The organism is Pontibacter burrus, assembly GCF_010686685.1.
Taxonomy (GTDB): Bacteria; Bacteroidota; Bacteroidia; order Cytophagales; family Hymenobacteraceae; genus Pontibacter; species Pontibacter burrus.
In genome coordinates this window covers 1-111683 of the sequence record NZ_JAAGWD010000001.1, presented here as the reverse complement: position 1 = coordinate 111683, position 111683 = coordinate 1, and the positions used below count along the sequence as shown (strand labels likewise).

At 47.9% G+C, this 111683-nt stretch carries 122 protein-coding genes and 1 tRNA gene (1 of these 123 running past the window's edge); 65 read left to right on the top strand and 58 right to left on the bottom strand.

What is annotated here, in order from left to right; all coding sequences use genetic code 11:
• The 20 genes from GXP69_RS00610 to GXP69_RS00515 all read left to right on the top strand — a co-directional run.
• Nucleotides 1–182: the end of a DNA adenine methylase gene (locus GXP69_RS00610; RefSeq protein WP_163910965.1), read on the top strand. The gene continues 676 nt to the left of window position 1, outside the view; only the last 182 of its 858 coding nucleotides appear in the window; its start codon lies off the left edge, out of view; its stop codon occupies nt 180–182.
• A 79-nt stretch (nt 183–261) separates the two neighbouring features.
• Nucleotides 262–531: a hypothetical protein gene (locus GXP69_RS00605; RefSeq protein WP_163910962.1), complete on the top strand. Its 270-nt coding sequence runs from the start codon at nt 262–264 to the stop codon at nt 529–531.
• Between the two features lie 19 nt (nt 532–550).
• Nucleotides 551–853 (top strand): hypothetical protein, encoded by a 303-nt coding sequence (locus GXP69_RS00600; protein WP_163910959.1) that lies wholly within the window; start codon nt 551–553, stop codon nt 851–853.
• Between the two features lie 18 nt (nt 854–871).
• On the top strand, nt 872–1363 hold the full coding sequence (locus GXP69_RS00595) for a hypothetical protein (RefSeq protein WP_163910957.1): 492 nt from the start codon (nt 872–874) through the stop codon (nt 1361–1363).
• A 109-nt stretch (nt 1364–1472) separates the two neighbouring features.
• Nucleotides 1473–1994 carry a DNA-packaging protein gene (locus tag GXP69_RS00590; protein ID WP_163910954.1) on the top strand — a complete coding sequence of 174 codons (522 nt, stop codon included), beginning with the start codon at nt 1473–1475 and terminating at the stop codon, nt 1992–1994.
• Entirely contained in the window at nt 1969–3420 is a 1452-nt protein-coding gene (gene terL / locus GXP69_RS00585) for a phage terminase large subunit (RefSeq protein WP_163910951.1), read from the top strand. Before GXP69_RS00590 ends, terL begins: the two co-directional genes overlap by 26 nt.
• Nucleotides 3417–4148 (top strand): hypothetical protein, encoded by a 732-nt coding sequence (locus tag GXP69_RS00580; RefSeq protein WP_163910948.1) that lies wholly within the window; start codon nt 3417–3419, stop codon nt 4146–4148. The genes terL and GXP69_RS00580 overlap by 4 nt, the downstream gene beginning before the upstream one ends.
• On the top strand, nt 4145–4561 hold the full coding sequence (locus GXP69_RS00575) for a hypothetical protein (protein ID WP_163910945.1): 417 nt from the start codon (nt 4145–4147) through the stop codon (nt 4559–4561). Before GXP69_RS00580 ends, GXP69_RS00575 begins: the two co-directional genes overlap by 4 nt.
• Complete coding sequence (locus GXP69_RS00570) at nt 4552–5061, top strand: hypothetical protein (RefSeq protein WP_163910943.1); 510 nt, start codon at nt 4552–4554, stop codon at nt 5059–5061. Before GXP69_RS00575 ends, GXP69_RS00570 begins: the two co-directional genes overlap by 10 nt.
• Nucleotides 5058–5285 (top strand): hypothetical protein, encoded by a 228-nt coding sequence (locus tag GXP69_RS00565; protein ID WP_163910940.1) that lies wholly within the window; start codon nt 5058–5060, stop codon nt 5283–5285. Before GXP69_RS00570 ends, GXP69_RS00565 begins: the two co-directional genes overlap by 4 nt.
• A 4-nt stretch (nt 5286–5289) precedes the next feature.
• Entirely contained in the window at nt 5290–5460 is a 171-nt protein-coding gene (locus tag GXP69_RS00560; protein WP_163910936.1) for a hypothetical protein, read from the top strand.
• Nucleotides 5457–5840 carry a hypothetical protein gene (locus tag GXP69_RS00555; protein ID WP_163910933.1) on the top strand — a complete coding sequence of 128 codons (384 nt, stop codon included), beginning with the start codon at nt 5457–5459 and terminating at the stop codon, nt 5838–5840. Before GXP69_RS00560 ends, GXP69_RS00555 begins: the two co-directional genes overlap by 4 nt.
• Nucleotides 5837–6487 carry a hypothetical protein gene (locus GXP69_RS00550; RefSeq protein ID WP_163910930.1) on the top strand — a complete coding sequence of 217 codons (651 nt, stop codon included), beginning with the start codon at nt 5837–5839 and terminating at the stop codon, nt 6485–6487. Before GXP69_RS00555 ends, GXP69_RS00550 begins: the two co-directional genes overlap by 4 nt.
• The gene (locus tag GXP69_RS00545) at nt 6487–7206 is read left to right on the top strand and encodes a hypothetical protein (RefSeq protein ID WP_163910927.1); all 720 of its coding nucleotides are present in this window, start codon (nt 6487–6489) and stop codon (nt 7204–7206) included. Before GXP69_RS00550 ends, GXP69_RS00545 begins: the two co-directional genes overlap by 1 nt.
• Entirely contained in the window at nt 7203–8003 is an 801-nt protein-coding gene (locus GXP69_RS00540; protein WP_163910925.1) for a YncE family protein, read from the top strand. Before GXP69_RS00545 ends, GXP69_RS00540 begins: the two co-directional genes overlap by 4 nt.
• Nucleotides 8004–8005: 2 nt before the next feature.
• The gene (locus GXP69_RS00535; protein WP_163910922.1) at nt 8006–8512 is read left to right on the top strand and encodes a hypothetical protein; all 507 of its coding nucleotides are present in this window, start codon (nt 8006–8008) and stop codon (nt 8510–8512) included.
• Complete coding sequence (locus GXP69_RS00530; RefSeq protein ID WP_163910919.1) at nt 8481–8957, top strand: hypothetical protein; 477 nt, start codon at nt 8481–8483, stop codon at nt 8955–8957. The genes GXP69_RS00535 and GXP69_RS00530 overlap by 32 nt, the downstream gene beginning before the upstream one ends.
• Nucleotides 8958–9341: 384 nt before the next feature.
• Complete coding sequence (locus GXP69_RS00525; RefSeq protein ID WP_163910916.1) at nt 9342–9968, top strand: hypothetical protein; 627 nt, start codon at nt 9342–9344, stop codon at nt 9966–9968.
• Nucleotides 9968–11932: a hypothetical protein gene (locus GXP69_RS00520; protein ID WP_163910913.1), complete on the top strand. Its 1965-nt coding sequence runs from the start codon at nt 9968–9970 to the stop codon at nt 11930–11932. The genes GXP69_RS00525 and GXP69_RS00520 overlap by 1 nt, the downstream gene beginning before the upstream one ends.
• 150 nt (nt 11933–12082) lie before the next feature.
• Nucleotides 12083–12628, top strand: a complete 546-nt coding sequence (locus GXP69_RS00515) for a hypothetical protein (protein ID WP_163910910.1) — start codon at nt 12083–12085, stop codon at nt 12626–12628.
• Nucleotides 12629–12663: 35 nt separating this feature from the next.
• On the opposite strand, the gene GXP69_RS00510 is transcribed toward GXP69_RS00515, so the two are convergent.
• From GXP69_RS00510 to GXP69_RS00495, 4 genes are read right to left on the bottom strand one after another with little or no spacing between them, the layout of a single operon-like run.
• Complete coding sequence (locus GXP69_RS00510; RefSeq protein WP_163910907.1) at nt 12664–15450, bottom strand: coiled-coil domain-containing protein; 2787 nt, start codon at nt 15448–15450, stop codon at nt 12664–12666.
• A gap of 56 nt (nt 15451–15506) precedes the next feature.
• The gene (locus GXP69_RS00505) at nt 15507–15689 is read right to left on the bottom strand and encodes a hypothetical protein (protein ID WP_163910905.1); all 183 of its coding nucleotides are present in this window, start codon (nt 15687–15689) and stop codon (nt 15507–15509) included.
• Nucleotides 15673–15864, bottom strand: coding sequence for a hypothetical protein (locus GXP69_RS00500; protein WP_163910902.1), 192 nt, complete (start codon nt 15862–15864; stop codon nt 15673–15675). The genes GXP69_RS00505 and GXP69_RS00500 overlap by 17 nt, the downstream gene beginning before the upstream one ends.
• Nucleotides 15857–16087, bottom strand: a complete 231-nt coding sequence (locus tag GXP69_RS00495; protein WP_163910899.1) for a toxin-antitoxin system HicB family antitoxin — start codon at nt 16085–16087, stop codon at nt 15857–15859. Before GXP69_RS00495 ends, GXP69_RS00500 begins: the two co-directional genes overlap by 8 nt.
• A gap of 101 nt (nt 16088–16188) precedes the next feature.
• Here GXP69_RS00495 and GXP69_RS00490 point away from each other — a divergent pair, with 101 nt between their 5' ends.
• The 10 genes from GXP69_RS00490 (at nt 16189) to GXP69_RS00445 (ending at nt 23072) form a co-directional block, all read left to right on the top strand.
• Complete coding sequence (locus GXP69_RS00490; RefSeq protein ID WP_163910897.1) at nt 16189–17436, top strand: head maturation protease, ClpP-related; 1248 nt, start codon at nt 16189–16191, stop codon at nt 17434–17436.
• A 15-nt stretch (nt 17437–17451) separates the two neighbouring features.
• A complete protein-coding gene (locus tag GXP69_RS00485) occupies nt 17452–18465 on the top strand; it encodes a hypothetical protein (protein ID WP_163910894.1) in 1014 nt (337 codons plus the stop codon).
• Between the two features lie 19 nt (nt 18466–18484).
• Nucleotides 18485–19066 carry a hypothetical protein gene (locus GXP69_RS00480; RefSeq protein ID WP_163910891.1) on the top strand — a complete coding sequence of 194 codons (582 nt, stop codon included), beginning with the start codon at nt 18485–18487 and terminating at the stop codon, nt 19064–19066.
• Between the two features lie 74 nt (nt 19067–19140).
• Nucleotides 19141–19605: a hypothetical protein gene (locus tag GXP69_RS00475; RefSeq protein ID WP_163910888.1), complete on the top strand. Its 465-nt coding sequence runs from the start codon at nt 19141–19143 to the stop codon at nt 19603–19605.
• A 24-nt stretch (nt 19606–19629) separates the two neighbouring features.
• Nucleotides 19630–21054 carry a hypothetical protein gene (locus GXP69_RS00470; RefSeq protein WP_163910886.1) on the top strand — a complete coding sequence of 475 codons (1425 nt, stop codon included), beginning with the start codon at nt 19630–19632 and terminating at the stop codon, nt 21052–21054.
• Nucleotide 21055: 1 nt separating this feature from the next.
• On the top strand, nt 21056–21532 hold the full coding sequence (locus tag GXP69_RS00465) for a hypothetical protein (RefSeq protein WP_163910883.1): 477 nt from the start codon (nt 21056–21058) through the stop codon (nt 21530–21532).
• Complete coding sequence (locus tag GXP69_RS00460) at nt 21532–21729, top strand: hypothetical protein (RefSeq protein ID WP_163910881.1); 198 nt, start codon at nt 21532–21534, stop codon at nt 21727–21729. Before GXP69_RS00465 ends, GXP69_RS00460 begins: the two co-directional genes overlap by 1 nt.
• Nucleotides 21726–21917: a hypothetical protein gene (locus GXP69_RS00455; RefSeq protein ID WP_163910877.1), complete on the top strand. Its 192-nt coding sequence runs from the start codon at nt 21726–21728 to the stop codon at nt 21915–21917. Before GXP69_RS00460 ends, GXP69_RS00455 begins: the two co-directional genes overlap by 4 nt.
• A 1-nt stretch (nt 21918) precedes the next feature.
• Nucleotides 21919–22572, top strand: coding sequence for an N-acetylmuramidase family protein (locus GXP69_RS00450; protein ID WP_163910874.1), 654 nt, complete (start codon nt 21919–21921; stop codon nt 22570–22572).
• Nucleotides 22572–23072 carry a hypothetical protein gene (locus GXP69_RS00445; protein ID WP_163910871.1) on the top strand — a complete coding sequence of 167 codons (501 nt, stop codon included), beginning with the start codon at nt 22572–22574 and terminating at the stop codon, nt 23070–23072. The genes GXP69_RS00450 and GXP69_RS00445 overlap by 1 nt, the downstream gene beginning before the upstream one ends.
• Before the next feature lie 24 nt (nt 23073–23096).
• Here the strand turns inward: GXP69_RS00445 and GXP69_RS00440 are convergent, their stop codons facing one another.
• Nucleotides 23097–23351, bottom strand: a complete 255-nt coding sequence (locus GXP69_RS00440) for a hypothetical protein (RefSeq protein WP_163910868.1) — start codon at nt 23349–23351, stop codon at nt 23097–23099.
• 206 nt (nt 23352–23557) lie between these two features.
• Between GXP69_RS00440 and queA the strand changes: the two genes are divergently transcribed.
• The 3 genes from queA (at nt 23558) to GXP69_RS00425 (ending at nt 26325) form a co-directional block, all read left to right on the top strand.
• Complete coding sequence (queA, locus tag GXP69_RS00435; protein WP_163910865.1) at nt 23558–24604, top strand: tRNA preQ1(34) S-adenosylmethionine ribosyltransferase-isomerase QueA; 1047 nt, start codon at nt 23558–23560, stop codon at nt 24602–24604.
• Nucleotides 24605–24816: 212 nt separating this feature from the next.
• Complete coding sequence (locus GXP69_RS00430) at nt 24817–25446, top strand: CatB-related O-acetyltransferase (protein WP_163910862.1); 630 nt, start codon at nt 24817–24819, stop codon at nt 25444–25446.
• A gap of 198 nt (nt 25447–25644) precedes the next feature.
• Nucleotides 25645–26325 (top strand): 2-C-methyl-D-erythritol 4-phosphate cytidylyltransferase, encoded by a 681-nt coding sequence (locus GXP69_RS00425; RefSeq protein WP_163910860.1) that lies wholly within the window; start codon nt 25645–25647, stop codon nt 26323–26325.
• Between the two features lie 109 nt (nt 26326–26434).
• Here the strand turns inward: GXP69_RS00425 and GXP69_RS00420 are convergent, their stop codons facing one another.
• The 3 genes from GXP69_RS00420 to GXP69_RS00410 all read right to left on the bottom strand — a co-directional run bounded on the left by GXP69_RS00420 (nt 26435) and on the right by GXP69_RS00410 (nt 29085).
• Nucleotides 26435–27160, bottom strand: coding sequence for an ABC transporter ATP-binding protein (locus GXP69_RS00420; RefSeq protein ID WP_163910857.1), 726 nt, complete (start codon nt 27158–27160; stop codon nt 26435–26437).
• Between the two features lie 109 nt (nt 27161–27269).
• Nucleotides 27270–27491, bottom strand: a complete 222-nt coding sequence (locus GXP69_RS00415) for a DUF2795 domain-containing protein (RefSeq protein WP_007652164.1) — start codon at nt 27489–27491, stop codon at nt 27270–27272.
• 274 nt (nt 27492–27765) lie between these two features.
• Nucleotides 27766–29085: a DUF349 domain-containing protein gene (locus GXP69_RS00410; protein ID WP_163910855.1), complete on the bottom strand. Its 1320-nt coding sequence runs from the start codon at nt 29083–29085 to the stop codon at nt 27766–27768.
• 334 nt (nt 29086–29419) lie between these two features.
• Here GXP69_RS00410 and ettA point away from each other — a divergent pair, with 334 nt between their 5' ends.
• Nucleotides 29420–31090 (top strand): energy-dependent translational throttle protein EttA, encoded by a 1671-nt coding sequence (ettA, locus tag GXP69_RS00405; protein WP_163910852.1) that lies wholly within the window; start codon nt 29420–29422, stop codon nt 31088–31090.
• A gap of 469 nt (nt 31091–31559) precedes the next feature.
• On the opposite strand, the gene GXP69_RS00400 is transcribed toward ettA, so the two are convergent.
• The 3 genes from GXP69_RS00400 to GXP69_RS00390 all read right to left on the bottom strand — a co-directional run bounded on the left by GXP69_RS00400 (nt 31560) and on the right by GXP69_RS00390 (nt 34915).
• Nucleotides 31560–33140: a serine hydrolase gene (locus GXP69_RS00400; RefSeq protein ID WP_163910849.1), complete on the bottom strand. Its 1581-nt coding sequence runs from the start codon at nt 33138–33140 to the stop codon at nt 31560–31562.
• Between the two features lie 301 nt (nt 33141–33441).
• On the bottom strand, nt 33442–33600 hold the full coding sequence (locus tag GXP69_RS00395) for a hypothetical protein (protein ID WP_163910847.1): 159 nt from the start codon (nt 33598–33600) through the stop codon (nt 33442–33444).
• Between the two features lie 343 nt (nt 33601–33943).
• Entirely contained in the window at nt 33944–34915 is a 972-nt protein-coding gene (locus tag GXP69_RS00390) for a zinc dependent phospholipase C family protein (RefSeq protein WP_163910844.1), read from the bottom strand.
• 148 nt (nt 34916–35063) lie between these two features.
• On the opposite strand from GXP69_RS00390, the gene GXP69_RS00385 reads away from it, so the two are divergent.
• Nucleotides 35064–36470, top strand: a complete 1407-nt coding sequence (locus tag GXP69_RS00385) for a beta-lactamase family protein (RefSeq protein ID WP_235925517.1) — start codon at nt 35064–35066, stop codon at nt 36468–36470.
• A 319-nt stretch (nt 36471–36789) separates the two neighbouring features.
• Here the strand turns inward: GXP69_RS00385 and def are convergent, their stop codons facing one another.
• The 4 genes from def to GXP69_RS00365 all read right to left on the bottom strand — a co-directional run bounded on the left by def (nt 36790) and on the right by GXP69_RS00365 (nt 38701).
• Complete coding sequence (gene def / locus GXP69_RS00380) at nt 36790–37359, bottom strand: peptide deformylase (protein WP_163910841.1); 570 nt, start codon at nt 37357–37359, stop codon at nt 36790–36792.
• Nucleotides 37356–37775: a Holliday junction resolvase RuvX gene (ruvX, locus tag GXP69_RS00375; RefSeq protein WP_163910837.1), complete on the bottom strand. Its 420-nt coding sequence runs from the start codon at nt 37773–37775 to the stop codon at nt 37356–37358. Before ruvX ends, def begins: the two co-directional genes overlap by 4 nt.
• Nucleotides 37776–37887: 112 nt before the next feature.
• Nucleotides 37888–38382, bottom strand: coding sequence for a DUF2231 domain-containing protein (locus GXP69_RS00370; protein WP_163910835.1), 495 nt, complete (start codon nt 38380–38382; stop codon nt 37888–37890).
• Between the two features lies 1 nt (nt 38383).
• Entirely contained in the window at nt 38384–38701 is a 318-nt protein-coding gene (locus GXP69_RS00365; RefSeq protein WP_163910830.1) for a hypothetical protein, read from the bottom strand.
• Between the two features lie 296 nt (nt 38702–38997).
• Here GXP69_RS00365 and GXP69_RS00360 point away from each other — a divergent pair, with 296 nt between their 5' ends.
• The 5 genes from GXP69_RS00360 (at nt 38998) to GXP69_RS00340 (ending at nt 45662) form a co-directional block, all read left to right on the top strand.
• Complete coding sequence (locus GXP69_RS00360; protein ID WP_235925516.1) at nt 38998–40659, top strand: S41 family peptidase; 1662 nt, start codon at nt 38998–39000, stop codon at nt 40657–40659.
• A gap of 58 nt (nt 40660–40717) precedes the next feature.
• Nucleotides 40718–41920: a homogentisate 1,2-dioxygenase gene (locus GXP69_RS00355; protein WP_163910827.1), complete on the top strand. Its 1203-nt coding sequence runs from the start codon at nt 40718–40720 to the stop codon at nt 41918–41920.
• 73 nt (nt 41921–41993) lie between these two features.
• Nucleotides 41994–42533, top strand: a complete 540-nt coding sequence (locus tag GXP69_RS00350; RefSeq protein WP_163910825.1) for a hypothetical protein — start codon at nt 41994–41996, stop codon at nt 42531–42533.
• A 16-nt stretch (nt 42534–42549) separates the two neighbouring features.
• Nucleotides 42550–42927, top strand: coding sequence for a co-chaperone GroES (locus GXP69_RS00345; protein WP_163910822.1), 378 nt, complete (start codon nt 42550–42552; stop codon nt 42925–42927).
• A gap of 188 nt (nt 42928–43115) precedes the next feature.
• Nucleotides 43116–45662, top strand: coding sequence for a DUF5916 domain-containing protein (locus GXP69_RS00340; protein ID WP_163910819.1), 2547 nt, complete (start codon nt 43116–43118; stop codon nt 45660–45662).
• A gap of 195 nt (nt 45663–45857) precedes the next feature.
• Here the strand turns inward: GXP69_RS00340 and GXP69_RS00335 are convergent, their stop codons facing one another.
• From GXP69_RS00335 to rocD, 3 genes are all read right to left on the bottom strand, one after another.
• On the bottom strand, nt 45858–49637 hold the full coding sequence (locus GXP69_RS00335) for a S8 family serine peptidase (RefSeq protein ID WP_163910816.1): 3780 nt from the start codon (nt 49635–49637) through the stop codon (nt 45858–45860).
• Nucleotides 49638–49819: 182 nt separating this feature from the next.
• Nucleotides 49820–50794, bottom strand: a complete 975-nt coding sequence (hemB, locus tag GXP69_RS00330; RefSeq protein ID WP_163910815.1) for a porphobilinogen synthase — start codon at nt 50792–50794, stop codon at nt 49820–49822.
• A 182-nt stretch (nt 50795–50976) separates the two neighbouring features.
• Nucleotides 50977–52218, bottom strand: a complete 1242-nt coding sequence (gene rocD / locus GXP69_RS00325) for an ornithine--oxo-acid transaminase (RefSeq protein ID WP_163910812.1) — start codon at nt 52216–52218, stop codon at nt 50977–50979.
• 226 nt (nt 52219–52444) lie between these two features.
• On the opposite strand from rocD, the gene GXP69_RS00320 reads away from it, so the two are divergent.
• From GXP69_RS00320 to GXP69_RS00275, 10 genes are all read left to right on the top strand, one after another.
• A complete protein-coding gene (locus tag GXP69_RS00320; protein ID WP_163912865.1) occupies nt 52445–52612 on the top strand; it encodes a DUF5522 domain-containing protein in 168 nt (55 codons plus the stop codon).
• Nucleotides 52613–52721: 109 nt separating this feature from the next.
• Nucleotides 52722–52961, top strand: coding sequence for a 50S ribosomal protein L28 (gene rpmB / locus GXP69_RS00315; RefSeq protein WP_163910809.1), 240 nt, complete (start codon nt 52722–52724; stop codon nt 52959–52961).
• Nucleotides 52961–54370, top strand: a complete 1410-nt coding sequence (locus GXP69_RS00310; RefSeq protein WP_163910806.1) for an aminopeptidase P N-terminal domain-containing protein — start codon at nt 52961–52963, stop codon at nt 54368–54370. Before rpmB ends, GXP69_RS00310 begins: the two co-directional genes overlap by 1 nt.
• 17 nt (nt 54371–54387) lie before the next feature.
• A complete protein-coding gene (locus GXP69_RS00305; RefSeq protein WP_163910803.1) occupies nt 54388–55134 on the top strand; it encodes a hypothetical protein in 747 nt (248 codons plus the stop codon).
• Between the two features lie 159 nt (nt 55135–55293).
• Nucleotides 55294–55482 carry a 50S ribosomal protein L33 gene (rpmG, locus tag GXP69_RS00300; protein ID WP_163910800.1) on the top strand — a complete coding sequence of 63 codons (189 nt, stop codon included), beginning with the start codon at nt 55294–55296 and terminating at the stop codon, nt 55480–55482.
• 2 nt (nt 55483–55484) lie between these two features.
• The gene (locus GXP69_RS00295; RefSeq protein WP_162346559.1) at nt 55485–55637 is read left to right on the top strand and encodes a DUF4295 domain-containing protein; all 153 of its coding nucleotides are present in this window, start codon (nt 55485–55487) and stop codon (nt 55635–55637) included.
• Between the two features lie 108 nt (nt 55638–55745).
• Nucleotides 55746–56708, top strand: coding sequence for a signal recognition particle-docking protein FtsY (ftsY, locus tag GXP69_RS00290; protein ID WP_163910797.1), 963 nt, complete (start codon nt 55746–55748; stop codon nt 56706–56708).
• Nucleotides 56709–56717: 9 nt separating this feature from the next.
• Nucleotides 56718–57236: a carboxypeptidase-like regulatory domain-containing protein gene (locus GXP69_RS00285; RefSeq protein ID WP_204281873.1), complete on the top strand. Its 519-nt coding sequence runs from the start codon at nt 56718–56720 to the stop codon at nt 57234–57236.
• Nucleotides 57237–57239: 3 nt separating this feature from the next.
• Nucleotides 57240–58553, top strand: a complete 1314-nt coding sequence (gene rimO, locus GXP69_RS00280; RefSeq protein WP_163910794.1) for a 30S ribosomal protein S12 methylthiotransferase RimO — start codon at nt 57240–57242, stop codon at nt 58551–58553.
• A 206-nt stretch (nt 58554–58759) separates the two neighbouring features.
• A complete protein-coding gene (locus tag GXP69_RS00275; protein ID WP_163910791.1) occupies nt 58760–59155 on the top strand; it encodes a hypothetical protein in 396 nt (131 codons plus the stop codon).
• Nucleotides 59156–59157: 2 nt separating this feature from the next.
• Here the strand turns inward: GXP69_RS00275 and GXP69_RS00270 are convergent, their stop codons facing one another.
• Nucleotides 59158–59538, bottom strand: a complete 381-nt coding sequence (locus tag GXP69_RS00270; protein ID WP_235925515.1) for a PH domain-containing protein — start codon at nt 59536–59538, stop codon at nt 59158–59160.
• 322 nt (nt 59539–59860) lie between these two features.
• On the opposite strand from GXP69_RS00270, the gene bshC reads away from it, so the two are divergent.
• A complete protein-coding gene (bshC, locus tag GXP69_RS00265; protein WP_163910788.1) occupies nt 59861–61438 on the top strand; it encodes a bacillithiol biosynthesis cysteine-adding enzyme BshC in 1578 nt (525 codons plus the stop codon).
• Nucleotides 61438–62013, top strand: a complete 576-nt coding sequence (locus GXP69_RS00260; RefSeq protein WP_163910786.1) for a 5-formyltetrahydrofolate cyclo-ligase — start codon at nt 61438–61440, stop codon at nt 62011–62013. The genes bshC and GXP69_RS00260 overlap by 1 nt, the downstream gene beginning before the upstream one ends.
• A gap of 14 nt (nt 62014–62027) precedes the next feature.
• On the opposite strand, the gene GXP69_RS00255 is transcribed toward GXP69_RS00260, so the two are convergent.
• From GXP69_RS00255 to mnmD, 5 genes are all read right to left on the bottom strand, one after another.
• The gene (locus GXP69_RS00255) at nt 62028–63149 is read right to left on the bottom strand and encodes a DUF748 domain-containing protein (RefSeq protein ID WP_163910782.1); all 1122 of its coding nucleotides are present in this window, start codon (nt 63147–63149) and stop codon (nt 62028–62030) included.
• An 84-nt stretch (nt 63150–63233) separates the two neighbouring features.
• A complete protein-coding gene (locus tag GXP69_RS00250; protein WP_163910780.1) occupies nt 63234–64082 on the bottom strand; it encodes a hypothetical protein in 849 nt (282 codons plus the stop codon).
• 54 nt (nt 64083–64136) lie between these two features.
• Nucleotides 64137–65237 (bottom strand): endonuclease/exonuclease/phosphatase family protein, encoded by a 1101-nt coding sequence (locus tag GXP69_RS00245; protein ID WP_163910778.1) that lies wholly within the window; start codon nt 65235–65237, stop codon nt 64137–64139.
• A 169-nt stretch (nt 65238–65406) separates the two neighbouring features.
• Nucleotides 65407–65751 (bottom strand): hypothetical protein, encoded by a 345-nt coding sequence (locus GXP69_RS00240; RefSeq protein WP_204281872.1) that lies wholly within the window; start codon nt 65749–65751, stop codon nt 65407–65409.
• A 172-nt stretch (nt 65752–65923) separates the two neighbouring features.
• Nucleotides 65924–66601, bottom strand: a complete 678-nt coding sequence (gene mnmD, locus GXP69_RS00235; RefSeq protein WP_163910776.1) for a tRNA (5-methylaminomethyl-2-thiouridine)(34)-methyltransferase MnmD — start codon at nt 66599–66601, stop codon at nt 65924–65926.
• Between the two features lie 251 nt (nt 66602–66852).
• Between mnmD and GXP69_RS00230 the strand changes: the two genes are divergently transcribed.
• Complete coding sequence (locus GXP69_RS00230) at nt 66853–67281, top strand: acyl-CoA thioesterase (RefSeq protein WP_163910774.1); 429 nt, start codon at nt 66853–66855, stop codon at nt 67279–67281.
• Nucleotides 67282–67302: 21 nt separating this feature from the next.
• Complete coding sequence (gene rlmN / locus GXP69_RS00225; protein WP_163910772.1) at nt 67303–68376, top strand: 23S rRNA (adenine(2503)-C(2))-methyltransferase RlmN; 1074 nt, start codon at nt 67303–67305, stop codon at nt 68374–68376.
• 318 nt (nt 68377–68694) lie between these two features.
• On the opposite strand, the gene GXP69_RS00220 is transcribed toward rlmN, so the two are convergent.
• Entirely contained in the window at nt 68695–69657 is a 963-nt protein-coding gene (locus tag GXP69_RS00220) for a YihY/virulence factor BrkB family protein (RefSeq protein WP_163910770.1), read from the bottom strand.
• 137 nt (nt 69658–69794) lie between these two features.
• On the opposite strand from GXP69_RS00220, the gene GXP69_RS00215 reads away from it, so the two are divergent.
• Nucleotides 69795–70547: a DUF6503 family protein gene (locus GXP69_RS00215; RefSeq protein WP_163910767.1), complete on the top strand. Its 753-nt coding sequence runs from the start codon at nt 69795–69797 to the stop codon at nt 70545–70547.
• A 47-nt stretch (nt 70548–70594) separates the two neighbouring features.
• On the opposite strand, the gene GXP69_RS00210 is transcribed toward GXP69_RS00215, so the two are convergent.
• From GXP69_RS00210 to GXP69_RS00170, 9 genes are all read right to left on the bottom strand, one after another.
• Nucleotides 70595–72040, bottom strand: coding sequence for a DUF4403 family protein (locus GXP69_RS00210; protein ID WP_163910765.1), 1446 nt, complete (start codon nt 72038–72040; stop codon nt 70595–70597).
• Nucleotides 72041–72240: 200 nt separating this feature from the next.
• A complete protein-coding gene (locus GXP69_RS00205) occupies nt 72241–72495 on the bottom strand; it encodes an acyl carrier protein (RefSeq protein ID WP_163910762.1) in 255 nt (84 codons plus the stop codon).
• Nucleotides 72496–72505: 10 nt separating this feature from the next.
• Nucleotides 72506–75919, bottom strand: a complete 3414-nt coding sequence (locus tag GXP69_RS00200) for an efflux RND transporter permease subunit (protein ID WP_163910759.1) — start codon at nt 75917–75919, stop codon at nt 72506–72508.
• A 23-nt stretch (nt 75920–75942) separates the two neighbouring features.
• The gene (locus tag GXP69_RS00195) at nt 75943–77124 is read right to left on the bottom strand and encodes an efflux RND transporter periplasmic adaptor subunit (protein WP_235925513.1); all 1182 of its coding nucleotides are present in this window, start codon (nt 77122–77124) and stop codon (nt 75943–75945) included.
• Nucleotides 77125–77128: 4 nt separating this feature from the next.
• The gene (locus tag GXP69_RS00190; protein WP_163910756.1) at nt 77129–78604 is read right to left on the bottom strand and encodes a TolC family protein; all 1476 of its coding nucleotides are present in this window, start codon (nt 78602–78604) and stop codon (nt 77129–77131) included.
• Between the two features lie 24 nt (nt 78605–78628).
• A complete protein-coding gene (locus tag GXP69_RS00185; protein WP_163910754.1) occupies nt 78629–79270 on the bottom strand; it encodes a TetR/AcrR family transcriptional regulator in 642 nt (213 codons plus the stop codon).
• A 244-nt stretch (nt 79271–79514) separates the two neighbouring features.
• Nucleotides 79515–80261, bottom strand: a complete 747-nt coding sequence (locus GXP69_RS00180) for a LytR/AlgR family response regulator transcription factor (RefSeq protein ID WP_163910750.1) — start codon at nt 80259–80261, stop codon at nt 79515–79517.
• Nucleotides 80239–81279, bottom strand: a complete 1041-nt coding sequence (locus GXP69_RS00175) for a sensor histidine kinase (RefSeq protein ID WP_163910747.1) — start codon at nt 81277–81279, stop codon at nt 80239–80241. Before GXP69_RS00175 ends, GXP69_RS00180 begins: the two co-directional genes overlap by 23 nt.
• Before the next feature lie 10 nt (nt 81280–81289).
• A complete protein-coding gene (locus GXP69_RS00170; RefSeq protein ID WP_163910745.1) occupies nt 81290–82108 on the bottom strand; it encodes a LiaF transmembrane domain-containing protein in 819 nt (272 codons plus the stop codon).
• A gap of 955 nt (nt 82109–83063) precedes the next feature.
• On the opposite strand from GXP69_RS00170, the gene pheS reads away from it, so the two are divergent.
• From pheS to GXP69_RS00150, 4 genes are all read left to right on the top strand, one after another.
• Nucleotides 83064–84089, top strand: a complete 1026-nt coding sequence (gene pheS, locus GXP69_RS00165) for a phenylalanine--tRNA ligase subunit alpha (protein ID WP_163910742.1) — start codon at nt 83064–83066, stop codon at nt 84087–84089.
• 110 nt (nt 84090–84199) lie between these two features.
• Nucleotides 84200–85057 carry a 3-hydroxyacyl-CoA dehydrogenase NAD-binding domain-containing protein gene (locus tag GXP69_RS00160; protein WP_163910739.1) on the top strand — a complete coding sequence of 286 codons (858 nt, stop codon included), beginning with the start codon at nt 84200–84202 and terminating at the stop codon, nt 85055–85057.
• Nucleotides 85005–85463, top strand: coding sequence for a Rieske (2Fe-2S) protein (locus GXP69_RS00155; RefSeq protein WP_235925512.1), 459 nt, complete (start codon nt 85005–85007; stop codon nt 85461–85463). The genes GXP69_RS00160 and GXP69_RS00155 overlap by 53 nt, the downstream gene beginning before the upstream one ends.
• A 130-nt stretch (nt 85464–85593) precedes the next feature.
• Nucleotides 85594–85667, top strand: a tRNA-Asn gene (locus GXP69_RS00150).
• A 168-nt stretch (nt 85668–85835) separates the two neighbouring features.
• Here the strand turns inward: GXP69_RS00150 and GXP69_RS19260 are convergent.
• Nucleotides 85836–89654 (bottom strand): T9SS type A sorting domain-containing protein, encoded by a 3819-nt coding sequence (locus tag GXP69_RS19260; protein ID WP_163910736.1) that lies wholly within the window; start codon nt 89652–89654, stop codon nt 85836–85838.
• A 553-nt stretch (nt 89655–90207) separates the two neighbouring features.
• Here GXP69_RS19260 and GXP69_RS18920 point away from each other — a divergent pair.
• Nucleotides 90208–90378: a hypothetical protein gene (locus GXP69_RS18920; RefSeq protein ID WP_204281871.1), complete on the top strand. Its 171-nt coding sequence runs from the start codon at nt 90208–90210 to the stop codon at nt 90376–90378.
• A 31-nt stretch (nt 90379–90409) separates the two neighbouring features.
• Here GXP69_RS18920 and GXP69_RS00140 read toward each other — a convergent pair whose 3' ends face one another.
• The 7 genes from GXP69_RS00140 to GXP69_RS00110 all read right to left on the bottom strand — a co-directional run bounded on the left by GXP69_RS00140 (nt 90410) and on the right by GXP69_RS00110 (nt 96112).
• On the bottom strand, nt 90410–91021 hold the full coding sequence (locus GXP69_RS00140) for a sterol desaturase family protein (RefSeq protein ID WP_163910720.1): 612 nt from the start codon (nt 91019–91021) through the stop codon (nt 90410–90412).
• A 105-nt stretch (nt 91022–91126) separates the two neighbouring features.
• Nucleotides 91127–91633 (bottom strand): shikimate kinase, encoded by a 507-nt coding sequence (locus GXP69_RS00135; protein ID WP_163910716.1) that lies wholly within the window; start codon nt 91631–91633, stop codon nt 91127–91129.
• A 181-nt stretch (nt 91634–91814) separates the two neighbouring features.
• Complete coding sequence (locus GXP69_RS00130) at nt 91815–92876, bottom strand: ABC transporter permease (RefSeq protein WP_163910712.1); 1062 nt, start codon at nt 92874–92876, stop codon at nt 91815–91817.
• 85 nt (nt 92877–92961) lie between these two features.
• Entirely contained in the window at nt 92962–93570 is a 609-nt protein-coding gene (locus GXP69_RS00125) for a hypothetical protein (protein ID WP_163910709.1), read from the bottom strand.
• Nucleotides 93571–93685: 115 nt separating this feature from the next.
• On the bottom strand, nt 93686–94783 hold the full coding sequence (locus tag GXP69_RS00120; RefSeq protein ID WP_163910706.1) for a BT_3928 family protein: 1098 nt from the start codon (nt 94781–94783) through the stop codon (nt 93686–93688).
• Nucleotides 94784–94829: 46 nt separating this feature from the next.
• On the bottom strand, nt 94830–95393 hold the full coding sequence (locus GXP69_RS00115; protein ID WP_163910704.1) for a hypothetical protein: 564 nt from the start codon (nt 95391–95393) through the stop codon (nt 94830–94832).
• Between the two features lie 164 nt (nt 95394–95557).
• Entirely contained in the window at nt 95558–96112 is a 555-nt protein-coding gene (locus GXP69_RS00110) for a DUF1599 domain-containing protein (protein ID WP_163910701.1), read from the bottom strand.
• Between the two features lie 35 nt (nt 96113–96147).
• Between GXP69_RS00110 and folP the strand changes: the two genes are divergently transcribed.
• Both folP and cdaA read left to right on the top strand, forming a co-directional pair.
• Nucleotides 96148–97014: a dihydropteroate synthase gene (gene folP, locus GXP69_RS00105; RefSeq protein WP_204281870.1), complete on the top strand. Its 867-nt coding sequence runs from the start codon at nt 96148–96150 to the stop codon at nt 97012–97014.
• The gene (gene cdaA / locus GXP69_RS00100; RefSeq protein ID WP_163910698.1) at nt 97011–97850 is read left to right on the top strand and encodes a diadenylate cyclase CdaA; all 840 of its coding nucleotides are present in this window, start codon (nt 97011–97013) and stop codon (nt 97848–97850) included. The genes folP and cdaA overlap by 4 nt, the downstream gene beginning before the upstream one ends.
• Here cdaA and GXP69_RS00095 read toward each other — a convergent pair.
• The 3 genes from GXP69_RS00095 to GXP69_RS00085 form a co-directional block, all read right to left on the bottom strand.
• Nucleotides 97847–98068 carry a PLDc N-terminal domain-containing protein gene (locus GXP69_RS00095; RefSeq protein ID WP_163910689.1) on the bottom strand — a complete coding sequence of 74 codons (222 nt, stop codon included), beginning with the start codon at nt 98066–98068 and terminating at the stop codon, nt 97847–97849. The two genes, cdaA and GXP69_RS00095, sit on opposite strands and share 4 nt — an antisense overlap.
• 205 nt (nt 98069–98273) lie before the next feature.
• Nucleotides 98274–99464, bottom strand: coding sequence for a glycine C-acetyltransferase (gene kbl / locus GXP69_RS00090; RefSeq protein WP_163910687.1), 1191 nt, complete (start codon nt 99462–99464; stop codon nt 98274–98276).
• A 58-nt stretch (nt 99465–99522) separates the two neighbouring features.
• A complete protein-coding gene (locus GXP69_RS00085) occupies nt 99523–100725 on the bottom strand; it encodes a hypothetical protein (protein ID WP_163910685.1) in 1203 nt (400 codons plus the stop codon).
• A 319-nt stretch (nt 100726–101044) separates the two neighbouring features.
• Between GXP69_RS00085 and GXP69_RS00080 the strand changes: the two genes are divergently transcribed.
• The gene (locus tag GXP69_RS00080; protein ID WP_163910683.1) at nt 101045–102022 is read left to right on the top strand and encodes an NAD-dependent epimerase/dehydratase family protein; all 978 of its coding nucleotides are present in this window, start codon (nt 101045–101047) and stop codon (nt 102020–102022) included.
• Nucleotides 102023–102193: 171 nt separating this feature from the next.
• Nucleotides 102194–102853, top strand: a complete 660-nt coding sequence (locus GXP69_RS00075; protein WP_163910681.1) for a hypothetical protein — start codon at nt 102194–102196, stop codon at nt 102851–102853.
• Between the two features lie 165 nt (nt 102854–103018).
• Here the strand turns inward: GXP69_RS00075 and GXP69_RS00070 are convergent, their stop codons facing one another.
• The 4 genes from GXP69_RS00070 to GXP69_RS00055 form a co-directional block, all read right to left on the bottom strand.
• Entirely contained in the window at nt 103019–103759 is a 741-nt protein-coding gene (locus GXP69_RS00070) for a M48 family metallopeptidase (RefSeq protein WP_163910679.1), read from the bottom strand.
• Between the two features lie 284 nt (nt 103760–104043).
• Nucleotides 104044–104253 carry a hypothetical protein gene (locus GXP69_RS00065; protein ID WP_163910677.1) on the bottom strand — a complete coding sequence of 70 codons (210 nt, stop codon included), beginning with the start codon at nt 104251–104253 and terminating at the stop codon, nt 104044–104046.
• Nucleotides 104254–104294: 41 nt separating this feature from the next.
• A complete protein-coding gene (locus tag GXP69_RS00060; protein ID WP_163910675.1) occupies nt 104295–104840 on the bottom strand; it encodes a YkvA family protein in 546 nt (181 codons plus the stop codon).
• 193 nt (nt 104841–105033) lie between these two features.
• Entirely contained in the window at nt 105034–105660 is a 627-nt protein-coding gene (locus GXP69_RS00055; RefSeq protein ID WP_163910673.1) for a C40 family peptidase, read from the bottom strand.
• 279 nt (nt 105661–105939) lie between these two features.
• On the opposite strand from GXP69_RS00055, the gene GXP69_RS00050 reads away from it, so the two are divergent.
• Complete coding sequence (locus GXP69_RS00050; protein WP_163910671.1) at nt 105940–106320, top strand: hypothetical protein; 381 nt, start codon at nt 105940–105942, stop codon at nt 106318–106320.
• Nucleotide 106321: 1 nt separating this feature from the next.
• On the opposite strand, the gene GXP69_RS00045 is transcribed toward GXP69_RS00050, so the two are convergent.
• The 9 genes from GXP69_RS00045 to GXP69_RS00005 form a co-directional block, all read right to left on the bottom strand.
• The gene (locus GXP69_RS00045) at nt 106322–107224 is read right to left on the bottom strand and encodes a PIG-L family deacetylase (RefSeq protein ID WP_163910670.1); all 903 of its coding nucleotides are present in this window, start codon (nt 107222–107224) and stop codon (nt 106322–106324) included.
• Between the two features lie 14 nt (nt 107225–107238).
• Nucleotides 107239–107421 (bottom strand): hypothetical protein, encoded by a 183-nt coding sequence (locus GXP69_RS00040; RefSeq protein WP_163910668.1) that lies wholly within the window; start codon nt 107419–107421, stop codon nt 107239–107241.
• A gap of 20 nt (nt 107422–107441) precedes the next feature.
• The gene (locus GXP69_RS00035; protein ID WP_163910666.1) at nt 107442–107756 is read right to left on the bottom strand and encodes a putative quinol monooxygenase; all 315 of its coding nucleotides are present in this window, start codon (nt 107754–107756) and stop codon (nt 107442–107444) included.
• A 23-nt stretch (nt 107757–107779) separates the two neighbouring features.
• Nucleotides 107780–108208: a hypothetical protein gene (locus tag GXP69_RS00030; RefSeq protein ID WP_163910664.1), complete on the bottom strand. Its 429-nt coding sequence runs from the start codon at nt 108206–108208 to the stop codon at nt 107780–107782.
• Nucleotides 108209–108282: 74 nt separating this feature from the next.
• Nucleotides 108283–108948 (bottom strand): hypothetical protein, encoded by a 666-nt coding sequence (locus tag GXP69_RS00025; protein ID WP_163910663.1) that lies wholly within the window; start codon nt 108946–108948, stop codon nt 108283–108285.
• A 129-nt stretch (nt 108949–109077) separates the two neighbouring features.
• Complete coding sequence (locus GXP69_RS00020) at nt 109078–109719, bottom strand: hypothetical protein (protein ID WP_163910662.1); 642 nt, start codon at nt 109717–109719, stop codon at nt 109078–109080.
• A gap of 90 nt (nt 109720–109809) precedes the next feature.
• Nucleotides 109810–110397 (bottom strand): porin family protein, encoded by a 588-nt coding sequence (locus GXP69_RS00015; RefSeq protein ID WP_163910660.1) that lies wholly within the window; start codon nt 110395–110397, stop codon nt 109810–109812.
• 109 nt (nt 110398–110506) lie between these two features.
• Entirely contained in the window at nt 110507–110947 is a 441-nt protein-coding gene (locus tag GXP69_RS00010; RefSeq protein WP_163910658.1) for a hypothetical protein, read from the bottom strand.
• A gap of 61 nt (nt 110948–111008) precedes the next feature.
• Nucleotides 111009–111551 (bottom strand): hypothetical protein, encoded by a 543-nt coding sequence (locus GXP69_RS00005; protein ID WP_163910656.1) that lies wholly within the window; start codon nt 111549–111551, stop codon nt 111009–111011.
• Between the last annotated feature and the right edge of the window lie 132 nt (nt 111552–111683).

Genomic DNA, 111683 nt, shown 5'->3' with positions numbered 1-111683 from the left:
TTAACGGCATGGTAGTGCTTAGCGGTTATGCTTGCGAGTTATACGACTTAGAATTGTATGCAGATTGGAAACGAGTGACCAGAGCTGCTCATGCTGATGGGGCACGTGAAAGAGTAGAAGTGCTTTGGTTGAATCGAGCGGCCGCTAGAAATCTGAATACTACACTTGACCTTTTTAACTGATCACAATAACCAAAAGGATAAATGGATCTACGCGCTGCTGTTCTGGGGTTCCCTGGGCAGCAGCCAACCTGAGACGACAATGGCAAAGACAGAAGTATACACCGCCGACCAATGGAAGGCTATGAACCCGGCCAAGAAACCCGGCCCGATCAAGGCCAAGCCCGAAAAGAAGGTAACCTCGGCCAGTCAGGAAATGGACCTGGGGCAGACACCCGAGCAACAAGCCCTCTCGGCCATCACCATCAACCGCCGCGCCCAGCTGGTGCACTACTGCGAGAGCGAAGGCTACATCGAGTTTGATATGGGCGGTCGCACCTGGTGCGTGAAAGTAGAAGAAGTGAAACCGTAACCTTAAACTATAGAGAACTATGTACTTTGAATCAGAAGCCGATTACAATGCTTACTGCCAAGCAGAAGCAGATGGTGAAGCACAGATGCAAGCTGAATATGAGGCAGGAGAATACGAATACCTGCAAAGCATGTTGGATGCCAAAGAATACTACCCATGGGCTTTGCACACCTGTTGGAAGCTATTAGAGAAACAGCATCCCGAAGCGGCAAAGTATCTGATGCAATACCATAGAGAATATCAGGAAATGCAGCAACAAGAAGCTGAGCGAATTAAGCAATCTTATGAAGAGGCTGCAAAAGATGACGACTTACCATTTTAACCTATCAAGAACTGACACATGGAATCAAGAACTGATACTACCCGATTAACCCCACAAGAAGCAGCGCTCTACTTAGGGCAAAGAATAACACTTGTAAATGGAAGCTATTTCATAGCAAACCCAAATTCAAAAGACAAAAGCGGCAATCCTATACTCTCGGCAGCTCTACTGGCAGACTTTGAAGATAGGACTTTTGATATCAAGAATTTTAAACTTCTGCTCCGGCCACTGGCAGACATCACAGAAGAAGAACTAAAATGGCTGAATAGAATTACAGATTATGACAAGCCTATTCCTGATGAGCTAATGCAGCGGGCGTTGGCAGACATCAAAAAGCAGGGTATAGATGCCTTTGCTTTTGGCGAGGAACTACATGCTCGGCAGGTCTTTGAAGTAACCCGCTACCTCTTATCCCGTGGCTTTGATTTATTTAACTGGATAGAACAAGGCAAAGCCCTGGATAAGACCAAGCTGGCGAAACTACCCGACACGACCGACCAGATGGTATAACATGCTAAGATGATTAGCAGAAGCTTTTCAGAAATGAGAGGCTTTTTTCTTGCATATATCATTCGTAATTTTACTATATTTGTTAAAGAGAATATAGTAGTTTTACTAAATGGCAGCACCCAAAGGAAACCAGTTCTGGAAGCTTAGAAGCAAGCATGGTAGAGACAAGCTCTTTGCCTCGCCTGAGCTGCTGTGGAAAGCTGCCTGTGAATATTTTGAGTGGTGTGATGAGAATCCTTATCAAGAGGATAATATCGAGAAGATAAAAATTAACGGCATAGGGGAGAAGTTAATGCGCGAGCCGCTGGCAAAGCCGCGCCCTTATACCATACACGGGCTCTGTATCTACCTAGATTGTAGTACGCAGTTCTTCACCAACTTCGAAGATAATAACAAGGATGCCGAAGATTTTATGGAGGTCATTACGCGCATACGTGAAGTTATTTACAATCAGAAGTTTTCAGGGGCAGCAGCAGGATTCTTTAACGCCAGTATCATTGCCCGTGATCTGGGGCTTGCTGACAAGCAGGAGATCAAAGGAGATATAGAAACCAAGCAGCAGGACCTGAGCCACCTGAGCTACGAAGAGTTATATGAGCTCAAGTATGGAAGAAAGCCGCAGCAGCTTTGATACGGCCATAAACGCGGCGTTGTGCAAGGCTTCGTTCTATGAGTTCTTTCTCGAGTTCTGGGACACGATAGAAGCCGTGGAGCTGGTGCCTAACTGGCACATCCGCTTTATCTGCGACGAGCTGCAGAAAGTATACGAGACGTGGGCAAAAGGCCTGCCGCAGGATGATGTGATTATCAACGTGCCGCCTGGGTCGTCCAAGTCCACGATTGTCACGCAGCTCTTTCCGGCCTGGCTCTGGGTGAAAGACCCTAGCATCCGCCTGATCTCGTCGAGTTATGCGGCAGACCTGAGCATTGCCCATGCGGTGAAGACACGGGACTGTTTGAAGTCAGACAAGTTTCAAGCCTTTTACCCGGGGCTGATTGAATTTAAAAAGGACAGCGACGGCAAGTCCGCCTTTAAAAATACCCGCAAGGGAGAACGCTTTACTACCTCAACAGGGGGTAGGGTAACTGGGATGCACGGGGACTTCATTATAAACGATGACCCGATCAATCCGGAAGAAGCCGAGAGTGCGAAAGCCCGGGAGACGGCCAACCGCTTTTCAGGCACAACGCTTTCTACCCGAAAGACCAACAAGAAGCGCACGGTAACGATCATGGTGATGCAGCGCCTGCATGAGCTGGACCCGACAGGAGACTGGCTCAAGAAGAAAAAGAGCATCAACCATATCTGCCTGCCGGGAGAGCTTTCAGAGCAGGTAAAGCCGGAGCGTGTGCGCCAATACTATGTCAATGGTCTGCTGGATGCCAACAGGCTCGACAGGTCCGCACTCGATAAGCTCAAGGAAGACCTGGGCAGCTATGGCTATGCGGGGCAGATTGGGCAGACACCCACACCAGACGGGGGCGGGAAATTGAAGAAAGCCTGGTTCGGCAGGATTGGCTGGGAAGAGTTTCAAAAGCGCACACTGGGCAGGCAGGTGATCTGGCATTTCGATGCCGATACCGCTTACACCAAAGACCAGAAGAACGACCCGACAGCCATGATGGCCTCGTGTTACATCGAACCAACACTCTACATCCGGGATGTGCAGGAAGCCTGGCTGGAGTTCCCGGAGCTGATTAAAGAGCTCCCGGCCTTTGTGAAGCGCAACGGCTATAGTAACCTGAGCAAGCTGCACATCGAGCCGAAAGCCTCGGGTAAGAGCACGATACAAACGCTGAAGCGGGAAACCTCGCTCAACATCGTAGAAGCGCCTACGCCGGAAGTAGACAAGGTAACCCGCGTGAACGGCATTGCGCCTTTTGTGGAAGCTGGGCGTGTGGTGCTGATTGATGGCAGCTGGAACGATAACTTTTTAGGCCAGTGCGCGGCATTCCCGCTTGCAGCCCATGATGATATGGTGGATGATTTGGTGCAGGCTGTGAACAGAATACACCAACCAGTAAAACGCATAAAAGCCAAAACGGTACGCCGATGATACGCTACACGCTGAACGGAGAAAAGCGCACCTGTAAAACCCAGTGGCACGAAGTCACGCTGGGCGAATACCTGCAGGTGCTCTTAGCTGAATCCGATACCGAAGCGGTAAGCGTGCTGACCGGTTTGAGTACCGGCGAATTGCAGCAGGCAGGGGAGCAGGTAACGACGCTGTTAGAAGCCGCTCAAATGCTTTTAGCCTCTGAACCATCCGGACACAAGCCCGCGTGGCTGATGCTTGATCTGGGGCAGGATAACGTGGGCAAACTCGAACTCTGCCGCCATTACCTGCGGGAGCATGCCGTCCAGTCCGAGCAAGCCTACCCGTACCTGTACGCCGTGTATGCCTGGCCGGAGCAGTACAACCGCCTGCTGGCAATCAGTGGGGCTGGCTTTCCGGCTCCGCTGGTGGAAAAGGCCAAAGCCCTGCCGGTTACGGAAACAGTCGGCGCACTGGCGCACATCCTGAGCGAGAACGAGCGGCTGATCGAGCGCTATAAGCCCATTCTTGCCAAAGAGCCGACCGAAGAGCAGCTGATGGCCGGGATTGGGAAGTTTGAAAAGTACGGCTTTCTGCCTACGCTGCTCAACAAGGCAGGGCATGTGCCGGCAGATCAGGAGGCAGTCTTAGATACACCCGCCTACGCCTTTTACCAGGCGCTGTGCATCGACACCGAGCGAGGCGAATACGAAGAGAAGTACCACAAGATTTTAAGCGAAAAGCAATGACCTACACCGAACTAGAATCACTCCTGGGCACTGTAGCCGAGCAGGTACTGAACGGCAGCGGCCACTTTCACTGCGGCTCGGATGTGAGCCTGAAAGAAGCGGTGGAAGAACACGGCTTTCCGGTTATCCATTTAGATCCGATCAAAGGCAACCGCAACGTGGCAACTGCTATAAAGAACGCCTCAATTACCATCGGCTTCTTTGACCAGGGGCACGATTTGAGCGAGGCAGAGAAAGGCGCACTATTGCACCGCATGGAAAAGCTGTCTGCCCGGTTCCTGCTGGCGCTGGAGGAAGAGGAAGTAGGTGAAGTGATGTGCAACGATTACCCGGTCGAAAACTTTACCGGCCACAAGCTGATGGGCTGGGCATGCGAGTTCACGCTTAAACTGCCGAACAGCCTATGCTCCTAGCCTCGAAGTTAAAGCTCGACCGCTTGGGCAAGCAGCTGGTAGAGCAGGTCGCCTACAACATCTCAACGATGGACACGGGCCAGTACCTACCCGCCTCGCAGCGCGAGAAGATGGCGGCCTCTGTGCGCTATGAACTGGACGAGGAAGAGTTCCGGCTGGTAGGGGGTGAGTATATCTGGACGTACGAAACCGGCAGAGGGCCTACGGTGAATCCGGGGGATGGGGCCGTTAGGCGCTATGTGCTGGAATACATCCGGGAGGAAGGCATTGAGCCGCGTGGGCAGGATAAGCGCGGCCTGCCCATTGATGAGAGCACACTGGCTTATTTTATCTCCCGCAAGATACACCAGGAAGGCTCCAAGCCGTGGCGCACCGGACAGCCGACCGGCGTGATCTCGGAGATCATAAACGAGAAGTTATTAACCAACGTGGAAGCCATGCTGACCGAAGCCTATGCCGCTGAAGTAGCCGGGTTTTTACTCGAAACGATAGAAGCATGATAGACACATCAGAGTTCTTTAAATCAAAGCTAGGCCCTGAAGTAGCCCTTACTCCGGAACTGGAACAGGCTATAAATGAGTACGCGCGACATTACCTGGATGCTACTTTGGATCACGCGTTTAAATCAGGTGAGTTGTTTTATGTGGATTTAGAACGAGCGCCTATGTGCAGCAAAAAGCTAGTCGCTTATAAGGTAGAACCGGTGTTTATCAGAAAGAGATAGAAGTATGAAAGCCAAAGCAATAAGCACCAAAAGCCTTAAAGTAGGGGATATGGTACAGGGCGCGCAAGGACTAGTAGAAGTATCGGAAATACTTGACGAAACCCGCATCCGGATAAAAGGCAATAGCAGCAGCTTTATTTACGGGATCTGTTTTTTGCCAATTAAGCAGCAATGACCATCGAAGAAAGACCAGCCACTTACGCAGCCGTGGGCGGGCGTTTCCCTAATCCGGTGGTGTACCGCATCGCAACGGCTTCTTCCTACGTGAAGGCTACACTCTACCGCGAAGATGGCACGCAGCTCTCGGAACTGAAAGCCAGCACCCGCGAAGGTATTGCCACGCTCGATGTGAGCAGCTTTCTGCGGGCACAGATGCAGCTCACGATACCAGCAGGTACCGAACTGGTAGAGCCTGCGGAAGGCTCGTCTGTGGCCTACTACTGCACCTTTGAAGATGCGGAAGGCACAGTGCTGGATGACAGTGTGAACGTGCGGTTTGCGGTGGCGGCAGCGCTGCCGGTGGGCACCTCAGACTATTCAGGCTACACGATTTGAGCGCCCTGTTTGCCACCGATCTGCAGCGCCCGGTGCTGCGTGAAGGCTACCCGCTAAGTTTGGCTATTGCCATCTCGCAGCAGGTAAGCCAGCCGCTGTACTTTGAGCGGGTGTACCTGGATGCAGCCGGTTCGCTTTTGGCTATACGCGCGACGCTGATCGTTGGCCGTGGCTTGCTGCTCTTAACCGAAACAGGGCCGTTGCCGGTTGGCACCGCGACGATACAAGCCTGTGTGCGCAACGAGCACCGGGCCACCGAAGCAGACCCTGTGCCGGTTGTTATAACACCGGCTGCCGAAGCAGTACGCTTTGCTACGGACATGGAGCGTCCGGTGTTAGTGGATGGCTATCCGGTGCAGCTAAGCCTCAACATCGGGGCCACATTGCAGACCATCTACCTGGAGCGCGAATACCGCGACTCGCTGGGTAATGTGCTGGGCATCCGCTCGGATGTGGTAGCAGACCGCCAGCAGCTCACAGGCTTTAACGTGCACGTGCCGGAGCCGATGGCAGGGACGCGCTATATTAACCTGTGCCTGACCAACCAGTACCGCGACACCTTAGATGAGCTGGCAGACGGCATCTACTGGATAGATAGTGACGGCAGTTTTGTAAGTGATTTTGATAACGCATTGATAATCGAATAATGGCTATAGAGAAAAAACAGGTACACCAGTTTGTGCACAAACCCGAAGCTGCTGATGCCGATCAGCTGCCATTTCGTGATGGCACGTCAGGCAAGCTGAGTTATAAGACCTTTCAGGAGCTGCAGTTGTGGCTACAAAGCAAAGGGGGCGGTTCTGATTTCTACTTTGGCACCTGGAGAGCTGGAGCGTTCAAAGCCGGTTGGATAGCGATCTCTTTGGATGGTAATAAGTTTTGGCAATGCCTGACAGATCATGAGTCCGCTGCAGAGCCGGTGGCAGATGATGCCAATTGGAAGTTGGTGTTTGAGGATACGGCTGGTGGCAGCTCCATTACAGTTGATGCTGAACTAAGCGCTACCAGTACCAATCCTGTTCAGAATAAAGTGGTGAAGGAAGCACTGGATAAACTCAAGCCCACCGCGCTGACTCCGTTTGCGGCCACCAACACCTTTGACGCGAACAAAGTGATGAAGCTGGGCGGCACCGGCGATGCCTTTTCGGCCAACCATGTGCTCAACCATGCGGCAAGCGGTAATCTGCTCGATACCACCTTAACGGTGCTGGTAACGGGCAACGGCACCAACACCGTGAGTGTAGGGAGTGGCTGGCTGAATGAGAACGGCGGCGCTTTTGATGCAACGAGTGGCAAGAAGAACGTGATCCGCCTGCACTACATTGACGCGAATAATAAGTTCTACACCATAACACAACCGGTATGATAGGAGGGTATTATCAATCGGTGCTGAAGAAACAGACACCCGTTGGGTTTGGCGCGCAAATCATACACACTTTCCCTTCAGGGGGAGATTATCGCGGATTAGAATATATCGGTGAGGTGTTGGTTGCGGTAGATACTACAGGCAAGCTGCACCGCTATGATGTAAACACGCGGCAAGCACTGGACGTGATTTCGGTTGGCGGCGCCCCGCACTGGGTAAAAATGTTGGGAGATGAGCTTTGTATTGGCAATTATGCTTCTGCTGCGAAGGTAAGCGTGTTGCATCCTGCTACGTTTGCGGTGACGCGGCAGTTTGGGAGCGTTAATTTTTCTCAGGATGCCGTGTATAGGACAGGACGATACTATATAGCCTCCAATTTCAACCCCTATGGTGCACGGGTATACGACGCAGCTGGAGTGCTTACAGCCGATCTAAATCAGTCAAACACCTCTCAGACAACTTGCCTCTCCATAGTGGGAGATACCATCTACTTCAGCATAGGTCCCTTGTTTTTGCCCTATCATATTCCAACAGGACAGTTTGGAAATTCCCTGACTTTTTTTAACAAAGGAGGCGGCATCTATGGTGTGCAAGGGCGGCATGCCTGGGGGGTAAATGGACTGATCCTCTTTGCCATGCGCGGCGTCAACCCGGGGTTGAAACTATTTTCAGCCAACCGGGTGCTGCTCGATGAAAAGGTGAGCGAGCCGATGTTCGGCGTGATATTTAGAGGAAAAGAATTTTACGCCCTTTCCCAAGCAGGGAATCTTTACAAAGTTACCATACGCTACGCATAATTATGGCACAAGAGCAATTTACCAGAACCAATGCCCAAGGTGAGGCAAAGCACTACACCGCCCAGTTCGGCAAAGACGAACAGGGCAACTGGCTGCCCATTCAATTAATTCCACAGGAAGCGGATAGCTTTTCAGGGCAGCAGCGCAAGCTCACCTTTAAATCGCTGCACGTGGAAAGCGACCGGGAGGGTAATATCACTATTAGAACTGAATTCTACGACGACCAGTTTACCCCGACCGGGTTATTGTCGCCTTCCTTTAGTAGAGTGATAAGTGAGAACACAAGGGGCGATGAAGCGCAGTTCTTCTTTGACCAGTTAAGGTCGCAACTGGAAAAGAACATCTTAAACATCCTGGCAGCGGGCGGGGCTTACGAAGGGAGCGGCTTTTTAGGCCACCCGCACAACCGCTTTTTTGATGCACAAGGCAACCGCAATGCTTTAGAGGATGTGAACGCCCTGCCAACTTATGACTATCATGGAACAACCGAGAATCCTGCTGATCTCTAACTACTGGGAGTGGAATTTCTTATCAGTGCTGAGCCTGCTGATCCGCATGCTGACCTACGGCCCCAACCACGCCGCTATTTTAGTAGATGGCAAGGTGCAGGAGCTGGTAGGCTCGGGCTATAAAGAGACAGACTTTGAGCAGTGGAAAGCCATGAAAAGAAGGCAGGTAAAAGTCTATGAACCGCTTGTGCCCTTAGTAGACGTGCCGGTGCACGGGGGCTATGGCTTTTTAGACCTGCTACAGTTCGGGCTGCACATTGTCCGAAGAAAGTGGCTCTTGATCGGCCATGACTGGAACGGCAAAGACGGTGTTAGATTATGGCCGGGCTTGTTCTGCTCCGAGTACGTGGGGCTGTGCTTAGGGCGCAAAGATGCCCATTTACTGGCCCCTGCGGACCTGGAAAAATTACCGGAATTACGCTACGTGGAAACCTTTACAACCTGATCGGATGAACCCTTTCCTCTACACCCTGCGCCGCCTGCTCACGGCCCCTGCCCTGCCCCAGGTGTGGGTCTGGGAAAGCCATATGTATAATGCTATAGTTAAAACCCTATGGTCATGATAAAGCTAAAAGAAACCTTCACCCCCCAGGGCGGCAACCTGTACCGCCGCCAGCGCTGGGATTACAACACGAGCTCAGGCGAGGTGGACTACAGCGACGTGTCGGGCCTGGCCTTTGCCGAAGGCTTTGCGCCGGAAGACTACAGCCGCCCCGCCTCAGATCGCTTTCACTTCACCTGTTCGGGAACGACTGAAACCGGCTACTACCACGATGGCACTGGCGGCTTTACCACGCAACAGAAAGCCAACTCGGCAGACTGCGGCTACGTGTTGCCGGACGGCACCTACCTGCGCGATGACTGCAACGGCACTACGCGGCAACAGGTTGTGGCAAACGGCAGTGGCGGCGAACGCTGGGGGGCGGTGATCGAAGTGAACAGCACGCTTTGCGGCTACGTCGTGCGCGGCTGCATGGATCCGGAAGCCCAGAACTACAACCCGGACGCGGTGCAGGATGACGGTAGTTGCACCTATGCGCCCAAAGCCTTTACCGAAGTAAAGGTGATTGACGTGCTGCCCTGCGCAGATGGCGTGTGCCTGCGCTGGTACAACAGTTTGGGCGGCATCGACACCTGGCACTTTACGGGCAAGGTGGACAAACCCTTCACTTCGGAAGCCAGTGGCGAGTATACCCTTGCCAATGGCCTGAAAGCCGCCGCCTCCAAAGCAGGCAACCCGGGCATGGTGCTGCGTACCAGTGGCCTGAACTATAACCGTTACACGGCCCTGTGGCAGCTCTATACGTCGCCTAAAGTCTGGATACACCATCCGGATGGGAGCACAGAGGAAGTGTACGTGCAGCCGGCGAACCTGGCCCCGATGCCGTTGGGTAGAACGAGCTATGACCTGGTGGTGGAAGTAGTGAAAGCACCGCTAAACACGCTGAGAAACTGATGGAACTCTACTTGAACGGCGAGAAAGCCGACCTGGCACCCGACACGGTGTTTGCGGTGACGGTGCAATCCAACGACATCACGCGGCCCGATACGGTGCAGAGCTCGTATTCCAACACGCTCACGCTGCCTTATACCGAGCGCAACCACCGCCTGACCGGCAATGCCCGGCAGGTGAGCAGCCTCTCGCCCGTGCCTTACCGGGTGCTGGAGGCGCAGGCCCTGCACGATGGGGTGGAAGTGTTGCCTTTGCCCAAAGCCTACCTGCTGGGTGCGGGAGCCGAGGGCTACGAGGTGGACCTGTTTTCGGGTGCGGTGGATTTGTTTGAACGCCTGGGCGATAAGAGCATCCGCGACCTGGATTTGAGTAGGTTTGACCATGCGTGGGATTTTGAACAGGTAGTGGCTGGAGCTTCTAGCTGGAGAACACCTGAGCACGGTTATATCTACGCGCCTTACGATACGGGTAAGCCGTTTGATGCTGCTTCGGCATGGGCAGAGGATCTGTTCCCGAGTGTGTTTACCCGCACTGTGTTCGAGCAGATACTGCAGGAGGCCGGGGTAAACTATAACGGTATCCCGGATGAGCTGTGGGATAAACTGGTGTTGCCTTTTTCTAACGAAAAGCCACTGCATACAGAAGACTGGATAAATGCCCGCATTGTTGAAATGGACACGAGGCTAAACAACACCGCAGCTATCCCGGTGCATGATCCGGGAGTGTTGAACGTAACAGTAGAAGTAGATGCGGCTTTTATCTCAGAAGCGCAGGCTTCTTCTATCGGGGTATACCTCAGAAGGAATGGAGTATGGTTGGATGTGCAGGAAGTGCCGGTTACTACACTGGGGCTTACAAAGTTAAATGCCAGGTTTAAGATACACCCAACAATGGATCTGGCTGGACTGGAAGTGTGGACGATTCGTACCAACCTCATACCAGCAGGAGGCGACACGGTGGGTAATTCAACTTACAACTATTACACCATTACATCTAAATATGAGCAGGAGGCTTATTTTAACACTGAATGGAATACGGCCTTGAATCTGCCGGATATCAAACAAAAGGATCTCATTAAAGCCATCCGCGCTCTGTTTGATTTAATAGTGCACTTTGACTCCTATAGCAACACGCTGACCTTTACCCCTTTTAACAAGCTGGAAGAAAATAAGGTGCTCGCCTATGATTGGACGGATAAATTAGTGTATAACGGGGTTGTACCAGTTCAATACAAGTTCGGTGAGTTTGCACAAAAGAGCTGGTTTCGCTACAAAAAAGATGAGCTAGGAGGGGACGGTGATCACTTTTTAACTGTAGACAATACGCAACTTGAACAGGAAAAGAACATTGTAGAGCTGCCTTTTGCAGCGTCAGAAGAAACAAACGGGGGTATCCGTATTCCTTTTTACAGCAGGAAGGAACTTACACCAAGCAACTACGATGTTGCCACTGATACTATTACCACCCGTAACAGCTTAAGCCTGAATGATAAAGATAAAGTATGGGTTAAGAATGCATCGGGGGATGCAGACGTGCCGAGAGGATGGGGACTATATGAGTACGTAAAAGACAGAGCGCCGCAGCCTGATGGATGGGTGCTGCTGGAGCAAGAATTTTATTACTACGATACGAAGAAAGTAGAGCCACGCATGGCCGTGCTAGGGGAGCAGGCAGAGGTAAGCATTTGGAAGACTAAAAGCTATGCGATTATCCGCACCACCTGTAAACTACAGTTTAACCCTATTTCGTTTCAAACCCTGCTACCCACCCGCTATAAGGCGCTGCAGGGCGTGCTGGACAAGGCTAAGGGCATCACGCCGCGGCTGCTGCTCGATGTAACCGATGTGGCCGGCTATGACCCAAGCATTCCAATCTGGCTGGAAGAGCACCAAAGCTATTTTTACCTGAACCAAATATCAGAGTTCACCGGCCAGGGCCCGACCGAGTGCCAGCTGTGGCGCTTGTAAAGCATACCCGCCTGTTATGTTCCATCATAAACCCAAGGGATAAAGGGCCTGGGGAGGCGGGAAGAAAGAAGCCACTCTGTTACGGGGTGGTTTTTCTTTTTGCACCCTATATAGAAATTTACGTATACTTACGGCAAAAACCCTTTCCACATGAAAACATTACTCTCCCTGCTGCTTGCCTTTTTGCCGGTCCTGGCCCTTGCCCAGGAGCTGCCGCGCATTGATAACAAGATCGTCTACAGTGAAGTGGTGCCGGTGGAAGGGGCACAAGCGGAACTATATGCCAGAGCTGTCAAAGCAATAACACCTTCGGCTAAGGAAGTGATAAAACAGGAAAGCAATGCAGTTGCCTGGCAGGACAGCAAGCAACTGATGGTTGCAACCAATACTACCCGGCTTGCGCTACAACTTAAGTATAGTGTGATTCTCCAACAGAAAGATGGGCGCTATATGTATTCGATAACCGATTTCCTTATTGAGGAGAAAAGAATTAAAGGCTTGGTTCCCCTGGAAGAATCTACCTTTATGCAACCCGTGCCAGAAAAACATTACTTCCCGAACGGTAATTTAAAACCGTTGGGACTGGCACACCAGAACCTAAGCACGGCCCATAAAGAAGCAATAGAGAAGGCTGTTACAGATGAAATACAACGCATTAAAATGATAATGGGCACACCAACAAGTGCCGACTGGTAATACAAAAGGCTCTCGATTATGAGAGCCTTTTGTATTTAGGGGTTGACAATGTTCATCTTGGCCGTATGCTTGCTATCTGCAGAGCGGATATCCTGAATCGCAGCCTGCACCTTGAACCGGCTCATCGCCTGGGCTAACTGGTTGTAGTCTAAGTTGAGCGCTGTGTGCTGCCCGCCCAGCCATTGCCGGGTAGAGGGTGGTTGCACGTAGCCCCCGGTGGCATAGCCGCGCAGACGCTGTTGTTCCAGCGAGGCTACCAGCGAAGGATTGCTGTTAACCATCCACTTGGGGAGCACATATTCGCCTGCGTGCACGATGCCGGCTGGCTTGTGCCCTGAGCTATCAGGGGCACCGTACCCATCACCTGTATAGCCGCCTTCTGCAAAGTATTTACCCCCGCCATCTTTGGAAATAGAATTACTGATAGCAGCTTTGGCTACCGATGCAGCTGTTTTTATGAGCGCTACGAGCGCCAATGCCTTTGCTACGCCGGCAACACCTGCGGTTGCAATACTTTCAGGACTGGCAATTGCACCAACTGTAGCTTGACCAACACTTGCCGCCACCTGCATTTGCAGCGCTTGTGATACCGTGTCAATAAGAAGATTCAGTACCCCTTGCGAAAACTGCTCAATCGCAAAACCTTGTTCGGTCAGGGAGTTGGCAAACATATCACCCATGGCGTTCAGGAAGCTGTCTGCCATTTCCAGCTCCTGCAACTGGCGTTCAATACGTTTGGCGTGGGCGTTAGCATCGGCTTCTTCAGCTTTCTCTACTGCCTTGATCTGTTTGTCAGCCAGGTATTCGGCCAGTGCAGCGCGCTTCTCAACCAGCACCTTATCCATTCCTTCCACTGCCCCGGCGTGTTTCTCCATTAGCAGGATCTCGCTTTGCATGCGCGTTAGGGTCAGTTGCTCCTGCTGGCGCTCATATTCTGCAGCAGAAAGCAAGCCTTGTGCCCGTTGCTGTTTCAGTGCCAGTTGTTGCTTGCCGAATCCGATAGCAAGCACCTGTTGCGCCTTGGTGAGCCTGGCCTGCGCTGTGCGGGTTTCTTCTTCCAGCTCCTTTTTGCGCTGGTTTTCCCGGAACTCGTCCCGCAGCTGCGCTTCTTCTGCCAGGTACTTTTCCTTAATCACCTTGATCTGGGCCTGTGTCAGGTCTTCGGCAAGTAGCTCCTGCTGTTGTTTCTTAGCTAAGAGTTGCAGACGCAGTTCCAGCAGGTCCTCTTCCGAGTTGAGGCTGCTTTGGGTGCGCACCTCCAGCAGGGCGGCTTCGGCTTCGAGTTGTTTGCGCGTAGCCTCCAGCTGCTTTTGCTGGGCCTGTTTGCGCAGGTCGTTTAACTTGTTCTGCAGCTCGGTCGACTTGCCTAAACTCTCGGCCTCGATCTTGGCAAGCTCGGCCTGCGCTTCGGCCAGTTTGTCGTGATCCGCGTTGAGGTTGTTGGTCAGCTTCTGCTCGGCAATCAGGTTGGCGATCTTGTCGCGCTGCAGCTGCAGTTGTTTGCCGCGCAGTTCCTCTTCCTTGGCAAAGGCTTTGCGGGCCGCTTCCATGCGCTCGGCTTCGCTCTTGGTGGCATCTTCGGCCAGCATCTTGTTGCGCTCAATAAAGGCATTGGCCTGCTCACGCTCCACGTTCAGCGCTCTTTCAGCCCTTTCTATGCGCTGAGTTTCCCGCTCCACATCAGCTGCAGCCCGTGCCACATCGGCCAGTTCCTTGGCAAAGGCCTTGGCTTTGGCAGAGGCGTCGGTAATGCCCGTGGCGACCTGCGTAATGCCATCCTGCAGCTTGGTAAAGTCGCCTGACTTTACAGCCTCCCAGATCACCAGGAAACCTTTTAAGCGGTTGATCACGTTCTGCAGGATCTCGTTGCCCAGCTTCTTTAAAAAGTCGCCCAGGTTGTTGACATCCTTGAACCAGGCAATGGTTGCTTCGCCTACAGCGGAGAGTTTATCCAGCAGGAACCCCATCACTTTACTAAAAGCGGCGGTATAGCGGCTTACCGTATCAATTCCCTTCTGCGTTCTGGTCAGGAAAGAAATGAGCCCGCCCAACAGGAGCAGCACCGCACCGATACCCGTAGCAGCCAGTGCCAGCTTGAGTAGCTTCAGGGCGCTTACCTTGCCGATAATAGCTGCTTTTGAAATGTTGGTGGCCGCTGTGCTGGCCGTAGTGGCTGCGGTGGTGCCGGCTTCGGCAGCTGTTTTGGCATTGGTGGCAGCTTCGGCAGCGAGCTTGGCTTTCACTTCTTCTTTCAGTGCCGCAATACCATCGGTGATCAGGCCTTTCAGTTCGTCGTAGCCTTTTTTGCTCAGGTCAATGGCCTGCTGCAACTTGCCGGAACCATCCACGGCTTCGAGCATGGACTGCGAGTAGTTGCCCACGTTGCGGCGCGTATCGCCCACCGAGGCTTCCAGCTCCTTCAGCTTATCGCTTACGTCCTTGGTAGCCTTTTGCAGCTTGCCGCCGATCTCGGCGTTGTTACGCTCTTCCTCCGATAGCTCATTCCACTGGGTAGTCAGGCTTGCCAGCTGGGCGCGCAGCTGGTTGATGGAACCTACTGCTGCCTGATCTGCCTTGCGTTGGGTGTCAATAGCCTTGATCTGCAGATTCTGCTGGGTGGTCAGCTCTTTGAGCCGGGCTTTTAAGGCGACCTGCTGGGCTACCTGTTCATCGGTGGCGCTGCCAGCCTCTTTGATGGCTTTGGCAAGGGCGGCCTGGGCATCGCGGGCGGCGTTGATCTCCTTTTGGTAGGAGACGATTTTCTTTTGGGCTTCTGCTTCATCAATGCGGATGCGCAGCAGCACTTCGTTTTTCTCACTCATGTAAGTTGTGTTAAGGATAAGGGCAGTTTAAAGGTGAGTGAGAGGGGGTGGGAGAGTTAAGGGCCTTCTGCTATTTCGTCGTCATACAACAGCAGACATACCATAAACACCACCATAGCAGTACCGAAGATTTTCAGCCAAAAGGTTGTGTCTCCCCATAGGGAAAGAATGATGGTTGCTGCCATTATAAGCATACAGAAAAACCCGATAACAGCGATAATCTTATGTAGTAACTTCATCTGTCTTCTGCTTTACCAGTTCCTGCATTTGCTTGATCTCCACAACGGTACTGCCCAGCAGGCCCGCTGCCTTCTCGTCGGTGGGGTTGTTCTTGACCAGGTAGCTTGCCAGCGCATAAGCTTCCATGCACAGCTGCTTGAGGTCTTTCGAGGCGGGAGCGGTGAGGTTAGCCATGACGCACCGGGGTTTTACTACGGGGTAACAGCTTCTCTACACTTACCACCGCTTCCATGCGCATCTCCTTACGGGCAATAGCATACAGAAACGGACGCAGGAAGGCGTTCAGGGTTTGACCCTGCTCACGGGCACGTTCCGAGAGTTCGCGCTCCAGCTGGGGGAGCAGGCGAATCTGCACGCGCGGCTCTTTGGGCTTGCAGGCATTGTTGTCAGACATCATATAACAAGGGCTAAAAGTTTTGGAGTGGTAACCGCTCCGATAATAGTAAATATACTAAATCGTAAAATAACAATATAGTAAATTTACTAAAACTTTTAGCGATGGCAAAACACGTTCACATCCCTGTAATCGGGCAGATAGGAGAGTACGAAGATGAGTTCGGCTGGATCATGCCGGGCTTCACTGCGCAGCAACTGGACTGGTTTACGGGCTATGATGTGAACGGCCACTGGACTTATAACACGGAGATCGAGCACATCACGCTGCACATCGACTCTCCGGGTGGTGACGTGTACGAAGGCTACGCCATCTACAACAAACTGCTGCGCTTCCGAGAGCAGGGCATCACGGTAGAAGTGCATGTGGAGGGGCTGTGTGCCAGTGTTGCCACTATCATAGCATTGGCGGCTTCACCGGGCAAGCTGAAAATGCGCGAGGCGTCGGAGTGGATGACCCATAAGCCGATGATACCGGAGGTGCGCATGGCTAATTCCGATGAACTGCGCGAGTTAGCTGATTCACTGGAGAGCTTAAATAGTACCTTTTTCAACCTCTACGCCCGCAAAACCGGCAAAACGGTCGACGAGATAAAGGAGCTGTTAAAGACAGATTCTTACATGAGCGCCGAAGAGGCCAAGGCTTACGGCTTTGTGGACGAGATCATCACAGGCCCGCTGCCGGAAGCGATCCAGACCGAGATAGAAGGCAAGGTGAAAGCCGTGGCCTTCTATAACCCCAAACGCAACCCAATTCCCAACAATAAAATGGCTATTACAAAAGAAGAGAAAAGTCTGTTCTCCAAGTTCAAGGCTTGGCTGAAAGACGAGGGGAAACAAGCCCCTAAACCACAGGCAAAGAAGCCGACCCCAAAGCCAAAGGCTGAAGCGGAAGAAGAAGAGGATGCACCGGAAGTGAACCAGACCGAAACTGCTGATGGCGCGATCATCTACCATGAAGGCGAGCTGGAGCAGGGCACGGAAGTATTTGCCGATGCCGAATTATCAGAAGCCCTGGAAGATGGCGAGTACGAGTTGGCAGACGAACGCACGATTGAAGTCGTGGACGGTGCCGTGGCTAACATCACCGAGGCCGAAGAAGGGGAAGAAGAAGAGGCTCCGGAAGCTGTGGCAACCAAGAAGCCGACCCCGAAGGCGAAAGCAAAAGCTTCACAGGCAGCCCGCATTCTGGCGCTGGAAAACGAACTGGCTGAATTGAAGCAGACTGTTCCTGGTTCTGGCAAAGGCGGCAAGAAAGGTGCACAGAGCTTCGTTGAGACGCCTGAGAAAAAAGTAAACGCCAACAACCCGCTGAGCATCGCGGCAAGCAACGCAAGTAAGAAACGTAACTAATTCCCCATAAATAAGATGGCAATTTTAACTACCAATGTAACGTATGGGGGCAAAACCCCAACCGAAGCACCAGGCGGTGGCGACCTAAAGGCAAGCCTGATCCTGGCCGCTATCCTGGCTGCACCAAGCTTTACAGCTTTGGGTTATGACCTGCGCGATGATATTCAGACAAAGGAAACGATGTATGAATTAATCCCGGCAGACAAGGTAACCAAGAAAAAAACAACCTGTGGCTGGAATCCATCCGGTTCGTTTGGCAACATCATCGACCGCGAAATCGCGGTAACAGAGCTGGCAATCGAAATGGAGCAGTGCGCCAACGATTTTGATGGTAAGATTCTGCAACTGGTTAGAAAAAAAGGATTTGACCGTTACGACCTGACTGGTACACAAATGGAGGAAATCCTGCGTGAGATCGCCCAGCCGATCATTTCGCGCGACATGCACCGTATCATTTCACTGGGTAATACTGCATCTTCAGATCCAGATTACAACCAGTTGGATGGCAAGTGGATAAAGATCATGGCAGGTGTTGCTGAAGGTTCAATTAAAAAAACAGCCACATTGACCGCCTCTGGTGCCTTGGCCGCTGGTGCAGCGAGAACAGCACTGGATGCTGTGCACTTTGATGCACCGATCGAATTGAAAACATTCGAAGAGTCACAGAAGATCAAGGTGGTTACCCGCTCGGTGTATGACAACTACCTGAAAAGCTTTGCTTCCAACGCGGAGCTGGAAAGCTCAATGGTGGTATTACAGAACGGCTTAAAGACTGTAAGTCACTGGGGTATTCCGGTAGTGTGCGAGGACATTGTGGACATCTACGTAAACGCTGACCTAGAGGGAGTTAACCCGCACCGCATCTACTATACTACCCTGAACAACATCACGGTAGGTACGGATCTGGAGTCTGACTTCTCAGAGGTGGATTTCTGGTATGAGAAGAAAGAGCAGATGAACCTGATGCGCGCGAACTACAAGTTAGGCGTATCCCTTGGTTTCGGTAACCTGTTCTCTGTAGCATACTAACAGAAAGGAGACCTGAATCATGGAATGTGCACCACTGACAGGGGCTACTAATCTAACCCCAGACTGCTCCGGCCTCTATAAACGAGGCGGAGCGGATAAAACCTTCTATCTGCTGGCAATTTCACAGATAGCAGGCTACACGATTGATCCGACCACCAAAGAACTGTCTGGCATCACCTTAAAGCCAGGTGAGAAAGCCATCAAGTTCTCCGGGCGCAAGCTGAAGAACTCGGTAAAGGCAGGCATAGCGCAGGGCGAAAACGGCCCGACCTATCCGCACGGCGGCAAGTTTGCTGCTTACTACAGCACGCAGCTGGAGAAGGAAACCATCGAAACTGTTGCCAAGGCGCAGGACCTGGTACTCATTGCACCGCTTAACAGCGGGCATTTTGAGGCACACGGCCTGCTGGACACGTTCGGTCTGGCGGATGGTCTAAGCCTGTCAGCTCCGGAAATAGAGTCTGTCCAGTACGACGACACCACAGCGCTGATGCTAGATTTTGCAGGAAGCAGCGGCAAGATGCCAATCTACTGCAAGTTCGGTGAAGACCGTGCAGCAAACTTTGCCTACCTGGAAGCGCTGCTAACCCCGGCTGCATAAGTATTCATAGTTTAGTTTAAAGGTGAGACGGGGCCGCTGCCGGGAGTGGCAGGCGGCCCTTTCCTTTTCAAGTGATGCAACAGGACGAACTACTCAAGCGGGTAACCACGTTTCTCGCTACCCCAAAAGAAGACCGCTCTTTATCCGAGCTGACCCTACTCTACAACACCATCACCGGCAGGCAGTCGGATTGCACCAGCTGCTATTACCTGGCGAAGGTGCAGGAACTGATGGCTTACCGAAACAACCCAGAACGCTATGCCGGGCGCATCCAACAGGCACAACTGATCATGGAACAAAACACCACCACCAACTACCGCTTTTCCAAAAAGGCTACCAGCAACCTGATTATCCTGGTAGATGCCAACGGCCAGACCATCAAGGTTACACCGGAAACGCTGACCGATGAACGCGCAGAGCTGGTGCTCAAGCACAAAGCCTTTGCCCATAATATCGAGCGCATACCAGCTCCGAAAGAAAAAAAGGAAACGACAAAGGCTGCGCCGAAGGCAAAGAAAGCAGAAGCAAAAACAGAATAACAATCACACAATCAGAGGCAACAGGTGAAAGGTAAGAGAATCAAGGCGAAAGTAGTGAAGGCGCGTGCGGGGGCTCAGGCTTCCGCACAACCTGCTGCTAGCGGCAAACCGCAGGAGAAAGGCACCGCCAAGGTGATCGACTACGGCAAAGACAACAAGCTGCCGCAGGAGATCATGCAGGCGTTCCTGGCTTCTCCCACGGCCCGCCGTTGCTGGCGCAGGCTCAAGAAGTTCATTCAGGCTGACGGCTTTGCTGACCGCACCGCTGCGGCCATGCGCGTAAACCCGGAGCAGACGGCTGATGATCTGTTGCCGCTGCTCAGCTGGGACACCGCGCCCGGCTTTGGCTTTGCCCTGCGCATCAAGTATACCCTGGATGGCTCCAACCGCGAAGCCTATTACGTGCCCTTTCAGACAGTGCGCAAGCTCGATGATGGCCGCTTTCTGGTCAACCCGAACCTGGGCACCATCGCCTACAAAGCCGAAGACGATGAGATCCTCGACGCATTCGACGACAGCCCGGAAGGCATCGCGCGTTCCCTGGCGCAGGAAGACAAGGAAGGCGACCCGCAGCCGGGGCAGATTCTGTATGTGTACGAAGAGAACGGCGCCCATCCGTATTATCCGGAGCCGGACGCCTGGGCTGCCAAGGAAGACATCCTGTCGGACAAAGAGATTCAGCGTGCCGATTACAACGCCATCCGCAAACGGGTAAAGCCGAATGCGGCCATGGCCTTCCCCTACGAAATTGACGACACCACCGCAGACGAAGACGGCAAAACCGACTGGGATCACGTGGAAGAACAGGTACGCCACCTGACCGACGAAGACGGAGAAGGGGATATGGTGGTGTTTGACGGGCTGGATGGCAACGTGCCGCAGATCATCTCCATGGATGCCATGAAGCCGACGCTCTCGATGGACCAGAAGTCTGAATCTATCCGCAAGCGCATCTGCATTGCCTTTGGCGTGCATCCTGCCCTGATCGGCTTAGATACCGCCGGGCAACTAGGCAACACGCAGCAACTGCTAAACCTGATCCAGCTCATGCAGCAGGACGTGCTCGACGCACAGGGAGCCATTCAGCGCACCTTCAAGCGCCTTTGGCCGGCTTTTGACTGGACACTCACGAGCCTGAACCTGATCAAGGCTATGCCGGAGCAGGCCTGGCAGGCTTTGACTGAGGAAGAGCGCCGGGATTTCTTAGGGCGTCCTAAGCTCGATACCGAGCAAACCTCGGAAGGGCAGAAGACCCTGAACGCCTTAAACTCGCTTTCCCCGCTGGTAGCCAACAAGGTACTGGAAAGCATGACCACCAACCAGATCCTGGCATTGGTGGGCCTGCCGGAAGTGGAAGGCGGCGATCAAACAACAGCCAAGAAAGAAGAAACCGAGCAGGCCACGGCCCTTGCCAAGCTCAAAAAGTGGGCAGCCAAGCTAAAAGTATAGTATGAAGACCTTAACCTTAGACGACTTCCTGGCTTATGTGCCGGTGTCCAAGAACCTGCCCTTAAAAGACCTGAAGCCCTATATCGAGCGCGCCCTGCTGATGGATGTTACGCCGATGCTGGGCGAACTGGCCGGGCGCCTGTTGCTGGCAGATGCACCGGAAGACACCCCTTTTACCGCAGAGGAAGTGCAGGCCCGCAAGTGTATTGATGCGGTGTGGGTGCACAATGCCTTTATCCGCTTTCTGCCCATCCACGGCATTGCCATTGATGCGGCAGGGCTGACCAAGACCCGCGATTCGCAGGGAGCGGCAGAGCATGCTTCCCCGCAGGAACGACAAGCGCTCATTGCCTCCTACCGCTCTAGTTTGAATTACTGGGAAGGGGAGCTGGGCAAGGCCTTAAAAAAATTAAACGGCACCGGCAGGCCGGTCAAGAAACGCCGCATCGGCTTACGGGTCGTGGGAGGGAAGAACTAATGCTGAAAGAATACATCCAATGCGGCGTGCTGGCGATGACGTCGGTAAAGCTGGCCGAAATCCTGCATTTCCTCCCTACTCCGGAGACAGCGGCACAGGCCGCCGTGCTGGCGCTCGTGTCCGGCTTTATCGGAGCCGGGGGCAAATGGCTCTTTGAGCAGATACGGAAGCTGGTACAAAAAAAGACAAGCAAATGAAAAAGCTGATCGCCTGGGCCAGGCGCAACCCGAAACTGGCACTGGTCACCATTGCCGCCTCACTGGCACCGCTGGCCCTGATTGTAAACTATACCTTGCTGATCACTGGCATCATTACAGCCGAAGAGTTTACGGCGCTGAATGATAACCTGATCAGCTTTTTTAAAGCCCTTATATTCTTAGCATAAGATGAAGATCACCCAACAGCAAAAACAGGAATTAGCCAGGCAGTTCGGGATTTCCCTGCCGATGCTGCAGGCCTTCCTGGAAGTGGAAAGCGCCGGCAGCGGCTTCTTTACCGACTGGAAAGGCCAGCAACGCATCAAGATACAGTTTGAGCCGCACTGGTTCAAGCGCCTGTTGCCTGCCGACTTACTCCAGCGCATTTATGCCCTGTGGGAGAAGCAGGAAAAAAAGCAAGGCAAGCTGACCGAAACCGAAAAGCTGCTGCTGCACAACTGGCAGATCGCTGTGCTGAACAAAGTGGATGTACAGCAGGCCGAATGGCAAGCTTTCAACTGCGCCTATGCCATCCATCCGGACACGGCCATGCAGAGCGCCAGCTGGGGCCTGGGGCAGGTAATGGGTTTCCATTACAAAGACCTAGGCTTTAAGACCGCGGCTGCGCTGGTAGAAGCGTTTAAGCAAAGCGAGTACGAGCAGGTAAAAGGCATGCTCACCTTCTGCCAGAAAAAGAAAGGCCTGATGGAAGCGATGCAGGCCCGCAACTGGGACCGGGTAGCTTTCCTGTATAACGGTCCCAAGTATGCCGAGCACGGCTACCAGCTGAAACTGGCGAAGGCCTACAGCAAGTATGAGAAACACCAGCGCATGATTGTGTAATGGAAGCAAACCGAAACGGCTGGATCTACGCGATCCTGATTATAGCCCTGGCTTTCTGTGTGGTGTTTACATTTGGCTGCAAGACCATGCAGGTAGAACAGAAGCCTTTTGTCATGGAGCTGAAGGATTCCATAGATTTTGACCCCGCCCGCCTCACCCTTTTAAACGGCTGGCAGGCACAAAGGGTTGATGATAAAACAGTAGTCTGGTTCCCTCCAGCGGTAAACAACCAGAAAATAAAAGTAAAAGGCTCCCATAACGCGAAGACCGTTGCAAAAGACAAGTCCAAAACCAAGGATGTCGGCAATACCGACACCAAGGCCAGGGGAAAAGGCATCATCGGCAACGACAATGCACCTATTGAAGCTAAGCGGCAGGCGGTGGTAGGGGATGGTAATAAGGTGGAGCAAAACAGCAGTCTGCCTTGGTGGGTGTGGCTGCTCTTAGGAGCCGGATTAGTGGCAGGGGGGATAGCCTGGTGGCATAAGAAGTTTGGTTAGTGCGTATAGATTTGTTGATTCGTGTTAAAGCCTGTCCTGTTTGGGGCGGGCTTTTCTCGTGATGGTGCCATAACCCTGCAGCTCCGGGCCGTACTCGAGCAGCACTTCCAGTTCGTATTCGGCTGTCGTATAGACCAGGTGCCAGCCCAGCGAAGTAAGAAAGAGGTCGAAGGTGTGCTCACCCATCGCGATCTGGTAGGCAAGTTCGTGAAAGTCCGGGTCCCGAAACACCAGGTCTTCGCCATTGCGGTCAAAAGGGGAATATTGGGAGCGGGGCATGTCTGCTAGATACGAAAAAGAGCGCGTTTCAATTCCCGGAATTAAGCACTATCTTTGCCCTCCCTTCGTATAGACAGGCGGCACTTTTGGGACAATGTTTCCCTATAGTTTCCCTGGCCTGCGGAGTGGAAAGTGAAAAAACAGCCTCTGCAGCATGCAAAGGCACAAAACAAGGGTAAAGTAACAAATACCGTAATATTTGATCTATGAAGTTATCAGAATTTAAATTCGACCTGCCGGAAGATCTGCTGGCACTACACCCGTCTGAAAACCGCGACGAATCCAGGATGATGGTGCTGCACCGCGACACTGGCAAAATTGAGCACCGCATCTTTAAAGATATACTGGAGTACTTTGATGATGGCGATGTGATGGTGGTGAACGACACCAAGGTTTTCCCTGCCCGTTTGTATGGCAACAAAGAGAAAACCGGTGCTAAGATTGAAGTTTTCCTGCTGCGCGAACTGAACAAGGACATTCACCTGTGGGATGTGCTGGTTGACCCGGCCCGTAAGATTCGTGTAGGTAATAAACTATACTTTGGCGAAAGTGACCTGGTCGCTGAAGTTATCGACAATACCACTTCGCGTGGGCGTACGATCAAGTTCCTGTTTGATGGTACTGACGAGGAGTTTTACAAAACTATAAACGACTTGGGCGAAACACCGCTGCCACGCTACATTAAACGTGAAGCTGAGCCGGAAGACCGTGAGCGTTACCAGACAGTGTATGCTAAAAACGTAGGCGCTGTGGCTGCACCAACTGCCGGCCTGCACTTTACAAGAGAAGTACTGAAGCGCCTTGAAATTAAAGGTGTTGATGTAACGCCGCTTACCCTGCACGTTGGTTTAGGAACGTTCCGTCCGGTAGACGTAGAAGACCTGACCAAGCACAAGATGGATTCTGAGAACTTTATGGTTCCTGCAGATACAGCTGAAATGGTAAACAAAGCGCTTGACAACAAGAAGCGTGTTTGCGCCATCGGTACAACTACCATGCGTGCTCTGGAGTCTTCGGTATCGGCGAGCAACCGCCTGAAGCCAAACGAAGGCTGGACAGATCGTTTCATCTTCCCTCCATACGATTTTAAAATTGCCAACGCGCTGGTAACCAACTTCCATATGCCGGAAAGCACGCTACTGATGATGACAGCTGCTTTTGGTGGTTACGAGCTGGTAATGAAAGCTTATGAAGAAGCCGTTAAAGAGAAATACCGTTTCTTTAGCTATGGCGACGTAATGCTGATCCTGTAAGGGTAACCTTACCAACGATAAACAAAAGCCCCGGCCAATCTGGTTGGGGCTTTTTTATTGCTAAATTGTTACAGGTTAAATTGCTGAATCAGGATTATAGGATTAACAGAGCTTAAACTATGAACACCTAAATCTCTAATTTTAACCTTTCTAACTTATACCTTTCTAAATCCTAAATTCACAAACTCCTAAACTCTTAAACTATAAAAACTATGAACGGACCTGACCCAAATGCTACTTACCCGCTGCCACACCACCACAAACTGGTTTTCCTGAAAAGCATTATTCAGAACCCCAACATTATAGTTGGCGACTATACATACTACGATGACCTGGAAGACCCTCACAACTTCGAGAAGAATGTACTTTACCACTTCGATTTTATAGGCGATAAACTGATTATCGGGAAGTTCTGCTCCATAGCGTCTGGAGTTAAGTTTATCATGAATGGCGGTAATCACGAAACTAAACCAATTTCGAGCTTTCCGTTTGAGATCTTCGGGAATGGTTGGGAGCGTATTGCTGATAAAGTGGCTTACCCTTTTAAAGGCGATACTGTAGTAGAAAATGACGTGTGGATAGGTACGGAAGCTGTGATTATGCCAGGAGTGCGTGTTGGCAACGGCGCAGTTATAGCTTCAAAATCTGTAGTTGCCAAAGATGTACCTGACTATGCTATAGTAGCTGGAAATCCTGCTGTAGTAGTTAAAATGCGTTTTACTGAAGAGCAGATACAGCAGCTGTTAACTATAGCCTGGTGGAACTGGAGCGGAGAAAAGATCAGCAGAAACCTGCACTTAATCCACAGTACAGATATAGATGCTCTGGCTGTGTGCCAGTAGTTACTCATCAAGCTATAGTTCTATAGTTGCGGCTATAGTTTCCCTAACTTTTGCCAAAAAATCCGCAAACTTGCTGAATGGTCAGTTTACTAAGCTATAACTTTCTAACTTCTAAACTTCCTAACTTATACCTTCTTAAACTCCTAAACTCCTAAACTCCTAAACTCCTAAACTCCTAAACTTTTCTAACTTTGCCTCATGGCGAAACAACTCCCCGAATATGCGATTATAGTTGCTGGCGGCTCCGGTAGCCGGATGCAGCACGACCTGCCCAAGCAGTTTATACAGGTAGCCGGTAAACCTATCCTGATGCATACTATAGAGCAGTTCTATAACTATAACCCAACTATAAGGCTGATTGTGGTTTTGCCCAAAGAGCAACTGGATACCTGGCGGGAGCTTTGTAAACAGCATGCGTTTAAGGTTTTCCATATGACGGTGCCGGGTGGTGCCACGCGCTTTGGATCTGTAAAAAATGGTTTGGGTGCCGTGATGGGAGATGGCCTGGTAGCGGTGCATGATGGCGTACGGCCGTTTGTAGAAACAGAAACTATAAAACGCGCCTTTGAGACTGCTGCCACCTACGGAAGTGCCGTCGTTGCCGTATCACCAAAAGACTCTATTAGAGAGCTAACTGCAGACGGAAGCATTGCGGTACTCCGTGCCAACTATAAACTGGTGCAGACTCCACAGATATTCAGCGCAGCTATCTTGCACAAAGCCTACGAACAACCTGAGCAGGAGTATTTTACAGATGATGCCTCTGTGGTGGAAAGTATAGGTGAGAAGATCATGCTTGTAGAGGGTAGTTACCGCAACATCAAAATTACCACTCCCGAAGACCTGATCCTTGCAGAAGCCTTTGCGACAAGTGTTTAAAAAATCAGGCTGATTTTACAGGACTTGAATACCCTGAATTATAGTTCTATAGTGGAGGCGCAATGTTATTGCATCTCTACAAGTCTCGTGTCAAAGCAATCGACAATTATCAATCAACAACCAATCTTCCAGCTTCCAGAAAAGCCTGGTTCGCTAAAACAGTTTCCTGGGAGATAGGCTCCAGCTTGGGTGCTGGCTTTGAAAGGTTAAGCAGGTAGCCCTGCATCGGGAGCAGATTATGCAGGTCGTGTGTAATGCAGAACACGGTTTTGTGGCGCTCATTCACCCAGCTTTGCAACAGCTGAAAAACCTTGTTTTTATAGTACACATCCAGCTGTTGGGTAGGCTCATCAAGCAGGTTTATAGTTGCATCCTGCAGCATAAGTTGCGCCAACCACACCAGTTGCTGTTCCCCACCCGATAAGGTTGTGAAATCATGGTCCTGCAAATGGGTGAGCTGTAGTTGTGCCAACACATTGGCTGCCGTTTCGTAATCCTGGGCAGTGTAATGCTCAAAAAAGCGCTTCTTCCGGAACATACCCATCACTACCAGGTCGAGCACTTTAATGGAAAAAGAAACAGTGTTGCGTTGCGGCAAATAGGAAAGCAGCCCCTGCTTCGTTGCATTGTGTAATGCTTTCAGGTTTTGGCCCTGCAACAGCAGTTCGCCCTGGTAAGGTACCTTCTGCTGAAAGGTTTTGAAAAAGGTGGTCTTGCCCGCGCCGTTATGCCCTATAATAGCAATAAAAGTCGGGGCAGGTACAGAAAAAGAAAGGTTGCGGATAAGAGTACGTGCCTCATAACCCGCAACCAGATTTTTTACTTCAACGATCAAAATCAGATCAATTAAAAATTAAAAATTAAAAATTCAAAATTAGAAATGTGAGTGCTGTTAAAGAGCAATTTCTAATTTCTAATTCATAATTTCTAATTTCTAATTAGCCTTAGTACTCGTCCTCGTTGAACATGAAGTCTTCCTTCGTAGGATAATCAGGCCAGATCTCTTCGATGTTCTCGTAAGGCTGTCCGTCATCTTCCAGAGCCTGCAGGTTTTCTACAACCTCCATTGGTGCTCCCGAGCGGATAGAGTAATCAATTAACTCATCTTTAGTCGCTGGCCAGGGTGCGTCCTCCAGATACGATGCTAATTCAAGTGTCCAGTACATAGTATTTTCTCCTTAACTAATTGTTGCTATTTCCAAATTGGTTTGCAAAAGTATAAATAAATATAAAAACAAAAATTTATACTTAAAAAAATTGCTTTTTCCTCGGTTTTTAACAACACAACGGAAATATTCGCTAAATGTTCAAAATAGCGATTAAAAGTTTCAGGTGCAACTATAATTGTATAACAAAAGGTAAACTATAGGCTGTAAACGCACTTTTTAAAATAAAAAAGCCCGCTGTAAAGCAGGCTTTTTTTGTGTATAATGCTGGCTTTTAGGCGTTATTGGTATATGCTTCCAGCTTCTCTTTCAAACCATTTATCATTTCCTGCTTGGTATTAATCTTGCGCTTAAAGTTGCGGATCTTACCTTGCAGCATGTTCCGGAAGGTGTCGTTGCTTGGCGAATCGCTCAGCTTGTCCAGGTTCTGCTCCAGCACTTCCAGTTCGCCCTTATCAGATTTAATGAAATCCTTCAGTGCATTAATGCGGGCATGAAGGTTTTCCTGCTCGTTTAGGCGCTCGTTGTTATTCTGCTGGCGCTTACGGATGTAGTGCTCCAGGCTGCTGGTTTCAAATATTCGATCGCAGGCTTTAATAAACTGCTCCCAAACCTGATCCGATACGGTAGGGTGTACCGGGCCCACTTTCTTCCACTCGGCTTGTAGTTCCTTGGCACGGCGTACGGCATCGCCCAGGTTATGGTGCTCCAGCAGCGTGTTAGCCTCATCTACCAGTTGCTTTTTCTTATCGTAATTTGTTTCGTAGAACTGCTCGCGCGAGGCGTTTTTCTCATTATTGATCTTCACCTTCAGGCGCTCGAAGAAATGGTTGTGTGCTTTCCGGAAGTCGGTCCAGAGCTTGCTGGTAACTTTGCGCGGCAGGCTGCTGTCAATTTCTTTCCACTGGTTCTGCAATTGCTTCAGTCGGGCTGTTGTACCTTCCCAGTCTTCTGAGTTCTGCAGCGCTATCGATTGCCTGATAAGGTCTCTGTACTTCTCGTAGGCATGGTTCTGCATGCGCTTCTTATCCTCGAAGAAGTTCTTCTTGCGTTCAAAGAAAGCTTCTATCGGAGTTTTAAAGCGCTCCTCAATCTCTTCTGTCAGCTCTTTGTCAACCGGGCCCGTTTTTATCCAGGTAGATCGAAGTTCTTTCAGCTTTTCGGAGGCTTCTTTCCAGTCAATGCTGTCCTGCAGTTCCTCGGCTTCTTTTATCAGGCCGATTTTAATTGCCAGGTTCTTCTCGCGGTTCTGCTTTATAGTTTCGTTTATCTCTTCCTCTGCTTTGGTAAGGATCTGGTACATGGCCTCAAAGTCGCCAAGGGCGTCATAGTTGCCAACCTGTTCCTTCATGTGCAGCACTTTCATCAGAAAAGAGCCTTTGTTTTCTGATGTTGCAATGCGCTCGAGCAGGGTATTTACTTTTTCGCGGAACATGCTAAAACGCTTCGCGAAATATATCAGCGAGTCGTTCTCAGATTCTTTTACGTCGCCTACTTGGCGGGCAGGGTAGTTCATGAAGGGTTTCAACCACACCTGCTGGTCCTGAATAAAGCCATATTTCATGGCTTCTTCCAATAGATCGTTGTTTTCCATTTGAATGGATCGGGTTATGCGTAGATAATTAAGTAGGGTAAGGCACTTTTCTAAACTAACTCTAGCATACGCAGCATAAGCTTCAGCGTTATATAGCAATTGTAAATATGACTTTACTACTAAACACTGTGTGCCGTACCAGTTGCAAAGCAAGTATAAGTATACTCAGCCCTTTCGTATTTTACAAGTTTAACGATTTCAGCGCAATAATCGGGAAGGTAAATGCATGAAATTTTACGATATTTGTATGTAACTGATAAAACGAGCAGGGCCGGGCAGTATAACTATAGCTGCCTTTGCCGCATCCGGAAGTATAACCTCTCAAAAAGATAGCATGAGCAACGAAAAGATCATTTTCTCAATGGCAGGGGTAAGCAAGATTTACCCTCCCCAGAAACAAGTACTTAAAAACATTTACCTCTCCTTTTTCTATGGCGCTAAAATTGGTGTGCTGGGCCTTAACGGTTCCGGTAAATCAAGCCTGTTAAAGATTATTGCGGGAGTTGACAAGCAGATACAAGGCGAAGTAGTTTGGAGCCCGGGCTATAGTGTAGGTTACCTGGAGCAGGAGCCGCAGCTGGACCCAACCAAAACTGTGCGTGAGATAGTGGAAGAAGGCGTAGCCGAAGTGGTGGCGCTTCTCAAGGAGTTTGATGAGATCAATATGAAGTTCGCCGAAGAAATGACGGACGACGAGATGAACAAGCTCATTGCACGCCAGGGCGAAGTACAGGAAAAGCTGGACCACCACAATGCCTGGGAACTGGATAACCGCCTGGAGCGCGCCATGGACGCATTAAGAACTCCGCCGGAAGATGCTATTATCGGTAACTTATCGGGAGGTGAGAAGCGCCGCGTGGCACTTTGCCGTTTGCTGTTGCAGGAGCCGGACGTGTTGTTGCTGGATGAGCCTACCAACCACCTGGATGCCGAATCGGTGGATTGGCTAGAGCAGCACCTGCAGCAGTATAAAGGTACTGTAATTGCCGTAACCCACGACCGTTACTTCCTGGACAACGTTGCTGGCTGGATTCTGGAACTGGACCGCGGCGAAGGTATTCCGTGGAAAGGCAACTATAGCAGCTGGCTGGAGCAGAAAGCAAGCCGCCTGGCGCAGGAAGAGAAAACCGAAAGCAAGCGCCAGAAGACCTTACAGCGCGAATTGGAGTGGGTACGTATGGCGCCAAAAGCCCGTCATGCCAAGTCTAAAGCACGTATCAGCCAGTATGATAAACTGGCCGGCGAAGATGCCAAGCAGAAAGAAGATAAACTGGAGCTTTTCATTCCGGATGGCCCACGTTTAGGTTCTCAGGTGATAGATGCAAATGGTATCAGCAAAGCCTACGGCGATAAGCTGCTATTTGAGAACCTGAACTTCTCACTGCCGCAGGGTGGTATAGTTGGTATCATCGGCCCGAACGGTGCCGGTAAAACCACTTTGTTTAAGCTGATAACTGGCCAGGAGAAGCCGGATGCCGGCACATTTGAAGTAGGTTCGACGGTGCAGATATCTTACGTAGACCAGGAGCACGCACAGCTGGATCCGAACAAATCGGTTTTCGAGGTAATTTCTGGTGGTACGGAGCACATGATCATGGCTGGCCGTCAGGTAAACTCCAGAGCGTATGTAAGCAAGTTCAACTTCTCGGGTGGCGATCAGGAGAAAAAAGTAGCTAATCTGTCGGGTGGTGAGCGTAACCGTGTGCACCTGGCCATGACGCTGAAAGAAGGTGGTAACCTACTGTTGCTCGATGAGCCCACCAACGACCTGGACGTGAACGCGATCCGTGCGCTGGAAGATGCCCTTGAGAACTTTGCAGGTTGTGCCGTTATCATTTCCCACGACCGCTGGTTCCTGGACCGTATCTGTACGCACATTCTGGCGTTTGAAGGCGAGTCGCAGGTGTATTGGTTTGAAGGTAACTATACCGATTACGAAGAGAACAAGAAGAAACGCATGGGCGATGTAGAGCCGAAGCGTATCCGTTATAAGAAGCTTGTGTAGTTTAAATACAAGTAATTCTTTAGTAAGGCATAGCTAGTTTTGGGTTATGCTGAAAGTTTCGGAAAAAGGCCGCTGCACTTTTGCAGCGGCCTTTTTTTATAATATAATCCGAATCAACTGATATATAGAAGTATAGCTGTATGTAAATTGTACTGAACTAACAAAAATTGCATTTCAATTTTGCGGAATGTTTAGAAATGTTGTGTCCTGTGTTAACATATCCGGCTGATGACTCGTAAAATGTAATATACAGAAAGTCAAAGGGATAAATCAGTTGTTGAACGATTAACCTTAGTTTGTTATGAAAAAAGTTTACCCTAATCAAGAAGAATTAGCTTACTGGATTATAGCAGGATACTTTGCACTGATTAGTGCGGTTGCCTTAATCGTGTCTTAGCATAACCGATAGTAAGAAAATACAAAAGCCGCACCTATAAGTGCGGCTTTTGTATTATAGGATCGACTATAGTTACTTCACCTTTTCGAATTTCAGCTCATCAAAATGGAAGTCTGGGTTATTGGCATCCAGGCGCATCTGGCTTATCGTGCCATCTTCGCCGACCAGGAAGCGCACGCGCGTAGGAGTGAGCAGGGCATAATCGTTTTTCCAGTCCAGGTCAAAAATATCGTGCTGCCAGTGGTTTAGCGTACCGCCCAGCGCCGGAGCCGGCTCCAGTTGTATATCCAGCTTGCCACCTTTTATAGTTACAATGGCATTGCCATATAGTTTGCTGTGGTAGGTGCCGGTGTAAGCATCCAGCGCCATAGTTGGCTGCGTTTTGCGCTTTTTCTTTTCTTTCTCTTTAGGATCTTTTGCCTGCTCATCAGCTTGTGCCTTTTTCGCTTTTGCTGCCGCATCAAGCATAAACTGGCTCCAGTCGCGGCCATTCTGCACACCAAAGAACTGATCGAGGGTGTAGTTTGCCAGCGGCGACATAATGCTGCTCATGCTGTTGGTCAGGATCACAATGCCCAGTTTCTCTTCAGGAGCCAGCACTGTGCGGCTGTTCATGCCTTCGTGTCCGCCACCGTGGTAAATCAGTTTGCGGCCTTCGTAGTCGCTCACAAACCAGCCCAGGCCGGCAGCTGTAAAATGTGTGCTTGGCATAAACTCCTCGGCCCCTTTAGATACCGGCATCGGGTTATGCGCCTGCCACATATGGCGGCTTGTATTCTCGCTAAAAATCTGTTTGCCTTTGTAGGTGCCACGGTTCAGGTGCAGGCGCATCCACTGGGCCTGCTGGTTTACGCTGGTAAAAATACCTGCAGCCGGGTTCCAGTTGTCCCATGCATTAAAGGTAGTAGCTACGGGCTTATCATTCTCATCAAAGCCATGCGGCGATGCCACGTTCTGCACCCCTTTCAGTTCGTTTACAGATGTGTAGGAGCGGTTCATGCCTAATGGCTGAAAGAAGGTTTCTTTTATGTAAGTCTCCCAGCTTTTGCCGGTTACCTGCTCTATCACCTGGCCAGCCAGCACAAACATAAGGTTGGAGTAGCCATAGCCATCCCGGAACCCATAAGTTGGCTCCAAGTACTGCATGCGGCGGATAATGTCTTCGCGGCTATACGTGGTGTTGTACCACAGCAGGTCTCCACTAAATGTTCTGTAGCCCGAACGGTGGCTCAGCAGGTCCTCAATGTTCAGGTTGTCTGTAACATAAGGGTTGGATAGCTGCAGGTAGGGTACATACTTTCTCACCTTATCATCCCACTTTATTTTGCCGGCATCCACAAGCGTAGCCAGTGCCGCCGACGTATAAGCTTTTGAGTTGGATGCAATCCCGAAAACGGTGTTGGCATCTACCTGGCCGCCGGTTTTACTGTTGAGCACACCGTAGCCTTTGGCAAAGATCACAGAACCATTCTTTACAATAGCGATAGCCATGCCCGGCACATCCCAGTCTTTCAGGGCCTTCTGGTAATATGCATCGAGTTTGGAAAGCGTAGCAGCAGTATTGTTGTTTTGGGCTACTGCCGGTTGCAGCAGCAAACACAGCATCAGGCACAGCAAACTATAGCTGAGACGTGAGGTATTGGATTTGTTCATTGAAGTTTAGGTTGTTTTAAGGTGCCCGAATATAGCGGTTTTTAGAGTTGCATGAAAGTGAGGTGATGTTGCTATAGTTGTTGGTTCGAGTAAGCTTGCCTTGTAGTTTCAACTCTGTCATTTCGAGTGTAGCGAGAAATCTATCTCAGCCTATAGTTACTCGATGGTCATCCTAAGCATTCTCGAGACGAGAGTCGAAGAGAGCCAGCGTAGCTGTGAAGGATCTTATATGTCCTTTAGTGGCTATAGTTGCTATTCGAACCAAGCTACCCTTTCATAGTTACTACCAATCCTGGGAGCTCTACATGCCTATCGTTTTATAGTTTGCTTTGGTGCGCTCACGGCCGCGAGGCCTCGTCTTCGGGCATCGCGCTTCTGCCTTCTTGCTACCCTCGCTGCGCTCGTGTTGGCTGCGCCACCGCAACAAGTCAAAGGCGCTCAACCCAAAGACTGAAATCACTCGATAGCTAACCTATAGTTTGATTCTATAGCTATAGTTACATCGTCTTTTCGTGGCTGAAGTTCCGCAGGGACAGGTCGCGACCTGTCCGCTCAATATCGTAAACTATAGAACTATAATCCTAACTATAGTATAGACAAAAAGCTCCCCTCCTTAGATAAGGAGGGGTAGGGGTGAGTTAATTCGTAACTATAGAACTTTAGTTGAAGCTGTAGCATTTGAAGGTCCCCCTTTGAAGGGGGGAGGGGGATGACCAACACTAACTATAAAACTATAGCAAACAACTTCATCCTGAAAATTCACCAAAGCCTGCTTAATCTGTGGTTCAGATAACATTACATCATCAATCCCCTTCTTCCCGAAGCTTATGTGGCCCCATTTCGTAGTCCTTCTTCTCCATTTCTAAACGGTGGAGTTCTTCTGGTGTAAGTGTGTTGGCGAGTGTGCCTAAACTTGGCTGGCCGGCATCTACCCAGGCAGTGTACCAAAAACTGGCGACAGTATGAATAGCTAATCGCATTTGGCGCTCTACCTGTCCGTTAAGCTTGCGGCTGTAGGCTTCTGAAAACGCACGGGAATAGACACGGGTGGTTAGGTTATTTCGTAGCTCAAAGCTATACTTCTTTTCTTCGTCAAACTCTGAGGTTAGCTGCCGCTCGAAGTGTAGCACAGAGTCCAAAGCGGTGTGGGCGCTGGCCACCAGGTCCCAAGCGCGAAGTTGTGGATTGGTGACATAGTTGGCCTGGCCTACAAAAAAGTCATAGTTATCCGAAAACAGCTCCGGCAACCGCGACTCCCAGAACGCATGGATACCGCGCTGACCAGTTAGCTGCCCGTTATAGTTGCTGGTAGTGTGCAGTGGTACACAGGCATCGGCAATGTAATGACCGATATCAGCCGAAAGTCGCAGAATTTTGTCGAGGTTCCGTTCTTTAAATGCCTGTGTAAGCTGATACTTCATAAAGTTGATGTGCCAGGGCACAATGCCATAGGCCAGCAATGTGTCTTCGGAATACTTTTCAACGGCTTGTTGCCAGAGGCGAGGCATTTTATGCAGGGCGCTGTCGCCGTACATGTCTAGGTCGATGTAGTGGCGCGGAGCTTCGCCTTCCACAGCGTAGCGACGTTTGTCGGGGTTAACTGCATTTTCGGTAATGTAGCGGATGTGCTTTTTGTAGAAGCCTACCATTTCGGGTGGAAGCGAAAATACCGCCAGCCGGTTTATGCGCTGGTGCGCATAGAAACCCCAACTATAGCTGCGAAGGGGCATCAGCAAAATCAGCAGTATAAGTATAGCTTTTATAGTTCGGGCCATACCTGCGGTTTACGGAAATTTAAGGCAGAGTGATTAGAGGTAAAATTATAATGCTAAAAATGCTATATTTATAGCTGAGTGTATCTGATGACTACTATAGTATTAGGTAAACTATAGTAGTGCGACACATAACTAACCCAAACTTAATATGAAAAAGCTGTTTTTAGCCTTGCTGATGCTTCTGGCCAGCAACCTTACTCATGCACAGAACGATACCTATAAGCAAGCAGTAGCAGCTTTTGTAGAAAATTACAATGCGGGCCAATACAGTAAGATATTTGACGCCTTCTCTGAGGAGATGCAAACTTTTTTGCCTGCCGACAGAACTGTTACCGTACTCTCAGGCTTAAAAACGCAATTCGGCAACATAGCTGGCACGGAACTCATCGATTTTAAGAACGGCAACATGGCTTCTTACAAAGCCACTTTTGAGAAGGGGGTGCTGCAACTAAACCTTTCGGTTAACGAAAGCACCCGCATAAGGGGAATAGAGTTTAAACCGTACGTTGCAGAGCAGGTAAATTATGACCATGTAGTAAATGCACTGAGCGGGATAAACAAGCAGCAGGCCGACCTTATTTTTGAGCATGTAAAGACCTTTCCGGGGAACACGCAGTTAGCTTTTGCTTTTGTAGAGAATGGCAAGCCTGCTTATTATGGAATTATAAAAGAGAATGACACTGTTAAATTTACTACTAACAGTCAGAAGGTTTTCGAGATTGGCTCCATAACAAAGGTATTTACTGCTACCCTGTTAGCCGACCTGATCGTACAGAAAAAGCTAAAACCAGAAGATGAGGTTAATCGCTATTTCAGCTTTCCGTTTAACAACAACACCCGCCTGAGTTTCGAAAGCCTGGCAAACCATACCTCGGGCCTGCCTCGTATGCCAGCTAATTTCGAGGCTTCAGTAGATAACCAGGCTAACCCTTATAAAAACTACGATGCCAACAACCTGCATGCTTACCTTAAAGATGAGCTGACGCTGAGTAATACAGGTAAAAAAACATACGCATACTCTAACCTCGGTTCCGGGCTGCTTGGTTATAGTTTGGGCTTAGCTCAGAAAAGCGATTACCGCGATATGCTGCAAAAGCGCGTGTTTAAAAAGTATAACATGCGAAACACTTTTACCGATAGAACCGCTGCTGCAGGCAAACTGGTAACAGGGCTTGACAAAGACGGAAAACCTACCAGTAATTGGGATATGAGCGTTTTTGCCGGCGCCGGCGCAATTCTGTCTACCACCGAAGATATGGCGACCTTTATGACCGCACACTTTAAGCCGTCTGATAAAGTACTGGCTCTTACCAGGAAACCGACCTTTGTAGTTGACGAAAAAATGGAAGTAGGATTAGGCTGGCATATCATAAAAATGAAATCAGGACAAAGCCTGCACTGGCACAATGGCGGCACAGGTGGTTATACTTCTTCTATGATACTGGATGCCAGCCAACAGAAAGGGGTTGTAATTCTATCTAATGTGTCGGCGTTTCACCCTGATATGCAGCAAATAGATAACCTTTGCTTTGGGCTGATAAATACTCTGCCATAGAAGCCGGGACACAATAACTCTTTATTGACAACTTAGCTTTTGAATTATTACGCTTCAGGTACCGACTATATTGTTGGCATAGAACATCATTTCAGATCGATCTATGGCGCATGCAAGGGATGTAAAGCAGAAGCAGAAGTATTAGAGAATATTAAGAGCGACTTCATTGTTTTAGTGTCTAAAAGAATGCCTAAAACCTACTTTTGTTGTCGTGTGTAAGGTGTTTATGCCTTCACACAGCTTAAGGCATTACCCTCCAGAACCAAAACGGCCTGCTATAAAGCTATAGCAGGCCGTTTTTATATCTCTAAATTATAGTTTAGCGGCGCTTATCAGCAGCCGGGAACTTCATTTTATAGTCGGCGTCTACTTCGCCTTTTGATATTTTGATCAGCTTATTTTTGATCAGGCGTTTCTTCAGGCCGTTCAGGTGGTCGGTGAACAGAATGCCTTCGATGTGGTCGTACTCGTGCTGGATAACGCGGGCGGTCATGCCATCATAAGTGTCGGTGTGCTCGTTCCATTCCTCATCAAAATAGTTGATCACGATGCGCTCCGGGCGGTAAACGGTTTCGCGCACACCCGGTATGCTTAGGCAGCCTTCTTCAAAACCCCACTCTTCGCCATCTTCCTCAATAATTTCCGGGTTGATAAACGCTTTTTTCACGCCTTTGCCTTCGTCCTTATCATCCATCATCGGCTCCGAATCGATCACAAATAAACGGATGCTTTTACCGATCTGCGGAGCTGCCAGGCCAACGCCGTGCGCATGGTACATGGTGGTGTACATGTCTTCGATCAGCTCTTTCAGGTCCGGGAAATCCTGAGGAATATCTTCTGCTTCCTTTTTCAGGACAGGGTCGCCGTAGGCTACAATAGGGTAAATCATGATATGTTTTTGCTCTCTAAGTACGATTGTAAAATAATGGCAGCGCTTACGCGGTCTACGGTGCCTTTATCCTGGCGGTCTTTCTTTTTAAGTCCGCCGGCCAGCATGGCAGCCTGTGCCATTTTAGATGTAAAGCGCTCATCTATAGTATGCACCGGTATAGCTGGAAACTCACGTTGTAGGGTACGCATAAAGCCTACGACATGCTGCGTGGCATCCGAATCTTCGCCGGATAGGCGGCGCGGCATGCCTATAACTATAGCTTCTACGGGTTCGCGCTGCACATACGCTTTTATAAAGGCCAGCGCATCTTTAGCATGTACCGTGTCCAGCGGGTTTGCTACTATCTGTAGCACATCTGTAACGGCCAGTCCTACGCGTTTTGTTCCGTAATCAATTGCCAGTATTCTGCCCATAGTTCGCTTTTGTACGGCAAAGGTAAGGATTTAAATTTTTGGTTTATACTAGTTGATTGTCAGGAAGACATTGACAGTGCTGTTTGTGGTGACTTTATTCCCAATGCTATCGTTACTCAAATCCGGCACAATCGGATGACGGGACGTTTACGCCGCCGGCCTGGTTATAAACCACCTGTGCGCCCAGGTGCCCGGCGTAGGTAAGGTAACTAGAGCCAACCAACATGAGCACCACAACTATAGCTTGTGTAGTGCGGGGCCACTTTGCTAATATGCCTGAAACAAGCAACAGGTTCAGCGCAGTAGCCGCAGAGAACAGATAAGCTACATTAAAAGCTGCTATTTCATGATCTTTTAAAACGGTAGGGTCACAGAGCTTGCGCGATACAATGCCATCAGCCATGTCGCCGGTGTAGATTGCCACCCAGGCCGTAACTACACCCAGGTAGAGCAGGTAAGAGCCAACCCTCTGCCAGAATGCCCGCTGTTCATTCCTAACTATAAGCGCTACAACTTTAGCCAGCGTAGCCAGCAACAGAATAGCGATCGGGAAATGTACGCTCAGCGGATGCCAGATTTCGGTCCGCCAAAAGGTTGGCTCGTTCATGCTACTCCAGTATTCTTACAGCTTTAGGGTCCAGGCGCTGGCCGGTCTTTTCTACTTCCACTTCCACTTTGCCGCCTTGTTTCAGGTGGTCGAACGGTACGGTTTCGCCATTGTGTGTAAGTGTGGTATTCTCTGTAAAGTATAGTTCCAGCACCTTATTATCATCAGTTTTTACGTAGATCTCGGTTTTGGCCGGTTCTACTTTCTGTATCGTGCCCTGGTAAGTGCCGGACTCAACAACATCGGTTTGCTGCTGGCAGCTAAAGAAAAACGGTGCCATAGCTACTATAGCCGGCAACAGTGTTTTTGTGATTTTCATGTTTTATAGTTTTTAGCGGGTAGTTGAATATTGGTTTTACGATATACGCTCTTGTACGATAAAATATAGTTTATAGCTGGGAGCAGGATGCTGGAGAGGAGAAAGACAATTCCTGCGACTCTCTAACTCCCAAACTCCTTAACTCTTAAACTATAACATCAGCTGTAGTAGTGGGGCAGAACGCAACCATGTTAAATTTGTATTTGTATAGATAAGGAGCCCTTCTGTATATTTATAGCAACAGACATGGCCGGCCCGGTTTTTGGACTGGATAATGCACACTTAAAGAGTTAACTATGAGCAAAATGGAACAAGACGAGGAAAAGAGAGCAGTCCGAAACTCGCCTATGCAGATAAAGATGCCATTGCTGTTTGCACTGGCCCTAGCAGCCGGGGTGCTGATAGGTGCCAACACGTTTTCACCGTCTACCACCAACCCGCAGGATACCGCCAAAAGCTACCTGAAGTTTCGCGACGTCCTGAGCTACATAGACCGCGACTACGTGGATACCGTGAACATAGAAGCTCTGACTGACCACGCTATAACCCAGATGCTGGAGAAGCTGGACCCACACACATCGTATATTCCGGCAAAAGACATGGCCATGGCCCGCTCGTACCTCGAAGGCGACTTTGAAGGCATCGGTGTAGAGTTCAACATTTTTAAGGATACCATTTATGTGATCACCCCACTGAGCGGTGGCCCTTCAGAAGCTGCCGGATTAATGGCCGGGGACAAGATTATAAGAGTGAACGGGGAGACCGTGGCAGGCACAGGCATTACCAACGAAGGTGTGTTTAAGCGTTTGCGCGGTAAAAAAGGCTCTGAAGTAAAGCTGGACATCATGCGCCGCGATAACCAGAAGCTGCTGCCGTTTGCTATTAAGCGCGATAAGATTCCAACAGTGTCGGTGGATGTGAGCTACATGGTAAACGACAAGACAGGTTATATTAAAGTAAGCCGTTTTTCGGCCCATACGTTTGATGAGTTTAAGGAAGCGTTGGCCGGACTGAAGAAAAAAGGCATGAACCAGCTTATTCTGGACCTGCGCGGCAACCCCGGCGGCTACATGGACCACGCCACCCGCATGGCTGATGAGTTCCTGTCTGGTAACAAGCTGCTGGTTTACACCGATGGCAAAGGCACACGTTACGACTCTAAAACCTTCGCCCGCACCAAAGGCGATTTCGAAAATGGCCCGCTGATCATTCTGCTGGATGAGGGCAGTGCTTCGGCTTCTGAGATTGTGGCCGGCGCCGTGCAGGACAACGACCGCGGACTTATAGTTGGGCGCCGTTCGTTTGGCAAAGGGCTGGTGCAAATGCCTATCCCGCTTAACGATGGATCGGAGCTGCGCCTGACTATATCGAGGTACTATACGCCAAGCGGCCGCTCTATTCAGAAAACATATGCAAACGGGACTAAAGAATACGGAAAAGATCTGCTGAACCGCCTCGAGCGTGGCGAGTTTTTCCACCCGGACAGCAGCCTGTTTGTGGATTCGCTTAAGTTTAAAACATCCCGCGGTCGTGTGGTGTATGGTGGCGGTGGTATTATGCCTGATGTTTTTGTGCCGCAGGATACTTCTGCTTTTTCAGAGTACCTGAGCCAGTTATACAGCAACAACGTGCTCCGCGAATATGCCCTGTCCTACTATAAGCAGAACCAAAAGGAACTGGAGAAGATGCAGTTTGCACAGTTCAGAAAATCGTTTGAAGTGACAGATAAAATGCTGCAGGATGTGGTGAAGCTGGCAACCCGAAGCGAAGTGAAATACAATGCAGCGGAGTTTAACCGTTCTAAAGAACTGATCCGAAATAACCTGAAAGCTTTTATAGCGCGCAGCGTGTATGGTAATACTGGTTTTTACCCTGTGCTGCATGAGGCTGATGAGGAGTTTCAAACGGCGCTTAAACAGTTTAACAGAGCACAGAAACTGGCAAAAGGCGGTGTGTAATTATTTGTACATTTGTAAAGCTTACTATAGTTAAACTATAACCTTATAGCAGTAACGCATGGCATTCTATTATAAACTGGGCGAGATCCCGCACAAACGACACACACAGTTCCGGCAGCCTGATGGCAGCCTATATGCCGAGCAACTGGTAGGCACGCTGGGCTTTAGTGGCGTGTCGTCGCTGTTGTACCACATCAATCCGCCAACCAAGATAAGCCGCATAGAGGAGCCTGTGCCCTTTAAACCCACTATAGCCGAAGGTATAAAGCTGGCTCCGCACCACCTGCGCACCCTCGATGTTAAAGTTACCGGTACCGATTACCTGGACGCCCGCAAAACCGTGCTGCTCAACAACGATGTGGATATCAGCATCTGCAACCCGAGCGAACGCGACATGAACTACTACTATAAAAATGCTGCCAGCGATGAAGTAGTGTTCGTGCACGATGGCTCCGGCGACCTGCTCACCCAGATGGGCCGCATCCCGTTTAAGCCCGGCGATTACCTGGTAATTCCGCGCACGGTTATTCACAAGTTCCGGTTCGATGAAGGCGATGTAAGACTGCTGATTATAGAAAGCCACAGCCCGATAGAAACGCCGCGCCGCTATCGCAACCACTTCGGGCAGTTGCTGGAGCATTCGCCGTTTTGTGAGCGCGACATGCGCCCGCCAGTAGAGCTGATAACCGAAACCGAAAAAGGCGAGTACCGTGTACAGATCAAAAAAGAAGGCTACCTGCACCAGTATTATTATGAGTTCAGTCCGTTTGATGCCGTAGGCTGGGATGGCTTCTTCTTTCCGTATGCCTTCTCTATCTATGATTTTGAGCCGATAACGGGCCGCATTCATCAGCCACCACCGGTACACCAGACCTTTGAGGCACATAACTTCGTGATCTGCTCGTTTGTGCCAAGGCTGTTCGATTACCATCCGCTGGCCATACCGGCACCGTACAACCACTCCAACGTAGACTCCGATGAGGTGCTCTATTATGTGGAAGGTGATTTCATGAGCCGTAAAGGCGTAGACAGGGCATCGTTTACCATACATCCGGGCGGTATACCACATGGGCCGCACCCGGGTACGGTAGAGGCAAGCATCGGCAAAAAAGAAACACACGAATACGCTGTGATGATCGATACCTTTAAGCCACTGCACTTAACCGAATACGCTGCCGGCCTGATGGATAAGAACTACCCGATGAGCTGGAACGACAGCCACGACACAAACGGCCCGCGTGCGGCCGACATGATGGATTAAACTATAGTTTTGAAGGCCGGAGCCATTACGCACAAGTAGTAGGTCCGGCCATTTTTACGATACCTTCCTGCCTATGAAAAAGTTCTTTGCGGCGGCCTTACTGCTGGTTATAGTTGTGGTTGCAGCCTGTGATACGCTGGACGAGCGCTTTGTATTTTACATCAACAAAAATAAGGAGCTACGCCTAACACCAAAGTTGCCAACCGGTAAGATGCTGGAACTGGATACGATCACTATCATCACGCATGCTGATACCACATTTGAGCGAAACCGTACGCGTGCAGCGTTTGTGCAGGAGATAACACTGGATAAATTTAACCTGAGTCTTACCGATAGTACCAAACAAGACTTCGATTTTCTGGAGAGTGCAGATGTGTATATGTCCGCGGATGGACTGGACGAGGTGCGGGTAGCTTTTATAGAGAATAATCCGGCAAACGATTCTACCCTTAACTATTCCGTGAACCTGAACCGGACCAACACCCGCCTGGATGAGTACTTGAAAAAAGAAGCTTATACCATACATACGCGTCTGGTACTGCGCGAAAAGGTGGATACTGTGCTAAATGTGGTTACAACTATCCGTTTTAAAGTAATTGCCGACCCTTTTTAATATGCTTAGCTTACCCATGAGAATTTCAGAAAAGAACAAGCTGGAGAAGATCATTATAGTTGGAGACCGTGTACTAATAAAACCCACAACATCGCGGGAGCAAACCAAAAGCGGTTTGTACCTGCCGCCAGGCGTGCAGGAGAAAGAGAAGGTGCAGGAAGGTTATGTGATGAAAGCCGGTCCCGGCTACCCTGTGCCGACCGACTATGGCCTGGATGAAGAGATCTGGGGCGAAGACGCCGAAAACGTGCGCTACATTCCGCTTCAGGCCAAAGAAGGCGACCTGGCCATCTACCTGCAGCGCGATGCCATCGAGATCAATTACCTGGGTGAAAAGTATTTTATAGTTCCGCAATCGGCAGTACTGATGCTGGTGCGCGAGGAAGACCTGTAGCTATAGTTTAGCTGCAAAACGGTAGTTATTGGAGCCACGCCCGCAGGTGTGGCTTTTTTTATTTTCTGACCTAGGACTTTTAAAGCAACTATTTTTACTTTTTCTCCATCTTTATGGAGCCGGACAACTCTCACATACTGATAAAAAGCTACTTTTGTATTAGAACTATACTTGTGCGCTACGTAACTATGAAAAGAATTTTACCTGCAGCCATCTTGCAGTTTCTCTGCTTGTTCTGCCTGATTACCACCAGTCTGCCGGCCGTGGGGCAGGCCGCTAAAAATTCCCAGGCTGCAGCGCCACGTAAAGAACTGACCGCACAACGCGTAACCACCGCTCCTAAAATAGATGGAGTATTAGATGAACCGGAATGGCAACAGGCACAGATCGCTACTGACTTTATCCAGAATCGGCCTAATCCGGGCCCTAAGGAGAGGTTTCCGACACAGGTAAAGATCATGTATGACGATGAAGCCATTTATGTAGGCGCCGTGATGCAGGATGCCGCGCCGGACAGTATTTTTAAAAGCCTGAGCCAGCGCGATGACCTGGGTAATGCTGACTGGTTTGGCGTGTTTCTGGATACTTATAAGGATGAGATAAATGGCTACGGCTTTTTTATTACACCTGCCGGAGTGCAATTAGATGCACGATATTCTGCAACAGGCGAAGATTTTAGCTGGAATGCTGTATGGGAAAGCAGTACCAGTATTCAGGGCAATAAGTGGGTAGCTGAGTTCAAGATTCCTTACTCGGCTATCAGGTTTAGTGCGCGGCCCGAACAGCTGTGGGGCTTAAATTTTATGCGTAACCGGCAGGCTACCCGGCAGGGCTATTTCTGGAACCACGTAGATCCGGCCAAAGATGGATTTGTGAACCAGTGGGGGCTGCTCTATGGCATTAAGAACATAACTCCTCCTGTTCGTCTGTCTTTTGCGCCCTATGTTTCTGCTAATGCTGAGCGCTTTCCGAGTGGTACACAGGAAGGTGGCAAGGAGCAGTATAAAAACGACGTGAACTTTAGCGGTGGCATGGACCTGAAGTATGGTATCAGCGATGCGTTTACATTGGATATGACCCTGGTGCCTGACTTTAGCCAGGTGCCGTCAGATAACCAGATTCTTAATCTTTCACCTTTCGAGATACAGTACAACGAGAACAGGCCTTTCTTTCTGGAGGGTACGGAGCTGTTTAACAAAGGTAATTTTTTCTACTCCCGCCGGATAGGGGGAAGGCCCGTTAACTTTGGCAAGGCCGGTGACGACTTGCCGGAGCACGTTATAGTTGCCGAAAACCCGGTAGAGACCCGTATGATAAACGGAACAAAGATCTCCGGTCGGACGCGCTCCGGGCTTGGTATAGGAGTTTTTAACGCGGTGGTAGGCCGCTCTTATGCCACCCTGCGCGACACGATAAGCGGAGCGGAGTACGAGCGCGAAACCCAGCCGCTCACCAACTATAACGTAACCGTGCTGGACCAATCGCTGAAGAATAACTCCTACATAACCTTTGTAAACACAAACGTAATGCGGCAGGGCAGCACCTACGACGCCAACCTGACCGGCTTGCTGCTTCGGTTAAATACCAAAGGCAACAAATTTGCCTTTGATGGCAAGGCTGCTCTTAGCCAGCGCTATCATACTGACGATACAGAGCTAGGCTATATGTATAGTCTGGGAGTTGGTAAAACAAGCGGCAATTTTACCTATAGTTACCGCCACTCAGTAGAGTCTGATACCTACAACCCGAACGACCTGGGCATTCTGTTCTCTAACAACAGCATCGAAGAAAATGTAGAGTTTCAGTATAACATCTACCAGCCATTCTGGAAGCTTCTGAATCTGTATACCAACGTTGGTGCTATTTATGCTCGCCGCTACGAGCCAGGCACCTTCCAGAACTTTGTAATCTATTCCAATATCAATGGTACCTTCAAGGGTTTTCTGGGTGCCGGGCTTTATGCAAACCTGGAACCTGTTAAAACCTACGACTTCTTTGAGCCGCGCGTCAAAGGCTGGTACTATGAGTATCCGGTAAACTATTCTGTAGGCGGGTATATCTCATCTAACTACAGCAAAAAGTTTGCACTGGATGTAAGCATGGACTATCGTTGGTTTGATGAGCACAATCGCCATAATTTTGGCTACGGCATTTCGCCACGTTACCGGCCAAACGATAAGCTGTTGTTGGTTTACAGATTCAATAAGGGCTACAGGAATAATGACATAGGTTATGCCGATAACCTTGATGGGAAAAAGGGACTTTATGATCCTGTTAAAATTGAAGGCGATAGCATCATATTCGGTCTCCGCAAAGTAGATGATGTGTCGAACAGCCTGCAGATGCAGTATGTGTTCAATAACAAAATGTCACTGTCTCTGGTGGTGCGCCATAACTGGTCTAAAGTGTACCATAGCAACTACTATAACCTGCTTCCGGACGGCGGGCTGATACAGTCGAACTATGTGCCCGAGCACTATGAGAAAAAGCCTGATCGCAATTTCAACTCCTTTAACCTGGATATGGAATACTCGTGGTGGTTTGCCCCAGGCAGCGAGTTGGCAATTGTCTGGAAAGATGCCTTCCTGGAAGAGTCCTCCATCATTAAGCCAAGGTACTTCGATAACGTGAATCATACCTTCAAGTCGCCCCAATCCAATATGCTGTCGGTTAAAGTTCTTTATTACATCGATTACCTGACACTGAAGAACAGATTCGGGAAGCGGAAAGTATAACCTTTAGATAGTATAGCAACAAAAAGGCCCTGCTTATGCAGGGCCTTTTTGTTGCTATAGTTTGTTGCTATAGTTTGTTGCTATAGTTTGTTGCTATAGTTTGTTGCTATAGTTTGTTGCTATAGTTTGTTGCTATAGTTTGTTGCTATAGTTTGTTGCTATAGTTTGTTGCTATAGTTTGTTGCTTAGCGTTGCTTAGCGTTGCAGAACAAGTCTTTTCACGGTTACATCATCGTTCTTCTGGATGCGCAGCAGGTACATACCTGAAGCAGCTTTTCCCATATCCAGGCTCACCTCATACTGCCCGTTAAAGTTGTCGATGTTACCGCTGCGCAGTGTGTTGCCCAGCATATCGTAAATGGTATAGCTCACTACATCGGTAACAGCTAACTCGCCTGCCAGGGTAAATGTGCCGGAGCTTGGGTTCGGGTAAGCAATAAAGTCGGTTCCTAAAGGCTCCTGGCCTTGTTTATAGTTGTAAGTATAAGTAACCGATTCTTCCGAGAAGCAGCCCTCTCTTTCTACAATTACAGAATACTTGCCGCTTTCAGTTGGAATAAGCTCCTGGTTTGTTGCGCCAGCTATAGCCTGGCCATTCAGGTACCATTGGTTGCCCTCTGGTGCGCTGGAGCGGAGCGTATGGCCTGTACGCGAAACAACCGGCAGTTCAAGTGGCGTGGCTCCCTTAATTTGTACCTGTACGCGCTCGCTCTTACAACCCAGGGCTTTTACTTTCAGGTCGTAGAAGTAGTAGTAATAGGTCTCAGGATTCGGGTCGGCGGAGTTTCCGGTGATGGTAAACACATTCGGCTTGCCCACCGGGTAAGCTACGCGTGCCTGGTTGTTTCTGAAAAGTGTTGCCTCTTCACCGTATGTAGTAACGATTCTGTATTCCCCGGCAGCCGGAAGTTCCAGCCCCAGGTAATGCACTTCGCCTTTGTCGTTAGGGTCATTTATTGCTTCGCCACGGGCAGGCACAGTGCGTGTTGCGGTTACCTGTAATGTTCTCTCCGATACGAGCTCATTTGTTTTGTTAAACACGGAAAAGGTAACCTTGCCGCCCCAACCCACATACAGCCTGGCGCTCTCGAGTATAACCGGTGCATGTGCTTTTACAAATATATCCGGGGTAAACTGATTGTAGCCACCTGAGCTAAGCTCGCCTTTGGTCTTGTAGCCAACACTCATATCGAGGTCGTTCAGGGATGCATACATGGTATTTCCTACATAACTCACCGGCAACTGGAAATTATTACCGGCTGCTACCGGTGTTGTGCTGGTCGGAGAGTCGTACCAGAATACGGTACCATTACCTGTTGCTGCAAATGTATAGTTCGGGTCGTGACCGCAACGGAAAACAGAAGCCTGCGGCGCAGCGTCAGGTATAGCTATAGTCAGGTTGCTGGTTATTTTGTTATTAGATGTGATCACATCGCCCTGCAGGCCTGTTTCAGCTATTAACTCATATGTCTCGCCGGGCTCTGTGGCAAAGGCTGTAAGGATAATGCCATCTTCGCGGCCAGCTTGTAGTATGTCGCTGTAAACACCTGTAAGCTGGGCATGGACAGCTCCTTTTTTCTTAACTGTTACAGTTACAGGAATGTTTGTAAGGTCAGATGTACCGTTGTTTCTGATCCGCACGAGCACCGCCTGCGACTGGCTGGCGCAGACTGCATGGCCAACAGGGGCAACGCTAACTGCAGAAACTTCGCGTGCAGGTTTGTCTAGCTGCACCAGGTAATCCTGTGTTTCGCCGGCTGCATAAGTTCCGCACGCTGATACACTAGCAGCATTGGTTGTTTCGGCCAGCACCACACGCATACGTACTTTGTAACCTGTTGCAATCAGTTCGGGCGCCGTAATGGTAGCAGTAATAGCAGTGTTGTCTGTCACCACCCCCGATACTGCTACCTGTTCGCCGGCATCGTCAAAACTTCCGTTGCCATTCCAGTCTATAAATACTTTGGCAATTTTGCTGGCTGGTGTGGTGCAGGTAGCTGGCTTTATAGTTATAGTTTTGGCCTGGCTAGGCTCTATAGCGAACATGTTTTCGGTATAGTTGGTGTAAGACGCACAACCGGCTGTACGTGCAGGCGAAAGCGGGGCATTGTTAATCAGAACGTGCTCGATATAAGTACCCTGGTCAGATAAAGGCGCTGATGTACAGTAAATTGAACCACCTACACCGCTGGCTATAAGCGAGAAAGCCTGCGGCCCTCTTGCTAGTAGTGCACCTTTATGTGAAACTTTAATGGTATAAGTTTCGCCTGGTATAGGATTGGCAATAAATACCTGCTCCATGTTATCGAGGTGGTTGTTGCCTGTTGTTGCCGCTTTAGCAGGGTTAGCTGGATCCAGTACCCAAGGTTGGTAAATGGTATTTTTGTGTTCCACCAGTATATCCAGGTCGTTGATAAGACGCTGGCTTCTGTTGTTTAGTACAGCCGCAGTTGTAGCCAAAATTGGATTGGCCTCAGGATCTGTCCAGGAAATGGTTACTTTTAGCGGGCCGGCTCCTGATGCAACTACATCTATAGTATGTGTCTGGTTCTGTGCCAGCTGCATTTCTTCCAGCAGGTGTTTGTAATCAGGATTTGCAGCACGCTTATGATGTGTGATCACATTGGCAGCACTGGCTGTATTCATCAATCCCCAACCATAGATGTAGTCGGGACCAGGCGCAGCACCTGCTTCGTCTGCTGTGTGTATCACAAGGCCTTTTAGTGTTGCAGCACGCATAACGCTCCCGTTCATGGTGTTGGCGTAATGCTCCTGTAAAAGTATCAGCGAGCCTGATACGTTTGGCGATGCCATAGAAGTACCGCTATAGGTCGCGTAAGAATCGTCAGAAGTAGCTGTAGCAGATAATAACTGAACCCCGTTACCAACTATGTCTGGCTTGATACGGCCATCATCGGTAGGCCCCCAGCTGCTGAAATCAGAGATGTATACATCAGAAGGTCTTTTATAACCGCTCGGGACAGGGGAAACGGCACCTACAGTTAAGATGTTTTTGGCAGTTCCTGTGGTCGAGATAATATCATAACCACTGTTGTCGCTCATGCCTGCCGGGCGTGCGGCAACAAGTTCAAAGGCGCCGGATTTGTTGCGACGATAAAAAGGTTTTCCTTCAGCCGGGCCCGTTTCGTTGCGGTTATTGCCAGCCCCTTTTACTATCAGGTAGTAGGGGGCGTCAAAAGCAATCTTGTCCCAATATGCTGCGCCGGAATCATAATACCCAAACTTGAAGTCTTCGGTAGTGCTGATATCCGGGTTACCCCACCATTCCCAATACGGATCGGCATCTGTGCCTTTACGGTCGCTGTTATAGCGCCAGCCACTGATGTTGCCGTAAGAGTGGTTGGAGACAAGCAGACCTGAAGCAGCAGCAGCCATCTCGGAAGCATCGTTGTTAAAGTCGTAGGCCAGCAGGTTCTTAAGGCCGTGCGCCATACCTTTGGCCTGCGGATTTACACCTGCTGCCATCATGGTGCCTGCCACGTGAGTTGCATGGTCGTTGTTGGAAGTAGCCAGATCTTTTTGAGTAACCCGGCCTGTAAGTTCCTGGTGCGTATGGCGAACGCGGCCGCCATCCCAGATGCCCAGTTTATTGGCAACAGCATTGCTGGCACCGCTCAGGTTAAGCCCTAAGGAGCCGCCTGCCCATAGTTGATCAGTGCTAAGGGTAGCTGCCGCGCGGGAGTTGGAGTACGTGATATAGTAGATTGGCATGCCTGTAGCATCCAGCCCCTGCAGCGATATGCGTCTGCCGTCTGAGAAGGTTTTTTCAACTACCCAGCCATGCTTCCGTGCCAACTTAAGGGCTTTGCTTCTGCTGGCTTTATAGTCTTTTGCTACTGCTGATGCAAATCTGTTAAGCTCCCGCTGGTTTGTTTGTAGGTCTGCGCGCTGGGCAAATGCCGTGATGCTCGATGCCAGGCACAAGGCAACGAGCCATAGGCTCCATCTTCTCATAAAAGGTAATAGTAAGTAGTTGTGTGTTCCTAAAGTTAAAAGAAAAGCCTGATAAAGCCAACGGTGCCCGATGCTAGGTATAAATATTTAGTATGGTGTTATGACATTGATAATTAGGAGGCTTTAAATAAAAAGAGCACCAACTTGCATTGGTGCTCTTTAGCTATAGTTTTAGACCTGTATTATTTGCGGATGTACTGTGCAAACTCCTTGGCAAAGTAAGTCAGGATTACGTCGGCACCAGCACGTTTTATACTGGTTAGTATTTCTACCATCGCTTTCTCTCCGTCTATCCAGCCGTTTTGTGCGGCCGCTTTTACCATGGCATACTCGCCGCTGATGTTATAGGCAGCTATAGGTAGGTTGGAGTTATCGCGTAGCAGTTTAATTATGTCCAGGTAAGCCAGGGCTGGTTTCACCATCAGGAAGTCTGCTCCCTCGGCAGTGTCCAGTTCAGCTTCTACCAGGGCTTCGCGGCTATTGGCAAAGTTCATCTGGTAAGTTTTCTTGTCGCCTGCTTTTGGGGCAGAGTCCAAGGCATCGCGGAACGGGCCGTAAAAGGAACTGGCATATTTTGCTGTATAGCTCATGATGCCTACTTTATGAAAGCCGTTTTCGTCCAGCATCTTGCGGATGTGTGCCACACGACCATCCATCATATCCGATGGGCCAACGATATCGGTGCCGGCCTGCGCCTGTGCAAGGGCCATTTTGCCCAGTACTTCCAGGGTTTCGTCGTTCAGTATTTCGCCGTTCTTCACAATTCCATCATGACCATCCGAACTATAAGGGTCCAGGGCAACATCGGTCATTAAAACAACATTCGGGAAATTCTTCTTGATCTCGCGGATCGCTCTCGGGAACAGGCCATCCGGGTTATAGCTTTCAGTGGCTGTTGTGTCTTTTAGCTGCTCGGGTATGCTGGCAAACGGTGCAAAGGCTTTAATGCCCAACTCTACGCAGCTGTTCACTTCTTCTAAAAGGGTATCGATGGAATAACGGTTGATGCCAGGCATCGAGCTGATCTCCACTTTCTGGTTCTGGCCTTCGATTATAAATAGCGGGAAAATGAAGTCGTTCAGGCCCAGTGTGGTCTCAGCCACCATGTTCCGGATCACTTCGTTCTGGCGGTTACGGCGTGGTCTTCTGGTTATCATATCTATAGGGAATAACTATAAAAAGCTTGTAAATCAAAGTGCTGCAAAGGTACGGCTTAATTGCGGAATGTTGAATGGTTTTGCCTCTATTGCAGTACAAAAACAGTTGTAAGCCGGATTTGTTGTAAACTATAAAAGCGACATGGTAGTGCCGCTTTTATAGTTTATAGTGTTATAGTTGCTTAGAAGCTCATTAGCACCGATTCTATAATGTCGCAGCATTCGTGCAGTTGCTCTTCGGTAATGACCAATGGTGGCGCAAAACGAATGATGTCGCCATGCGTTGGCTTAGCCAGTAGGCCTTTGTTCATCAGCTCTACGCATACATCCCAGGCAGTGCGGCCGTCTACAGTCGGTTCAATTACCACCGCATTCAGCAAACCGCGGCCACGAACTATGGTTACCAGTTCCGGGCGCTCCATTTTAATCTGGTTCATGCGCTCCCTGAAGATGTGGCCAAGTTTTTCAGCGTTTTCTGTGAGGTTCTCGTCTTTTATTACTTCCAGGGCAGCTATGGCAACTGCCACAGCCAATGGGTTGCCGCCAAATGTAGAACCGTGCTCGCCTGGCTGTATGCACAACATAATATCATCGTTGGCCAGCACACAAGATACCGGTAACACGCCACCCGACAAGGCTTTGCCTAAGATCAGGATGTCGGCTTTTACATCGTCGTAATAGCTGGCCAGTAGTTTGCCGGTACGGCCAATGCCGGTCTGTATCTCATCAGTAATGAACAGCACATCATATTCTTTGCACAGTGCGTGGCACTTGGCCAGGTAACCTTCGTCGGGTACCATAACGCCGGCTTCGCCTTGTATAGGCTCTACCATAAACGCACACACATTCGGGTTCTCTTTCAGAGCCAGCTCCAGCGCGTTTGTATCGTTATAAGGAATTACTTTGTAGCCTGGCATGTATGGTCCAAAACCTTTGGTAGAGTCCGGGTCGGTAGAGAAGGAAATGATACCGGTTGTACGGCCATGGAAGTTATGTTCTACTACGATAATCTCAGCCGAATTCGGTGCAAGTCCTTTTTTAGTGTGGCCCCACTTGCGCGCCAGTTTAATGGCGGTTTCCACGGCTTCGGCGCCAGAGTTCATGTACAAAGCTTTATCGTAACCAAAGAACTCGCAGATGTATTTCTCGGCTACGCCCAGTTTGTCGTTATAAAATGCCCTGGAGGTAAGGGTTAGCTGCTGCGCCTGCTCTGTTAGGGCGTTTATAATGCGCGGGTGGCAGTGGCCCTGGTTTACGGCACTATAGGCCGACAGGAAATCGTAGTAGTGTTTGCCTTCTACATCCCAAAGGTGCACGCCCTCGCCGCGGTTAAGCACTACAGGCAGTGGATGATAGTTATGAGCGCCGTATTTGTGCTCGATATCGATAGCTTCCTGGCTCGAAGAAATGGTCTGTGTGTTCATAGTTTTAAATAACGTAAGCTCTGGCAGGCGCAGATATGCTATGCCCTAAATACTATTACAAAAAATAGAGTTAATTGTTGTAAATGTAAGAAAACGCGGCCTCAATAAAAATTAAAGAACCAGCATATACTGTATTACGGCAACTATAAAAAGGTGATTGTGAAGCGTTTTTTTGCGAATGACCTTTATTTGCGGATATTTGCACCCGATACACGAGCAGGGTAAGATGCAGCCGCTAAAAGAAGGAGAAGATTACTACCTGAACGAGCAGGGCCTGATGGTGTTTACGGCAAAGTACCACCTGAAACGGGGCTATTGTTGCCAGAGCGGATGCCGGCATTGCCCGTATGGCTTTAAAAAGAAGCAGGCAGAACAGCGGAATAAAAGCGCATAATACAGCTGCTAAGGCGGTTTTAGTAAAAATGTTGCCCGCTATTTTGACATTGTGTATCATTTTGCAGATATTTGCACCCCTATTGAAATAATTTAGAAGATAATACAAGATGGCACGAGTTTGCGACCTAACCGGTAAAAGACCTCAAGTAGGAAATAACGTATCACACGCTAACAATAAAACGAAGCGTAGATTTTATCCAAACCTTCAGAAGAAGCGTTTCTACATCCCTGAAGAGGAAGCTTGGATCACACTGAAAGTTTCTACTTCAGCTTTAAGAACTATCAACAAGAATGGTATCACTGCTGTTCTTAACAAAGCAGTAGAGCAAGGCTATATCCTGTACTAATGGCCGCCTTCCGGCTATGCGTGCTGCTGGTTTGGGCAACTATAACAGCTGCCACCGCACAGTCGCGTATATCGCCGGACAAGCCATCTGATACTTTAGATAAAGAATTTCACCGGCAACGGAGAGAGCAATTGCGTAAGCAGTTACCAGCTCGCTCCGTTGCTGTTTTTTTTGCCGCACCCGTTCGCAACCGCGCCAATGATGTAGATCACTACTATCATCAGGACCCCGATTTCTATTACCTGACCGGCTACACCGAACCCAATGCGGTGCTTTTAGTTTATGCCGAGCCACAAACTATAGACGGCAAGCAGGTGCAGGACCTGCTGTTTGTGCAGCCCAGTAACGCTCTGGCCGAACTATGGAACGGCAAGCGCCTGGGTGTGGAAGGAGCCGCGACTACCTTAGGCATCACCACACAACCCAATACTGCTTTCAAATCCTATATTAATAAGGCGAGCCTTACACAAGTATTTGCCAAGCCATTGCCAACCGATGTGCGCGACGACGAACGCGACGATGCCGACCTCTATAGTTTGCTGCAGCAGTTTAAGACTAAAAACGCTCCGACCGATGTAAAAGGATTGCAGATGGTGATGGCGCAACTACGTGAGCAGAAAACTCCGGAAGAGATTGCGTTGTTGCGTAAGGCCATTAACATCTCGGCGCAGGGGCAGATAGAGGTGATGAAAGCCATGAAGCCGGGTATGTCGGAGTTGGAGATACAGGGCCTGCATGAGTTTGTACACAAAAAGTATGGTGCCCGCTTTGTTGGTTACCCATCTATAGTTGGGGCCGGCAACAATGGCTGTGTGCTGCATTACATTGAGAGTGCCAAACCAACTATAGCTAACAACGAACTGGTGCTGATGGACGTGGGTGCTGAATACAAAGGCTATACTGCTGATGTTACTCGTACCATTCCTGCCAACGGCAAATTCTCTCCCGAACAGAAAGCCATTTACGAACTGGTGCTGAAAGCGCAGGAGGCTGCTTTTGAGCAATGCAAAGTAGGTAATGCGTTTATGGCTCCCGGCCAGGCTGCGCAGGATGTTATTGCAGAAGGATTAGTGACGCTGGGTATTATAAAGAAGAAATCAGACGCGCGCCGTTATTTCCCGCACGGCACCTCGCATTACCTGGGCCTGGATGTACATGATGCCGGCACCTATGGTCCGTTTAAGCCCAACACAGTTATAACTGTAGAGCCCGGAATTTATATACCGGAAGGCAGCCCTTGCGACAAAAAGTGGTGGGGCATCGGTGTGCGCATCGAAGACGATATCCTAATTACCGAAAAAGGCTGGGAGAACTTATCTGAACTCGCGCCCCGCACCGTAGCCGACATCGAGCAAATGATGGCTCAACCCAGCGCACTCGATGATTTTACCCTTCCAGAGATAAAGTAAACCTAAGCTATAGTTTGATGAGACTCCTGTTTCTTGCTATAGTTTTTGCCATCACTGCCTGCTCACAGCCAGATCAAAACTCAAATTCTGAAACAGAGACTGGTAGACTTGCTACTGTCTCTTCTAAGAAAGCATCCAGTGCACAGGTCAAATCTATAGTTGCGAGCAATTGTGAATATGATAATCTGACCAAAACATTAGGGATAGGCTTGGTTTCAGTTCCTGCTGCTTTTGAGCTATTCAGCGACAGCCTTCTGACAAGCAGCTATATGCAGTGGGATATGTATTCCAGTGACGTACCACCAAAACCTGTTTGTTCTAAATACTATAGTCCGGAATACGGGATTGTGCAGTTTGTGTGTTTGGCGAAGACAACAAAGTATTACAAAGTTTTATCGGGCTACGATCAGGTGTTTTACTTGCCTGTAGAAGATGGTTATGAATTTACCACCTGGTATGATTACATTTTAAGTTCATTTGGGGTAAGACGAAACACTGACTTAGGAGATGAGTGGAAAAATCAGCCTTTGCGGAAACTGCCAGATTTATCGTCCGGAGAACTGAAAATACCAGAAGGGTTGGAAATGTTCTGTGCCATGGAAGTTAAAGGAGATTGGTTGAAAGTAAAGTATGATTGCTTTTATAATACAGAAACTCCTATAGAAGAAGGCTTGCCCTGCCATCAGTACATAGACAAGTGTAACGATACAGTAACAGGCTGGTTGAAATGGAAGGATGGAAATAATGTGCTGATGATATCATGATCATGCTTTAACAGAATGATTTTTCAACTCCTTAGTCCTAAAAGTTTAACTTAATCCCTGTTAATCACCGGTGAACTTTACAATAAAATTTATAGTTTGTTTGTAGTTAAGAATTTAAGATTCTATATTTGCAGTCCCAAATAAAAAATTACTAGAGAGATGGCTAAAAAAGCAAAAGGTAATAGAATCCAGGTTATTATGGAATGCACAGAGCACAAAGCTACTGGCCTGCCTGGAACTTCAAGGTACATCACTACCAAAAACAGAAAGAATACGGCTGAGCGTTTAGAGCTTAAGAAGTATAACCCGGTGTTGAAAAAAGTAACTGTACATAAAGAAATTAAATAACCATGGCTAAGAAGGTAGTTGCAACCCTAAAGACCGCCACAGGTAAAGACTGGGCAAAAGTGATCAAAGCCGTTAAGTCGCCAAAAACTGGTGCTTACAGCTTTAAAGAAGAAATGGTTCCTGTTGATAAAGTGCAGGAAGTTCTTGCAAAATAATACAGCCTACTCTACTATTTAGATAGATAAACGAAGAAGTCCCTGCATTGGGACTTTTTTAGTATATTACCGTATCATCGCAAAAGTTTACCCTACAACGATCACACCATGGGAATTTTTGACTTTTTCAGCAAAGAGAAGAAAAAGGAATCGCTGGACAAAGGACTTGAGAAAACCAAGGACAGCTTTTTTGGGCAGCTGAGCAAAGCCGTTATCGGTAAATCTACTGTTGATGTAGATGTGCTGGACGAGCTGGAAGAAATTCTGGTGCATGCCGATGTAGGGGTAGAGACAACGGTAAAGATTATTGACCGCATAGAGAAGCGTGTAGCCCGCGATAAGTATGTAAATACTTCGGAACTGGACCGCATTCTGCGCGAAGAGATTGCTGCCCTGCTGGAAGAGAATAAAGCCGGCGACGGAGCAAACTTTGATCTGCCTGCCGGTATAAAGCCATACGTGATTATGGTGGTAGGTGTAAACGGTGTAGGTAAAACCACAACCATTGGTAAGCTTGCCTCGCAATTCCACAAGGCTGGCAAAAAAGTAGTGTTAGGCGCTGCCGATACCTTCCGTGCTGCCGCTGTGGATCAGCTGATCATCTGGGGCGAGCGTGTAGGTGTGCCGGTTATATCGCATGGCATGAACACCGACCCTGCTTCGGTGGCGTATGATGCCGTGAAGAAAGGTGTAGAGATCGGCGCTGATGTAGTGATTATCGACACAGCTGGACGACTGCACAACAAAGTTGGTCTGATGAACGAGCTTTCGAAGATCAAGCGCGTGATGCAGAAGGTAACAGAAGATACACCGCACGAAGTACTGTTGGTGTTGGATGGCAGCACAGGCCAGAACGCCCTGATTCAAGCCCGCGAGTTTACCAAGGCTACTGATGTTACTGCACTGGCTATCACTAAGCTGGATGGAACGGCTAAAGGTGGCGTAGTGATCGGTATTTCGGACGAGTTCAAGATTCCGGTGAAGTACATTGGCGTGGGTGAGAAAATTGAAGACCTGCAGCTGTTTGATAAGCAGCAGTTTGTAGAGTCGTTCTTCTCGCGCAAGAAGTAAACTATAGTTATGAGAAGCATACTGTTTCTGATGCTGCTAACATTGGCTGCCTGCTGCGGTAGCAAGCAGGGCAAAACAACTACAGCTTCAGAAACAGGAACTATAACACAACCTGAAACTACGCAGGTGCAGCAAAGCCAGGCAGCTATCAAACAAGGAATAAGCGGCCGTATTCTGTGGGAATCCGGGAACAGGATGCCCTCGCCGGATGCGCCCCCAACCGAAAGTAAACGTGGTGTGCAGCGTACAGTTTACATCTATAAGCTGACCAATGCCAACCAGGTTACCACACAAAACGGTGTTTTTCACACCAACATTCAAACTAATTTAGTCTCTAAGGTTGTTACAGATGCTAACGGATACTTTTCTGTTGCGCTGGAGCCCGGCAACTATAGCCTTTTTACAGAAGAAGAGAAGGGGCTATATGCTAACCTTTTCGATGGAGAAATGAACATTTTTCCGGTAGAAGTGAAGAAGGGCGAAGTAACGACGATTGAGTTCCTGATAAATTACCAAGCAAGCTATTAATACGTGAAAGTAAGATCTCTCAAAAAAGATAAGGTAAACGTAATTACGCTGGGTTGTTCTAAAAACCTGGTGGATTCGGAAGTGCTGATGGGGCAGCTGCGTGCCAACGAATTTGAAGTGGCGCACGAGTCTGACAAAGATGATTCGAACATCATTATCGTGAATACCTGCGGCTTTATTGATAACGCCAAGCAGGAATCGATAGATACTATTCTGCGCTACGCAGATGCCAAAGAAGCTGGCCAGATAGATAAACTATACGTAACCGGTTGCCTTTCGCAGCGCTACAAAGATTCTCTGGAAGCTGAGATTCCGCAGGTAGATGCTTACTTCGGTACATTGGAACTACCGCGCCTGCTTAAGACCCTGGAAGCAGACTATAAGCATGAACTGATTGGTGAACGCTTGCTAACAACGCCATCGCATTACGCCTACTTTAAAATTGCCGAAGGCTGTAACCGCCCTTGTTCTTTCTGTGCGATACCGTTAATGCGTGGCAAACACGTAGACCGCCCGATTGAAGACTTGGTGCGCGAAGCAAAGCGTCTGGCTGGTATGGGAACGAAAGAGCTTATCCTGATTGCACAGGATCTGACCTACTATGGGTTACAACATTATGGCGAACGTAAACTAGCTGATTTGTTACGCAACCTGTCGGACGTAGATGGCATTGAGTGGATCAGGATGCAGTACGCATACCCGTCACAGTTCCCGATGGAAGTGTTCGACGTGATGAACGAGCGCGACAACATCTGTAAGTACCTGGATATGCCATTGCAGCACATCTCGGATAACATGCTGAAGACGATGCGCCGCGGTATCAGCAAACGCAGAACAATTGAGCTGGTAGACCAGATTCGTCAGCGCGTACCGGATATTGCGTTGAGAACAACGTTGATCGCAGGCCACCCGGGCGAAACAGACCAGGATTTCCAGGAATTATACGACTGGGTAGAAGAAACCCGCTTTGACAGACTGGGCATTTTTACCTACTCGCACGAAGACAACACGCACGCATTTACGTTGGAAGACAATGTGCCAGCCGAAGTGAAGCAGGAGCGTGCTGATGCGGTTATGGAGCTGCAGCAGGGCATCTCGGTAGAGCTGAACGAAGCTAAAGTAGGCAACACGTACAAAGTACTGTTCGATAGAAAAGAAAGCGGCTACTTTGTAGGCCGTACCCAATACGACTCACCGGAAGTAGACAACGAAGTGCTGGTGCCTGCCGATAGCAACTATGTTAGACTGGGAGATTTCGCAAACGTGAAGATCACCGATTCTTCTGACTTTGACCTGTACGGTGAAGTAATAGCGTAAACAACTATAGCTCAAATAAAAATCGTCCTTACCGGCAAGCACCGGTAAGGACGATTTTTATTTTGTTGTAATCCGATCTGTATCTATATTGAGCTAATAAAGATTGATGTCGTTTATTAAAACAAGTACAGCAGGTTAACTGTAGTTACTGTAGCACCCTGAGAACTATAGTTGCAGAATATAGCCGCAACACGTCCTTACTGAACATGAAGCATATAAAACTTCTTACTACCGATCATATCACCATCGAGTACAATGCCATCGACGATTACATTTATGCCGACTGGCATGGTGCGTTAACAAATGAGGTGATCATGGAGGGGTATGAAAAGATATTGTTTTTCTTAGCAAAGGAACATTGTCATAAACTGCTTGATAACCACTACCATGTGCAGGGACTGTGGGCAGATCTGGCAGAGTGGTGCGCCTACGATTGGAATCCGCGCTCTGTAGCAGCCGGCCTGCAATACCATGCAGTAGTTTATTCCAAAGATTACTTCAGTATGCTCTCAACAGATAAAGCCATACGCTTAGCCAAGAGCGGCATCATGAAAGGCTTTGATTCCCTGCAGGACGCCGAAAACTGGCTTAAGTTTATGTAAGGTTACTTCAGCACGTATTTACTGAGTACTTTGTAAGCTTCGTTTATATTATCGCCTTTCCGGAAATCCTGTTTTATAGTTGGTGCCGATTCGCCGGTCAGCCAAATCTTCAGCTCCGCATCAAAATCCATCATGCCGGCCGTTTCTTTTGAGAACATTTTAATGCTGCTGTAGGGTATGCTCTGGTAATCTACTTTTGAGCCGGTTAAGCCCTGCTTGTTTACCAGTATCAGGCGCTTGTTAGTAAATACCAGCATATCCCGGATTAGCTTGTAAGCTTTCTCTATCTGTTCGTTATCCAGCAGAATCGGCTGAAATTCTGCATTTAGCTTTTCAATAGACACTTCCGATGCGTGCCCCATCAGGCCACTTAGTAATCCCATAGTTTTATAGTTTATAGTTTGTCTGAATCAGGGTTTCAGGATTCACCTGCAATGTAGAATCTCCATCCCTTTCTAAATTATGAAAAATAGTGTTGGTATTAAAACCTGTAGTTTAGGTACATCTTACGTTGGTTTGTGAGCTAATGCTATGCTCTCATCCTGCAATTCTGAAAATCCTGTAAAGCCTTGGGGTAGGGGGCTACTTGAATTTCCGGCAAAAAAATAAAAGCCGTACTTTGCAGTGCGCGCGGTAAACTATAGTTTACCTGAAACACAAACCCGATTAAGCTGTTAAAGTAGCTATAAAAGAACTCCGGTATTGATGGAAGTAACAACAATGAAGATCACGAAGATGGATTATGCCGCCACCGGCGCCTTCTCACAAACTATAGCAGATTACCTTGCCCAGAATGAAAAGCTAAAACCGTTCTATAACCATTTCCCAACTATAGCTTCATTTGAAGCCCAGTTGCAGGAGAAAAGCTTTAGCCAGGAGCAACGCCAGGTATTGCACAAAGCCCTGCAGGAGCAGTATAGTTCAGTTTCGGAGATCAACCCAAAGGTGCAGCAGAACATGGATCTGTTGCTACAACCCAATACATTTACCATCACAACCGGTCACCAGCTCAACATCTTTACAGGGCCGCTTTACTTTGTGTATAAGATCGTAACGGCGATAAATACCTGTAAGCAACTGCAGGCGCAATACCCCAACTATAACTTTGTGCCAGTGTACTGGATGGCTACCGAAGACCACGATTTTGCCGAGATCAACCACTTTAATTTGTTCGGGAAAGGCTATAGATGGGAGAGTGAACAAAAAGGAGCTGTAGGTAGATTTACAACCGAAGGCCTGGAGCAACTGCTGGATGAGCTTCCGGAAAAATTCCCGGTGTTTGAAGAAGCCTACCGCAACAGCAAAACCCTAGCTGATGCCACCCGCGCTATTACCCATAGTTTGTTTGGCGAGTACGGCCTGGTAACTATAGACGGTGACCACGCAGAGCTAAAAAAAGCACTGACACCTATAGTTGAAAAAGAGCTGACTGAAAACCTGTCGCATAAATTAGTAACAGAAACGAGCGCACAACTGGAAGAAGCCGGTTACAAACCACAGGTATATTCCCGCGAGATCAACCTGTTTTATTTAGAAGATGGATTGCGCGAGCGTATAGTTCAGGAAGGTCACAACTATAAAGTGCTGAACACAAACTATAGTTTCACACAGCAGGAGATACTGCAATTGGTTAAAGAACACCCGGAGCAATTTAGCCCGAACGTGATTCTGCGGCCGCTGTATGAAGAGTTGATATTACCGAACCTGGCCTATATTGGCGGTGGGGCAGAAGTGGTGTACTGGTTCCAGCTGAAACAGGTGTTTGAGCACTATAACGTTGCCTTCCCGTTGCTGATGCTCCGCAATTCTGCCATGTACATAAACCGTGGTAATGCCAGCCGCATGCATAAACTGGGTCTTACTGTAGAAGAGTTATTCAAGCCATACCTGGAGCTGAAGAAGCACCTGTCCGGGCAATTGCATGATGAAGAGATTACCCTGGAAGCACAGCGCCAAACTATAGTTGCAGCTTTTAAAGAAGTAGAAAGTCTGGCACAAACGATAGACCCTACACTGGTAAAAGCAGTAGCTGCCGAAGAGCAGAAGGCGCATAACGCCCTGCACATACTGGAGAAAAAGCTAACCAAGGCCCGCGACAGTAAACACGAGCAAACCTTTAAGCAGTTAGAAAACCTGAAGGAAAAATTATTCCCGGGTGGCAGCCTGCAGGAGCGCCACGATAACCTGCTCTCTATACAGGCAAATAACCCGGATTTTATACCGGCGCTGGTTGATGCCTTTGAACCGCTGGAGTTTAAGTTTACCATTCTGGAAGAAGAGTAATGCAGAAAGCGGAATTACGGAAACTGATGCTGCGGCAACGGCGGGCCTTGCCTGCCGACGAAGTGCAGCGCCGAAGCGAAGAGATTACGGATCAATTTTTCGCTAATTTCCCGCTGCGGGCAGGTCTAACAGTGCATGTGTTTCTGCCTATAGTTAAGAACAACGAAGTAAATACCTGGCCCCTAATAGAGCGGCTGCGGCTGGAGCACCCCGAAGTGCGTGTAGCCGTGCCGGTAACCGATGTGGAGCAAAATATCCTGACGCACCACCACCTCACCGATGATGCTATACTTATCGAAAACCCATGGGGAATACCAGAGCCACAGAATGCACAGCACATATTAGCTCCTGAAGTAGATATAGTTTTGATTCCGCTACTGGCTTTTGATAGCGTTGGCCACCGCGTAGGTTACGGTAAAGGCTTCTACGATCGTTTCCTGGCCGATTGCCGCCCCGATGTGCTGAAAGTTGGGTTGTCGCTGGAGCCGCCCGTGGAAACTATAGCTGACCCTAATCCTTTTGATGTGCCGCTGGATGGTGTTGTAATGCCGGATGGCGTTTGGCGGAAGAATTAACAACTATAGGAAGCCTAATCTTTTTTCTTATCCTTCTTCTTTTCCTTTTTGTCATTGTCTTTTTTATTATGGCCTGAGCTACCAAGACCAGATTCATCCTGAATGCCTTTGTTAAACGCTTCTATAAACGCGTTGCGCAGCACATTCACAAACGTTTTCCAGTTATCGGTATCCATGGCAGTTATGCTGCCACTAATAGGTACCTGTGTTGCAATCCGGTCGCGTTTCTGGTTCTCAGCAGCTTCTGCAAACAAGCCGATTACCGCTTCTTTTGCAGCGCTTAAGATGCCACCTTCTTTCTTATCCTTCTTCCAGTTAAGTATTTTCAGGTTTTCAAAGAACGGCTTCATGTAACCATCCACCTGTCCGTTTCTGATGGACACTTTGCCGTACATATCCAGCCTGCCCCGCTCTACATCAAACTTACCATACGCTTTTATAAAGTCGTTCAGTTTGGTTAAGTCTACCTGGGTCAGCTCCATTTTTATGTCCATGTCTGGTATCTCTTTCAGGAAATTACCTTGCATGTTTACTCTTAGCTTGCCGCCCCCAATGGAGTTGCCTGTAATTGTAGCCGGAGATGGCAGCGCCTTTTGTTGTTTCTCCACATTTGCCAGGTTAAGCGCTACCAACTGCATGTTCTCAATGTGCATGTTTACGTCCGGCGATGCTTTAAAATCGAGGTAAGCCAGGTAACCATTGTTTACAACAAAGCGGTTAATTGTAATAGGCATCAGGTCTTTAACCACTTTTGTCCAGTCTTCCTGGTTGGTTTGTTTTATGGCCTCTTTGGTTGCCGGGGCAGATAAGATGTTCATGCGCGGCGATCCCATTACTACTTCCCCAACAAGCTCGCCCTTAAACAACGATTTCCATTCTATGGAGAGGTCAGTGCGTGGTATTTTAAGGAAGGGATATTTGGGATTACCTTTTTCTTCGATCAGCTCGAGGCCTTTTATAGTATAGGCACCGCGATACAAGTGTATATCAATGTCGTTTACATGCCCGTTGTAGCCGGGCAGCTCGTCCAGCGATTTGTTCACATAGTCCTTCACAATGTAAGGCAGCACTATCCTGAACGCAATGAGCAGAACTACAACTATAGCTGGTATAAGTAGTGATTTCCGTTTCAGCATGGCAATACACTGTTGCTGCTGTTAAAACGGAATGTGCCAAAAGGAAGTTAAAGTAGGTTAGAGGTTTATCTGTTCCAGTCCAAATCAGTTCTTATTTGCTGCGGCTTCAGCAGAATGTTTCCTGATTTTGTCCCAGGCTTTGCGTGTAAGCACTACAGCGTTTCTCTGATCCACATCCCAGATACTAATCAGGTTTTCGGAAATGGTGTAATGCTGTTTCCAGTTACTCATCTGGCCATACAGCAGCAGCGTACAAACATCTGTTGGAGTAAGGTAATTGCCCGTAGATGGCAGGTGGCTATGCATGGTAACTGCTTCGTCGGTTTTACTGCTGGCAAAGTCTATGGGGATAATGTTGTTATGGAGCTTCTTTTTAGATGAAACGTTACTGTTCTTATCAAACGTGAGCAGGTAATCGTTTCCTAGTATCACTACACCGTTTACCTGTGGCCCGGTCAACACATACACTTTCTTGTTATTGCCTTCAATAAGTGGTACCAGGTTCAGGCTGGTGTTGTTAAACCTTTGGAAGAGGGTGTCATTATTAATTTCATCCAATGCCTTTTTCCTGATTTGGTAAAGCGTGTTTTCCTGTTCGGTAAATGGCCGCTGCACAGCTCTGGTCTTTACACTATTCAAGTCGAGCTCCTTGCTAAATGTAAAGGAAACCAGGGATGAGGGCACATCGCCTTTAGAATAGAAAATACAGGTAACGCTATCCTGGTGTGGATAAGAAAAATAACCACCTGCCTGCTCCTTCAGATCCGCGTGATTAGCAAGAAAGAGATCGGTTCCGTGCCACGAAGCCATCTCTGACTGATATAGTTTATAACCTTCGTCAAGTACCTGCGCCTCTTTCTTCTTATCAACCTTTTGGGCGAGCGTTATAAATGGCAATAGCAGGAGGCTTAGGATCAGGAGTAGCTTGTTCATATAGTTTGTTTATAGCCTTTTTTAAATATATAAAATATAAAGGCAATTATGAACTTACTGTTTTTTGGCGTTCTCTTCTGCCGCTTCTTCCTTGCCTTCTTCAATCAATTCGTCTGCTTCTTCCTGGGTCTCATCATCTGCCTCAGGTTCTTCCTGATCATATTGGTTTTCCGGGGCGAAGCTTAATTTGATGTAGATCGGGAAATGATCTGAGCCAATGTCGGAGAGCCTCTTTATACTTACTACTTTAAAGTGGTTGGAATGGAAAATATGGTCTAAGGGCCAACGCAGGAAAAAATAGTTAACATTAAAGGTGTTAAAAAAGCCTCGCCCAAGTCTTGGGTCCAGCAGTTTGCTTACCTCCTGAAACAGTTCTGTGGTTCGCGACCAGGCCACATCGTTAAAATCGCCGGCTACAACCACCGGGTATTTGGAGTTGGCAATGTCACGGGCGATCATCACAATCTCTGCATCACGCCTTTCAGAGGTAGGGTCTTCTGTAGGTACGGGTGGTTTGGGGTGCACGGCGTGCAGTTCTACCCAGGTACCGTTCCGCATCTTAACATAAGTTTTTATAGAAGGCACATCTTTATCTAACAGGTAACTTACTTTCTGCTGACGAAAGGGCAACCGGCTATACAAATGCATGCCATAGGTATTCTCAAGCGGAATCTCTACACGGTAAGGGTAATGCTGGGTTACCGGAGTAAGTGCCTCCTGCCACACCGAATCAGACTCCAGTAGCAGGAGTATATCCGGTTTATGTTGCCGGACAAGCGATAAAAGCCTGTCGTGCTCCTTGTTATCCATCAGCACGTTAGATACCAGTAAACTCAGCCATGTAGTAGGGCGTGATTTTCTGTTTGCGTCTTTTACCTCTTTAGGAGCCAGAAAAGTGTAAGGGTAGATATTAACAGCCTGGTAAACGATCGTAATCAGTAAAGCTATCTTTAAATACTTATCACGTTTGCGGTGTCTTGGGGCCAGCCAGATGTAAAGTATGAAACAAACTATAGCAAGCCCGAAGAGCTGCAGGCGAGGATAATCGAACACCCGGACATACCACTCCTGCGAGTGCAGCAGGGGCAGGACAGTAGCCAGTATAGCAAATGTTGCCAGGGCTTGTAGTATAACTGTAATTGCTGCGTTTTTCATGTAAAAGGGCAAAGCTTAAGGCAGCAGATGCGTAAAATTAAAGTTGTTATATATTTTAATGGTGCAGTACGCAGTTACAGGAGGGAGGTTAAAAATGGAGAACCTTATAAACAGAAAGCCCTTCCAACGCGGTGGTCAGAAGGGCTTTATAGTTGAGTAGCCGAAGCTGTTATTTCTTTTTATTACCTGCGTTCAGGTTTTTCAGGTGTTGAACCGGGCCGAACTCAGCCTGCTCAATCGTTTTGCCGCTCAGGTAAATTTTGCGAAGCTTCACTTCTACAGGTGCCATAGTTCTGGTCATGTCAGACGACACTACTTTAGTGTAAAACTCTCTTGCTTCTAAGGCTGCACCGCGCTCAAATGCATGTGTCTGCTCATTTTTGCTAACCGGCAGGCCCGGTATAACCTGGTAAGTAGTACAAACCACTTCGTACTTCGACTGGAATGGTTTTGCAACGCCGCGGCCAATCGCCTTGATCGGGCTTACTATTACATTTGTAAATAATTTCTTCATTCTGGCTAAAAGGGTAAAGGATGTTTCAAGCTAATGCAAAATACTACATTATCCGGAAAGTTAAAGTTCACTTGCTAAATAAAAGTACAAGTGCAATGCTTGTCTGAATAAAGCTATAGTTTGCTTTAAGCCTTAAGTATCTAGCTTTCAGGGGTAAATGCAAGAGGCTGGGTTATGCTACCGGCCGGATGCCGCGCGTCATTTCACGTTTGCCGGGAGGGCCGGGTAGGGCCTCAACTATAAAGCCTGCTGCTTTTAAGGCACGTTTAAAGGAGCCTTTTGCACAGTACGTTACCAGCACACCACCTGGCCGCACAGCCCGGTATAGTTTGGCAAACACTTCTTCGGTCCAGAGCTCAGGCTGTTTTTCCGGAGCAAAGGCATCAAAGTAAACCACATCGTAATAGGCATCTGGCGGGCAGAACTCTTCCAGGGTTTCGTGTATCTTCTGCAGCGTAAAGTACGGAATCAGGTCTACAGGTTCGTTCCAGGGGGCAGCGTGCATCTGCTTATAGTAGTCGAATAGCTCCGGGTTAAGGATAAACTTTTCGAAGTGCAACTGCTCCACCACATCCTGTGTAAGCGGGTATTTCTCCAGCGTGTCGTACTGCACAAAAGCTTTCTGGGCAAGCGCAAACGGAAAGGTCAGGATCGCATTAAGGCCGGTGCCGAAGCCAACTTCCAGTATCTTTACATCGGGCTTCTGCTCCAAGGCATGCTCCAGGCCATGCTTAATAAACACATGCTGCGACTCCTGCATAGCGCCGTGCACAGAATGGTAGTGCTCGTTCAGCTCGGGCACGTAAAGCGTGTTAGAGCCGTCTTTGGTCTGCCTGATTTCGAGATGCATGATGATGAGAGTAAGCTGCAAATGTAATCATAATTAGCACGATGATTCAGAAGATTTTACGAATTATAAGATCAGGCTATAGTTGGCAGAGCAACATTTGATTAAAATTACAAGAGATGAGCAGTAAGTCTGGCGGCAAGAGTGGAAGTTTACTGGTACTTTTACAGAAATATGTCCGATCTGTTAATCATGGAAGTAATTCTCTTGTTAATAGATGCAGGCAATCAACAACTAACAAGCATTAATAAGAAGTGGCACGCATAAAGATAGCTATACCTGAACACATACACTTTACGGCAACTATACCGGTGCGCGTAACCGACCTGAACTATGGCAACCACCTGGGCAACGATGCCCTGCTGTCTATCCTGCACGAGGCGCGCATGCAGTTGCTGGGTAACTTTGGCTGGAGCGAGCTAAGCATTGGCGGCGCAAGCCTGATCATGGCCGATGTAGGCATCGAGTACAAAGGCGAAGGGTTCTATGGTCACGTCTTAACTATAAACATGGCTTTTGATGATATCAGCAAGTATGGCTTTGATATTACCTATCATGTGCTAAACCAACATGGCAAAGAAGTGGCTCGCGCCAAAACTGGAATGCTCTGCTTTGACTATAACGAGCGAAAACTAATGCCCCTACCCGACGAAGTAAAGGCTAAAATTGAAACTAAAGCCTAAGTATTTTTGTAATTTTGCAGTATGACTTTGATCGCAGATATTCCGATTTTAAATAAAAAAGACATCCGTAAGCTGACACTGGATGACCTGAAAGGTTGGTTAGTGGAGCAGGGTGAGAAACCTTTCCGTGCCAAACAGATCTATGAATGGCTTTGGAAGCACTCTATCCGGTCGTTTGCGGAGATGAACAATGTGAGCCTGGCCCTGCGCGAGAAGCTGGAGCAGCACTTTGCCATTAATGCCGTGCAGGTAGCTACAGAGCAACTGAGCAACGACGGAACTATAAAATCTGCGTTTAAACTATACGACAACAACATTGTAGAAGGCGTACTGATACCACACGAGGAGCGCAAGACAGCCTGCGTGAGCAGCCAGGTTGGTTGCTCGCTTACCTGTAAGTTCTGCGCAACTGGCTACATGGATCGTGTTCGTAACCTGGATGCTGCCGAAATTTATGACCAGGTAGTGCGCATAAACGAGCAAAGCATGCGCCAGTACGGCGAAGGCCTGACCAACATTGTGTACATGGGTATGGGTGAGCCAATGCTGAACTACGCCAACGTGATGAAGAGCATCGAGCGTATTACCGCGCATGATGGTTTAGGCATGGCAGCACGCCGTATTACGGTAAGTACAGCTGGCATTGCCAAAATGATCAAGAAGATGGCGGATGATGGTGTGAAAGCGAACCTGGCTTTGTCGCTGCACGCGGCAAACGACGAGAAGCGCAACCAGATCATGCCGATTAACGAGACGAATTCTTTGGAAGCGCTTAAGGATGCCCTGAAGCATTACCACCAGGTAACAGGCCGCAAGGTAACGTATGAGTACATTGTGTTCGATAACTTTAACGATAGCCTGCAGGATGCTGAAGAACTGCTTCGTTTCTCCAAGATCATCCCATGCAAGATCAATCTGATTGAATATAACCCGATCGCGAACGCTGATTTCGTGAATACGGATGATGATCGTTTGCAGAAGTTTATTTACTATTTAGCAGACCGTGGTTTGCAGGTAAACGTGCGCCGCAGCCGTGGCAAAGACATTGATGCCGCCTGCGGACAGTTGGCTGTGAAAGAGCAACAACAGGCTTAAACTATAGCCTTTTTAACTATAAACTATAAACCCCGGTTGTTAGGCAACCGGGGTTTATAGTTGTTGCTAAGTTGATTAAAGCTATAGTTCAGCTAACTATAGTTTCTATCAAACTTTCGACCTTCGCTGTTCCGGACAAAGAAGTCCGAAAGAGCATACTTGCTATAGTTCTATAGTTAAAGCTATAGTTGAAATTACTTTTACTCGCAGCCGAAACTATAATATAACGCGGCCAGAGTCCGCTGGTAACGCACACTCGCGGGACGCGAGCGAAAGCAACTATAGTTAGCGATCATTTTAAAATTTAACCAACCAGTTCTACGGGTTCTTATTATACCTGCCTTGTGGCTTCGGCCTGCCGCTGTCCTGGTCAGCTTTATTTGAGGTTTCCTCGACAGAGCGTACAAACACGGCGTGCGGTTTTGGCCGGATGTGCTGCCCGTAACGCTCGGCATACTGCTGGGTAAATTCCGCACCAAAAAACACGATCATCGACGAATAATAGATCCAGACCAGGATAACAATAATAGAACCGGCTGCACCATATGCCGAGCCCGGGTCTGATGTACCGATATACCAGCTGATCAGAAATTTGCCCAAACCGAAAAGCAGCGCTGTTACCACAGCGCCAATCAATGTGTCTTTCCAGCGGATAACCCCATCCGGCAGGTACTTGAATATCAAGGTAAACAGCAACGAAATAAGACCAACTGAAACTACAAAATCGACGAGCTTGATGAGCCAGACGCCAATGCCGGGTAGCATATCCGAAATATAACCGCTCAGGATAGCAATCGCCGCACTCATTACCAGTGAGAACAACATCAGCAGCGCAATGCTCAGGATAATGCCGAACGAGAAGAGACGTTCCTTTGCCATGCGCAGAATGCCGTTAGTGGACTTCACTTTCAGGTTCCAAACGGTATTTAGAGATTGCTGTAGCGTTACAAAAAAGGTCGTGCCCGCAAATAACAAGGTGCCTATACCAACCCATAGTGCCCAGCCGCTTTCGCTCAGGGTAGCATTCTGAACTATAGTTTCTACCTGCTTGGCCGCTTCAGGGCCTACTGCTGTCGAGATCTGGTTTGAGAGTTCGCCTGAAACGGCAGCTTCGCCAAGAAAAAAGCCGGCCGCCTTTATGATAATAAGCAACAAGGGCGGAATAGAGAAAATGGCATTGAACGCCAGCGCCGCCGCCAACCGCAACGAATCATTATCCAGGAATTCTGAAACCGAGGTTTTAAGGAGTGAAAATATATCTTTAAAGGTAAAAGTTGCCATATAGTGCGTTTGTGTAGTTCCGGCTTTTGATTACGTTCCGGTTGTATGATTGTTGGATACTGCACTTTTCGTACATCGGGAAATGACAAACTATCCTCTGGAAACGTATACTTTCTATAATATAAATGTAAGGCGTGATGTACAAATTAAGAAATAACTTTCAAGACGGCGTGTTTTGGCTGCTGTTGTTCTTTTCAATGGCATTTAACACAGCACCGGCCGCTGCGCAGGACAAAAAAGCACAGGAACTGGCTCAGAAAGTAATGCAGCAGATGGGCGGCAAACAAGGCTGGAACAATACCCGCTTTATAGCCTGGAGCTTCAGGGATCAGTACCAGGTATGGGATAAAAAAGCTGACCGTTTCCGGTGGGAGAAAGATAGCCTGGTTGCCATTATCAATACCCGAACAAAGGACGGACGCGTGTATGTTGACGGGAAAGAATTACAGAGCGGAAAAGAAAAGCAAAAGCTGCTGGACAAAGCCTATGCTGCCTGGATAAACAATGCTTACTGGCTGGTGATGCCCTTTAAACTACAGGACCCCGGCGTAAATCTGAAATACATTGGTGGAGGCAAAACAATGAATGGTGCAGCAGCGGATATGCTAGAGATGACCTTTGATCATGTGGGCCTGACACCTGAAAATAAATATCATCTGTGGATAGATAAAAAATCAGGGTTGATAACGCAATGGGCTTACTTTAAAGATTTTCACGACAAAGAACCCACGTTCATGCGCCGCTGGGCAGACTATAAGAACTACGGAACTATAATGCTGGCATCGGACCGCAGCAACCCCGAAAGCGACTTTACAATTGCCAACATTGCTACTCCCAGCCAAATACCTAACACCACATTCAATAGCCCCAGGCCAATCCGGAAACTATAAACGGCCACTTGTGTAGCGGCCGTTTATAGTTTAGTGGTCATTTGTAACTATAGTTTGTCTATAGTTGCGGTGAGGCTGCCTTTTGCATTTATAACCGCCCGGATGGCAGTAGGAGTCAGGTAAATGTTGTCCGTCTCTATGGTCTGTATTTTACCTTTCAGCATAACCGATTCGTGCACGCGGCCTTGTTTGTCCAGGGCTTGCTGCAGCGATTTATGGGCATCGGTCAGCTGGTCTTTCACCGGTATGTTTACCTGCTGCTGAATCATGTCCTTAAACTTATTCTTGGCTAACCAGCTGGCTGTGTTTAGCAGTTTATCTTTGGTTTCCAGGGTATAGTCCACATCTTTAACCTTTATAGATGCTGTAGTTGCATCGTAGTATGGCGTGCCGCGCAGGTATACTTTGCCTACAATCTTTTTAGTGAATAAACCGGCTTTTGTTTTGCCATCCACGTCCAGCATCAGGGTAAGCTGGTCGCCGGCCGGGCTAATGGCGGCATCTTTTACGGTTAGCTGGCTCTTGCCATCATCGAACTTATACGTCTGGTTGGCCACCTGCTGTTGCAGCATTTTGGTAGCGTGGGTGTAAGGTATATCTGCGGTTAAGCCTACCTGAATGTTATCGGTAAGTTTATTGTCGAGCACCAGTTTTGGGAGGGCTTTGTTGGTTTTAACTATAGGTTTACCATCAGTAGTCACGTTTATGTAAGAGGTAATGCCAATGCGCATAGCCAGGGTGCCGTTGCGCAGCTGAAGTGGCGTTACGCGTACATCCTGCGGCACTACCTGCAGCCAGGCGTTCATGTCGTCGTTAACTTTTACCGGCTCTTGCAGCATGGTCCAGGCTTGAAGTACGTATTTCTTTACATCTACCTGTTTCTGTAGCTCATTATCCAGCTGTTTGGTCAGGTTTGCCATTTGCTTGCGCAGCTCCGGCTCTACAAAGCGCGCCAGGCCAATTTTTAACGGACCTAGCTCCAATACAGGTTTGGTATTTCCCCACTCGAAGTTGCCGGTAGTGGTGGTTTTCAGCTTATAGTCCTCTGTCAGGTTTATCTTGCTTTCCGTGTTGATCACCATGTCGAACTTGGTGTCTTCGGTTTTATCTATGGCCGGGCAAAGCTGGCAAGGATCCCATTTCCAGCGACCTTTGGCGTAGATGTTAAGCGGCACGCTGAAGTATAGTTTGTCTTTATCGGCGCGGATAGTTATGCGGCCATTCTTGCTTACCGTTACGGCAACGTTGTCATCGTCCAGGTTGGTGTCGCGGTAAAGTACGCCGGCAAATTCGCGGTTCAGCATTTCTTCTATAGTTGCCACCTGCACGCTTACAGGAATGGTAATAGAAGAGAGCTTTGGCTGATATGCCGGAGCCGCCAGAACAGTAGTTTCAGGCGCCTGCGTCTGCAGTTTGGATGTGCTGGTGCAGCCGGATAAATAAAGAGCCGCCGAAAGCAGCAATGCAAGTGTTGATAAAGGGTTGGATCTCACAGGTTTTTAGTGATTTATAAAAATGCGGCGCAAGTTAGCACAGATTTAGGTCATCTAACAGCGTTGTTGCGAAAAGAGTGCCTGATTTGTGCCGGGAACTATAGTTTGACAAGAGCACTCGCTTAATGATTCAGCTATAGTTAGGGAAATAAAAAAAGGCGGGATGTTTTCCCGCCTTTGCTGTTTAAGAAGTAAAAATGTCAGGCCGCTACTGTTTCAGTATGGTCAGCCACATAGGTTACAAAATCGCCCACCGTGTTAATCGGCACTTCATCCGGAATCACGATATGGAAATTTTTTTCCAGGGCAAGAATAATATCTACTACATCCAGCGTATCGAAACCCAGTTTTTGTTCCAGGCTCACATCACTTTGTAAGCGGGATGGCTTTACTTTTTTTGTTCTGCTAATGATACGGATAACCTCCTGCTCAATAGCTTTATCAGTCGTAATCATGGGTACTCTATTAATAAGTGTATTCTCTAACTTTACCATTCACAGGCATTTGCTCCTGCTTTATCTTTAAAGCTGCGGCTCTTTTCTTTTTGCCTATCAGCTTGTCTTTTAATTTCTCGTTCAGTAAGTACATTACCGGCACAATAAGCAGCGTCACGATGGTCGCAAATCCCAGGCCAAAAATGATGGTCCAGGCGAGCGGGCCCCAAAAAGCTGCACTTTCGCCACCCATAAAGAAGTTTGGCTTAAACTCCGTAAACAGGGTATAGAAGTTCAGGTTTACACCCAACGCCAGCGGTATCAGTCCCAATATAGTTGCCATAGCGGTAAGTATAACCGGGTTAAGGCGTGTTTTGCCGGCCTCAACTATAGCTTCCTTCAGTTCCTTGCCTTCTTCCAGCAACAGGTCTGTAAACTCAACTATAAGTATACCATTCTTCACTACTATACCGGCCAGCGCAACTATACCCACACCTGTCATAACTATAGAAGCATCCATTCTAAAGATAGAAAAGCCCAGCAGCACCCCGATGATACTGAACAACACTTCTGAAAGTATGATAAACGGCTTGGATACCGAGTTAAACTGCGTAACCAGAATCAGGAAGATGATGAAGAAAGCTGCCACCAGCGCCAGTAACAGAAACTGGAATGTTTCCTGCTGCTCTTCCTGCTGGCCGCCCATGCGCACTTCATAGCCTTCCGGCGTCTGGAAATCCTGCAGCGACTGCTCTATTTGTTGCACCACCTCGTTTGCGTTGTACCCGTCCAGCACATTCGACTCCAAAGTTACAACTCGTTTTAAGTTTTTGCGCTTAATACCGCCATAAGTTGTACCATATTCTATACTTGCTACCGACGAAAGCGGAATCTGGCGCACCTGGCCTGTGTTCATGTCGCGGTAGGTCAGGCGCGAATCCAGCAGGGCATCTATGTTTTTGCGGTAAGGCTCAGCATAGCGCACCTGTATCGGGTATTCGTCTTCGTCCAGTTTAAATTTAGAAGCTTCTCTTCCAAAAATAGCTGTCCTGATCTCTTGACCAATCTGACCAGTACTGATTCCTTCGCGGTTGGCACGCTCGCGGTTAATGTTTACCACAATTTCCGGTTTGCTGTCTTCCAGGTCCGATTTAAGGCCTTCAATACCTTCTATCCCCTGGTTGTTGATAAACTGCTCCACGTTTTTAGACAGCGCAATCAGTTCGGTAAAATCTTCGCCGGAAATTTCGATGCTGATCGGTTTGCCTACCGGCGGGCCGTTCTGCTCTTTATCAACCGTAATTTCAGCGCCCGGTATTCCCTTCACAGCCTCACGGATTTCGTTCATGTAGGCCGATGTGGTCTTGTCGCCTACACGATACATGTACTCTACAAACGCTACAGTTACCTTCCCTTTGTGGGATTGTGCTGTGGCGCTTCTGTCGTTCTGGTCGCCGGCCCCGATCGCTACGTTCGAAATAACCGACTCTACATCCGGATTGTTTTCGCCGATTACCTTATAAATTCTCTTCTCTACTACTTTGGTAACCGAGTCGGTAACAACCTGGTCGGTACCAACCGGCATCTGTATGTAAGTGTATACAAAGTTCGGGTCGCTGTCGGGGAAGAAAACCACTTTTGGGGAACGTATGCCAACCAATATAATAGAGAGAATCAGCAGGCCGAATATGCCGGCAAAAACGGCAACCGGGCGCCAGCCTACCAACATCCAGCGCAGCAGGCGCTCGTAACCGGACATAAACTTGGGGAGCGTATTGCTCTGGAATTTGTTGATCAGGCGGGTAAATACAAAGCGGTTCAGGGCCACTAAAACTACACCCAACATGATCAGGTTTGCCGTGCCGAATGAGCCCATGATGTAAAACACGATGGCGATTACCACAATTACGCCTATAATAGTCAGGAAGCGCTTATTCTGTCTGGCAGTCGGGGCGGCGTGGTCTTTCTTCATAAAAGACACCGCAAATACCGGGTTAATAATAAAGGCCACCAGCAACGACGCCATCAGGGTTACAATAAGCGTAATGGGCAGGTAAAACATGAACTCCCCAACTATACCCGGCCAGAACAGCAGCGGGAAGAAAGGTGCTATAGTTGTAAGCGTACCTGCCAGCACTGGCACAAACACTTCGCCAGCGGCCACCTTTGCCGCTTTAACTATACCGAGGTTTGATGTATGGAAAATACGGTGCGTATTCTCGATCACTACAATGGCATCGTCCACCACTATACCCAGGGCAAGCAGAAATGCAAAGAGCACGATCATGTTCAGCGATACGCCCATCGAATCGAAGAGCAGGAAGGCTACGAACATAGAGATAGGCACCGACAAACCCACAAATATGGCGTTGGTCGTACCCATAAAGAACATCAGGATAATGGTAACCAGCACAAACCCGATGATGATGGTATTGATCAGGTCGTTGAGGGTGTGCCTGGTTTGGGTGGCCTGCTCGCCGGTAACGCTAACTTTCAAATCGGCTGGCAGTACAGAGCCTTCCATGTCATCTAAAAGCGCATCTATTTTGTCTGATGCTTCGATCAGGTTCTCGCCGCTACGCTTGATCACGCTGAGTGTAATTACCGGCTTGTTATCCAGGCGGGCAAAACTTTCCTGCTCTTCAAAGCCTTCTCTAACAGTAGCAATCTCTTTCAGTTGAATGTTGGCACCTGGCACCGATTTTACCACTATATCCCCGATCAGGTTTGGATCCGCATATTGGCCAACTATACGCACCGAGCGCTTCATTTCGCCGACAGTCACGTTACCGCCCGATAGGGTTAAGTTCTCATATGCGATGGCGTTAGAGATATCATTAAAAGTTACCTTGGCTGCCTGCATTTTGTACATGTCCACATCTACCTGCACTTCCTTGTCCAGGGCGCCCACCATATCCACACGGGTAATTTCGGTCAGCGATTCGATGCGGTCCTGTATGTCTTCGGCGTAGTTCTTCAGCTGGTCCAGGCTATAGTTGCCCGAAATGTTAACCTGCATGATTGGGAACTCCGAAAAGTTGATGTCCTGCACGTTTGGTTCCTGGGTAAGGTCGGTTGGCAGGTCGGGGCGGGCTTTGTCTACGGCATCTTTCACCTGCTGCTTGGCTTCGGACACATCTACATCGGTGTTAAACTCTACCACCACCATCGAGAAATCCTGGATGGAATTGGACGTGATCTTTTTAACACCGGAGATAGATTTTATTTCTTTCTCGATGGGGCGTGTTACCAGGTTTTCGATATCGGAAGGGGAGGTACCGGCATAAATGGTGCTCACAAACACCGTCGGGATCACGATGTCAGGGAAGTTCTCTTTCTGGATGTTGATGTAAGAGAAGATACCCCAGATCGAAATGATCAGCGTGATGATGTAGATGCTGGTTTTATTATTGACAGACCAACTGGTTGGCTTGAACTCTTTCATAGTTTTAGGTTAATAGTGTAGGCTTACTTCTGGCTCAGGCTGTTTGTAGTGGTAAATACCACCGGCTGTCCTTCGTTCAGGTTCTGGTAACCTGCCGTTATCACCTGGTCATTGGCTGCCAGTCCGCTTAATACTTCGGTGTTGCCTTTGTAGCTCTGCCCGGTTTTAACCATGCGCTTGGCGGCCACATAGCCTTCGCCCTCTTTCTGAGCCACATACACAAACTCCGATTTCTCGTCTCTCTGCACCAGATTTACCGGTACCACAATGGTGTTTTTGTTTTCGTAATCCTGTATGCGCACGACAGCTACCAGATTAGGGCGCATTTCTACCTCGTTAGCATTGTCCAGCTTCAGTTCCACCGTATAGGTGCGGCTTGTCGGGTTAATAAAATTCCCCACCACGTTCACTGTGGTCTGCACTTCTTTTTTCAGGTCAGGGAAGTAAACGATGGCTTTATCGCCTTTTTTGATGCGGGTCAGGTAAGCTTCTGATACTTCGGCTACAATCTTGCCGCCGGCCACATTCACAACTCTTATAATGCCAATGCCTGGTGCTACTGCTTCGCCGGTATTCGGGATCACTTCATCTACCACACCACTTACAGGAGCTTTAATATTGTACTGATCGCGCTGCTGTTGCAGGGCTGCCAGGTTGCGCTCCAGGGCTTCCTTGTTGTTTTTAGCTGTCAGGTACTGCATCTCGGTCCCGATCTTCTGGTCCCACAGGTTTTTCTGCTTTTCGTAAGCAATGCGTGCCAGGTCCAGGCGCGTGCGCAGTTCGGCCATGTTCTGTTCCAGCACCTGCGCATCTATAGTTGCCATGGTCTGGCCTTTGCTTACGCGGTCGCCGGGCTGCACGCGCACGCTGGTCAGCACACCTGGCACACGGGCGCTCACCAGCACGTTCTGGTCAAAATCAACGCGGCCCTGCATCTCCAGGTAGTGGCTAAAGGTTTCGGGCTGCAGCGCTACTACTGTTACCGGCACTGTCTTTTTGGGTCTGTTAACTTTTTTGCCTTCCGCTTTCAGTTGGGTTTCCAGTTCAGCAATCTGCTTTTCTATAGTTACCTGCTGCTCACGTAAGGCGGCCAGCTGGCTTTCTTTGTCATTGCCTTTGCTGCCACAGGCGCTAAGGCCTAGTATAAGCGCCATTGCGGCAATTCCGGTAATGCGTCTCATTTTCGGTTGGATAAGGTTTTTCATGGTTTTATTTCGTGGTCAGGGTGCCTTTGGCTTTTTCTAAATTTACTTTGGCAATCAGGGCGTCGTAAATGGCAGCGTAGTAATTGGTTTGTGCCTGGCGCAGGTCGGTTTCGGCGGTTATCACTTCCAGGTTAGAGCCTACGCCTTCCTGAAACTTGATTTTCGACACACGCGCTATGTCTTCAGCCAGTGTTAAGTTCTCCTGCTGCGATTTAAGCACATCCAGTGCATTGGTCAGTTCTGTTGATGCCTGCTCCAATTCCAGGTCTATACTTTGGCGCAGGGTCTCAAAACCAAACTTGGTGTTCTCTAAGCGTAGTTTTGCCTGCTGCACCTGGTAGTGCCTGCGAAGTCCGTCAAAAATGGGGAGTTGTAGTTGCGCGCCAACATAACCAAAATCAAACCAGTTGCGGTCTATCATATTGTTGGCTCCGGCACGCACGTTCATAATATCCGAGAACGAGTCGCCCACGCCACTGTAGCCGTACCGTGCGTTCAGGTATAGTTTAGGCAGGTAACCCGAGTTAATGTTCCGGACATCCAAAGCTGCCAGGTCGCGCTGCGTTTCCAGAATAGAGAATTCGATGCGGTTGCTATAGTTAAAGTTCTGTGTATTAGGCTTTGCTACATCAACTTCTACTTCGCTTAGTTCATCGGTCAGTACAACGGCCTGGTTCTGTGGCAGGCCCATCTGGAATTTCAGCAGGTTTTCGCTTAGCTGCATCAGGCGCTCGGCACGCTGCTGTTCCACTTTCAGGTTATTAAAAGACACGCGCAGGCGGTCTACATCCAACTGCTCAGCTACTCCATTCTGGAACATGATGCGAGTCTGGTTCAGAAGCGTGTCTAAACGTACCAGGTTCTGGTTCAGGAGTTCAATGCGCTCCCGGTTTACCAGCACACCGTAATAGGCTTTGCTCACCTGCTCTACAATGTCTATCTCGGTCTGGGTAGTGGTTTTGCGCGATAGCTCTGTATAGGTTTTAGCTGCCTTTAAACCAATCAGGTAAGAGCCATCGAACAGGAGCTGGCTGCCGGTTACAGTTGCGCTGCCGTTATAGGGCTGCACAAAAGTAATGGCCTGCAAGCCGCCTTCTCCGGGGCCTGGGTTTGGTCTGGAGTAAGTTGGTGTCAGGGTAATTGGCTGACCAGATGCCAGCTGTTCCGGGGTGATTACAAAGGGATCAAGTACCTGCGGGGCACCACCGAAATCGCTTACGTCTAAAAGGGTTTTCTGCTTGATGAAGTTATTGCCCACTTCTACGGCTGCATTTATCTGCGGCAAGCCCATGGCGCGTATTTCGCCTGTTCTGGCTTTGGCAATTTTCTCCTCGTTCTGCGCCGCTTTTAAGCTGGCCCTGTTTTGCAAGGCATAGTCTATGCTCTGTTGCAGGCTAAGTTGCATGGCGTCCTGGGCATAGGTTCCGGGTAAGCCGAGCAGCATCAGTACAGCAACGAGTAGTGTAGTACTTTTTTTCATGTTTTATTTTGGTCAGGTAGTAGGTTATTCTTCTTCTTTAATGTGCTTCAGCTCGTTTATCAGCTTGTGCCCCTTTAGTGTGGCCAGGCCCAGCATGTAGTGCTCCAGAGTAGCCATCTGCACCCGCCTCAGGTCGTATTTAAGTGGCGGAAACAGGATCGGGTTAAACGGCAACTCCACCTGTACCAGCCGTATTTTTGCCATTACATCCACATCCAGGTCTTTGCGGTAAAGTCCTTCTTTTATGCCGCGCAGCAGGTTCTCCCTTATCTTCTCAAACATGTACTCGTCGCGGTGCTTCATCCATAGTTTAAAAGCGTCAGGGTGGTATTTCTGCAGATCGTGGAAAACGGAAGGGTGAAACTGGTTGAAGAGCTCGCGCGTCATGGCCATGATGTTGAAAAGCTCTTCTATGGCATTGCCGGAGTTCTGAAAGTGTACTTCGCAACGTTGCTGCATGTCTTGCAGGTAGGCACCTGTTGAGGCCACTACAATTTCGTTCTTGTTGTCGAACCACTTGTAGATCGTCTTTTTCGACATTCCCAGAAACTGCGCAATATCATCCATCGACACACTTTTAATACCGCGCTGGCAAAACAACTGGAAAGCTGTTTCAGAAATTTTCTGTCTGTTGTCGGTTCTCTCTTCTAATTCGGCGTTGCTCATAACGGCGCAAAACTATGGAAACGTTTTTTATATCCAAAGTTTCCAGGGGCCTAATTTGTTTTAGAAATTCTGCTTAAAAATCTCATTTCCAGCTAAATTGCAAAAGCTTATATTGCAAGCAGAATTGGGTTTTTCTAGTGAGAAGTGGTGTTAAGCCGACTAAAATGAGCTGGAATATAGCAAAAGCGTTATCTAACTGATAGCCAGGAATGATAGCAGCATGAAAGATTCCAACAAAATTTTTTTATAGTCCCAGCACGGTGCGCAGCCTGGTGTAACCACTTTTACTAAGCGGAATTCGCTCGCCATTTTTGAGCAGAGCTACATGGCTGTCTTTTTCCAGAGGCTCTATGCGGGTGATCTGGGTGATAGGTACAAGAAAGGAGCGGTGCACGCGCACAAATTGCGCTGAGTCCAGTGTTTGCTCGTAGTAGCCCATCGTCTTCTTTTTCAGAAACAGGCCATCTTTGGTGTGGATCTTAACATAATCGTCGTAGGCTTCCAGGTACAGCACATCCTGCACCGGTATAATCCGGATGTCGTTACCGGCTTTTACTACAATGCGGGCGCGCTCTTCGGGTTGCTTGGCGGGTACTTCGCTCAGGTCTATAGTTGCGGGTTTGGCTATAGTTTCGGAAGTGCGTTTCTCCTGCCACTTTTTAAGGGCTGCATCAAAGCGCTCCTGGCTAAAAGGCTTGAGCAGATAATCCACGGCATTGGCTTCGAAGGCCTTCAGGGCATAGTTATCAAAAGCAGTGGTAAAGATCACGCCGGGCTGCTGCTCTACCAGTTCCAGCATCTCGAAACCATTTATTTTGGGCATCTGCACATCCAGAAATATGAGGTCGGGCTGGTGCTGCTTAATGGCTTTTATACCTTCAAAACCATCGCCGCATTCCTGAACTATAGTTACATCGGGGTGCTGCTGCAGGTACTCGGCAACTATGCTGCGGGCCAGCGGTTCGTCGTCAATTATGAGGCACTTGATCATAGTTTTGTGGTATGGTTACGGTGGTGATAAATTGGTTTTCGTGCTGCTGTGTTTGTACCAGGTCGTGGCGGGCATAGAGCAGGTATAGTCTGCGCTGCACCGAGCTTAGCCCAAAACCTGTTCCTTCCTGCGCCTGCACAGCATCTGCATCAAAGGGGTTCTGTACCTGTATTATAAGTTTGCCATCATCTTTTGCAGCGTTTATAGTTATGGTAGTATCGCCGGTGGTGCCATAAAGGCCAAACTTAATGGCATTCTCAACTATAGGCTGCAACAGCAAAGCAGGTAATGCCAGGGCTTTTGCTTCATCGGTTACATCAACTATAGTTTGCAGCCGGTGCCCGAAGCGTACTTTTTCGATGGCTAAGTATAGTTCCAGCTGCTTCAGTTCTTCTGAGAGAGTTACTTTCTGCTGGTTGTCCTTTTTTAAGGTACCCCGCAAAAAATCGGAAAGCTGCTGCACCATCGTCCGGGCTTGCTGCGGCTTTGTTATCACCAGCGCACTAATCGAATTCAGGCTGTTGAACAGAAAGTGTGGCTGCAGTTGCTGGCGCAAGGTATACAGTTCTGCTTCGCGGGCCAGTTTCTCGGTGGCGGCTTTTCGTGCTTCTAAGTGGCGCTGCTCTTTGGTATAAAACCAGAACCAGTTTAGCAGCAGCAACAGCAGCAGCAGCAACCAACCAAACACTAGCCGCATCGGCAACGAACTGCTGGCAAAGCGCAGGTACAGGTTATCAGTTATAAAATTGTCGATCAGCAAACTATAGCTTAATGTGCACATGCCGGCCAACCCTAAACTCCAGGCCAAAAGCAGCACGCCCTGGCGCACGGTTGGCTGGTAGTAGCGCAGGCCTGTGCCCGCCGCGAAACCGGCTATAGTTAGTAACAGGTTATAAAGCAGCGCATCCTTTATAGTTAAGGTCAGGCTATAGTTAGCCGGCAGCAACACCAGCACAAACACCACCGACCAGAAAGCCGCCCACCCCAGGTATAACCAAACCGCGCGCATCTGAGCCATCAGCTATCGTTTAGTAGCTTTTTATATCCAGTCCGCCAAACAAGGCTGTGCCTTTCAGAATAATTACTTTGTTAGGATCGTAGCCGCCGGGCAGTAAAGGGCGTTTATCTGATATGCCACCCAATATGGCTACCACTTCTGATTTTACTTCCCAATGCGGCGGAATGATGAGTGAAGTGCCGCCAAATACTTGTGTAGTATCAATTACAACCGGGTGCTGTATATCTGCCTGCGACAGGTTAATCTCGTTGCCGCCAAATACGCTTACCACTTCGCCACCTTTAAAATTTTTAGAAATCACGTTGCGCTTCACGCCGCCAAATATAGCGGTTGAGTCGAGGTGGTCCTGCGAGTAGTTTGCTTGGTCTCCGGCTGGCGCGTTTTCGGTATTTGACTGGGTACCGGTTACAGGGTAGGGTGGTGTAGCTGTTTTGCCTATATTATAGTCATCGTAGTGGCGTGTACTATGTCTGGGTTTAAGCATCACCCAAAGCCCGATAACAATGATCACGATTGGCCAAAGGTAATTGCGAAACGAGATGCCCGGTACATAATCATCAATCAGGAATATGACGCCTAAGGCCACCGGCAATATCCAGCCCGGGTTGCGGAAGGAGTGCCTGAAACCGATAAATAAACCGACCAGAATCGGAATCATCTGCCATGAAAAAAACCAGCGCGGTAAAAAGACGATATTCATTTTGTAAGCCAGCAGCACGACACCTACCAGTATAAGCACCAGGCCACCCATTACGCGGCCACTTCTGTTGTCGGAACGGTTTTTCCAGCCTTTGTAACCTTTGTTTGTGTTCAGATCTTGATTTTCCATAGTTGTTTTGTTTTAATTTCTGATCAAATGTACTTCAATCAGTAAGCGCCGGCTATAGCTAATAGGCTGGTAAAGGTAAAAAGTCGGTAAGCTACAGGGTTGCGTCGGTAAACGCCGAATTCGTTTTGTTCACCGCTGCTGTTAAGTATAGTAAAGATGGTATATTAATTTGATTCTGGAAGCTTTGAAGTTTTCTGTATCAGGATTTTAGTGATTTTTGATTTGCAAAGTGACGTTGTTATAGTTCCACTCTTGTCATGTCGAGCGTAGTCGAGACATCTTATATGGCCATTACATAATTGTCATTTCGAATGAAGTGAGAAATCTATCTCAAACTATAGCCAACTATAGTTGCAACTTGCCACAAGCAGTTTCTTTCATAGTTACCACTTATCCTGGGAGCTCTACCAACCTATCGTTTCAATCCAGCTTTGGTGCGCTCACGGCCGCGGGGCCCCGTCTTTGGGCATCGCGCTGCTGCCTTCTTGCTACCCTCGCTCTGCTCGTGTTGCCTGGCGGCACCGCAACAAGTCAAAGGCGCTCAACCCAAAGACTGATATCTTTCGATAGCTACCATTATAGTTTAGTTGAGAAGCTATTATTGCTTGGCTTCTCCGTGGTTATAGTTTCTTGGGGCAGGCTGCGCCTGCCTGCTCGTGGTCTGAACTATAGATGTATAACTTAAACTATAGCAACAGCAGAATTCCCCTCTCGGGAGGGGTAGGGGTGGGTTAATGCTAACAATATAACTATAGCAAACGCTCTTAATTCCCTCTCCTGTTCTTAGGTGAGGGCTGGAGTGAGGTAATAATTCCATGCCTTAGACAAGGAGGGGTTAGGGGTGATTGGACCAACTATGAAACTTTAGCCTAACCATAACTATAGCAGCAATCCCCCACTTTAAAAGGGGAAGGTTGGGATGGGGTAATCCTTCAATTTATTATCTTTGCATACTATGGTGGAGAACATACAACGAGTAGCACAAGAGATAGAAACCGCACCGCTTGGCAACGCAGCCGAACTGGAGCAGTTCAGAATTACTTATATAGGTCGTAAAGGCCAGATTGCAGCCCTTTTTGATAATTTAAAGGAGGTTGCACCAGAGCAGCGCCGCGAAGTAGGTCAACAGTTGAACCAGCTGAAAAACCGTGCCCAGGAGCGTTTCGACCAAGCTCAGGAGCAATTGGCTAACAGCACTGAAAGCAATACGGACATCGGCTTTGATTTTACGCTGCCAACTATACCGAACACGTTAGGCACCCGCCATCCATTGTCGTTGGTGCGCCGCGAGATCGTGCGCATTTTCGAGCGCATTGGCTTTAACGTGGCCGAAGGACCGGAGATGGAGGATGATTTCCACAACTTTACAGCCCTTAACTTCCCGGAGAACCATCCTGCCCGCGAAATGCAAGATACCTTCTTTCTAAGCGAAGATAAGAACCACCTGTTGCGCACACACACCTCTAACGTGCAGGTGCGTTTAATGGAAAATAACCAGCCACCGCTGCGCAGCATTATGCCAGGCCGTGTGTATCGTAATGAGGCTATTTCTGCCAGAGCACATATGGTGTTCCATCAGGTAGAGGGCTTGTATGTAAACAAAGGCGTGAGCTTCAAAGATTTGAAAGAAACGCTTTACTACTTTGCTAAAGAGCTTTTCGGCCAGGATACCAAAGTACGTTTCCGTCCGTCGTTCTTCCCTTTCACGGAGCCAAGCGCCGAAATCGATATTTCGTGCCTGATCTGTAAAGGCGAAGGCTGCAACATTTGTAAGCAAACCGGTTGGGTAGAAATTGGCGGTTCCGGTATGGTAGACCCTGCTGTGCTGGAAAGCTGCGGTATCGACCCAAATGTATATTCTGGTTTCGCGTTTGGTATGGGTATCGAGCGTATAACCATGCTGAAGTACCAGATAAAAGACCTGCGCCTGTTCACAGAAAACGACGTGCGCTTCCTTCGCCAGTTTGAAGGTATAGTTTAATGGCTAAATGGTTGAATTGCTTAATTGTTGGGCTTCGCAAATAGCTATTCTATAGTTACAGTGTGGCCTTTTAACAATTTAACCACCAAACAATTTAACCATTTAAAAATATGAAATTCGAGGATATACAGACGATTGGTATAGTTGGGGCTGGCACGATGGGGCAGGGGATAGCCCAGATTTGTTCGCAGGCAGGCTATAAAACTATCCTGTTCGATATCAATGCTACTGTACTGGAAAAGGCGCAGCAAACTACCGCTTCAAACTTGGATAAGGGCATTGAACGCGGCAAGCTAACTCTAGCTGAGAAAGAAGCAGCACTGGCTAATCTGACTTTTACCGGCAACACGCTGGACCTGCACTGCGATGTGATCATTGAAGCGGTGGTAGAGCGGCTGGAAGTGAAGCAGAGTATCTTTAAAGAGCTGGCCGATATCAACTCCGACCAGACTATACTGGCATCCAACACATCGTCTATCCCGATTACGCGCATTGCGGCGGGCGTTCCGAACCCGGAGCGTGTTGTGGGGATGCACTTTTTTAACCCGGCACACATAATGAAGCTGGTAGAGGTTATTTCAGGTGCTTCTACGAGCCCTGAAGTGGCACATACTATAAAAAAGCTGGCCCAGAAGCTGGAGAAAACACCGGTTATGGCGCAAGATTCGCCGGGTTTCATCGTTAACCGTGTAGCGCGCCACTTTTACGTAGAAGGACTAAAGCTGCTGGAAGAAGGCGTGGCCGATGTAGAAACCATCGATAAGCTGATGCAGGCCAGCGGTTTTAAGATGGGCCCGTTCGAGCTGATGGACCTGATCGGCGTAGATACTAATTTCTCTGTAACCAGCTCCATGTTCGAGGCTTTCCACTATGATCCTAAATTCAGACCGAGCCGCATACAACAGCAAAAAGTGGATGCAGGCCACCACGGCCGCAAAACCGGCAAAGGTTTTTACGACTATAAATAAGCTGCTTGCCTTACTGGCTATAGTTATCCTTAGCGCCTGCAGCTCTGATACCGTACGGCCTGGTGTACCCAATGTGCCGGTAAATGAACAGATCAGCGTAAACAGTTTGCAGTACCCGATGCTACGGCAGGATGGGGGCTACGCTTACATACAAGGGGGCTACCGGGGCATTATAGTGGTACGCCAGAACGCCAGTACTTATTATGCTTTTGAGCGCGCCTGCCCTTATGACCCCGATGCTAATTGCGGTGTTGTTTCGGCAGACCAATCAAACCTGTTTTTAACGCATAGTTGCTGCGGTTCTCAGTTTAATTTTCAGGGTGCGGTAACCTCAGGGCCGGCTGTTTATGGCTTGTTGCAGTACCGAACCTCGTTGGTGAACAATATTCTTTATATCACCAATTAAATTTTTGCTTTGAAAGTCAGATTCTTATAAAAAAGTAAAAGATTTTTTCAGAGTAGTACTTGCATAATCGATCAAGAGGCTGTAATATTGCATCATCATTCGGCGGTAGAAGCCGCCACTGGACATAAATTCCTCCTTAGCTCAGTCGGTTAGAGCACCTGACTGTTAATCAGGGGGTCCCTGGTTCGAGCCCAGGAGGGGGAGCAGAAGCCACTCAGAAATGAGTGGCTTTTTTGCTTTTATGCCTTCCTAAACTATATCCCAACCACTTTTATAACTACAGGTATTTAAAACAGAAAAGGTATGGTTGGGTGAAATGCTTCAACCAACCATACCTTTAACTTATGATTTGTATTGGCTATAGTTGCCCGTTTATCTAACTATAACTATACGGCGACTGTAGATCTTGCCCTGAGATGTTACAAGCACGGTATACACTCCCGGAGCATACGTTTCTGTGTTAAGCTGCAGCTGCATGCTTCTGTTCCGTTTGGTAAGTACCACTTTGCCCTGGCTGTTTACCAGGCTAACAGACTCAATCAACTTATCAGAACTGATGCTGAGGTATTGGCTGGCTGGGTTAGGATACAGCTTTAAGCCTGCATAATGCTCATCTGCAATACCGGTAGGCGCCTCGTAAACATCTGTTACCAGAATCAATTTAGAGGTTTCAAAGGTCATCCCACCCATATCCTTGGTCTGGATACGGATAGAGAAGCTGCTCTGCGTTTCAAAATCGAATATCTGCGCTGACTTCAGTACATTGCCCTCAATTGTGAAAAGTGCGTTGTCTGTGTCTCCGTCACCATCTACCAGCTTATAAGTGTGTTCATCTCCGGCATCAGGGTCGTTTGTTGAGAATTCACCTATTATAGTGCCCACTGCGCTGTTTTCTGCAATTGTATTCTTGCTTATAAGAATAGCAGTGGGTGCTTTGCTCTGCGCTACTTCAACCAGAATATAAGTATTTATATTATCCGGGTTTATAGTTCCTTTTACCAGCGTCAGTGTGCCAATCAGTTCGTAAACACCGGCTTCTGTACCCTTGTAGGTGTCTCCATTCCAGGTAACCGGAAGTGGTTCTCTTCTACCATCCAGGTAGGTGGCTTCTACAGTAGCAGGCAGACTGCTGCTTGCCTGCGCAAAAGTAGTCAGGAATGGCACTCTTACAGATGCTGGTCTTGCGGCGCCAATAACGTAACGCGTATTTTTTGTTGTCTGAGCAGTTGCCTTTGTTCCCGTGTTTTTAAACTCATCAGTTAGTGTAAGTGCAACAGTTAGTTGTCCGTCTGATAAAGGCGTAACATCAATAGAAGAGATATCAAATGCAGCTGTAGCTACTTCGCCTGCGCCTGTTACAGGAGTACCGCCCCCGGAACTGGTTATAGTATAGTTATAGGTCGCTCCAACTTCTGCTTCTGTTACCGTTATTGTGACATCGCTCTTAGTGTTATAGGTAATCAGGCTTTGATTAAAGGCTACCTTATAGTTGGCTGGAGCAATTTCATCCAAGTCGTTTACCTGTAGCACCAGTGCTTTCTCAAAGAATCCGTTCACTTTCCCATCACTGGTTCTTACCCTGATTCTATAAGAGCTTTTGAATTCGTAGTCAGGCGAATACCAGAGCTTAAGAGCATTATTACTTATTGTAAAGTAGCCGTTATCATTAGCTCCTTCTCCTGGTACCAGGGTATACGTATGGGTATCGCCGACATCAGCATCAGTTGTAATAAAGCCACTAACCACAACACCATCACCAATATTCTCATCAATAGTTGGGTTAACAAGTGCGATGTCAGTAGGCGCGTTATTAGTCGAGAAATTCATAACTGTAGCTCTTCCTCTATTAGATGAATCAAAGAAGATTACATAAGGTATGCCGTCAGGACTTAATGAGAAGTCATCTAATTGGTTCCCGGAGAAACCTGTGTTACCTACAATTTCCCATTCTGTACCATTAAATTTTATAACAGTTGCATAGTTACGGCTTTCCTTATTAGTAAAAGATAAATAAGGTACGCCATTAGCATCTAGTGCCAGATACGTTCGGTCGGCATGGTAACCAGGCATACTTGCCGCTCCTACTGTTATCCAATCAGTGCCATTAAACTTTATTACTTTGGCCTTATTGTTATCAGCTACGTCAACAAAGCCTACATAGGGAGTACCTGTAGCATCCAGCTCCAGTGAAGTATATTTTGCTTCTCCATTTGAAAAACTTCCACTTCCTATAGTTACCCAGCTCGTTCCATCAAACTTCATTACTTTGCCCTTGCCGGCATTATGCCCGTATTCTGAGAATACAACATAAGGCAGGCCACTGGCATCAAAAGCCATATCAAGGCCGGATACTGATCCGTTGTCGTTAAATTTGCTATTACCTAACACTACCCACGCTGTACCATCGAATTTCATAACGGTAGCGCCGCCTTCATTAAATGCCAGGTAGGGAGTGCCTTTTGCATCTATAACTAATGCCGGATCGTAAGCCAACCATGGAGTAAAACCTGCTGCTCCTACAGTAACCCACTCGGTACCATTAAACTTCATAACAGTTGCTTTACTAGCGTTGCTTTCATCTGTAAAAGCTACATAAGGTGTACCGTTGGCAGCAATTGTAAAACTCAGTTGGTCGGTTGTTACACTTAGCAGCATTCGTCCTGAAAAACCGGCACTGCCCACCAACTCCCATTGCTTACCATTAAACTTCATTACTGTGGCACTGCCGCCTGCAGATGCATCGGCGAAAGCAGCGTAAGGTGTCCCGTCCGGGGCAACAACTATTTTGGGGTAACCTCCATAACTCGAAGAAAAGCCCGGAGCCCCCACTACCTGCCATACCGTTGCGGTTTCATGCCCCTGCATACTAACAGTTAAGGTTGCTACATTGGAGGTAATAACAGAGCCATTGTTAATCAGTACACGGTATTTGTAACCGTCCATATAAATGGATGCTTTAGAAATTGTAAGAGCAGGAGTAGTAGCTCCGGCATAACCTAAACCATCCCGGATGTTTACAAATGATATGCCGCCATCTTGGCTAACCTGCCACTGATACCGCAAGGTACCTTCGCCGGTTGTCTCTACTGTAAAGCTCACGCTGGGGTCTCCTGCCACGCTCTTAGATACCGGCTGGCTTGTAATAACAGGTGCAGCAGGCACAAACTTCATAACAGTAGCTTTATCACCATTCGCGCCATCCTGGAAGGCAACATATGGTGTACCGTAGGCATCTATAGCTAGCGAGGGATAGTATGCAGCACCTGCTGAAATAGCAGCGCCAACCTGCTCCCAGGTTGTGCCATTAAACTTCCTTAAAGTAGCTTTATTGCCATTTGCATAGTCACGGTAAGCAACATAAGGTACGCCGGTCGCATCTATAACCAGCGAAATGGTGAGCGCCCCACCTTCAGCAAATTTTGTGGTACCTACATCTTCCCAGGCCGAGCCATTGTATTTCTTAACGATGCCCGCTTTATTAGTACCTTCAGAGTAAGCAACATACGGTGTGCCGGCAGCATCTATAGCAAGAGAGGGCTCTGTGGCCATATCATCTGAAAGACGATCGTTGCCTACAAACACCCAGTCGGTACCGTTAAATTTCGCTACACTTATTTTTCCTGATTTTGCGCCATCCTGATATGCCACATAAGGTACATCATTTGCGTCGAGTTTAAGTGAGGGGTTATACGCCACACCTGCAGAAATACCAGCAGTGCCAACTACTGACCATCTGAATCCATCGAATTTTAGGACTGTTAGCCTGTTGCTGTTTGTTTCATCCTGAACTGCCACATAAGGCAGGCCATTTTTATCTAATACTATAGAAGGAAAATCGCCGGCAACAGATATGCCACCTCCCTCGCCAGGGAACAGGCCGTCAAAGCCAACTTCCCACCAACGGTTATCCCTGAAGTTTTTAACTACTGCCTTAAAGTTACTTTGGAGAGAGCCTCTGTAGGCCACATATGGCATGCCTGCTTTATTGATTACGATAGAGGGAGAATAAACATCGGTATTTGCAAAGCCGGAGTAGTCAACTCTGTCCCACCCGATGCCATTATACTTCAAAACCATGCCGCGGTAGCTGTTAGTAATCTCTTCGCTAAGCGCAATATAAGGTACACCATCAGCATCCAGTGCAATAGAAGTGCTGGAGATTATCCCATCAGAAATACCTGCTTTGCTCACCGGTTGCCAGGTATAGCTGCTCTGTCCGTATCCTGAATTCAGCGATATGAAAAAAACGAGAAATAGCAGAAGCGGAACAGACTTAACTGAGATGCTGCCGTTTAGGAGACGATTTTGCCTCCTCTCTTTTCCAGCAGAGTTTGGTAAGCTTGTTTTTAGCCAGATAAAGGCCAATGAGTAAAATTGTTGCATAAGAGTGTATAGAATAAACAGTGATAATTGACCACTTTCTTCCTCAGCATATTCCGTTATCTATGCTTTAGAAAGCGCGATAAAGCTGAGTATGAAGGAATAATAAATAGTACACAATATATATAGTTAAGGCTCTATATACAAGTGTGTATGTATACTGTATTAAATTCCAAGTAGTGGCCTCATTACCGGAGCGGAAAATTTAAAGAACCAGGGCTTTAAATGTAGAGTAGGTAAAGCTCAACCTTTTAAGGCACAATACAGTATCTTTTAATACACATGGCGATATATTCATATAACCCGGTGATAGCCTTTAACAGGCAGAAGTCCATGTTGTTAGCGCCGGATTAAATGTTAAACTATGAACAACCTGAGATTATATATGGCCACGCTGTTTGTGCTGATGGCCTTTACCCTGAGCAGTTGCGAACTGGTGGGGAATATTTTTAAAGCCGGCATGTGGACCGCTCTTATCATAATTGTGCTGGTCGTGGTGCTGATCGCCTGGATATTCAGGAAACTGAGAAGATAAAAAAAGGAGCCGAAAGGCTCCTTTTTAGTTTTTAACGCTGCTGTCGTTTGGGCATGGTGCCCAGAATATAATCCCAAAGCGGCGACGATACACCATAGGCTACTTCAGGGTCTTTATAGTGATGGATGCTATGATGGATCCAGAGTGTTTTCAGGAAGTTTTTAGGCGGTGCATAGGCATGCACGGCATAGTGCACAAATAAATACATGGCATAGCCAAACAGTAAACCAGCTACCACGCCAAATACAAATGGCCCGAAAATCAGTTTAAATGTAAAAAAGAAGAACGAGGCTATAAGCACGCTAACTATAGGAGGCATGGCCAGGCGTTCTTTGTCTTTCGGGTACTCGTGGTGGTTGCCATGGAAAGTGTACTGTATGCGCGCTTTCATAGGTGTATCGGTGTCCATATGAAAAACGAAGCGATGGGCGCTGTACTCGATCAGGCTGAATATAAGCCAGCCTAAAAAGAAAAATCCGATGGCTTCGAGTACATCAATAAAGCCATAAGTTAAGCCATAGTAAATAAGCCCTGCCGAAATAAGAATGAAAATAGAAATAGGAAGGGCGATGTGGGTTCTGGTGAGCCGCTCAAGAACAGGGTTCTCGAAGATCTGAGCTCTTCCTTTGTGATTGGGTTTCATAGTTTATAGTTACGCTTTGGTTCTTTTTAGGCCGCAAAACTAAATAAAGCACAATAATTGCTCAACCGGGAACCAGGTAGTAAAAAGGGGTACAGCTGACTACAGTTACAGCAGGAGCAATTTCAGCAGTGCATTAATAGTATACGGAGGCATAGCAACTAGGTGCTTTGCTTGTACATAAAACTGGCGGCGGTCTGCTAATGTTTTGCCTAAGAACGAGATTAGTTCGGATTGTGTTTTGCCTGCCAGCAAAGGACGCGTAGATAAGTCTGACTGTGAGAGTCTTTGGACAAGCATTTTTATTGGCACGTCGAGGAAAATAGTTTCACCAGCCTGATTCATTAGCTGGATGTTATTAAAGAAACAAGGTGCGCCGCCACCGGTAGCCACTACTGCCTGGCTATAGTTCGCAACTATAGTTTGCAGGGCCTTGTGCTCCAGTTCCCGAAAACCCTGCTGGCCCTGCTGGGCAAAAATCTCAGCTATAGTTCTGCCTTCCTTTTCTTCGATAAAAGCATCCAGGTCCACAAAACTATAGTTCAGCTCTGCGGCTAACTCTTTGCCTAGCGTGGTCTTGCCACTGCCCATCATACCGATTAAGAAAATTAGCATTTTCTTTAAATTAGAAATTATGAATTAGAAATTATGAATTAGAAATTATGAATTAGAAATTATGAATTAGAAATTATGAATTAGAAATTATGAATTAGAAATTATGAATTGGTGGAAAGTAATGGAGTATAAAATCATTTCTAACTTCTAATTTTTAATTTCTAATTAGCGTAGCACAGCGTTAATCCAGTTTCACGCGTGGGTCCAGGGCGGCGTAGAGCAGGTCTACGAAGATGTTGATGAGCACGAACAGGAACGCGACGAACAGCGTGGCACCCATTACCAGCGGGAAATCAAGGTTCTGAACAGCTTGTATGGTTACAGAGCCTAAGCCTTTCCAGTTAAAGATATACTCGATAAAGAATGCGCCTGCCATTAGTGAAGCCATCCAGCCCGAAGCAGCTGTAACTACTGGGTTCAGCGCATTTTTGAGCGCATGCCCAACTACAACTTTACTTCTGTTCAGTCCTTTTGCGCGGGCCGTACGAATATAATCCTGCGACATTACATCAAGCATTGAGCTGCGCGTAAGCTGCACAATAACCGCCAGCGGACGGATACCCAGCGCAAAAGCTGGAAGTAGCAGATTTTGCAATTTAAGCTCTTTTCCTTCAAACGGATCTATTTCGTATAGTTGGCCGGTCAGGCTCAGGCCGGTCCAGTCGCTCCAATAAAAACCGAACGTAATGGCAATAAGGATAGCCGCTACAAAAGATGGTACTGATATGCCCAGTACGGATGTGGTGATTAAGGTATGATCTAAGGTGCTATGTGGTTTGAGTGATGCCAGTACCCCGAAAAGTATCCCAAATACAGTAGCAATGAGCATAGCTGCAACAGCCAGCCACAGTGTGCCCGGGAAATGATCTAACAAAATATCGGTTACAGGTTTGTTGCTCTGGAACGAGCGGCGCAGGTAAGGCATCTTCCAGACCAGCACATCGTCGCCAAAATAAACTATAGTTTTGTACTCGTATTTCTGTTGGTTGGCTTCCGTATCCTCATGCACCGACAACGGCGACACATCATTTATATAGTATAGCAACTGTGCAGGCAGCGGTTTATCCAGGCCCAGGTCTTTGGTGATGGCTTCGCGGGTGCTCAGATCGGAGCGTTGTCCGGCCAGCATCGCTACGGGGTCGCCGGGCAACACGTTGAACAGGAAAAATACCGCCACCAACACACCCAGCATAATCAGCAGGCCGTGCCCCAGTCGGCTAAGTATAAATCCTATGAATTTCATTTAATCTTAATGGTTAAATTGTTGAATGGCTTAATTGTTATTTTAAACCCGCTCTTCCGGACTAGGAAGCCCGGAACTATAGCTGCTAGTTTTTGCTGAAATCTATTCTGTCTATAATTTGCTTAGGCAAAAGTTTACCGAGTATTAATTTCTGGTCCTTGTCAACAACTACAAACCTCCAGTCTGTTTTTCCATTTTTTGAGACCGCATAAACGTCTTTCTCAGCGTAAATGTCATAGAACTCAGTTTTCTTATCATACTTTACATTTCCTTCGCCAAACATCTTCTCAAATGACAGTTTCATCAGGCTTATTCTGAACTTTCGCTCATCTTCAGTCTCAGTTTTCTCATCAGCATTATTAAACTTCATTTTAAGCACATTAGAATACTTTAAGAGCATGTAGTGCTTGTTTTCAATCTTTTCAGTATCTCCGGCATGTAGTATCTTAGGTTCTGAGATATTGAATTCCATCGAAGGGTCGCTGAAAACTTTCTCCATTGCCATAACCATCTGACTTCTCGGAACAATTTCAAACAACTCGTCAGGAGCGTAATCCATCGCTTTGTTGAAGTCTTTACTGATCATGTAATTTAGATATTCTGTTAACCTTGTTTCAACAGCCTTCTTGTTATCCTGCGCAAAAGCAACAGAAAAAACAAACAGGAACAGTACCAGTAGTAGTTTTGCTTTCATATTTATCTTTAAAGTATAGTTCTTATAGTTGTCATTTCGAGCATAAGCGAGAGATCTATCTGAAATTTTAAATAGATCTCTCCTGACGTCGAGATGACAATGTTGAGTAGCGATATCAATTAGCAAGCGCAGCCTTCACTTCGTCTATAGTTGGTGTGTTGTTGTGGTGCCACAGGCCTTTGGTGGTCCCATCTTTTAGCAGCCAGATGCCCGGGTTGGCGCGCATAATGGTTTTAAGCACCGTATGGTCGGCGAAGTAGTAAGGGGCAGCCAAGTTTACTTCGTGGCGGAACAACTCAAACTCTGGTGCGCTGCTGCTAGTAAGTACCAATGGCGTGATGCCTTCTTTTTCGGCGGCGGCAATTAGGGCGTTTATGCGTTCAAAGTCATCTGTGTCGGCTTTGGCTACACTATGCACAATAACTACAAGCTTGTTGCCGGTCAGCACCTCCTGGGTATAGTTGCCTTCATCGTTCCAGACATTGAAATCTGTAATTTTCGGGCCGGCTTCCGGGTTAACGGCTACCATTTCTTTAAAAGTCCAGGTGGTATCAGTTGGGTATTCTAGGAACTCTTGGTCTTGGCCGCCCTTGGTCATGATGTACTTGTACTTGAGCGGTGCTGATGGCTTCATGAGTGTCGGGATATTGTTGCCGATCTTATAAGCGCGGAAGTCGATGTACGGCAGGTTCTCGTAGGCAAACCAACCAATACCCACCGCAAGGATAGCCGTAAGAGCGGTTATAGTTGCACCCACTTTCTGGCTGATAAATGGCTGCAGGTAACGGCGCGTCATCAGCAGTACAATGATCATTACCAACAGCACAATGTCTTTGGTAAACGACTCCCAAGGGGTAAGCTTAATAGCATCGCCGAAGCAGCCGCAGTCGGTTACTTTATTGAAGTAGGCCGAGTAGAAAGTGAGGAAGGTGAAGAACACGATCATGGCCAGCAGCAGCCACAGTACTTCTTTCAGTTTCCAGCGCACCAGCAACGCTACGCCCAGCACAATTTCCAGCGCACTCAGGAAAATAGACAGAAACAGCGCAGCAGGCTCCAGCGATTTAAAGAACGGCGCAATATCCGTAGAGAAAACTTCGAAATACTCTTCCAGTTTAATGGCGGTGCCTACCGGGTCGTTTATCTTAATCAACCCCGAAAAGATGAACAGCACGCCCACAAAGAGCCAGAAGAATTTGGTGATGTATTTCATGATCTGCTTTCAGTTAGAAAGGTTAAGATTTAGAAAGTTAATAACTTTATAGTTTGTCTTTACTGATATTACAAGGATTGTCTAAATCAGAAAATTGGGTTTCTCCATTTGTGCCCTTTACCAACACATAAGGGCTTTCAGCTTCCTTAAAAATGGTATCTCCTTTTTCAACAAAATCAAACAACTCAGGAATAGCTAAAGTTAGCTCTGTTTCTTTAAAAGTTGACCCATTCACATTTATTGTTAAAGTCTTGAGTGCATGGTTTGGCTGGTCAATATATTTTTCAACTACTACTCCCTGAACAGAATGAGCTAAGTAATCATTATAGCGCCGACACTGCCATTCATCAACGGATTCTGCGCCTGTTATGAAGAAAACAAACATTAAAACTGGGCTTGCAATTGAAGCTAATAGTAAGGTTACATACTTCCTTTTCTTGCTTCTGTCTTCTGTGCCAGATACCAGATCAAACATCCTCACATAGTCAGCCGGGCTAACGAAACCACTTACTTTATATCCGCTCTTCTTTAGTATCTCCTTCATCCAGAAAAAGAATCCTATACTGAGCATAGAAAAGAAGATGGCCAGAATCAAGTTAACAACATTCATGTCGGGCTGTTTATAAAGTAAGTTTAAGAGTAACTATAAACCTTACTGTCATGTCGAGCGCAGTCGAGACATCTTATGTGTCCTCCTGCTATGCTGTATAAGATCCCTCGGCTTCGCTCGGGATGACAAAAAGGAAACGGCAACTATAGCATCAAACTATAAACCTACTGCACCTTCTCCCCGGCACCCAGCTTTATCAGCGCGAAGACGGCGTAGTTGATCATGTCGCGGTAGTTGGCTTCTACACCTTCTGAGATCAGCGTCTGCCCTTCGTTGTCTTCTATTTGCTTGGTGCGGTATAGTTTCATCAGGATAATGTCGGTGATGGAGCTGACACGCATGTCGCGCCAGGCTTCGCCGTAATCGTGGTTTTTGGCCGTGAGCAGCTTTATGTTCTCCTCGATGTGGTGCGTGTACTGGCGCTCTACTTCGTCGGCTGGCAGGGTTTGCTCGGCGTCGGCTGGCAGGCTAAGCTGCATCAGGGCGATCACGCAGTAGTTTATAATGCCTACAAACTCATCGCGGATATCGTCTTCCACCAGTTGCTTGCCCTTTTCCTGTATAGAGCGGATGCGCTGCGCCTTGATAAAGATCTGATCGGTAATAGAAGGTAGCCGGAGCACGCGCCAGGCCGTGCCATAATCTTTCGTCTTTTTAACAAAAGTATCTTTGCAGCGCTGTACTACCTGATTATATTCCTGGAGTGTTTGACTAATCAACTTTTTAGCTTTAATTTTAAAATCAATAGACCTAAATGCCTACATTGGATTCGAAAGATACGCTTTTTAAGAAAAAATCCACACTCAATTGCCGCGGAAAGCTGCTCTCTCTGGACACGCCGCTGGTGATGGGCATTCTCAATATTACCCCCGATTCTTTTTACCCCGGCAGCCGCCTGAGCTCCGCCGAAGAAGCTGTTGAACGTGCGCGAGTTATGCTCTCGGAAGGGGCCGATATACTGGATATTGGCGGTTATTCCACACGCCCCGGCGCAGCAGAAGTTTCGTCGCAGGAAGAGCAGGATCGGTTGATACCGGCCATCGAAGCTATAGTTAAAGAGTTTCCGGATGTGGTGATTTCGGTAGATACTTTTCGGGCAGATGTGGCTGAGGCAACTATAAAAGCTGGCGCGGCTATAGTTAATGATGTAGCAGGCGGTACGCTGGACGAAAAGATGTTTGAAACTGTGGCCCGGTTGCAGGTTCCGTACATACTGATGCACATGCGTGGCACCCCGCAAACTATGCAGACGCTGGCGAACTATAGCAATGTGACCGTAGAAGTGCTGGACGAACTGCAACAACAGGTGGCGAAACTCACCAAGCTTGGTGTTAACGATATCATACTCGATCCGGGGTTTGGGTTTGCGAAAACGACAGAACATAACTTTGAGTTGCTAAACAGACTCGAAGATTTCCGTATATTGGGTTTACCTGTGCTGGTGGGCATGTCGCGCAAATCAATGGTATATAAAACGCTGGGCATCCACCAGACCGATGCCTTAACTGGTACTATAGTTGTGAACACGATCGCGTTGATGAAAGGAGCCAATATTTTGCGCGTGCACGACGTAAAAGAAACTAAGCAGGCAGTAGAACTTTACAAGAAAACAACACTTTGATATTTTTATTCACGATAGGGTTTTTAGAGATCGAGCTGCTGGATATTATTGATATCCTGCTCGTAACGGTGCTGCTGTACCAGCTGTACAAGCTGCTGACCGGCAGCGTGGCGCTCAAGATCTTTTTAGGCCTGCTCTCTATTTACCTGTTATACCTGGTGGTGCGTGCTGCGGGCATGGAACTACTCAGTATTATTTTGGGTCAGTTTATGGGCGTGGGTGTGCTTGCTGCCATCATCCTGTTCCAGCCCGAGATCCGCCGTTTCCTGCTGCTCATCGGTAAAACCACCGCCTTTAACCACGATCGTTTCTGGGGCTTCCCGTGGCGCCGCGATACTACCGAGAAACTAAGTCTGACACCGTTTATTGAAGCCTCAAAGTCTTTGGCTGCCAAGAACACAGGTGCACTTATCGTTTTCGCAAAAAGCTCTGAACTGAAATACTACGCCGAGTCTGGAGATCTGATTGATGCAGTTATTTCTAAGCGACTGCTGATGTCAATCTTTAACAAGAACAGTCCGCTGCACGATGGCGCTGTAATTATAGCCAACAACCGTATTAAAGCAGCCCGTTGCATTCTGCCAGTATCCGAGAACCAGGAAATTCCGGCATCCATGGGTCTGCGTCACCGCGCTGCTATTGGTTTAACCGAGATCACAGACAGCATAGTGTTGGTAGTATCAGAAGAGACCGGTCAGATTGCCCTGGTGCGTAACGGCGAAGCCTTCCGTAACCTTTCATCGGCTGACCTGCGCGTAAAACTCAACCAGTTCCTGTTCGACACCGACCAGCGCCCCTCTATAAGCCCTTCCGAAAAATCAGTGAGTGCGGCTTAATTTCTGGTGCGTCTCTTCCAGAATACCCAGTAGGCTATCAAACCAACTATAGGCAGCAGCCACAAGGCCAGCATCCAGAGTAAACGTTCTGTTAAGTTATAATCTGATTTAAAGATCAGGTGAATGAGCGATACCAGTGCCCCGGCATAATAAACTATAAGCAAAGTTACGATGGTACTATAGCCTAATGGGCTAAGGCCGGGAGTGACTAATTCCATAAGGTATCTATTGTTTAAACGTCAAGTTAGTAATTCCGGAGCATAAAAAAAGCCACTCCTATAGTTGGAGCGGCTTTTCTACATTATTTTACTGGCTTATCACATGCCGGCGAGCTTTCAGCTCGTGTCACTCATTCATGCAATTAGTATAAAGGCACGAGCTACAAAGCTCGCGCCGGCATGTGATGAAATCCCATAGTTAAGCTTACTTGATCACACCCAGTTCTTTACCAACTTCGGTAAAGGCAGCAATACATTTATCAATATGCACACGGTCGTGCACGGCAGATAGCTGAACACGGATACGGGCCTGACCTTTTGGAACTACCGGATAGTAGAAACCGATCACGTAAATGCCTTTGTCCAGCATGCGGGCAGCAAATTCCTGAGCAAGAGGGGCATCGTACAGCATTACCGGTACAATCGGGTGGTCACCTGGCTTAATGTCGAAGCCGGCAGCGGTTATCTGTTCACGGAAGTACTTGGTGTTCCACTCCAGTTTATCGCGTAGTTCTGTAGTTGAGCTGAGCAGATCCAGCACTGCAATAGATGCGCCAACTATAGACGGAGCCAGTGAGTTTGAGAACAGGTAAGGGCGTGAACGCTGGCGCAGCATGTCAATGATTTCTTTACGGCCGGATGTAAAACCACCCATGGCACCACCAAGTGCCTTGCCCAGTGTACCAGTAATGATGTCGATCTTGCCCATTACGTTGTGGTACTCGTGCGTGCCGCGGCCTGTTTTGCCCATAAAGCCCGTGGAGTGCGAATCATCCACCATCAGTACAGCCTTATACTTGTCGGCAAGGGCTACAATTTTATCCAGCTGTGCTACAGTTCCGTCCATTGAGAAGGCGCCGTCTGTTACAATAATGCGGTGCTTGGCACTTTGTGCTTCCTGTAGTTTGGCTTCCAGGTCTTCGAGGTTGTTATGTTCGTAACGGAAACGCTGTGCCTTGCACAGACGCACGCCATCAATGATCGAAGCGTGGTTCAGGGCATCCGAAATAATAGCTGAATCAGCATCAAAAAGTGGCTCAAATACACCACCGTTGGCATCAAAAGCAGCTGCATACAGAATAGTATCTTCAGTGCCTAAGAACTCAGAAATCTTGCGCTCCAACTCTTTGTGGATATCTTGTGTACCGCAGATAAAACGCACCGAGCTCATGCCGTAGCCGTGTGTATCGATCGCGTTCTTGGCAGCCTCAATAACTCTCGGGTGAGCCGATAGGCCCAGGTAGTTGTTCGCGCAGAAGTTCAGAACATGCGCCTGCTGTGTTGTGTCGATATCAGCGCCTTGAGGCGTAGTAATGATGCGCTCTTTTTTATATAATCCGGCAGCTTCAATCTCTTTCAATTGCTGTACCAGATCCGGTTTTAAGGTTTCGTACATATTTCGTTATTCTTTTATCGTTGTTCGTTACTCGCTTTGTTAAAGGTACAAACTATAGTTATACGCCGCTTGCGTCGCCGGGCTCATCGGTTTTTGGCGGTGGCCTCCGGATGATCGGTCTTGGGCGCGGCGGCTTTGGATTTATAGTTTCATCTGCTGGTTCTTGCATTGGCGTTTCTGGTGCTATAGTTGGGGCAGCAGGCGCTTCTGGTTCCGCAGTTTTCTCCATAGTTGGCTGTGCCGGTTCTTGTGGTTTGGCTTCTGCTATAGTTGGCTCAGCAGGTGTCGGTCGTTTAATAACCGGGCGCGGCCTTGGCGGCTTTGGCTTTTCAACTTCCGGAACAGGTGCAGCTATAGTTTGTTCATCGGCAGATGTTTCTTTTGTTTCCTGAAGCTCTTCCGCAGCCGGCTTCTGTAGTGCAACAGGCCGCTTGATCACTGGTCTTGGGCGGGCTGGCTTTGGAGCTTCTGTTGCTGGTGCAGCAGTTTCCGCTTCGGCTGGTTTTATAGTTTCCGGTTCGGTTTTGCTTTCAGCCGGTTTTTCCTCTTTTGGTTTCTGAAGCGCTGCTGGTCTTTTTATCACCGGCCTTGGGCGTGGTGATGGCGTTGCAGGCTTATCTTCCGTAGCCGCAGCTATAGTTTGCTCAGGTGCTGTTGGTTCTGGCTTAGATTCGTCTTCTGCAGCAGGTTTTTGTAAAGCAGCCGGGCGCTTAATTACCGGCCGTGGGCGGGCAGCAGGAGCGGGGCTTTCGGTGGAAGGCTTTGTTTCTGTTTCACCTTCGGTAGTAGCAGCTGGCTTACTGATAACCGGCCTTTTGATAACCGGACGCGGCTTAGCTGGCTGCTCCAAAGGTTTAGCTGGCTCGGTTGGTGGTGCTGTTTCCGGAGCTATAGTTTCGCCTTCGGTTGAAGTTGGCCTGGCTATAGTTGGGCGTTTTACTACTGGGCGTGGTTTCGGAGTAGCCTCAGTTGCAGGTGTTTCCTGTGGAACAGACGGTGCTTCTGTCGTTGTAGCTGCAGGAGCAGCACGTCGCATAACCGGTCGGGCCGCTGCAGGGGCCGGAGCCGCTTTCGGAATATCCTCTTCTTTTAAATGATACCGCAGACGCACATCATTTATCACCATCTTCACAGCCACATAAAAGCTGTTTGGGTGCATCTGGGCGTACATATCCTGCCAGGCCGCAAAACGGTCGGGGTCTCCGGCGGCAAATGCAGCTTTGTTTATGCGCTTCTTTACAAGATATTCTTCAAACGTCATGCAGTATCAATCAGGCCACAGTGGCTCATACCTACAAATATAGGAAAATCCGGTGCGCAAGCCAGTACGGCATGAGCCATGTTATTTAATCTTTAAGTCTGTTGTCAGCGCTTTCGGAGCTCAGTTGCCGGGTGTACCTTTGTTTCAAGGTTAGATAAAAAGTTAGTTTAGTTTGGTATCAGGAAGAGCAGCTGCTGCATACGGTTGCTCTTTTTGCATTTAGGCAACAATCTTCTGCAAAGGCATGTGTTTCTTATAGTTTATACTTTCAGGATTGCACTGAAATAGGTTACTTTGCGTAACTGATTTTTCTTTAACTATGGCAAACACAAGCGACACGGTATTGGTGATTGGTGCCTGCGGGCAACTTGGCTCAGAGCTCACCCTGGAGCTGCGCAATATGTATGGCGGAAGTAATGTAGTGGCAGCAGATATTGCAGCACCCAAACAAGCCGACCTACGCGATTCCGGACCTTTTGAAAAGATAGACGTGCTGGACCCCAAAGCAATGGGCGAACTGGCCGCAAAATATAAGTTCAAGCAGATTTACCACCTGGCTGCTGTGCTGTCGGCAACCGGCGAGAAGAACCCGAAGTTTGCCTGGAAACTGAACATGGACGGTCTGTTTAACGTGCTGGACCTGGCCCTGGAGCAGAAAGTAGAAAAAGTTTACTGGCCAAGCTCTATCGCGGTTTTCGGCCCGAACACGCCGCGTCAGAACACTCCGCAACACACCATCATGGACCCAAACACCGTGTATGGTATCAGCAAGCAGGCTGGTGAGCGCTGGTGCGAATATTATTTTGAGAAATATGGCCTTGATGTGCGCAGCCTGCGTTACCCTGGCCTGATCGGTTACAAAGCCTTACCAGGCGGTGGTACTACCGATTATGCCGTAGACATTTACCACAAAGCCCTGGAAGATAGTGCCAGCTACGAGTGCTTCCTGAGCGAGAACACGTACCTGCCAATGATGTACATGCCGGATGCCCTGAAAGCTACGCTGGACCTGATGCATGCTCCGGCTGAGCAGGTAAAAGTACGCAGTTCGTATAATCTAAGCGCTATGAGCTTCTCTCCAAAAGAGATTGCAGCCTCTATCCAAAAGCACATTCCGGAGTTCGAGATCAGCTACAAGCCAGATTCGCGTCAGCAAATTGCCGACTCGTGGCCGCAGAGCATCGACGACAGTGCCGCGCAGCAGGACTGGGGATGGAAACCAGCTTACGACCTGGATGCCATGACTGCCGACATGCTCCTGAACCTGAAAAAGATGAAAGAAGAGCAGGCCGTTTAAGGTCCGAAACTATAGTTTGAGAAAGGCGATGTAGCAATGCATCGCCTTTTTTGTTTTTCTGGATAGGTTTTGGGAGTGAATTGCAATTAAATATTGATCGATTTATATATATGGAACGCTTATTGCTTGGATGTGTGGATTAATGACATATTTAAACCTTAACAAACTTTTATGAAAAACACATTCCTGGTACTGGCGTTAGCCCTCGTAACAATTTTCACTACTCAGGCGCAGGAGCTGCCTGCATCCACAACATCAGACTTTAAGCCTGTTACGGGAGATAAAACAGCTGAAGTTGGCTTTAACTTTAACAGCGGAACATTCCTGAATGGTGGCCAGCTTCGGTTCCGTAAGTTTACATCTGATGACAAAGCATTGCGCCTAGGGATCGGGGCTTTTTTTGAAGACACTCACCAAGGGGTTGCTGAAACAGCTCACTATGGAAAAATAACTGTTTCACCGGGTATCGAACGCCACTTTGAAGGTACTAGTCGGATTTCGCCATACATAGGAGCTGAACTTCCGTTATCATATGCTTACAGCAAATATGAAGATGATATAAGAGTGATAAATGGAGCATGGGGCGACAATGGTCCAAGGGGAAGCCACATTGGCGTAGGCCTGAATGCAATTGCGGGGGTGGATGTATATCTCATCAAGAACTTTTATCTAGGATTTGAATTGGGAGCAGGTGTTTCCTACAAGCATTTCAGTAAGATTGAAGTTGACTATAAAGAGCATGATTTTAGCGACAGAACGATAGAAGGAGAAGGTAAATTATCTTTCAGTACATTCTCTAGTGGTGGCCTCCGCTTGGGGTTTGTGTTCTAGAATAGTTTTGACATAGAATCTTCAAATAAAAATAGAAAAGGCGCTACACAGGTAGCGCCTTTTCTTATTGATCGTACAGTTCAGGACCCACAGCAAAACTATAGTTGCTGAGTACCCTAAAATCTTTTAATCTTGAAAATCTTAAAGTAATTGTGTTTCGATAGCTTAGAAAATCGAGATCTTGTAGTCTTTTAGTTTCTTATCCAGGGCTTTGGAGTTGCCGCAGATTTTTTCCAGCAGTTTCCAGAAGCGGGGGCCGTGGTTTTTTTCTACGGTGTGGGCCAGCTCGTGCAGGATCACGTAATCGCAGAGGGCATCGGGCAGGCGCATCAGGTGCAGGTTCAGGTTGATGTTGTTGGTGTGTGAACAGCTACCCCAGCGGCTTTTGGCGTTCTTAATGAACACGTTCTGGTAGCTAAACCCGAAACGTTCGGCGAAAAAGGCAACACGCTGCGGCAGGTATTCCTTGGCCTCTTTGCGGTACGCTTCTTCCACCGATTTACGGATGAATTTCTGAACCTCAGGTTCGCTTGCATCTTTAAAAGCAGGGTAAAACACGTTAATGTAACCGTCTTCAATTACACAGCGCATCGTGTATTGTGCATGTGTAAGCAGGCGTAGCTTGTGAAACTTGGTTCTGAACTCCGTGTCGGCATCGTAAACAGTAACTTTCGTTTCCTGTTCTTTCATGCGTTGCTGGTGTTCGCGTATCCAGTCGGCTTTTGTGTAAATAAGCTGCTCTGCTTTGTCGAAACTAATATGCGGCGGAACGGCCACTCTTACTCCTTTCAGAGGGCGTACACTAATGCTGATACGCTTAGCTTTGTCGCTGCGCTCGATCAGCACTTTCCCGATACCGTCAATGTGGACATTAACAGATGAGAGCTTTAAAAATGTTGCAGGCACCTTGGCTAAAAGTTAAAGTACAAAATCTCTAAAATCAAAGATAGAGAATTATTGCCTTAGCAATCCAATATATAGCAGCGTTTTTTTCTAACTTAAGTTTAATCTTAGTATTTGAATTGTTCTATATTGTGCAGCTATAGTTAGGCTTCAGTCGGTTTGTTGGTGTGCTGTTATGGCAATAAAAACACGCATTCAGAGCGATAGAGCGTGCTTTTGTGAGTTGCTGGAATAAGAAAGCCCTGCGCTATAGTATAGGCAGGGCGGTTATAGTAAAAAAAACACTTTTAGCGAATGTTACCTCCGCTTGGCAGGTCGTCGCCACGGTGTTTGTGTACCCGGCTGCTGTCGGTGGTAACACTGCGCAGCGTCGGCTCCTTGTTGGCAGTTGTGTGGCCGGTGCCCTGAGGCTTGGTAGCATGGCCCTGCGAAGCACTATCTGCAGCTGGCTTTTTTTGTTCTTCTGCGTTGTTCTGTTTTTTGTCAGTCGGCTTCATAGATATAGATTGTTAGGTTTATAGTATCAGTATACGGAATTTTATAGTTCGCCGCCCTTTTCTACATGCACCTGGCCTTCTGGCTGGTCGCTGTATTTCGGGGTGCCAAACGAAGGATCTGCGTTATGCTGACTTTGGTTGTGTGCTGCCTGGCGCTGTTGCTCGTGTTGCATGCTTTCCCATTCTTTAAAGCGGTCCAGTTCGGCTTTAATGCTGGTCATAAACCAGGCCAGCAAACTGGCATCATCCAGCAAGCCAATTACCGGTATAATGTCCGGGATAAGGTCTATCGGGGTAATAAAGTAAATAATTACAGCCACGCCACCTACCAGGGTAGTAGTCGGAATGCCTTTGTACTCGCCGGCAACAGCAGCCTTAATCATACGCGACAGCAACTGCAGGCTTTCCCAGGCTTCGGCTGCCAGGCTGCCCACGCTTTTTTTGGCGGTAGCTTTCTTAAATGCTTCGTTCAGCAATCTGGTTACCTCGCCCGGGTGCTTCAGGTAACGTTCGGCTTTGGCCAGTATTTTCTTGAAAAAGGAGCTCTCAGAGATATTTTTACCATCTGGTGCCTTCTGGTTATTCATAGTTGTGTGGCTATAGTATGTGTAAGTATAACGTTTGGGGTGGCCTTAAATGTATGTGCCGTTTGCGGTGCAAAGTTGATAAAGTATTAACAACCTACCTATACTTGGCAGCTATAAAATTGTTGTGCTCCCGGCCCACAAAAAAGCCCTACAGGTGGCTGTAAGGCTTGTAATATAGTTTAGCTGCTGCAGGTTAGATAACGCGGCCGGCTGCGTAAAAATTTTTCCTGTAAAAAGGTTCTTTAAGCGAGCTTACCATTACCCCGCCGTTGGTGGCAGAATGTATAAACTTGCCGTTTTTAAGATAGATGCCTACATGGAAGATCGGCTGCTTGGGCCCACGACGGAAGAAGACCAGGTCGCCGGTGCGGATGTTGTCTTTTTTAATATGCTTTACATCCTGAAACATGTTGTGCGAACTGCGGCTCAGGTCGATGCCGTATACATCGCGGTAAATACTGGTTACGAACCCGGAACAGTCGGTGCCTTTTTTGGAGCTGCGGCCATAGCTGTAAGGAGTGCCCAGCCAGTCTGCAACCGTCTCGATCAGGTCCTTATTCTGGTTGGTGGCAAACTGCATCTTCAGCTCTTTCGAGTAATAAGTTTCCGGTTCGGGCTCAGGTGCAGGCAGTGTAATAAGCGGCTCTTTGGCAATCAGAGCGGCCGCCATGTCTTCGCCGGAGTTAATGGCAAGCGGCGATATAGTTGCGACAGCTACGTGTTCAGTCAGTTCCGCCGACTCAGCCGGCGTTACTTCGTAAAAGTATGACAGAACCAGCGACATAGTCGCCAGGAGGCTTAGAATGATGGTTTTTTTCATAAAGTTTGGCTTGTTATCTCCTGCCCGGGCAGGCAAACAGTTACACCTTATTTAAGCAGATTTTTGTATCAAAAAACGCCAAGAGCATTAAAATGCCTTTTTGTTTTTGCTGCTATGTGCAAAATTAAGTACAAAATCTTTAACAGGCAAACAGGGGGCTTTATTGCGTTGGCTAGATATTTAAATCCATTCACCCTTAAAACCATGCCTTTGGCCTCTTGGTATCAGGCTATAGTTTAGCTGAATGTTAGGAAAAGTATAAAATCAGACTCTGAGAAAATGGACTATAAAATTGTAGAAAGATCGCTGTTTGCACGGATTGCACGCATGGTTTTAAAAAGCCCGAATGTGGCCATGGTGTTGGGGAAAAGCATCCATTTGAGCGGGGTAGACAGGCAAACCTTTTTAGATGATAAAGGCTGGTTTGAGCATGAGCTGTGCCACATCCGGCAGTTTCAGGAGCATGGATTTTTCCGGTTTCTGTGGCTTTACCTGAAAGAGAGCTACCGCGTAGGGTACTATAATAATAAGTTTGAAGTAGAGGCCCGCGAAGCCGGCATGAAGCACAAGCGCTTTTTTAGCGAGCAGCTCAAGAAAGAAGCCGGCGCAGTAAAACCATCTGGCTTACCGCTGCCGGCTGATGTTAAGAAGGAGGCCTAAACTATAGTTGTGCCTGCTGTTCTTTTGAGATCACTCTGAAGAACTCGCGGTCGAATACCTTAAAGTATACGTCGTGGCTGAAGTGCTGGAAAAGCGGAATGAACTGCCCGATTGTGTTTCGCTCTTCTTCGCGGAATGAATGTAAAAACTGCATTTTAGCCTCGGCCTGATCCTGTATGTTAACCTGTGTGGTAGGGTCTGGCATCCCTTCTGGGCCATAAACTTCCAGTGCCAGCATATAGGGGTTTGGGTAGCCCCATTCTTCCAGCTGTTTGGTCAGGCGCTCTTTCAGGATCTTGTCTTCCATGCTGTCGGGGTACACGGTCTGGTAAATGCGCTCGGCTTTTATAGTTCCGGCATTAAACAAATCGGCTACCAACTGGCTTACCAGCACATGCTCGGGGTGACCATAACCTCCAATCTCGCTATCCATGGTAAAGATCACGGCCGGGTTATAGTCGTTTATCTTTTGCGTTAAGAGCTGCGCAAGTTCTGCTTTGTTAAATACCTTCTCAATGTCGGCTTTGGTAATGGGCATGTAAGGTGCTTCGGTCTGGCCAAAATCGGAACGGCGCTGGTCGTGCGCTTTCCAGATAAACTCCACATCGTCCATAATCAGCTGCGCTGCCTGCACCAGTGCTGAGTCGCGCTCGGAGCTTTCGCTGGTGAAGGTGATCTGTTTTATGTCCCAGCCGTTTTCCTGTAGTTTGGCTATAGTTCCCGACATACCTACCAGGTCATCATCGTGGGCAGTAACTATAAGCGCCCGTTTTTGAGTAGCGGTTTCCAGAAAAGTGTCATCCGGAAAGGTCTCAGTAGGGGCTAGGGCAGTTAAATCTGCTTCGGAAGGGCCGCTGCAACTATACAAAGCTACCAGGCAGGCAAGGGCTAAAAGTTTACGCATAGGGTGTTTGGCTGTTAAATACTGAATTGTTCTCTGCAGATGTGCTGTTTCTCCACAACCGGATTTCCGGCTGCATCTGTCGTACGAACTATAGTTTCTTCACACTCCAGGTGGTCATTGCTTTTCCAGATAAAGAGCAAAGCACCCAGCGTGAGCATAACGATAGCTGCAAAAGCGTATAGTGGTTTCACTTTCATGGTGTAAACTATAGTTTGTGTTAGTTAATACCGGCCCCGCCCAAGATCTGAAGTTCCTGTCCTTTCTGCGGCATACCGGCCAGCAGCGGCATCGCCTGCGCTATTAGCTCCCGCACGCCTGCCACCTGCAGCGAGTTATCGTGGTCTTGTTTGCTGTCCCAGGCTTCGGTAACCCAGACAGCGTCCTCGTCAGCTTCATCAATACTCACCATATAAAGCTGGCAGCCTTTTGCGGTTGATACCAGCTTGGAAGCCTCTAACAGTATAGTTGCCAGTTTATCTCTGTTGCCCTCGGTAGCGGTAAGCTTACCATGCAGGCCGTAGCGTGTGCTCATGTTTTTATCGTTTGCTTGTTGCTTTAAGCTATAGTTGACTTAGTTTTATTAGGCGCTAGTTTGTATGCCAAGTAAGCCATTGGCAGGTAGGCAAACACCAGGTCAACTATAGTATACCACACTGGCGAAGGCAGCATAAACACGCTGGCAATTCCGCCTGCCAGGAAGAATACCCCAATAGCCATCGCGAATCTAAATTTGTGTGTGACTGCAACTATAGCGGCTACAAATGCGCCAAAAAAGGTGCCCAGGGCGTGCGCTAGAAACGGGAAGATAAAGTGCTTTGGCTCAAACGAGTGCATGGCTGCTTTCAGGCCATTGGAAGTGGTAACATCTGCGCCCTCGGGTGGCGGAATAATGGAACCGCTGATATTGAGGATACCCATATTTACGGTACTGCCGATAACAATACCAGCGACTATGGCTAAAATGTTTCTGATGATTGGGTGCATGGTTTGTGGCTTATAGTTGTGTTGTTAGGTTGTTAACGGTGCTGGTACATGTTTTGAAAGATATGAGCCTGTAATCATTCTTTGTTTAACTGATAATCGGTATCAACCAGGATTCTTTTTAGTCTGTCGTTTTCGAAGTTCAGATGTACCCAAACACCAGTTGAGGCTGTCTCTATTGTAATATTATTATAGCTCCTGAGATTGTGCGGCTCGCCTTTGCTGAAAAGGATTTCCCTAACTTCATTTCTCGTCAGGCCAACTTTCAGCCCGTTTATCATCTGGATAGATGGCTCTGTGATCTTAGCTGAAACGATAGCAATATCATTATTTTCTGAATCATCTTCTTGGGTTGTATGAAGGAATTTTACAAACCCCTTGTCCATCTTTAGTCTGTACAATGTTATTACCTCAGATCCGTCACTATATAAAGGTGAGGTTTCATCAACAAAGCTGAACCTGTTGCTATAGTGGCTTTTTAAATCCTCTGGTGTCGAGAACTTGCCGAAAGGATAGTAGAAGTACTGGCTTTGACTAACAAGCTTGAAAGTATCAGGCGAAGGTGGCATCAATTCGAAATTGTAGGTTGTATCGGACTCAAAAGCCTCCGTAGTAACTATAGCTTCTTCAGTTTTGGCAACTTCAGCCTCACCTGAATCTTGCTCCCGGGCAACCTGCTGGCTACAGGAATAGAAGAAGAAAACGGTTAATACTCCGGCTAAGAGGGTTCTTTTGTTTGTCATGATTTGGTTGTCTGCTTTGGTTTCCGTGTTTTAGGTAAGTGGATTTAGCAGGTAAGTGGATTTAGCCAAAGAGCTGCCCAGGTACCACAGATACTTAGGCAAACAGGGAAGTTATACTTAAAGTAATTGCTAGCACGGAAGCCAGTTGTCTATCCTGATCAGCTTACCGTCCTGAAACATGAGAATCCATTGCCTGTCAGTAAGTTCTTTAGAGGGTGGCAAGTTAACGGCGTCCGTCTCTTTACCATCTATAATATAATAACTCTTGCTGATGTCTTTAACTGCGTTTGGGAAGTGCTTTTCTACTTCTTCCAGAGTTGTGGCATGGTTCAGCTTCAAATTCCCACGCTGTAAAAACACATTGTGTTCCTTGGAGAAATTGACTTGTATGAAATTCAGGGAATCCCCGAACTGCTCGAACTCCACGCCCTTAAAATAGGCATTCTTTGAAGCAGCACTTCTGTAGCCTGATGAGCATGTGTTATTCCAATCTATACTCACCACACTGTCGGCCTTGCCTAAAATGCCCTCTATGTTCTTCACCGATGTAGTTAAGGGAAGTTTGCCGTTGATGCGTACGCTGTTCCAATCAAGATATTCCTCGTTTTCCGCTATTCGGGGAGCCTGGTCAACGGGGCTGGATGTAGCTTCCCGCATAACATCTTTGCCCGCATCAGGAGAATGCCCGTCCTGGTTCTCTACCTGTGCGTTGGGTGAATGGCAGCTAAGAAGGGCTGCCAGGGAGAGTAGCTGTAAAAGTTTAGTTTTCATGCTTTCTTTTTATGTTAACGGGTTTGCTATGGTGCGTTTATGCACTATAGGTTTGGTTGGGCAGTGTAGCTCTTTAGGCACTTATAAGTTCTACAATTTAAGACCAACTCCAAACCTTACACCAGCGTCGAGCATTCTTTGTTGATAATTTTCTGGATGAAATGGAATGATGGCATGTTGCTGTAAAAAGGGATTCACAAATGCAGAGACCTTTGGAGTAAAGCCATATTTAAACCCTATACCTGCCACAGCCCCGATTCCAGATTGGTTGTCTAGCATACCGTGTTTTGTTTCAAAATCTGCCACAGCACCGAAATTCACGAAAAGGTATTTTAGAAAGTTGGCCCTGAAAGCAACAGGTATGGATATAGTCTGTAAGTTGCTGCTGCTAAAAGTTTTGCCGCCGTCTTGATGAAGATGAGAAGTGAACATTATAGTATGTTTGGAGTAGTTCACACCTGCTTCTATATCAAGCCAGCTATTCAATGGCTTCAGGTAAGAGATGCCAATGCCATAAAACCCATCTCCATCATAACTTCCTGCTCCTTCTAACTTTGATCGAAGTATTTCACTTGTGCCTTTAGAAATAGAAACATGTAGCTCCCCTTTAGGTATATCTTGACAAAACCCTTGGGCACCGATACCCATCAAGCACAGTGTTAGTATTCCTTTTTTCATTCTTCTCTTATTTAAGTTTGTTCATTAATATATTGCTCAACGGTACTCGTGCAGCCGATGGCGAGGCGTAGCCAAGCATAAAGGCTGCACTTGGTTGGCAAATGTTTTTCTATTCCACTATTATACCTTTATTCCTGAAGACTTTACCGCTGTAGGTACTAAAGGAACCACAGTTTGCACCACTATAATATCTAACAGGAGTAGGTATACCCCTTCCATCTAGTGGAAAACCAGTCCTAAACTTATATTTGGTAGTATCCAGTTTATTAATTAAAATTTCTGTACCGTCAGCCACTAAATCCCATTCAAGATGTTCAGGCTGCCAACATATAGCAATTTCACTACCTAAGTCGACACTAATCATCCTTAATTTTACATAATTAGTATCAGGCACTGCGTTTTTGGAGCCATTTATAATGTATAGTATTGCTCCTTTTCTGATAACCGTTATTGTCTCTGCTTTATCTGGTGAAGCAAGTCTGGTTTTTTCTGCACATGATGTATTAAGGAACACTATGAGTGTTAGTAGAAGAATCGATATTTTGTTCATCCTAAATATTTGCCAACGGTTAGTATGAAAGACGGCGGAGGCCGTCGGCGGATGCTGACTCTTATACAATGTTAGTGGTAGGCTTTTTTTGTTTGGCTTGACTCTCTTCTGTAATGAGAAAGTCAATAGTTCTTAGTGTACCAGTCTTTCTTATTGTTATAAATTGTCCCTGCTCAACAGAGTCGAAGTGCTGCTGATTAGCTCTAATTACAAATAGATGCCATTTGTCTAACAATAGTATTTTAATTACTCCAAAACTTATGACTTCTGTTATCCTATAGTTGCTAATCCACTTATATGCCAAAAAGAAATCAATTTTTGTCCTTATTGTGTGAATTGTATATCCGATTAATAAAATTGAAGGTATGACAATCCAAATTGTTTGAGCTTGTGAAAAATACTCATCTAAATCATTAGGCGGTGACCAGTTACCCCATCCATAACGGGGAGGGAGATACGGACTTATTAATGATAAAGAAATAATAATCACGACCAGTAATATTAAGGATAGTGAGCCAGCCTTTGACTTGAATGAAATTAATTTAACCTTTTCTTTCAGGCTTTTAATTTCCCAGTCGTTAAGCCTTTCCTTGTATCTTGGCATTTTACTTTTTGTATTTATAGCTTACCACTAACGAACAAGGCCAGAAAGCGCCAAGGCTTGCCTGCTGGCCTTGGTGGTTTATGGGCGTAGTTATCCGTGCTTGTTTTTCCTTTTTTGTAGTGACTGCTGATC

Bases quoted from the DNA above. Each gene is read 5' to 3' on its own strand.
- GXP69_RS00605 (WP_163910962.1), top strand. From the start codon at position 262: ATGGCAAAGACAGAAGTATACACCGCCGACCAATGGAAGGCTATGAAC.
- GXP69_RS00600 (WP_163910959.1), top strand. From the start codon at position 551: ATGTACTTTGAATCAGAAGCCGATTACAATGCTTACTGCCAAGCAGAA.
- GXP69_RS00595 (WP_163910957.1), top strand. From the start codon at position 872: ATGGAATCAAGAACTGATACTACCCGATTAACCCCACAAGAAGCAGCG.
- GXP69_RS00590 (WP_163910954.1), top strand. From the start codon at position 1,473: ATGGCAGCACCCAAAGGAAACCAGTTCTGGAAGCTTAGAAGCAAGCAT.
- terL (WP_163910951.1), top strand. From the start codon at position 1,969: ATGGAAGAAAGCCGCAGCAGCTTTGATACGGCCATAAACGCGGCGTTG.
- GXP69_RS00580 (WP_163910948.1), top strand. From the start codon at position 3,417: ATGATACGCTACACGCTGAACGGAGAAAAGCGCACCTGTAAAACCCAG.
- GXP69_RS00575 (WP_163910945.1), top strand. From the start codon at position 4,145: ATGACCTACACCGAACTAGAATCACTCCTGGGCACTGTAGCCGAGCAG.
- GXP69_RS00570 (WP_163910943.1), top strand. From the start codon at position 4,552: ATGCTCCTAGCCTCGAAGTTAAAGCTCGACCGCTTGGGCAAGCAGCTG.
- GXP69_RS00565 (WP_163910940.1), top strand. From the start codon at position 5,058: ATGATAGACACATCAGAGTTCTTTAAATCAAAGCTAGGCCCTGAAGTA.
- GXP69_RS00560 (WP_163910936.1), top strand. From the start codon at position 5,290: ATGAAAGCCAAAGCAATAAGCACCAAAAGCCTTAAAGTAGGGGATATG.
- GXP69_RS00555 (WP_163910933.1), top strand. From the start codon at position 5,457: ATGACCATCGAAGAAAGACCAGCCACTTACGCAGCCGTGGGCGGGCGT.
- GXP69_RS00545 (WP_163910927.1), top strand. From the start codon at position 6,487: ATGGCTATAGAGAAAAAACAGGTACACCAGTTTGTGCACAAACCCGAA.
- GXP69_RS00540 (WP_163910925.1), top strand. From the start codon at position 7,203: ATGATAGGAGGGTATTATCAATCGGTGCTGAAGAAACAGACACCCGTT.
- GXP69_RS00535 (WP_163910922.1), top strand. From the start codon at position 8,006: ATGGCACAAGAGCAATTTACCAGAACCAATGCCCAAGGTGAGGCAAAG.
- GXP69_RS00530 (WP_163910919.1), top strand. From the start codon at position 8,481: ATGGAACAACCGAGAATCCTGCTGATCTCTAACTACTGGGAGTGGAAT.
- GXP69_RS00520 (WP_163910913.1), top strand. From the start codon at position 9,968: ATGGAACTCTACTTGAACGGCGAGAAAGCCGACCTGGCACCCGACACG.
- GXP69_RS00515 (WP_163910910.1), top strand. From the start codon at position 12,083: ATGAAAACATTACTCTCCCTGCTGCTTGCCTTTTTGCCGGTCCTGGCC.
- GXP69_RS00510 (WP_163910907.1), bottom strand. From the start codon at position 15,450: ATGAGTGAGAAAAACGAAGTGCTGCTGCGCATCCGCATTGATGAAGCA.
- GXP69_RS00505 (WP_163910905.1), bottom strand. From the start codon at position 15,689: ATGAAGTTACTACATAAGATTATCGCTGTTATCGGGTTTTTCTGTATG.
- GXP69_RS00500 (WP_163910902.1), bottom strand. From the start codon at position 15,864: ATGGCTAACCTCACCGCTCCCGCCTCGAAAGACCTCAAGCAGCTGTGC.
- GXP69_RS00495 (WP_163910899.1), bottom strand. From the start codon at position 16,087: ATGATGTCTGACAACAATGCCTGCAAGCCCAAAGAGCCGCGCGTGCAG.
- GXP69_RS00490 (WP_163910897.1), top strand. From the start codon at position 16,189: ATGGCAAAACACGTTCACATCCCTGTAATCGGGCAGATAGGAGAGTAC.
- GXP69_RS00485 (WP_163910894.1), top strand. From the start codon at position 17,452: ATGGCAATTTTAACTACCAATGTAACGTATGGGGGCAAAACCCCAACC.
- GXP69_RS00480 (WP_163910891.1), top strand. From the start codon at position 18,485: ATGGAATGTGCACCACTGACAGGGGCTACTAATCTAACCCCAGACTGC.
- GXP69_RS00475 (WP_163910888.1), top strand. From the start codon at position 19,141: ATGCAACAGGACGAACTACTCAAGCGGGTAACCACGTTTCTCGCTACC.
- GXP69_RS00465 (WP_163910883.1), top strand. From the start codon at position 21,056: ATGAAGACCTTAACCTTAGACGACTTCCTGGCTTATGTGCCGGTGTCC.
- GXP69_RS00460 (WP_163910881.1), top strand. From the start codon at position 21,532: ATGCTGAAAGAATACATCCAATGCGGCGTGCTGGCGATGACGTCGGTA.
- GXP69_RS00455 (WP_163910877.1), top strand. From the start codon at position 21,726: ATGAAAAAGCTGATCGCCTGGGCCAGGCGCAACCCGAAACTGGCACTG.
- GXP69_RS00450 (WP_163910874.1), top strand. From the start codon at position 21,919: ATGAAGATCACCCAACAGCAAAAACAGGAATTAGCCAGGCAGTTCGGG.
- GXP69_RS00445 (WP_163910871.1), top strand. From the start codon at position 22,572: ATGGAAGCAAACCGAAACGGCTGGATCTACGCGATCCTGATTATAGCC.
- GXP69_RS00440 (WP_163910868.1), bottom strand. From the start codon at position 23,351: ATGCCCCGCTCCCAATATTCCCCTTTTGACCGCAATGGCGAAGACCTG.
- queA (WP_163910865.1), top strand. From the start codon at position 23,558: ATGAAGTTATCAGAATTTAAATTCGACCTGCCGGAAGATCTGCTGGCA.
- GXP69_RS00430 (WP_163910862.1), top strand. From the start codon at position 24,817: ATGAACGGACCTGACCCAAATGCTACTTACCCGCTGCCACACCACCAC.
- GXP69_RS00425 (WP_163910860.1), top strand. From the start codon at position 25,645: ATGGCGAAACAACTCCCCGAATATGCGATTATAGTTGCTGGCGGCTCC.
- GXP69_RS00415 (WP_007652164.1), bottom strand. From the start codon at position 27,491: ATGTACTGGACACTTGAATTAGCATCGTATCTGGAGGACGCACCCTGG.
- GXP69_RS00410 (WP_163910855.1), bottom strand. From the start codon at position 29,085: ATGGAAAACAACGATCTATTGGAAGAAGCCATGAAATATGGCTTTATT.
- ettA (WP_163910852.1), top strand. From the start codon at position 29,420: ATGAGCAACGAAAAGATCATTTTCTCAATGGCAGGGGTAAGCAAGATT.
- GXP69_RS00400 (WP_163910849.1), bottom strand. From the start codon at position 33,140: ATGAACAAATCCAATACCTCACGTCTCAGCTATAGTTTGCTGTGCCTG.
- GXP69_RS00390 (WP_163910844.1), bottom strand. From the start codon at position 34,915: ATGGCCCGAACTATAAAAGCTATACTTATACTGCTGATTTTGCTGATG.
- GXP69_RS00385 (WP_235925517.1), top strand. From the start codon at position 35,064: ATGAAAAAGCTGTTTTTAGCCTTGCTGATGCTTCTGGCCAGCAACCTT.
- def (WP_163910841.1), bottom strand. From the start codon at position 37,359: ATGATTTACCCTATTGTAGCCTACGGCGACCCTGTCCTGAAAAAGGAA.
- ruvX (WP_163910837.1), bottom strand. From the start codon at position 37,775: ATGGGCAGAATACTGGCAATTGATTACGGAACAAAACGCGTAGGACTG.
- GXP69_RS00370 (WP_163910835.1), bottom strand. From the start codon at position 38,382: ATGAACGAGCCAACCTTTTGGCGGACCGAAATCTGGCATCCGCTGAGC.
- GXP69_RS00365 (WP_163910830.1), bottom strand. From the start codon at position 38,701: ATGAAAATCACAAAAACACTGTTGCCGGCTATAGTAGCTATGGCACCG.
- GXP69_RS00360 (WP_235925516.1), top strand. From the start codon at position 38,998: ATGAGCAAAATGGAACAAGACGAGGAAAAGAGAGCAGTCCGAAACTCG.
- GXP69_RS00355 (WP_163910827.1), top strand. From the start codon at position 40,718: ATGGCATTCTATTATAAACTGGGCGAGATCCCGCACAAACGACACACA.
- GXP69_RS00350 (WP_163910825.1), top strand. From the start codon at position 41,994: ATGAAAAAGTTCTTTGCGGCGGCCTTACTGCTGGTTATAGTTGTGGTT.
- GXP69_RS00345 (WP_163910822.1), top strand. From the start codon at position 42,550: ATGAGAATTTCAGAAAAGAACAAGCTGGAGAAGATCATTATAGTTGGA.
- GXP69_RS00340 (WP_163910819.1), top strand. From the start codon at position 43,116: ATGAAAAGAATTTTACCTGCAGCCATCTTGCAGTTTCTCTGCTTGTTC.
- GXP69_RS00335 (WP_163910816.1), bottom strand. From the start codon at position 49,637: ATGAGAAGATGGAGCCTATGGCTCGTTGCCTTGTGCCTGGCATCGAGC.
- hemB (WP_163910815.1), bottom strand. From the start codon at position 50,794: ATGATAACCAGAAGACCACGCCGTAACCGCCAGAACGAAGTGATCCGG.
- rocD (WP_163910812.1), bottom strand. From the start codon at position 52,218: ATGAACACACAGACCATTTCTTCGAGCCAGGAAGCTATCGATATCGAG.
- GXP69_RS00320 (WP_163912865.1), top strand. From the start codon at position 52,445: ATGCAGCCGCTAAAAGAAGGAGAAGATTACTACCTGAACGAGCAGGGC.
- rpmB (WP_163910809.1), top strand. From the start codon at position 52,722: ATGGCACGAGTTTGCGACCTAACCGGTAAAAGACCTCAAGTAGGAAAT.
- GXP69_RS00310 (WP_163910806.1), top strand. From the start codon at position 52,961: ATGGCCGCCTTCCGGCTATGCGTGCTGCTGGTTTGGGCAACTATAACA.
- GXP69_RS00305 (WP_163910803.1), top strand. From the start codon at position 54,388: ATGAGACTCCTGTTTCTTGCTATAGTTTTTGCCATCACTGCCTGCTCA.
- rpmG (WP_163910800.1), top strand. From the start codon at position 55,294: ATGGCTAAAAAAGCAAAAGGTAATAGAATCCAGGTTATTATGGAATGC.
- GXP69_RS00295 (WP_162346559.1), top strand. From the start codon at position 55,485: ATGGCTAAGAAGGTAGTTGCAACCCTAAAGACCGCCACAGGTAAAGAC.
- ftsY (WP_163910797.1), top strand. From the start codon at position 55,746: ATGGGAATTTTTGACTTTTTCAGCAAAGAGAAGAAAAAGGAATCGCTG.
- GXP69_RS00285 (WP_204281873.1), top strand. From the start codon at position 56,718: ATGAGAAGCATACTGTTTCTGATGCTGCTAACATTGGCTGCCTGCTGC.
- GXP69_RS00275 (WP_163910791.1), top strand. From the start codon at position 58,760: ATGAAGCATATAAAACTTCTTACTACCGATCATATCACCATCGAGTAC.
- GXP69_RS00270 (WP_235925515.1), bottom strand. From the start codon at position 59,538: ATGGGATTACTAAGTGGCCTGATGGGGCACGCATCGGAAGTGTCTATT.
- bshC (WP_163910788.1), top strand. From the start codon at position 59,861: ATGGAAGTAACAACAATGAAGATCACGAAGATGGATTATGCCGCCACC.
- GXP69_RS00260 (WP_163910786.1), top strand. From the start codon at position 61,438: ATGCAGAAAGCGGAATTACGGAAACTGATGCTGCGGCAACGGCGGGCC.
- GXP69_RS00255 (WP_163910782.1), bottom strand. From the start codon at position 63,149: ATGCTGAAACGGAAATCACTACTTATACCAGCTATAGTTGTAGTTCTG.
- GXP69_RS00250 (WP_163910780.1), bottom strand. From the start codon at position 64,082: ATGAACAAGCTACTCCTGATCCTAAGCCTCCTGCTATTGCCATTTATA.
- GXP69_RS00245 (WP_163910778.1), bottom strand. From the start codon at position 65,237: ATGAAAAACGCAGCAATTACAGTTATACTACAAGCCCTGGCAACATTT.
- GXP69_RS00240 (WP_204281872.1), bottom strand. From the start codon at position 65,751: ATGAAGAAATTATTTACAAATGTAATAGTAAGCCCGATCAAGGCGATT.
- mnmD (WP_163910776.1), bottom strand. From the start codon at position 66,601: ATGCATCTCGAAATCAGGCAGACCAAAGACGGCTCTAACACGCTTTAC.
- rlmN (WP_163910772.1), top strand. From the start codon at position 67,303: ATGACTTTGATCGCAGATATTCCGATTTTAAATAAAAAAGACATCCGT.
- GXP69_RS00220 (WP_163910770.1), bottom strand. From the start codon at position 69,657: ATGGCAACTTTTACCTTTAAAGATATATTTTCACTCCTTAAAACCTCG.
- GXP69_RS00215 (WP_163910767.1), top strand. From the start codon at position 69,795: ATGTACAAATTAAGAAATAACTTTCAAGACGGCGTGTTTTGGCTGCTG.
- GXP69_RS00205 (WP_163910762.1), bottom strand. From the start codon at position 72,495: ATGATTACGACTGATAAAGCTATTGAGCAGGAGGTTATCCGTATCATT.
- GXP69_RS00200 (WP_163910759.1), bottom strand. From the start codon at position 75,919: ATGAAAGAGTTCAAGCCAACCAGTTGGTCTGTCAATAATAAAACCAGC.
- GXP69_RS00195 (WP_235925513.1), bottom strand. From the start codon at position 77,124: ATGAAAAACCTTATCCAACCGAAAATGAGACGCATTACCGGAATTGCC.
- GXP69_RS00190 (WP_163910756.1), bottom strand. From the start codon at position 78,604: ATGAAAAAAAGTACTACACTACTCGTTGCTGTACTGATGCTGCTCGGC.
- GXP69_RS00185 (WP_163910754.1), bottom strand. From the start codon at position 79,270: ATGAGCAACGCCGAATTAGAAGAGAGAACCGACAACAGACAGAAAATT.
- GXP69_RS00180 (WP_163910750.1), bottom strand. From the start codon at position 80,261: ATGATCAAGTGCCTCATAATTGACGACGAACCGCTGGCCCGCAGCATA.
- GXP69_RS00175 (WP_163910747.1), bottom strand. From the start codon at position 81,279: ATGGCTCAGATGCGCGCGGTTTGGTTATACCTGGGGTGGGCGGCTTTC.
- GXP69_RS00170 (WP_163910745.1), bottom strand. From the start codon at position 82,108: ATGGAAAATCAAGATCTGAACACAAACAAAGGTTACAAAGGCTGGAAA.
- pheS (WP_163910742.1), top strand. From the start codon at position 83,064: ATGGTGGAGAACATACAACGAGTAGCACAAGAGATAGAAACCGCACCG.
- GXP69_RS00160 (WP_163910739.1), top strand. From the start codon at position 84,200: ATGAAATTCGAGGATATACAGACGATTGGTATAGTTGGGGCTGGCACG.
- GXP69_RS00155 (WP_235925512.1), top strand. From the start codon at position 85,005: ATGCAGGCCACCACGGCCGCAAAACCGGCAAAGGTTTTTACGACTATA.
- GXP69_RS18920 (WP_204281871.1), top strand. From the start codon at position 90,208: ATGAACAACCTGAGATTATATATGGCCACGCTGTTTGTGCTGATGGCC.
- GXP69_RS00140 (WP_163910720.1), bottom strand. From the start codon at position 91,021: ATGAAACCCAATCACAAAGGAAGAGCTCAGATCTTCGAGAACCCTGTT.
- GXP69_RS00135 (WP_163910716.1), bottom strand. From the start codon at position 91,633: ATGCTAATTTTCTTAATCGGTATGATGGGCAGTGGCAAGACCACGCTA.
- GXP69_RS00130 (WP_163910712.1), bottom strand. From the start codon at position 92,876: ATGAAATTCATAGGATTTATACTTAGCCGACTGGGGCACGGCCTGCTG.
- GXP69_RS00125 (WP_163910709.1), bottom strand. From the start codon at position 93,570: ATGAAAGCAAAACTACTACTGGTACTGTTCCTGTTTGTTTTTTCTGTT.
- GXP69_RS00120 (WP_163910706.1), bottom strand. From the start codon at position 94,783: ATGAAATACATCACCAAATTCTTCTGGCTCTTTGTGGGCGTGCTGTTC.
- GXP69_RS00115 (WP_163910704.1), bottom strand. From the start codon at position 95,393: ATGAATGTTGTTAACTTGATTCTGGCCATCTTCTTTTCTATGCTCAGT.
- folP (WP_204281870.1), top strand. From the start codon at position 96,148: ATGCCTACATTGGATTCGAAAGATACGCTTTTTAAGAAAAAATCCACA.
- GXP69_RS00095 (WP_163910689.1), bottom strand. From the start codon at position 98,068: ATGGAATTAGTCACTCCCGGCCTTAGCCCATTAGGCTATAGTACCATC.
- kbl (WP_163910687.1), bottom strand. From the start codon at position 99,464: ATGTACGAAACCTTAAAACCGGATCTGGTACAGCAATTGAAAGAGATT.
- GXP69_RS00085 (WP_163910685.1), bottom strand. From the start codon at position 100,725: ATGACGTTTGAAGAATATCTTGTAAAGAAGCGCATAAACAAAGCTGCA.
- GXP69_RS00080 (WP_163910683.1), top strand. From the start codon at position 101,045: ATGGCAAACACAAGCGACACGGTATTGGTGATTGGTGCCTGCGGGCAA.
- GXP69_RS00075 (WP_163910681.1), top strand. From the start codon at position 102,194: ATGAAAAACACATTCCTGGTACTGGCGTTAGCCCTCGTAACAATTTTC.
- GXP69_RS00065 (WP_163910677.1), bottom strand. From the start codon at position 104,253: ATGAAGCCGACTGACAAAAAACAGAACAACGCAGAAGAACAAAAAAAG.
- GXP69_RS00060 (WP_163910675.1), bottom strand. From the start codon at position 104,840: ATGAATAACCAGAAGGCACCAGATGGTAAAAATATCTCTGAGAGCTCC.
- GXP69_RS00055 (WP_163910673.1), bottom strand. From the start codon at position 105,660: ATGAAAAAAACCATCATTCTAAGCCTCCTGGCGACTATGTCGCTGGTT.
- GXP69_RS00050 (WP_163910671.1), top strand. From the start codon at position 105,940: ATGGACTATAAAATTGTAGAAAGATCGCTGTTTGCACGGATTGCACGC.
- GXP69_RS00045 (WP_163910670.1), bottom strand. From the start codon at position 107,224: ATGCGTAAACTTTTAGCCCTTGCCTGCCTGGTAGCTTTGTATAGTTGC.
- GXP69_RS00040 (WP_163910668.1), bottom strand. From the start codon at position 107,421: ATGAAAGTGAAACCACTATACGCTTTTGCAGCTATCGTTATGCTCACG.
- GXP69_RS00035 (WP_163910666.1), bottom strand. From the start codon at position 107,756: ATGAGCACACGCTACGGCCTGCATGGTAAGCTTACCGCTACCGAGGGC.
- GXP69_RS00030 (WP_163910664.1), bottom strand. From the start codon at position 108,208: ATGCACCCAATCATCAGAAACATTTTAGCCATAGTCGCTGGTATTGTT.
- GXP69_RS00025 (WP_163910663.1), bottom strand. From the start codon at position 108,948: ATGACAAACAAAAGAACCCTCTTAGCCGGAGTATTAACCGTTTTCTTC.
- GXP69_RS00020 (WP_163910662.1), bottom strand. From the start codon at position 109,719: ATGAAAACTAAACTTTTACAGCTACTCTCCCTGGCAGCCCTTCTTAGC.
- GXP69_RS00015 (WP_163910660.1), bottom strand. From the start codon at position 110,397: ATGAAAAAAGGAATACTAACACTGTGCTTGATGGGTATCGGTGCCCAA.
- GXP69_RS00010 (WP_163910658.1), bottom strand. From the start codon at position 110,947: ATGAACAAAATATCGATTCTTCTACTAACACTCATAGTGTTCCTTAAT.
- GXP69_RS00005 (WP_163910656.1), bottom strand. From the start codon at position 111,551: ATGCCAAGATACAAGGAAAGGCTTAACGACTGGGAAATTAAAAGCCTG.